The organism is Dyella amyloliquefaciens (assembly GCF_004296575.1).
Taxonomy (GTDB): Bacteria; Pseudomonadota; Gammaproteobacteria; order Xanthomonadales; family Rhodanobacteraceae; genus Dyella; species Dyella amyloliquefaciens.
Map to the genome: position 1 here is coordinate 1 of NZ_SAYT01000001.1, position 113,783 is coordinate 113,783.

The 113,783-nt window shown below is 65.3% G+C and carries 104 protein-coding genes (1 of these 104 running past the window's edge); 46 read left to right on the plus strand and 58 right to left on the minus strand.

Annotated features, from left to right (window positions below):
- Positions 1-354: 354 nt before the first annotated feature.
- Together EPB08_RS00005 and EPB08_RS00010 are read left to right on the plus strand one after the other, a co-directional pair.
- On the plus strand, positions 355-1,038 hold the full coding sequence (locus EPB08_RS00005) for a rhomboid family intramembrane serine protease (RefSeq protein WP_130617019.1): 684 nt from the start codon (positions 355-357) through the stop codon (positions 1,036-1,038).
- Positions 1,039-1,047: 9 nt separating this feature from the next.
- Positions 1,048-1,371, plus strand: a complete 324-nt coding sequence (locus tag EPB08_RS00010; protein ID WP_130617020.1) for a DUF1820 family protein — start codon at positions 1,048-1,050, stop codon at positions 1,369-1,371.
- A gap of 8 nt (positions 1,372-1,379) precedes the next feature.
- Here the strand turns inward: EPB08_RS00010 and EPB08_RS00015 are convergent, their stop codons facing one another.
- From EPB08_RS00015 to tfpB, 3 genes are all read right to left on the minus strand, one after another.
- Entirely contained in the window at positions 1,380-2,504 is a 1,125-nt protein-coding gene (locus tag EPB08_RS00015; protein ID WP_229238154.1) for a hypothetical protein, read from the minus strand.
- 83 nt (positions 2,505-2,587) lie between these two features.
- Complete coding sequence (locus EPB08_RS00020; RefSeq protein ID WP_130617021.1) at positions 2,588-3,310, minus strand: glutamine amidotransferase; 723 nt, start codon at positions 3,308-3,310, stop codon at positions 2,588-2,590.
- A gap of 45 nt (positions 3,311-3,355) precedes the next feature.
- A complete protein-coding gene (tfpB, locus tag EPB08_RS00025; RefSeq protein WP_130617022.1) occupies positions 3,356-5,167 on the minus strand; it encodes a type IV pilus assembly ATPase TfpB in 1,812 nt (603 codons plus the stop codon).
- A gap of 96 nt (positions 5,168-5,263) precedes the next feature.
- Between tfpB and glyQ the strand changes: the two genes are divergently transcribed.
- Positions 5,264-6,175, plus strand: coding sequence for a glycine--tRNA ligase subunit alpha (gene glyQ / locus EPB08_RS00030; protein ID WP_038622893.1), 912 nt, complete (start codon positions 5,264-5,266; stop codon positions 6,173-6,175).
- Entirely contained in the window at positions 6,172-8,322 is a 2,151-nt protein-coding gene (gene glyS / locus EPB08_RS00035; RefSeq protein ID WP_130617023.1) for a glycine--tRNA ligase subunit beta, read from the plus strand. The genes glyQ and glyS overlap by 4 nt, the downstream gene beginning before the upstream one ends.
- Before the next feature lie 74 nt (positions 8,323-8,396).
- On the opposite strand, the gene EPB08_RS00040 is transcribed toward glyS, so the two are convergent.
- Positions 8,397-8,963 (minus strand): helix-turn-helix domain-containing protein, encoded by a 567-nt coding sequence (locus tag EPB08_RS00040; protein WP_130617024.1) that lies wholly within the window; start codon positions 8,961-8,963, stop codon positions 8,397-8,399.
- A gap of 354 nt (positions 8,964-9,317) precedes the next feature.
- On the opposite strand from EPB08_RS00040, the gene EPB08_RS00045 reads away from it, so the two are divergent.
- Entirely contained in the window at positions 9,318-9,785 is a 468-nt protein-coding gene (locus EPB08_RS00045) for a hypothetical protein (RefSeq protein WP_130617025.1), read from the plus strand.
- Positions 9,786-10,029: 244 nt separating this feature from the next.
- Positions 10,030-10,152: a hypothetical protein gene (locus tag EPB08_RS21330; protein WP_267873327.1), complete on the plus strand. Its 123-nt coding sequence runs from the start codon at positions 10,030-10,032 to the stop codon at positions 10,150-10,152.
- A 53-nt stretch (positions 10,153-10,205) separates the two neighbouring features.
- Here the strand turns inward: EPB08_RS21330 and EPB08_RS00050 are convergent, their stop codons facing one another.
- The gene (locus tag EPB08_RS00050; RefSeq protein ID WP_130617026.1) at positions 10,206-10,385 is read right to left on the minus strand and encodes a hypothetical protein; all 180 of its coding nucleotides are present in this window, start codon (positions 10,383-10,385) and stop codon (positions 10,206-10,208) included.
- Positions 10,386-10,644: 259 nt separating this feature from the next.
- Here EPB08_RS00050 and EPB08_RS00055 point away from each other — a divergent pair, with 259 nt between their 5' ends.
- A complete protein-coding gene (locus EPB08_RS00055; protein WP_130617027.1) occupies positions 10,645-11,529 on the plus strand; it encodes a YbaY family lipoprotein in 885 nt (294 codons plus the stop codon).
- A gap of 186 nt (positions 11,530-11,715) precedes the next feature.
- On the opposite strand, the gene EPB08_RS00060 is transcribed toward EPB08_RS00055, so the two are convergent.
- The 5 genes from EPB08_RS00060 to mnmG all read right to left on the minus strand — a co-directional run bounded on the left by EPB08_RS00060 (position 11,716) and on the right by mnmG (position 20,278).
- Positions 11,716-13,734: an autotransporter outer membrane beta-barrel domain-containing protein gene (locus EPB08_RS00060; RefSeq protein WP_130617028.1), complete on the minus strand. Its 2,019-nt coding sequence runs from the start codon at positions 13,732-13,734 to the stop codon at positions 11,716-11,718.
- 196 nt (positions 13,735-13,930) lie between these two features.
- Positions 13,931-16,264 carry a Tex family protein gene (locus EPB08_RS00065; protein WP_130617029.1) on the minus strand — a complete coding sequence of 778 codons (2,334 nt, stop codon included), beginning with the start codon at positions 16,262-16,264 and terminating at the stop codon, positions 13,931-13,933.
- A gap of 92 nt (positions 16,265-16,356) precedes the next feature.
- On the minus strand, positions 16,357-17,100 hold the full coding sequence (locus tag EPB08_RS00070; RefSeq protein ID WP_165418339.1) for a winged helix-turn-helix domain-containing protein: 744 nt from the start codon (positions 17,098-17,100) through the stop codon (positions 16,357-16,359).
- Between the two features lie 375 nt (positions 17,101-17,475).
- Positions 17,476-18,255, minus strand: a complete 780-nt coding sequence (locus tag EPB08_RS00075; RefSeq protein WP_130617031.1) for an RDD family protein — start codon at positions 18,253-18,255, stop codon at positions 17,476-17,478.
- Between the two features lie 148 nt (positions 18,256-18,403).
- Complete coding sequence (mnmG, locus tag EPB08_RS00080) at positions 18,404-20,278, minus strand: tRNA uridine-5-carboxymethylaminomethyl(34) synthesis enzyme MnmG (RefSeq protein ID WP_130617032.1); 1,875 nt, start codon at positions 20,276-20,278, stop codon at positions 18,404-18,406.
- Between the two features lie 581 nt (positions 20,279-20,859).
- On the opposite strand from mnmG, the gene EPB08_RS00085 reads away from it, so the two are divergent.
- Complete coding sequence (locus EPB08_RS00085) at positions 20,860-21,045, plus strand: hypothetical protein (RefSeq protein ID WP_130617033.1); 186 nt, start codon at positions 20,860-20,862, stop codon at positions 21,043-21,045.
- A 218-nt stretch (positions 21,046-21,263) separates the two neighbouring features.
- Here EPB08_RS00085 and pepN read toward each other — a convergent pair whose 3' ends face one another.
- Positions 21,264-23,921 carry an aminopeptidase N gene (gene pepN, locus EPB08_RS00090; RefSeq protein WP_130617034.1) on the minus strand — a complete coding sequence of 886 codons (2,658 nt, stop codon included), beginning with the start codon at positions 23,919-23,921 and terminating at the stop codon, positions 21,264-21,266.
- A gap of 66 nt (positions 23,922-23,987) precedes the next feature.
- Here pepN and EPB08_RS00095 point away from each other — a divergent pair, with 66 nt between their 5' ends.
- Both EPB08_RS00095 and EPB08_RS00100 read left to right on the plus strand, forming a co-directional pair.
- On the plus strand, positions 23,988-24,992 hold the full coding sequence (locus tag EPB08_RS00095; RefSeq protein ID WP_130617035.1) for an aldose 1-epimerase: 1,005 nt from the start codon (positions 23,988-23,990) through the stop codon (positions 24,990-24,992).
- An 8-nt stretch (positions 24,993-25,000) separates the two neighbouring features.
- Positions 25,001-25,954 carry a threonine ammonia-lyase gene (locus EPB08_RS00100; RefSeq protein WP_165418388.1) on the plus strand — a complete coding sequence of 318 codons (954 nt, stop codon included), beginning with the start codon at positions 25,001-25,003 and terminating at the stop codon, positions 25,952-25,954.
- Between the two features lie 90 nt (positions 25,955-26,044).
- Here EPB08_RS00100 and EPB08_RS00105 read toward each other — a convergent pair whose 3' ends face one another.
- Positions 26,045-26,926 carry a DMT family transporter gene (locus EPB08_RS00105; protein WP_130617037.1) on the minus strand — a complete coding sequence of 294 codons (882 nt, stop codon included), beginning with the start codon at positions 26,924-26,926 and terminating at the stop codon, positions 26,045-26,047.
- Between the two features lie 227 nt (positions 26,927-27,153).
- Here EPB08_RS00105 and EPB08_RS00110 point away from each other — a divergent pair, with 227 nt between their 5' ends.
- Positions 27,154-27,732 carry a DNA-3-methyladenine glycosylase I gene (locus EPB08_RS00110; protein WP_130617038.1) on the plus strand — a complete coding sequence of 193 codons (579 nt, stop codon included), beginning with the start codon at positions 27,154-27,156 and terminating at the stop codon, positions 27,730-27,732.
- A gap of 202 nt (positions 27,733-27,934) precedes the next feature.
- Here EPB08_RS00110 and bioC read toward each other — a convergent pair whose 3' ends face one another.
- From bioC to bioB, 5 genes are all read right to left on the minus strand, one after another.
- A complete protein-coding gene (gene bioC / locus EPB08_RS00115; RefSeq protein WP_130617039.1) occupies positions 27,935-28,816 on the minus strand; it encodes a malonyl-ACP O-methyltransferase BioC in 882 nt (293 codons plus the stop codon).
- The gene (gene bioH / locus EPB08_RS00120) at positions 28,813-29,583 is read right to left on the minus strand and encodes a pimeloyl-ACP methyl ester esterase BioH (RefSeq protein ID WP_130617040.1); all 771 of its coding nucleotides are present in this window, start codon (positions 29,581-29,583) and stop codon (positions 28,813-28,815) included. Before bioH ends, bioC begins: the two co-directional genes overlap by 4 nt.
- Positions 29,580-30,449, minus strand: a complete 870-nt coding sequence (locus EPB08_RS00125; protein WP_130617041.1) for a sulfurtransferase — start codon at positions 30,447-30,449, stop codon at positions 29,580-29,582. Before EPB08_RS00125 ends, bioH begins: the two co-directional genes overlap by 4 nt.
- 29 nt (positions 30,450-30,478) lie before the next feature.
- Complete coding sequence (gene bioF / locus EPB08_RS00130; protein ID WP_130617042.1) at positions 30,479-31,663, minus strand: 8-amino-7-oxononanoate synthase; 1,185 nt, start codon at positions 31,661-31,663, stop codon at positions 30,479-30,481.
- A 115-nt stretch (positions 31,664-31,778) separates the two neighbouring features.
- Positions 31,779-32,783: a biotin synthase BioB gene (bioB, locus tag EPB08_RS00135; protein ID WP_130617043.1), complete on the minus strand. Its 1,005-nt coding sequence runs from the start codon at positions 32,781-32,783 to the stop codon at positions 31,779-31,781.
- Between the two features lie 146 nt (positions 32,784-32,929).
- Here bioB and EPB08_RS00140 point away from each other — a divergent pair, with 146 nt between their 5' ends.
- From EPB08_RS00140 to EPB08_RS00165, 6 genes are all read left to right on the plus strand, one after another.
- Positions 32,930-33,136, plus strand: a complete 207-nt coding sequence (locus tag EPB08_RS00140) for a hypothetical protein (RefSeq protein ID WP_130617044.1) — start codon at positions 32,930-32,932, stop codon at positions 33,134-33,136.
- A 16-nt stretch (positions 33,137-33,152) separates the two neighbouring features.
- Complete coding sequence (locus tag EPB08_RS00145; RefSeq protein ID WP_130617045.1) at positions 33,153-33,875, plus strand: ComF family protein; 723 nt, start codon at positions 33,153-33,155, stop codon at positions 33,873-33,875.
- A gap of 411 nt (positions 33,876-34,286) precedes the next feature.
- Positions 34,287-35,369, plus strand: coding sequence for a hypothetical protein (locus EPB08_RS00150; RefSeq protein ID WP_130617046.1), 1,083 nt, complete (start codon positions 34,287-34,289; stop codon positions 35,367-35,369).
- A 5-nt stretch (positions 35,370-35,374) separates the two neighbouring features.
- Positions 35,375-35,935 carry a GTP-binding protein gene (locus tag EPB08_RS00155; RefSeq protein ID WP_130617047.1) on the plus strand — a complete coding sequence of 187 codons (561 nt, stop codon included), beginning with the start codon at positions 35,375-35,377 and terminating at the stop codon, positions 35,933-35,935.
- A 41-nt stretch (positions 35,936-35,976) separates the two neighbouring features.
- Positions 35,977-36,345: a roadblock/LC7 domain-containing protein gene (locus tag EPB08_RS00160; protein ID WP_165418340.1), complete on the plus strand. Its 369-nt coding sequence runs from the start codon at positions 35,977-35,979 to the stop codon at positions 36,343-36,345.
- A gap of 67 nt (positions 36,346-36,412) precedes the next feature.
- Positions 36,413-36,772 carry a hypothetical protein gene (locus EPB08_RS00165; RefSeq protein ID WP_130617049.1) on the plus strand — a complete coding sequence of 120 codons (360 nt, stop codon included), beginning with the start codon at positions 36,413-36,415 and terminating at the stop codon, positions 36,770-36,772.
- A 268-nt stretch (positions 36,773-37,040) separates the two neighbouring features.
- On the opposite strand, the gene EPB08_RS00170 is transcribed toward EPB08_RS00165, so the two are convergent.
- From EPB08_RS00170 to EPB08_RS00185, 4 genes are all read right to left on the minus strand, one after another.
- Positions 37,041-37,256, minus strand: coding sequence for a hypothetical protein (locus EPB08_RS00170; RefSeq protein ID WP_130617050.1), 216 nt, complete (start codon positions 37,254-37,256; stop codon positions 37,041-37,043).
- Positions 37,257-37,435: 179 nt separating this feature from the next.
- Positions 37,436-38,257 (minus strand): OmpA family protein, encoded by an 822-nt coding sequence (locus EPB08_RS00175; RefSeq protein WP_130617051.1) that lies wholly within the window; start codon positions 38,255-38,257, stop codon positions 37,436-37,438.
- A gap of 44 nt (positions 38,258-38,301) precedes the next feature.
- Positions 38,302-42,234: a YadA-like family protein gene (locus EPB08_RS00180; RefSeq protein WP_165418341.1), complete on the minus strand. Its 3,933-nt coding sequence runs from the start codon at positions 42,232-42,234 to the stop codon at positions 38,302-38,304.
- Between the two features lie 262 nt (positions 42,235-42,496).
- A complete protein-coding gene (locus EPB08_RS00185) occupies positions 42,497-43,471 on the minus strand; it encodes an AraC family transcriptional regulator (RefSeq protein ID WP_130617053.1) in 975 nt (324 codons plus the stop codon).
- 540 nt (positions 43,472-44,011) lie between these two features.
- Between EPB08_RS00185 and EPB08_RS00190 the strand changes: the two genes are divergently transcribed.
- From EPB08_RS00190 to EPB08_RS00245, 12 genes are all read left to right on the plus strand, one after another.
- Positions 44,012-44,227, plus strand: a complete 216-nt coding sequence (locus EPB08_RS00190) for a Flp family type IVb pilin (protein ID WP_130617054.1) — start codon at positions 44,012-44,014, stop codon at positions 44,225-44,227.
- Positions 44,228-44,303: 76 nt separating this feature from the next.
- Positions 44,304-44,819 carry an A24 family peptidase gene (locus EPB08_RS00195; RefSeq protein WP_130617055.1) on the plus strand — a complete coding sequence of 172 codons (516 nt, stop codon included), beginning with the start codon at positions 44,304-44,306 and terminating at the stop codon, positions 44,817-44,819.
- On the plus strand, positions 44,816-45,316 hold the full coding sequence (locus tag EPB08_RS00200) for a TadE/TadG family type IV pilus assembly protein (protein ID WP_130617056.1): 501 nt from the start codon (positions 44,816-44,818) through the stop codon (positions 45,314-45,316). Before EPB08_RS00195 ends, EPB08_RS00200 begins: the two co-directional genes overlap by 4 nt.
- 31 nt (positions 45,317-45,347) lie before the next feature.
- A complete protein-coding gene (gene cpaB, locus EPB08_RS00205) occupies positions 45,348-46,322 on the plus strand; it encodes a Flp pilus assembly protein CpaB (protein ID WP_130617057.1) in 975 nt (324 codons plus the stop codon).
- A 5-nt stretch (positions 46,323-46,327) separates the two neighbouring features.
- Positions 46,328-47,644 (plus strand): type II and III secretion system protein family protein, encoded by a 1,317-nt coding sequence (locus EPB08_RS00210; RefSeq protein ID WP_229238155.1) that lies wholly within the window; start codon positions 46,328-46,330, stop codon positions 47,642-47,644.
- 10 nt (positions 47,645-47,654) lie between these two features.
- Positions 47,655-48,941, plus strand: a complete 1,287-nt coding sequence (locus EPB08_RS00215) for a CpaE/TadZ family protein (protein ID WP_130617059.1) — start codon at positions 47,655-47,657, stop codon at positions 48,939-48,941.
- Positions 48,926-50,290 carry a TadA family conjugal transfer-associated ATPase gene (locus EPB08_RS00220; RefSeq protein ID WP_130617060.1) on the plus strand — a complete coding sequence of 455 codons (1,365 nt, stop codon included), beginning with the start codon at positions 48,926-48,928 and terminating at the stop codon, positions 50,288-50,290. The genes EPB08_RS00215 and EPB08_RS00220 overlap by 16 nt, the downstream gene beginning before the upstream one ends.
- Positions 50,287-51,213, plus strand: coding sequence for a type II secretion system F family protein (locus tag EPB08_RS00225; protein WP_130617061.1), 927 nt, complete (start codon positions 50,287-50,289; stop codon positions 51,211-51,213). The genes EPB08_RS00220 and EPB08_RS00225 overlap by 4 nt, the downstream gene beginning before the upstream one ends.
- Positions 51,214-51,249: 36 nt before the next feature.
- Positions 51,250-52,203 (plus strand): type II secretion system F family protein, encoded by a 954-nt coding sequence (locus EPB08_RS00230; RefSeq protein ID WP_229238156.1) that lies wholly within the window; start codon positions 51,250-51,252, stop codon positions 52,201-52,203.
- A 2-nt stretch (positions 52,204-52,205) separates the two neighbouring features.
- Positions 52,206-53,030, plus strand: a complete 825-nt coding sequence (locus EPB08_RS00235) for a tetratricopeptide repeat protein (RefSeq protein ID WP_130617062.1) — start codon at positions 52,206-52,208, stop codon at positions 53,028-53,030.
- Positions 53,027-53,416 (plus strand): DUF3613 domain-containing protein, encoded by a 390-nt coding sequence (locus tag EPB08_RS00240; protein WP_130617063.1) that lies wholly within the window; start codon positions 53,027-53,029, stop codon positions 53,414-53,416. Before EPB08_RS00235 ends, EPB08_RS00240 begins: the two co-directional genes overlap by 4 nt.
- Before the next feature lie 41 nt (positions 53,417-53,457).
- Positions 53,458-55,533 (plus strand): TadG family pilus assembly protein, encoded by a 2,076-nt coding sequence (locus EPB08_RS00245; protein ID WP_165418342.1) that lies wholly within the window; start codon positions 53,458-53,460, stop codon positions 55,531-55,533.
- An 82-nt stretch (positions 55,534-55,615) separates the two neighbouring features.
- Here EPB08_RS00245 and EPB08_RS21195 read toward each other — a convergent pair whose 3' ends face one another.
- Complete coding sequence (locus EPB08_RS21195; protein ID WP_229238157.1) at positions 55,616-55,816, minus strand: hypothetical protein; 201 nt, start codon at positions 55,814-55,816, stop codon at positions 55,616-55,618.
- Here EPB08_RS21195 and EPB08_RS00250 point away from each other — a divergent pair.
- Positions 55,803-56,372: a DUF2968 domain-containing protein gene (locus EPB08_RS00250; RefSeq protein ID WP_229238158.1), complete on the plus strand. Its 570-nt coding sequence runs from the start codon at positions 55,803-55,805 to the stop codon at positions 56,370-56,372. The genes EPB08_RS21195 and EPB08_RS00250 overlap by 14 nt on opposite strands.
- Positions 56,373-56,664: 292 nt before the next feature.
- Positions 56,665-57,591: a helix-turn-helix domain-containing protein gene (locus tag EPB08_RS00255; protein ID WP_130617066.1), complete on the plus strand. Its 927-nt coding sequence runs from the start codon at positions 56,665-56,667 to the stop codon at positions 57,589-57,591.
- 22 nt (positions 57,592-57,613) lie between these two features.
- Here EPB08_RS00255 and EPB08_RS00260 read toward each other — a convergent pair whose 3' ends face one another.
- The 4 genes from EPB08_RS00260 to EPB08_RS00270 form a co-directional block, all read right to left on the minus strand.
- The gene (locus EPB08_RS00260) at positions 57,614-58,561 is read right to left on the minus strand and encodes an AraC family transcriptional regulator (protein WP_130617067.1); all 948 of its coding nucleotides are present in this window, start codon (positions 58,559-58,561) and stop codon (positions 57,614-57,616) included.
- A 146-nt stretch (positions 58,562-58,707) separates the two neighbouring features.
- Complete coding sequence (locus tag EPB08_RS00265) at positions 58,708-59,013, minus strand: DUF2384 domain-containing protein (RefSeq protein WP_130617068.1); 306 nt, start codon at positions 59,011-59,013, stop codon at positions 58,708-58,710.
- Between the two features lie 533 nt (positions 59,014-59,546).
- Positions 59,547-59,675 carry a hypothetical protein gene (locus EPB08_RS21335; RefSeq protein ID WP_267873328.1) on the minus strand — a complete coding sequence of 43 codons (129 nt, stop codon included), beginning with the start codon at positions 59,673-59,675 and terminating at the stop codon, positions 59,547-59,549.
- A 378-nt stretch (positions 59,676-60,053) separates the two neighbouring features.
- Entirely contained in the window at positions 60,054-60,242 is a 189-nt protein-coding gene (locus tag EPB08_RS00270) for a hypothetical protein (RefSeq protein ID WP_130617069.1), read from the minus strand.
- Between the two features lie 378 nt (positions 60,243-60,620).
- On the opposite strand from EPB08_RS00270, the gene EPB08_RS00275 reads away from it, so the two are divergent.
- Positions 60,621-60,962, plus strand: a complete 342-nt coding sequence (locus EPB08_RS00275) for a carboxymuconolactone decarboxylase family protein (protein ID WP_130617070.1) — start codon at positions 60,621-60,623, stop codon at positions 60,960-60,962.
- On the opposite strand, the gene EPB08_RS00280 is transcribed toward EPB08_RS00275, so the two are convergent.
- Positions 60,947-61,789, minus strand: coding sequence for a DoxX family protein (locus tag EPB08_RS00280; RefSeq protein WP_205746243.1), 843 nt, complete (start codon positions 61,787-61,789; stop codon positions 60,947-60,949). The two genes, EPB08_RS00275 and EPB08_RS00280, sit on opposite strands and share 16 nt — an antisense overlap.
- Before the next feature lie 161 nt (positions 61,790-61,950).
- Here EPB08_RS00280 and EPB08_RS00285 point away from each other — a divergent pair, with 161 nt between their 5' ends.
- Positions 61,951-62,370: a hypothetical protein gene (locus EPB08_RS00285; RefSeq protein ID WP_130617071.1), complete on the plus strand. Its 420-nt coding sequence runs from the start codon at positions 61,951-61,953 to the stop codon at positions 62,368-62,370.
- Between the two features lie 4 nt (positions 62,371-62,374).
- Here the strand turns inward: EPB08_RS00285 and EPB08_RS00290 are convergent, their stop codons facing one another.
- The 4 genes from EPB08_RS00290 to ubiA all read right to left on the minus strand — a co-directional run bounded on the left by EPB08_RS00290 (position 62,375) and on the right by ubiA (position 65,800).
- Positions 62,375-63,649 carry an RNA polymerase sigma factor gene (locus EPB08_RS00290; protein ID WP_130617072.1) on the minus strand — a complete coding sequence of 425 codons (1,275 nt, stop codon included), beginning with the start codon at positions 63,647-63,649 and terminating at the stop codon, positions 62,375-62,377.
- Positions 63,650-63,704: 55 nt separating this feature from the next.
- A complete protein-coding gene (locus tag EPB08_RS00295) occupies positions 63,705-64,124 on the minus strand; it encodes a VOC family protein (RefSeq protein ID WP_130617073.1) in 420 nt (139 codons plus the stop codon).
- Between the two features lie 15 nt (positions 64,125-64,139).
- Entirely contained in the window at positions 64,140-64,568 is a 429-nt protein-coding gene (locus EPB08_RS00300; protein ID WP_130617074.1) for a YciI family protein, read from the minus strand.
- A 203-nt stretch (positions 64,569-64,771) separates the two neighbouring features.
- Positions 64,772-65,800, minus strand: a complete 1,029-nt coding sequence (ubiA, locus tag EPB08_RS00305; RefSeq protein WP_130617075.1) for a 4-hydroxybenzoate octaprenyltransferase — start codon at positions 65,798-65,800, stop codon at positions 64,772-64,774.
- Positions 65,801-65,925: 125 nt separating this feature from the next.
- On the opposite strand from ubiA, the gene EPB08_RS00310 reads away from it, so the two are divergent.
- On the plus strand, positions 65,926-66,282 hold the full coding sequence (locus EPB08_RS00310) for a VOC family protein (RefSeq protein WP_130617076.1): 357 nt from the start codon (positions 65,926-65,928) through the stop codon (positions 66,280-66,282).
- Positions 66,283-66,364: 82 nt separating this feature from the next.
- Here the strand turns inward: EPB08_RS00310 and ilvA are convergent, their stop codons facing one another.
- From ilvA to EPB08_RS00365, 12 genes are all read right to left on the minus strand, one after another.
- Positions 66,365-67,930 (minus strand): threonine ammonia-lyase, biosynthetic, encoded by a 1,566-nt coding sequence (gene ilvA, locus EPB08_RS00315; protein ID WP_130617077.1) that lies wholly within the window; start codon positions 67,928-67,930, stop codon positions 66,365-66,367.
- A complete protein-coding gene (gene ilvN / locus EPB08_RS00320; protein WP_130617078.1) occupies positions 67,927-68,172 on the minus strand; it encodes an acetolactate synthase small subunit in 246 nt (81 codons plus the stop codon). The genes ilvA and ilvN overlap by 4 nt, the downstream gene beginning before the upstream one ends.
- A gap of 107 nt (positions 68,173-68,279) precedes the next feature.
- Complete coding sequence (ilvB, locus tag EPB08_RS00325; RefSeq protein ID WP_130617844.1) at positions 68,280-70,133, minus strand: biosynthetic-type acetolactate synthase large subunit; 1,854 nt, start codon at positions 70,131-70,133, stop codon at positions 68,280-68,282.
- 181 nt (positions 70,134-70,314) lie between these two features.
- Positions 70,315-71,331, minus strand: a complete 1,017-nt coding sequence (gene ilvC / locus EPB08_RS00330) for a ketol-acid reductoisomerase (RefSeq protein WP_130617079.1) — start codon at positions 71,329-71,331, stop codon at positions 70,315-70,317.
- Positions 71,328-73,052, minus strand: a complete 1,725-nt coding sequence (ilvD, locus tag EPB08_RS00335) for a dihydroxy-acid dehydratase (RefSeq protein WP_130617080.1) — start codon at positions 73,050-73,052, stop codon at positions 71,328-71,330. Before ilvD ends, ilvC begins: the two co-directional genes overlap by 4 nt.
- Positions 73,053-73,208: 156 nt before the next feature.
- Positions 73,209-74,306 carry a 3-isopropylmalate dehydrogenase gene (gene leuB, locus EPB08_RS00340; RefSeq protein WP_130617081.1) on the minus strand — a complete coding sequence of 366 codons (1,098 nt, stop codon included), beginning with the start codon at positions 74,304-74,306 and terminating at the stop codon, positions 73,209-73,211.
- Positions 74,303-74,887, minus strand: coding sequence for a 3-isopropylmalate dehydratase small subunit (gene leuD / locus EPB08_RS00345; protein ID WP_130617082.1), 585 nt, complete (start codon positions 74,885-74,887; stop codon positions 74,303-74,305). Before leuD ends, leuB begins: the two co-directional genes overlap by 4 nt.
- A gap of 187 nt (positions 74,888-75,074) precedes the next feature.
- Entirely contained in the window at positions 75,075-76,487 is a 1,413-nt protein-coding gene (gene leuC / locus EPB08_RS00350; RefSeq protein ID WP_130617083.1) for a 3-isopropylmalate dehydratase large subunit, read from the minus strand.
- Positions 76,484-77,488, minus strand: a complete 1,005-nt coding sequence (locus tag EPB08_RS00355; protein WP_130617084.1) for a branched-chain amino acid transaminase — start codon at positions 77,486-77,488, stop codon at positions 76,484-76,486. The genes leuC and EPB08_RS00355 overlap by 4 nt, the downstream gene beginning before the upstream one ends.
- A gap of 16 nt (positions 77,489-77,504) precedes the next feature.
- A complete protein-coding gene (locus tag EPB08_RS00360; protein ID WP_130617085.1) occupies positions 77,505-79,100 on the minus strand; it encodes a 2-isopropylmalate synthase in 1,596 nt (531 codons plus the stop codon).
- Between the two features lie 113 nt (positions 79,101-79,213).
- Positions 79,214-79,351: a hypothetical protein gene (locus EPB08_RS20950; protein WP_165418343.1), complete on the minus strand. Its 138-nt coding sequence runs from the start codon at positions 79,349-79,351 to the stop codon at positions 79,214-79,216.
- 143 nt (positions 79,352-79,494) lie between these two features.
- A complete protein-coding gene (locus tag EPB08_RS00365) occupies positions 79,495-80,115 on the minus strand; it encodes a TetR/AcrR family transcriptional regulator (RefSeq protein WP_130617086.1) in 621 nt (206 codons plus the stop codon).
- Between the two features lie 127 nt (positions 80,116-80,242).
- Between EPB08_RS00365 and EPB08_RS00370 the strand changes: the two genes are divergently transcribed.
- The 8 genes from EPB08_RS00370 to EPB08_RS00405 all read left to right on the plus strand — a co-directional run bounded on the left by EPB08_RS00370 (position 80,243) and on the right by EPB08_RS00405 (position 90,727).
- On the plus strand, positions 80,243-80,812 hold the full coding sequence (locus tag EPB08_RS00370) for a hydrolase (RefSeq protein WP_130617087.1): 570 nt from the start codon (positions 80,243-80,245) through the stop codon (positions 80,810-80,812).
- A gap of 53 nt (positions 80,813-80,865) precedes the next feature.
- A complete protein-coding gene (locus EPB08_RS00375) occupies positions 80,866-81,648 on the plus strand; it encodes a carboxylesterase family protein (RefSeq protein ID WP_229238159.1) in 783 nt (260 codons plus the stop codon).
- 256 nt (positions 81,649-81,904) lie between these two features.
- Entirely contained in the window at positions 81,905-82,921 is a 1,017-nt protein-coding gene (locus tag EPB08_RS00380) for a LacI family DNA-binding transcriptional regulator (RefSeq protein WP_130617088.1), read from the plus strand.
- Between the two features lie 63 nt (positions 82,922-82,984).
- Positions 82,985-86,032: a TonB-dependent receptor gene (locus EPB08_RS00385; RefSeq protein ID WP_130617089.1), complete on the plus strand. Its 3,048-nt coding sequence runs from the start codon at positions 82,985-82,987 to the stop codon at positions 86,030-86,032.
- A gap of 215 nt (positions 86,033-86,247) precedes the next feature.
- The gene (locus tag EPB08_RS00390; protein WP_130617090.1) at positions 86,248-87,711 is read left to right on the plus strand and encodes a glucoamylase family protein; all 1,464 of its coding nucleotides are present in this window, start codon (positions 86,248-86,250) and stop codon (positions 87,709-87,711) included.
- Between the two features lie 3 nt (positions 87,712-87,714).
- Positions 87,715-89,034 carry a sugar ABC transporter substrate-binding protein gene (locus EPB08_RS00395; protein ID WP_130617091.1) on the plus strand — a complete coding sequence of 440 codons (1,320 nt, stop codon included), beginning with the start codon at positions 87,715-87,717 and terminating at the stop codon, positions 89,032-89,034.
- Positions 89,031-89,909, plus strand: coding sequence for a carbohydrate ABC transporter permease (locus EPB08_RS00400; RefSeq protein WP_130617092.1), 879 nt, complete (start codon positions 89,031-89,033; stop codon positions 89,907-89,909). The genes EPB08_RS00395 and EPB08_RS00400 overlap by 4 nt, the downstream gene beginning before the upstream one ends.
- The gene (locus EPB08_RS00405) at positions 89,906-90,727 is read left to right on the plus strand and encodes a carbohydrate ABC transporter permease (protein ID WP_130617093.1); all 822 of its coding nucleotides are present in this window, start codon (positions 89,906-89,908) and stop codon (positions 90,725-90,727) included. The genes EPB08_RS00400 and EPB08_RS00405 overlap by 4 nt, the downstream gene beginning before the upstream one ends.
- Before the next feature lie 6 nt (positions 90,728-90,733).
- Here EPB08_RS00405 and EPB08_RS00410 read toward each other — a convergent pair whose 3' ends face one another.
- Complete coding sequence (locus EPB08_RS00410; RefSeq protein ID WP_130617094.1) at positions 90,734-91,825, minus strand: ABC transporter ATP-binding protein; 1,092 nt, start codon at positions 91,823-91,825, stop codon at positions 90,734-90,736.
- Positions 91,826-91,974: 149 nt separating this feature from the next.
- On the opposite strand from EPB08_RS00410, the gene EPB08_RS00415 reads away from it, so the two are divergent.
- Positions 91,975-93,327 (plus strand): GH1 family beta-glucosidase, encoded by a 1,353-nt coding sequence (locus EPB08_RS00415; protein ID WP_130617095.1) that lies wholly within the window; start codon positions 91,975-91,977, stop codon positions 93,325-93,327.
- A gap of 117 nt (positions 93,328-93,444) precedes the next feature.
- Here the strand turns inward: EPB08_RS00415 and thrC are convergent, their stop codons facing one another.
- From thrC to EPB08_RS00435, 4 genes are all read right to left on the minus strand, one after another.
- On the minus strand, positions 93,445-94,776 hold the full coding sequence (gene thrC / locus EPB08_RS00420; RefSeq protein WP_130617096.1) for a threonine synthase: 1,332 nt from the start codon (positions 94,774-94,776) through the stop codon (positions 93,445-93,447).
- Complete coding sequence (locus tag EPB08_RS00425) at positions 94,773-95,747, minus strand: homoserine kinase (RefSeq protein ID WP_130617097.1); 975 nt, start codon at positions 95,745-95,747, stop codon at positions 94,773-94,775. The genes thrC and EPB08_RS00425 overlap by 4 nt, the downstream gene beginning before the upstream one ends.
- Positions 95,747-96,895, minus strand: a complete 1,149-nt coding sequence (locus EPB08_RS00430; protein ID WP_425598233.1) for a homoserine dehydrogenase family protein — start codon at positions 96,893-96,895, stop codon at positions 95,747-95,749. The genes EPB08_RS00425 and EPB08_RS00430 overlap by 1 nt, the downstream gene beginning before the upstream one ends.
- A 473-nt stretch (positions 96,896-97,368) precedes the next feature.
- Entirely contained in the window at positions 97,369-99,357 is a 1,989-nt protein-coding gene (locus tag EPB08_RS00435; protein WP_130617098.1) for a bifunctional 2',3'-cyclic-nucleotide 2'-phosphodiesterase/3'-nucleotidase, read from the minus strand.
- Positions 99,358-99,542: 185 nt separating this feature from the next.
- On the opposite strand from EPB08_RS00435, the gene EPB08_RS00440 reads away from it, so the two are divergent.
- Positions 99,543-101,267 (plus strand): LTA synthase family protein, encoded by a 1,725-nt coding sequence (locus tag EPB08_RS00440; RefSeq protein ID WP_130617099.1) that lies wholly within the window; start codon positions 99,543-99,545, stop codon positions 101,265-101,267.
- An 848-nt stretch (positions 101,268-102,115) separates the two neighbouring features.
- Here the strand turns inward: EPB08_RS00440 and nagA are convergent.
- The 10 genes from nagA to pxpB all read right to left on the minus strand — a co-directional run bounded on the left by nagA (position 102,116) and on the right by pxpB (position 111,996).
- Positions 102,116-103,270 (minus strand): N-acetylglucosamine-6-phosphate deacetylase, encoded by a 1,155-nt coding sequence (gene nagA, locus EPB08_RS00445; RefSeq protein WP_130617100.1) that lies wholly within the window; start codon positions 103,268-103,270, stop codon positions 102,116-102,118.
- Positions 103,270-104,310 (minus strand): SIS domain-containing protein, encoded by a 1,041-nt coding sequence (locus tag EPB08_RS00450; RefSeq protein ID WP_165418344.1) that lies wholly within the window; start codon positions 104,308-104,310, stop codon positions 103,270-103,272. Before EPB08_RS00450 ends, nagA begins: the two co-directional genes overlap by 1 nt.
- Positions 104,311-104,346: 36 nt before the next feature.
- On the minus strand, positions 104,347-105,399 hold the full coding sequence (locus EPB08_RS00455) for a LacI family DNA-binding transcriptional regulator (protein ID WP_130617102.1): 1,053 nt from the start codon (positions 105,397-105,399) through the stop codon (positions 104,347-104,349).
- A 79-nt stretch (positions 105,400-105,478) separates the two neighbouring features.
- Positions 105,479-106,765 carry a sugar MFS transporter gene (locus EPB08_RS00460; protein ID WP_130617103.1) on the minus strand — a complete coding sequence of 429 codons (1,287 nt, stop codon included), beginning with the start codon at positions 106,763-106,765 and terminating at the stop codon, positions 105,479-105,481.
- 437 nt (positions 106,766-107,202) lie between these two features.
- On the minus strand, positions 107,203-107,856 hold the full coding sequence (gene pcp / locus EPB08_RS00465) for a pyroglutamyl-peptidase I (protein WP_130617104.1): 654 nt from the start codon (positions 107,854-107,856) through the stop codon (positions 107,203-107,205).
- A gap of 10 nt (positions 107,857-107,866) precedes the next feature.
- Complete coding sequence (locus tag EPB08_RS00470; RefSeq protein ID WP_130617105.1) at positions 107,867-108,835, minus strand: 5-oxoproline transporter, DUF979 family subunit; 969 nt, start codon at positions 108,833-108,835, stop codon at positions 107,867-107,869.
- A 2-nt stretch (positions 108,836-108,837) separates the two neighbouring features.
- Entirely contained in the window at positions 108,838-109,533 is a 696-nt protein-coding gene (locus EPB08_RS00475; protein WP_130617106.1) for a DUF969 domain-containing protein, read from the minus strand.
- Entirely contained in the window at positions 109,530-110,321 is a 792-nt protein-coding gene (locus tag EPB08_RS00480) for a LamB/YcsF family protein (RefSeq protein WP_130617107.1), read from the minus strand. Before EPB08_RS00480 ends, EPB08_RS00475 begins: the two co-directional genes overlap by 4 nt.
- Positions 110,318-111,301 carry a 5-oxoprolinase subunit C family protein gene (locus EPB08_RS00485; protein ID WP_130617108.1) on the minus strand — a complete coding sequence of 328 codons (984 nt, stop codon included), beginning with the start codon at positions 111,299-111,301 and terminating at the stop codon, positions 110,318-110,320. Before EPB08_RS00485 ends, EPB08_RS00480 begins: the two co-directional genes overlap by 4 nt.
- Entirely contained in the window at positions 111,298-111,996 is a 699-nt protein-coding gene (pxpB, locus tag EPB08_RS00490) for a 5-oxoprolinase subunit PxpB (protein ID WP_229238160.1), read from the minus strand. The genes EPB08_RS00485 and pxpB overlap by 4 nt, the downstream gene beginning before the upstream one ends.
- Before the next feature lie 554 nt (positions 111,997-112,550).
- On the opposite strand from pxpB, the gene glk reads away from it, so the two are divergent.
- Positions 112,551-113,600 (plus strand): glucokinase, encoded by a 1,050-nt coding sequence (gene glk / locus EPB08_RS00495; RefSeq protein ID WP_267873329.1) that lies wholly within the window; start codon positions 112,551-112,553, stop codon positions 113,598-113,600.
- A gap of 106 nt (positions 113,601-113,706) precedes the next feature.
- Positions 113,707-113,783, plus strand: partial view of a TonB-dependent receptor gene (locus tag EPB08_RS00500; RefSeq protein WP_130617111.1) — the 5' portion only. The gene runs 2,866 nt beyond the window's last position; only the first 77 of its 2,943 coding nucleotides appear in the window; it begins with the start codon at positions 113,707-113,709; its stop codon lies beyond the right edge, outside the window.

Consider the following 113,783-nt stretch of genomic DNA (forward strand, 5'->3'; position numbering starts at 1 on the left):
GTAGTGTGAATCCTCATGCAAGAGTAGGTCACCGCCAGGGGCTTTATCCCTCAAACGCCTTCCCATCCGGGAAGGCGTTTGTCTTTGCGCGCTTCCAAAACAATACGGCGTGACCGAGTGTCGATCGCGCGCCGGGGCCGCGCCGACAACTGCAGCGCACGCCGCCGTTGTAGGAGCGCACCCAGTGCGCGATCCGCGCCGGCTCGTGCATCGGATCTGTTCCGGGCGCACTCGCCGACAAAGCCCGTTCACGGCTGACCGCCACGATGCGCAAGCCTCTGCACCGCGCCAACAGCCCCGGATCGCCTATGATGCTGGGCCTATCCGGCCGCCATTTTGCGGAGTACCCATCCTGTGTTTGTCCATGTCGAAACTCGTCGGCGCCAGCATGTGCAGTGGGCTACTGCGCTGCTGGTGGTCGTCACCGTGATCAGTTTCGTTGGACTGGCCTTGATGCCGGCGCCGCAGCGCATGTCGATGTGGTTGGAATGGGGCACCGTGCCCGCCAACATCTTCGACGCGAAACAACCGATTCTTCCGCAGCTGCATGATCCCGCGTTGCTGCGCCTGTTCACCGCGTTGTTCATTCACCTGGCCTGGTTGCACCTGCTGGGCAACCTCCTGTTCCTGGTGATCTTCGGCATTCCCGCCGAGCGGGCGCTTGGCTCGCTGCGTTTCCTGTTGCTGTTCGTGCTCGGCGGCATCGTGGCCAACCTGGTCGGCGCATTGTCGCTGGCCGGCGTGCGCTCGCCCATCATCGGCTGCAGTGGCGCGGTGTCCGCAGTACTTGGCACCTATATCGCGCTTTTCCCGCGTGCACGTCTTGGCCTGGTGGTGCCACTCGGCCTGTATCTGGAATTCGTGCGCATGCCGGCGTTCCTGCTGATAGGCATCTGGGTATTGTTGCAGCTGCTCTTCAGCTATGCCGGGCCGAGCTACGGCGCGGTGGTGTGGTGGACGCACATTGCCGGCTTTTTGTTTGGCGTGGTTTTCGCGCTGTTTTCCCGCGATGACATCGCCCGTCGCCTGCGCGGCTAACATAGCGCCATGCGCAACAAGAAACTCTACAAAGTCACCTTCCTGCACCTGGGCAAGTGCTACGAGCTCTATGCCCGGCACGTGGCGTCAAGCAGTCTCTGGGGTTTCACCGAAGTCGGTGATCTCGTGTTCGAACCGGTGGGCGAGGGGATCCTCGTCGATCCCACCGAAGAACGATTGCGCGATGAGTTCAAGGACACGCGCGTGCTGCATCTCCCGATGCAATCGGTCGTACGCATCGAAGAAGTGGAGAGCAAGGGCGCGCTGGTGATCCGCGACGCGGCTGATGGGCAGAAAATCACGCCATTTCCGATGCCGCCCCGAGGGCGTTGAATCATCGACTAAACGTGGTGGACGACGGCAATCACGATCTCCACCACGATCAAAGCGATGATGGCGAGCTCAAGCAGTTCGCCGCGTTTGCTTGATGCTTCCTCATAAAGGGCCGAATAACTGCCGCGGATGATGGCGAGCTTGCGATCGACCGCCTTGCTCACGTGGGGGACGCGAAAGAGATCCAGCGCCGCCGTATAGACGCGGGCGAGATACACGTCTTCGGTGACTTGCAGCGCGTTGTCGACTTTCTCCGTGACCTCGGTGACTTCAGCCACCAGCGTGTACAGGCGTCGCGCAAGATCCGCGTACCGTCGTGCCGCAAACGGATTGGCGACATTGCGCGTGGCTTCGATCAGGTCATACATACGCGGCAGCTCGGCGTCGAGCAGCTCGTCGTAGTAGCGCAGTTCCAGCAACTGGGCGTTGGCCACCTCGAGGACGTCCAACACGTCCGAGTCATCGCGAGGCTCCACGATGAAAGCCCGATCCCAAGTGAGGATCACCAGGTCGTCGGTGTAGTACGCATAGCGTTGGCGAAGCAGGTCTTGTGCAGCCTGCTCCGATAGCGCGCGTGATTCGCCGGAAAGCAGCGGGACCAGGTCGAGATCCTTATGCAGCGTCGCCGTGCCGCTGACGCCCTCAAGCGAGTGCACCAGCCCCAGCAGATAGTCTTCATGCAGTGGAGCGGTGCTGGGCCGCACGAATGCGGGGGTGAGTACCTCGCTGATCTGTGCAATCAGCCGATTCCACACTTCGCTGCCGGAAGCGATGCCCAAAGCGGCATCCATGGCATTGACGCGTGCGCTGAACTCCACCCAGGGAAGGTCATCGGCCTGCACGCGCAAGGAAAACGCCGCCACGCCGAACTCGTAGAACCGCACCATCGCGGCCGCTTGCATGGGGCGATTGCCGACGACGACCTCCACGGGCTCCAGCACGAGTTCCACCGGAGGGACGCCAAATGTCATCGCCTTGGGCGAGGTGGTAATCAGTCGACTGCGTGCCGCCAGGGTCCTGGCATGCCGGGCCCATAACGCTTCCACCCCGGTCAGGTCGATGGTGTCCGCGATGTCGACCAGGCGCATCGCGATGACTGACGCACGATGTACATGCGGCTGCCGTTGTCCCATGGGGCGATCCTCGTCCGCGACGCCTAGCCCACCAGTGGGCCGCATCCAGGATCAGATTCTAGGCAGCGGAGATGACGCGAATGTCAGCGCGAGGCGAGACCGTGGTGCCGGGAGAACTGCCTGAACAGTCGTCGCGCCAACGGCGTGGGCGCCACCTGGCGGAAGGCGTTGTGTGGATCAAAACCTTCGCGCCGCATGTCGTGGTGCTTGCGATCGATATAGGCGCGCATCACGTCGGCGTTGAATTCCGGGTGGAACTGCGCGCTCATCGCGTTGGCGCCATAGCGCACGAGATGGTGCGGATCGCGCGCGGAGCTGGCGAGTACCGTGGCATCCTTGGGCAACTCGAGCACGCTCTGCTCGTGCGTGGCGTGGACGCGGAACTCGGACGGGAGTTTGTCCGTCAACGGATCGCTCTTTGCCTCGTCCAGCATCTGGATGGTCACCGTGCCGATCTCGCGACCACCCGGCAGGTAATCGACACGCCCACCGAGTGCATGCGCCATGAGCTGGTGCCCGTAGCAGACACCGAACAAGGGTAGCTGCTCGTCCATCGCATCGCGGATCCAACCCGCCGTGCGTTCGCTCCAGGCGGCGCGGTCAGTGACCATCGCCGCGGAACCGGTAATCAGGGCACCTGCGACCTCACTGGGGGGCGGCAGCGTTTCACCGGCCTCCACGTCGACGACGCACATGCGCTGCGTCGACAGCTGTGCTCCCAAGCGGAACCAATGCGGGAAGTCGCCATGTCGCGCGCGGATGGGAGCCGGGGCGCGACCGGTGCGGATGATCAGGACGGGTTTCATGCGGCGGACATCGGTGGTGACGTGCGGGAATACATCATGCAGATTTCAGGCTGAACCATGCTCGATGGGCGGGATCACCGTCAGCACTTCCTGCACCGTGGTCACGCCACGTGCGACCTGCGCCGCAGCGGAAATCCGCAGTGGGCTCATGCCCTCGGCCAGTGCCGCATGGCCGAAGTGGCCCAGGTCCAGCTGCGAAGAAATGAGGCCGCGCAAGCGCGGCGACAGCATCATCATTTCATAGATGCCGGTGCGCCCCATGAAGCCGGTATTGCGACATTCCAGGCATCCGACCTGCGTATAGACCTTCTCTGGCAGGGGCAGCGTCCAGCCATGCGTGAGCGCGGTCCACTCGTGCGGATCCTGCGTGGTTTCCGCCTTGCAGTGGGGGCACAGCGTTCGAACCAGTCGCTGCGCCACCACGCCGGTCAACGTCGACTGGATCAGGTAGTGCGGCACGCCGAGGTCGAGCAGGCGCGTGACTGCACTGGGCGCATCGTTGGTGTGCAGCGTGGACAGCACCAGGTGGCCGGTAAGCGAGGCCTGCACGGCCATCTGTGCCGTGCTCAGGTCGCGAATCTCGCCGACCATGATGATGTCCGGGTCCTGGCGCAGCAGGGTACGCACGCCGGCCGCGAAATCGAGGTCGATCGCCGGCTGCACCTGCATCTGGTTGAATTCGGGGCTGACCATTTCGATCGGGTCTTCCACCGTGCACACGTTCAATTCGGGCGTGGCCAGATGCTTGAGCGTGGAATAAAGCGTGGTGGTCTTGCCTGAACCCGTGGGGCCGGTGACCAGCACGATGCCGTGCGGCCGCTCCACCATCGAACGCCACATCGCGCCCTCCTCCGGGGAGAAGCCCAGCTGCGCGAAATCCTTGGCGACGATGTCGGGATCGAAAATACGCATCACCACCTTTTCGCCAAACGCGGTCGGCATGGTGGAAATACGCAACTCCACTTCGCGACCACCGCCGGAGCGTGTCTTGATGCGGCCGTCCTGGGGCCGGCGCTTCTCGGCCACGTCCATGCGCGAAAGGATCTTGATACGCGCCGTCACCGCGGTCATCACCGGCGGTGGCAGTTCGAACACCTTGTGCATCACGCCATCGATGCGGAAGCGCATCTGGCCGGCGTCGCGGCGTGGCTCCAGGTGGATGTCCGACGCACGCTGTTCGAACGCGTACTGCAGCAGCCAGTCGACGATGTGCACAACGTGGCGGTCGTCCGCGCCGACTTCGCCGCCCTTGCCCAGCTCCACCAGCTGCTCGAAATTGAGGATGGCGGAGGAGTCGTAGCCGGTGTTCTTGGCGTCCTGTGCCAGCTGGATCGAGCGCTGGACGCCGTAGAACTCCAGCAGGTAGCGGTTGATGTCCAGCGGGTTGGACACCACCCGCTTCACGTCCCGGCGCAGCATGTGCGAGAGATCGGCGGCCCACGCGTTGTCGAACGGCTCGCAGGTGGCGAAGGTGACCTCGCCCGTCGCGGCGGCTACCGGCAGGATGCGATGGCGCTCGGCGTAGGCGCGGCTGACCACCTGGGTCACCGCGGCCACGTTGATCTTCATCGGGTCGATCTTGAGGTAGGGCAGCTTCGCGTGGCCGGCCAGCCACTCGGTCAGCGTCTCCATGGCCAGCGGACGGCCAGGATCGCGCTGGTTGGGCAGCCTTGCGTTGGCCACCAGCACCAGCGGATGCAGCTCTACCGTGGCGCGGCCGCTGCGCGAACCCATGCGCACCTGCTTGGCATCCTCGGCCAGCAGGTAGCCGTCCACCACCAGGGTGGCGAGCAACTCGTCGAGGCCGAGTCGGTTGCGGCGGCCAAGCAAGGACACGGATTGCGCGGAAGCAGCCATGCAGCGATCTCTCCTGATCGGGCTTCGCCCCGAAAATCCAGCGGCGAAAGCGGTCCCGGCTATACTAACCCGCTTTATTGAAGCCCACGGAAAGCCATGTCCGCGCGCACCTTCCAGGATGTGATCCAGACCCTCAACCGCTACTGGGCGGCCCAGGGTTGTGTCTTGCTGCAGCCCCTCGATACCGAGGTCGGCGCAGGTACCTTCCACCCCGCGACGTTCCTGCGTTCGCTCGGTCCCGAGCCGTGGTCGGCGGCGTACGTGCAGCCTTCGCGCCGTCCCACCGACGGTCGCTACGGCGAAAACCCCAATCGCCTGCAGCATTACTACCAGTACCAGGTCGTGATGAAGCCGAACCCGGACAACATCCTCGACCTGTACATCGGTTCGTTGAAGGAGCTGGGCCTGGATCCGCTGGTGCACGACCTGCGTTTCGTCGAGGACAACTGGGAATCGCCGACGCTCGGCGCCTGGGGTCTCGGCTGGGAAGTGTGGTTGAACGGCATGGAGGTGACCCAGTTCACCTATTTCCAGCAGGCCGGCGGCCTGGAGTGCCGTCCCGTCACCGGTGAGATCACCTATGGTCTCGAACGCTTGGCGATGTACCTGCAGAACGTGGACAACGTCTACGACCTGGTGTGGACCGAAGGCCCGCACGGCACGGTCACCTATGGCGACGTGTTCCACCAGAACGAAGTGGAGCAGAGCACCTACAACTTCGAGCACGCCAATGTGCCCGAGCTGTTGCGCTGGTTCGACGTGTGCGAAGGCGAGGCCAACAAGCTGATCGCCGCGAACCTGCCATTGCCTGCCTACGAGCAGGTGATGAAGGCCAGCCACACCTTCAACCTGCTGGATGCGCGCCGCGCCATCAGCGTCACCGAACGCCAGCGCTACATCCTGCGCGTGCGAACGCTGGCCCGTGCCGTAGCCGAAACCTATGTGGCGCAGCGCGAGAAGCTTGGCTTCCCGGGCCTGAAGAAGAATCTCAAGGAGCAGGCCGCATGAGCGCCGCCACCAAGCCACTGTTGATCGAGCTGGGCACGGAAGAACTGCCCCCCAAGGCGCTGGACGAACTGGCCGCCGCGTTCGTGCGCGGTGTGTGCGACGGACTCGCCAAGCGTGGCGTGGATGCGGCGCTGGACCAGGCGAAGCTGTACGCGTCGCCGCGTCGTTTGGCCGTCCATATCCCGGCCGTCGCGCTGAACCAGCCCGAACAGAACATCGAGCGTCGCGGCCCCGCGGTCAATGCCGCGCTGGATGCCAACGGCCAGCCGAGCAAGGCGCTGCAGGGCTTTGCGCAGTCGTGCGGCGTCACCGTCGAGCAGCTGGAAAAGCTCGAAACGGACAAGGGTTCGTGGTTCGTGTTCCGCGCGGTGAAGCCGGGTCAGCCGGTAGCCGCGTTGCTGCCGGAGATCGTGGACGAGGCGCTGAAGGGCCTGCCGATTCCCAAGCCGATGCGCTGGGGCGATCACGACTACAGCTTCGTGCGTCCCGTGCACTGGCTGGTGATGCTGCACGGTGCGGAGATCATCGACGGCACCGTGCTGGGCCTGGCCAGCGGCCGCAAGTCACGCGGCCACCGCTTCATGCATGCGCATCCCGTGCATGTGGTCGATGCCGACAGCTGGGCGGACGCGATGTTCGCCGCCAAGGTGCTGGCTGACCCAGCCGCACGTCGCCAGAAGATCCGCGACGAGATTGCCCGCGCGGCCAAGGAAACTGGTGGCGTGCCGCGGCTCGACGACGCGCTGCTGGACGAGATCGCCAACCTCACCGAGTGGCCGGTGGCGATCGCCTGCCAGTTTGATCGCGAGTTCCTCGCCGTGCCGCCCGAAGCGCTGGTCACCACCATGGAGACCAACCAGAAGTTCGTGCCGGTGTTCGATGCAGACGGCAAGCTCACCGAGCATTTCATCGGTGTGGCCAACATCGAGAGCAAGCAGCCGTCGGAAATCCGCAAGGGCTACGAGCGCGTGATCCGTCCGCGTTTCGCCGATGCGAAGTTCTTCTGGGACGAAGATCTCAAGACCCCGCTGGCCGGCTACCAGGACCAGCTGAAGAACGTGACCTACCAGCAGGCGTTGGGCAGCCTGTGGGACAAGAGCGTGCGCGTGGCCGAACTGGCGCGCATCATTGCCAACCGCGTCGAGGTGGACGCCGGTGAAGCAACTCGGGCTGCGGCACTGAGCAAGTGCGACCTGCTGACGCGCATGGTGGGCGAATTCCCCGAACTGCAGGGCGTGATGGGCCGCTATTACGCCGCCCATCACGGCGAGGCCAAGGAAGTAGCCGACGCGCTGGACAGCTATTACCAGCCGCGTTTTGCGGGCGACGCGATCGCGTCCGGCCAGGTCGGCCGGGTGCTCGCCGTGGCCGATCGCATGGATACGCTGGCCGGCATCTTCGCGGTGGGCCTCAAGCCCAGCGGCAACAAGGACCCGTTTGCGCTGCGTCGTGCAGCCTTGGGCCTGGCACGTACGCTGGTCGAAGGCGGTCTGGATCTCGACCTGCGTGGCAGCTTCGTCGAAGCGCTGGAGCTGTTGCCCGAAGCCGCGCTCGCGGCGGGCCTCAAGCCCGGCAAGGACGGCAAGGCGCCCGCGCTCGATGCGGGCAAGCGTCGTGCGGCCCTGGTCGATGAGCTGGTCGAGTTCGTCTTCGAGCGCCTGCGTGGTTACTACGCCGAGCAGGGCTTCACCGGCGAGCAGTTCGAGGCCGTACTCGCGGTGGCGCCGGCGACGCTGGTCGATTTCGACCGCCGCCTGCGCGCGGTGGCTGAGTTCGGGCGCCGTCCGGAAGCCTTGAGCCTGGCCGCCGCCAACAAGCGCGTGGCCAACATCCTGCGCAAGCAGGCGGAAGAGGCCGGTGCGCCGCCGGTCGGTGCCGCCGTGGATCCGGCGCATTTCGAGGCGGATGCCGAACGGACGCTGGCCGCTGCGCTCGACAGCGCGCGTGCCGAAACCGCCGCGCCGTTGGGCGCTGGCGACTATGCGGCTGTGCTGACCCGTCTCGCACAACTGCAGGCACCGGTCGACGCATTCTTCGACAGCGTGCTGGTCAATGCGGAAAATCCGGCGGTGCGTGCCAACCGCCTGGCCCTGCTGGGCCAGCTCAAGGCGCAGTTCGGTGCGATCGCGGACATCGCCCGCCTGTAACGGCGCGGCGATCGTCCATCGCAAAACGGCAGCCCAAGGGCTGCCGTTTTTTTATGTGTGCAGTGGAACCGGCCTCAGGCGACGACCTGACGGCCGCGCTTCACGCGCTCATGCAGGCGCTGGTTGAAGGCGACCATCTCGCTGGCGTCCACATCCGCACCGCCCGGGCCGAGGATCTCGTAGAGATCGGCCAGCATGTCGGCGTTGTCGGCCAGGGTCAGGCGGCTCTCGGCCAGATCCAGTTCCGACTGCAGAATGCGCAGCGCGGTGTTCAGGCGCGCCGGATCCATCGCCATGCCGCTGGCGTGCAGCGTGTCAGCCGCCGTGCGCAGCTTGGAGCGGTGGCGATTGGCCGCGGCTTCGGCATTCGGCAGTTCCTCGCCCGATGCGATCGCATCCGCCTGGATGGTGCCTTCGCCGGCGACCAGCCACACCAGGGAAATGCCCAGGGTCTTGGCCAGGGTGACGCAACGCGCGCGTGAAGGATCGGTATTGCCGTCGCGCCAGCTGCGCACGACGCCCTCGGAGAAACCGCACATACGCGCGATCTCCGTGACGCTCCCCACGCGCTGGATCAGCACCTTGATGCGATCCGCGAAGGTATTTGAGGGTTCGTTGGACGAAATTTTCTGCATGTTCATCGCAGTTTCCTGACGGATGGCGACTGTTGTAGGGAGCGTGAACCCGACTTTGAAACATCAACGTGAATCAAGTGTAATGAAGATGCGAAGAAGTCGTTAGAAATCTGTTTACACTCGCAAGATTTCTCTATCGGGTCCGTGAATTCTTGTAAGGCCTGCTTCCCCTGGGTGAAGAGGCGAGCCGACTCCAAACAACGCAATTGTCCTTGATTGGTGATCAAGAACGTGTCGGTCCATTCAGCTGCCAGACAGTTTGTGAGGGGGCGCAAGGCCCTGACTCGGCGACTCTCCCTGGAAAGGCGAGTTTTTTCGACTCCCGGTTGGGGCCGGGAGTCTTTTTTGCTGCGAGAAGTCATGCAGTTCCGCAAAAAACTCGGCAACAAACTTACGGTTGCCGTACGTAGGGCGCTGTCCGTAGGTATTTTCGGCATCGTCGGACACGCTTTCGCTCAGGCTGTCACTGGCACGGCCTGCCAGGACGGCACCAGGAAGCTGGAGACCGCAGGGCGCACATCCCGCGCGTGGATGCCGAAACCTTCCAACTCGTCGTACATGGGCACCGATGGCAAGGTCCACTGCGGCGGCGCTGCCAGCCCGTTCAATGGCGGCGCGCGGTGGCCCCCTCTGCCGCCGGAGGGCCAGGCCGGCACAGGCCCGCTCACCGACGCGGATCTCCAGTCCTGTCGGTTCCCCGAGCATCACGGCACCGACACGACCACCGGGGCCGACCGCAGTCCGCACCACGTGGACGGCTTCGACGTCTCGCATCGACTGATGCAAGAAGGTCATCAGCTCCGACACGATGCAGAACCTTCTGGATGACCGATGACCGCCACCAGGCTGGCATCCCCACCTCTCGCACGTGCGTGCGCCGCGACCCGGCCACTAGGGCATCGACCGCATGTGCCACAGCCTGACCAACGAGGGCTGGCATAAGAGCGCTGTTGACGGCGTCGGTGCGACCGATCGATTCAACCACCACCAGATCGGCCAATTCGCGGCGCGCAGGAACGCTACTTTCGTCGGCTAGCTGATCGTCAAGGCCGGCGACAATCCGGCGGCCAGGGTGCAGCCGTGCACCGGCATCGGCGCCAAGTTCCGCGTGCTCACCAACGTCACGCTGGGCCGGACCCATGGCATGTTCGGTGCGACCTGGATGGCGCGCCACAACTCGGGCACAACCGAGTAATGCGTGGCCGTGGTCATGGCCGAGTACAACGATGAGAACCACATCGATCCATTCTACGGTGCGCAGCTTATGCGCCATGTCGCCAGCACCGCGTTCAACGACGTGCAGTTCCGTTGGAACATGCCGTAGAAGGGCATCGCGTCGGTCGGCGCGATCAAGGTGTTCGACGAGGAAGGTCCCAACATGTACTTGAAGCCGGACAACTCCTTCGCGTACAGCGGTGGCTTCGACATCGGTCGCTCCTGCCATGGAGTACATGCCGTGTTTCCAGGTCGTATCGAGGCTGTTACAGAGGTGGCCCGGGAGCGGGCCGCTTTTTGCTCATCAGACATTTAGACGCCTAAACCCGCGGCATACGGTCGCGCATGGGCCAACTTTTACAACCCCTTGATTTTGGGCTATCCTGCAAAACTCCCCCGTGTAGAGTCGAGGCGTGTTGGGCGCCTGTTGGTTCTCGCGTTATAAAGTCCTGACAGTCGATAGAGGTTTCCCATGCGCAGGTTGGTTTGGTCGCTGATGTCGGTCGCGGCACTGGCTCTCGCCGGTTGCGGCAATTCTTCCGATTCTTCCCAGAACGCCACGCAGGGCGGTGAAACCGCTGCCGCGTCCGGCTCGACTGCCCCGGCAGCCGCTCCCGCCAAGGCCAACGCCATCACCGGCCAGGTGACGCTGCGCGACACCGCGCAGGTGTCCGCCGACGCCAAGCTGCAGCTGACCCTGGTCGACGTGTCGACCCAGGACGCGGCGCCGCTGGCCACCAAGACCGTGCAGCCGGCCAATACCTTCCCGCTCTCGTTCGAGCTGGAGTTCAATCCGAACGATGTGAACCCGGCCGGTCTGTACGTGCTGAAAGTCGACCTGGTCGACGGCGATCGTCATTACACCCCGCCGCTGCAGACCCAGGTGCTGACCAAGGGCGCGCCGACGCAGGTGAACATCCAGCTGGTGGCCGAGCAGACCGCTGGTGAAAAGGAACTGGCTGCCTTCACCGCCGTGCAGAAGCAGATCGGCGGCATGAAGATCAGCAACGGCACCAAGCTGGAAGACAAGGTGTCGCGCGGCTGGCAGCTGTTCCGTGAGGCTGGCGAAGTGAAGTTCATCCGCGAGCAGGTCGACTACGGCGACAAGGGCTTCACCAGCACCGACTACGCCTACAAGGGCGGAAAGCCGTGGGTGGTCGTGCAGCAGAAGAAGTCCAGCAAGGACGCCAAGCCGACCGAAACCGATCGCGCCGCCTGGGGCCAGGATGGTCAGCTGGTGCTGAAGACCGCGGAAGCCGGCGGCAAGACTTCGCCGCTCAGCGATGACGCTGCCGCGGACCTGCAGAAGCAGGCCGACGCGATCCTCAAGCTGGCGACCAACGGCAAGGGCAAGTAAGCCCAGCCACCGTTGAAACGAAAGAGCCGCCCGATGGGGCGGCTTTTTTGTGCCCGCCGTCTGGCCGTCCAGACGGCCACGGGCGGATGCTCGCCTGTCATGCGCATGCTCGAAGCGCGGCGTCCAGGCAAAGAAAAGGCCGCCCACGCTCGCGGGCGGCCTTTTCGCCAGGGCGATGCTGTTGCCTTAGAAGGCGTACTTCAGGCCCAGGTTGATGCTGTTGTACTTCTGGCTGTTGTCGCTGAAACGGCCGCTATAACCCAGCCAGCCGCTGAGTGCCTGGCTGAACTGTGCACCCAGGCCCACGTCGGCAGTGCCCCAGTTCTTGTCGGGGGTGAAGCCCACCACCGAGAAGCTGCCCGGCATGCCATTGAGGCCGGCGGTTACTTCGCGCGGGTCGGCCTTGCTGTCGTTGTTGAACGCTACTTCGGCGTAGGGAGTGAGCATCGTGTTGCCCGCCTGCCAGTGGCCCTCGAGGCGCCAGCCCAGCGTGGAGATGAGTGCGTCTCGCTGCTGGCTGCCGAACCACATCGCGCTGCTGTCGCTACCGCTCTCGTTGTAGCCGTTGACCTTGATGGACTGCCATTCGAACGTGGCGAACGGGCCGGTGCGCAGGCTCGAGAAATCGAACCACCAGCCGCCGGTGACACCCGCGCCCACGTGGTTGCCGTCGGCCTTGGCGGTTTCCGTGCGCTGGGCGGCGCCGATCTGGATGCGGCGCTCGATGTCGGAGAAGTTGTCCTGACCGAAGTCGAGATAGCCGCCGATGTAGCCGCCACCCTGGTGATAGGTCAGGTAGCCCAGGCCCGAGATGTCCTGCAGCTTGTAGCCGCCGCCACCCTGGTAATCGGCATTGTGCTGGCCGAAGTTCATCGCCACGCCGCCGGACAGGTTGTCATTGAAGCGGGCGTCGGCACCTACCGTCAGATTGACGTTGTTGCTGGTGGTCTTGGGCGAACCGCTGCTGGCGTCGAAAGTCTGGTCGCCGTAATCCACATTGGCGAACACGCGGGTATCGCTGCCCTGGCCATCGGCCAGCATCTGAGTGCGGATGGCGCGGTTCTGCGCGGCGATCGAAGCCAGCGGTGCCTCGGCGAGCAGCGAGGCATAGCCCGGCGCGCTCAGGATGGAGACCACATACTGACCCAGCATCACGTCGGCGGCGGTAGTGGGATGCACGCCATCGGCGAACAGGTAGGTCTGGTTGGTGCCCGCCGCGTAGGTGAACGGCAAGCCCGAGCCCTGCGGACCGCACTGCACCGAACTGGAGCCCACGCCGCAGGCTTCGTTGGTGACATTGGTGAAGCCATAGAGCGACGGGTTGGCAATCACCTCGTTGAGCAGGCTGTAGGTATCGATCGGAACGATGCCCTTGCCCAGCGAAGCAATGCCCGCATTGAGCTGGCCATTGAAGACCAGGCTGAGGCCGGTGAGCGAGGATGCGGCCGAAGCGCCCTGTTCAAGGGCGGACGGCGTCAGGCCGATGTTCGGCAGGTTGAACACCAGGATGTTCTTGACGCCGGCTGCCTGCAGCTGGCCGATGAGCTTGACTTCCTGCTGGGCGGCGGCAGCGGTCGCCGCCTGTGCCTGGTCCGCCGTCATGAAGCCCGAGACCTGGGCGCCGGCCTGCACGGCCTGAATCACCGTGGCGCTGATCTGCTGAGGGGTCATGACAGCTGCCTGGGCGGCCGAAATGACCTTGTTGGACACCAGGAACCCGATCTGCACCGCTTCGGGCTGCTGTAGCAGCGTTTGCGCCGCCGCGCCCGCACCGACGGAGGTGGCGGCGTAGAAGATGTCGTTTGCGCCACCCCAGATGGAATAGAGCGCCTTGCTGTCCACCTTGCTGGTGGCCAGGTAGTAGTTCACCTGGGTCGAAATGGTCGGCACGGCCGAGGGCGTACCCGGCGAGTTGGTGAGCACACCGGCGCCGCCCCAGGCGAAGTCACTGCCGCCCGCCTGCGACGCGGTCAGGTTGTAGCCGTAGTAGCTGGCCACGTTCTGTACGGTCACCGTACCCGGATTGGTGGTGAACTTCAGCGTCGGCTGGATGGAAGGGTCAAGCGCCAGCGAGATATTGCCCGCGTCGCTGAGGCTGTCGCCGAAGGCGATGACGTTGCTGAACTGCGAACTGGCCGCCATGGCGGACGAGCTGAAAAGCAGGGCGGCGGTGATGGCGCCGGCGATAAGGCGAGTACGGGGCATGAATGACGCTCCTGGGACCGGGATGGTCTTTGTTATTCCGTTGTTACGGTAATGCATGCCCATACGTCAGCGCATGCTGCGGTGCATCGCAGCATTTCGCCGCCAGGTGGGGCAGGCGGGGGGAGATTTGGCCGCCAGCCAGAAGCCCGAAGAGGCGCTTGGAAAGCACCCGCTGCGGGCAACGCTGGTCGTGCGATTAGCGCTTCATCGCCTTCGCCATTGCATCGGCAAAAGCGTTGTTGGCCGGCGCAGCGGCAGGCTTCGGAGCGCCGCCACCCGGGCGCGGACCGCGGTTGTCGCGCTGTCCGCCACGTGGAGCGTCGTTGCCGCCGGCCGGGCGACCGCCACGGGCCTGCTGGCCCGGTTCGTCGTCCAGGCGCATGGACAGGCCGATGCGCTGGCGCGGGATGTCGACCTCCATCACCTTCACCTTGACGATGTCGCCGGCCTTCACCGCATCACGCGGGTCCTTCACGAAGGTGTGCGAGAGCGCCGAGACGTGCACGAGGCCGTCCTGGTGCACGCCGATGTCGACGAAGGCGCCAAAGGCCGCCACGTTGGTCACACGGCCTTCCAGCACCATGCCGACGCGCAGGTCCTTCAGGTCTTCCACGCCTTCGGCGAAGCTGGGCGCGACGAATTCCGGGCGCGGGTCGCGGCCGGGCTTCTCCAGCTCCTTGAGGATGTCGCGCACGGTCGGCAGGCCGAACGTTTCGTCGGTGAACTGCTCGGCCTTGAGGCCGCGCAGGAAGCTGGTGTCGCCCATGATGGAGCGCACCTCGCGGCCGCACTGGGCGATGATGCGCTCGACCACCGGATAGGCTTCCGGGTGCACCGCGCTCGTGTCGAGCGGGTTGTCCCCATTGGGCACGCGCAGGAAGCCCGCGCACTGCTCGAACGCTTTGTCGCCCAGGCGCGGCACCTTGAGCAGTGCCTTGCGGTTGGCGAACGGGCCGTTGGCGTCGCGATGCTTCACCACATTCTCCGCCACGCTGGCGGACAGGCCGGCGACGCGCGAGAGCAAGGCCGCCGAGGCAGTGTTCACGTCCACGCCGACGGCGTTCACGCAGTCCTCGACCTTGGCGTCCAGCGCGCGTGCCAGCTTCACCTGGTTCACGTCGTGCTGGTACTGGCCCACGCCGATGGCCTTGGGCTCGATCTTCACCAGCTCGGCCAGCGGATCCTGCAGGCGGCGCGCGATCGACACGGCGCCACGCAGGCTCACGTCGAGATCCGGGAATTCCTTCGCAGCGGTTTCGGAAGCCGAATACACCGAGGCACCGGCTTCGCTGACCACCACCTTGGACAGCTTCGCTTCGCCGAGCTTCTTGATCATCTCGCCGGCGAGCTTGTCGGTCTCGCGCGACGCGGTACCGTTGCCGATGGCGATGAGGTCGACGTTGTGCTGCTTGCACAGCTTGGCCAGCTGCACCAGCGACTCGTTCCACTGCCTGCGCGGCTCGTGCGGATAGATCGTGTCGGTGGCGACCAGCTTGCCGGTCGTATCGACCACGGCGACCTTCACGCCGGTGCGGATGCCCGGGTCCAGGCCCATCACGCTCTTGGCGCCGGCCGGTGCGGCCAGCATCAGGTCCTTGAGGTTGTCGCCGAACACGCGGATCGCTTCGTCCTCGGCGCCTTCGCGCACACGACCGAACAGATCCAGCGTGAGATGCAGATGCAGCTTCACGCGCCAGGTGAGGCGCACTGTCTCGCGCAGCCATGCGTCGGCGGCGCGGCCGCGATCGAGGATGTTGGCGCGCGAGGCCACGCGGCCTTCGCCTTCCAGATGGCCTTGCTCCATGTCCAGCGCAGGAGCGAGCTCGAGTTCGATCACGCCTTCGTTGCGCGCGCGCATCAGCGCGAGCAGGCGATGCGAGGGGATCTTGCCGATCGGTTCGACGTGGTCGAAGTAGTCGCGGAACTTCGCGCCTTCGTTCTCTTTGCCTTCCACCACCTTCGCGCGAATCTGGCCCTTGTCCCACATCCAGTCGCGCAGTTCGCCGAGCAGCGTCGCGTCTTCGGCGATGCTTTCCATCAGGATCGCGCGCGCGCCGTCGAGAGCAGCGCGCACGTCGGCCACCCCCTTCTCGGCATCGACAAACGAAGCAGCAAAGGCTTCAGGCGATTGTGTGGGATCCTCGCGCAGGCCGGTGGCGAGCGGCTCGAGCCCGGCTTCGCGCGCAATCTGCGCCTTGGTGCGACGCTTGGGCTTGTACGGCAGGTACAGGTCTTCCAGGCGTGCCTTGGTGTCGGCGCTGAGGATGTCGCCCTTCAGCGCATCGGTCATCTTGCCCTGTTCCTCGACGCTGGCGAGGATCGCGCTGCGGCGCTCCTCAAGCTCGCGCAGGTAGCGCAGGCGTTCTTCCAGCAGGCGCAGCTGGGTGTCGTCGAGGCCGCCGGTGGCTTCCTTGCGGTAGCGCGCGATGAACGGCACGGTGGCGCCGCCGTCGAGGAGATCCACCGCGGCATGGACCTGGTCCGGTTTGGCGGCGATGTCCTGGGCAATACGTTGTTCGATGCTGAGCATGAGGCTGAAACGATTCCTGTGCGTTCGACGATGCGACACGCCGCCTGTCGGGGCGTACCGGACCTTCGATGATAGCAAGACCGCCGCCTCGCTCATTCCCGGGCGGCAGGGGCCCTTTCAGGAAGCGTGTGCAGGTAACCGGCGCCACCCGGGTGCGGTGAGGTTTCGTCTTGATGAGACGGATACAGGGTGGCGATGCGACGGGTGCGCGGCCAATGCCTGGGGCGCGGCGCATGGGTGCTGGCATGGATGAAGGGGAGCACCACGAAGGCGGGCTGCGGTGACGTGCGTGGCGCCCTGACCTGGTCGCGCGGCGGATGCCACAGGCTCGCCGCGGCCAGCATCGCCACGATCGCGGCGACCATGATCACGGCGGCCAGCCACGGCATCGGAGCGGAGGTTGGGCGATCCGGCGGCTTTGCCGTGGAATCGGACGGAGGGAGCGGCGAGTCGCGTGGCGCATCCGGCTCAGAGGCCGCCGGCACAACGGGCGACTCGGGCGTCCGATGCACGTCACCGATGAAGCGATAGCCCAGCGTATGCACCGTCGCGATATAGCGCGGATTGCCGGCGCAATCCCCCAGTGTGTGCCGCAGTTGAGAGATGACGCGCGTCAGCACTCCGGGTGTGACGTGCCGATGACCCCAGGCAGCGTCAAGCAGCGCTTCCTTGCCGACCACTTCGCCGGCCTGCTGCAACAACGCCAGCAGCACGGAGAAAGCCTTGGGTTCAACCGAAAGCGACACGCCTGCACGTACGAGCCGATGCGCACGCGGCTCGACCACGATGTCGTCGAACTGATAGATCCAGTCGATGCCAGGTTGGGAGTGGGCCATGACCTTGCCAGGTGTATGCCCCCCTGTGTCGGCGAGAATGCGCTCTTCGTACTGGCGAGCGCATCCGCCATAGGTCATAACAAACCGCACCCTGCGTGCGTGATGACGACCATGTCGTGCGCGCCGAGTGCGGATGGCGCACGTGCAGGTACACGTGGCGTGTGCATGTTGTTGCGTGAGCGGAAGTGCGCCGTGAACTGCGTGTGCTGATGGCAGCACATGAGCCGGCTTCTGCACGCGGGTAGCACTATTGCCGGAAGAGCGCGCGCCGATGTCCGAGACTTCTCGGACATCGGACGCATCGTGCTTAAGTTCTATAGGGCGCGCATGCCGCAGCACAAGGAAGTGCGCACGTCATAGCGACAAGCAGATGCCTCAGGCGCTGATCGAGCCCTGGTCGCGGCGAGCCTGCGACTGCTGCGTCGGCGCATCGCCCGGACGCCCGTTGAGCACCAGTGTCTGCGCAAGCATGTCATGCAGACCTTGCTTGCGCTGCGTCCACGCCACCATCAGGAAGCCAAAGCACAGCATGAAGGCGCTGAGCAGCTTGCCGAAGTAACGGCCGGTGGCGCGCAGGAAGCTGATGCGGCCACCAACAAGGTCAGTGACGCGGATGCCCAGTGCGCGCTTGCCCAGCGTGGCCTGCCATGCGGAGCTCTCGCATGTGGCGAAATACAGCCAGGTGAGGAGGGTCTGTGCCATCAGCGCGGGGCCGAGCGCGTGGAAATAGGTATCGAACGCCTGCAGGGCGAGCTGCGGATCGCTGCCGGCAGCGAGCTTGGCCTGCAGGTACGCCTCGGCGGCCTCGTTCGCACCAAACAGGCTGCTCAGCAGCATGTTGGGAATCCACAGCACGAGTGCGTCGAGGATGTAGGCGGCAACGCGCTTCCAGAATCCGGCGTAATCGGTGAGCGCTGCAGTGGGATCGGCGGCGCGCGTTCCTGCGTCGTAAGGCGGAGCGGGAGGCGGCGTGAAGGCAGGTGGTGCCGCGCGGACTTCATCGGGAAACAGGCTGGAAAGCGGCTGCCAATCGGTCATGCCTTCGTGCCAGCCCAGATCCTGCGGGCTCACCTGGCCGCTGCGCAGCCATTGACGCACATCGACTTCCTTGTAAGGGCCGTGTCGCTCACCGTCCCGACCGATCCAGACTTCCATACATGCATGCTCCACCGATCAATGGTGTGCATGATGCCATGGGTGGCGGTGATTTCCGTCTCGCTCCGGCCCGTGAATGGCAGGCACGACCACTGGTGCCGCGTTACACGACCTTGCGCCGGGGTGCAGGAAAACGGCTCGCGGGTGATCAGGCGGCGGAACGCTTCAAATGGACCAGCAGCAGGGAGATCGCGGCCGGCGTCACGCCGCTGATGCGCGCAGCCTGGCCGATCGTTTCCGGTTGCACGCGCTTCAACTTGAGCAGCACCTCGGCGGACAGGCCGCGCACCTTGTCGTAGTCGAAGCTGCCGGGAATTGCTGTCTGCTCATGGCGGCGCTGGCGCTCGATCTCTTCGCGCTGTCGTTCCAGGTAGCCGGCGTACTTGGTCTGCACTTCCACCTGTTCGGCGACGACGTCGTCATCCACGGCGGGCCCGATGCCGTTGACGGACGTCAGCTTCGCGTAGTCGAGTTCCGGACGACGCAGCAGATCGAGTGCATTCGTCTCGCGACTCAGCGTGACGCCGAGCTGTTCCTGGATGTTCGCGCCCAGGGCGTTGGCGGGCGCGGCCCAGAGCGCGCCGAGGCGCTGCGTCTCCCGTTCCACCGCATCGCGCTTGGCACGCAGCGCGTCGTAGCGCGCCTGCGGCACCACGCCGAGCCGATGGCCGGATTCGGTGAGACGCAGATCCGCATTGTCCTCGCGCAGGTGCAGGCGATATTCGGCGCGCGAAGTGAACATGCGATACGGCTCGATCGTGCCGTTGCTGGTGAGATCGTCGATCAACACGCCGACATAGGCCTCGTCGCGACGCGGATACCAGGGCGATTCGCCCTTCACCGCGAGTGCGGCGTTGAGGCCGGCGATCAGTCCCTGTGCGCCTGCTTCCTCGTAACCGGTGGTGCCGTTGATCTGGCCCGCGAAATACAGGCCCGGGATCGTCTTGGTTTCCAGCCACGGGTGCAGGCCGCGCGGATCGAAGTAGTCGTACTCGATCGCATAACCCGGTCGCGTGATGTGGGCATGTTCGAAGCCCTTGATCGAGCGCACCAGCGCCAACTGCACGTCATAGGGCAGCGAGGTGGAGATGCCGTTCGGATAGACCTCGAAGGTGTCCAGGCCTTCCGGCTCGATGAAGATCTGGTGCGAGGTCTTCTCGGCGAAGCGCACCACCTTGTCCTCGATCGAGGGGCAGTAGCGTGGGCCTACGCCCTCGATCTGGCCGCTGTACAGCGGCGAGCGGTCAAGCGAGCCCCGGATCAGCTCGTGGGTATGCTCGCTGGTGTGCGTGATCCAGCAGCTCACCTGGCGTGGGTGCTCGTCGCGCGAGCCGAGGTAGGAGAACACCGGCGCCGGATGGTCACCGGGCTGTTCCTCCAGCCCGGTGAAATCGATGCTGCGCAGGTCGATGCGGGGCGGCGTACCGGTCTTCAGGCGCTCGGCCGCCACCGGCAGTTCACGCAGGCGCTGGGCCAGCGTGCTGGCCGGCGGATCGCCGGCGCGGCCCCCGGCGTACTGCGCCGGACCGATGTGGATCTTGCCCGCCAGGAAGGTGCCGGCGGTCAGCACGACGGCCCGCGCCCGGAACTTCAGGCCCATCTGGGTCACCACGCCGGTGACGCGGTCGCCTTCGAGGATCAGGTCGTCCACGGCCTGCTGAAACAGCTCCAGGTTGGGCTGGGTCTCGACGATCCGGCGGATGGCGGCCTTGTAGAGGGCGCGGTCGGCCTGGCAGCGCGTGGCGCGCACAGCGGGGCCCTTGGAGGCGTTCAGGGTGCGCCACTGGATGCCGGCGAGGTCGGCCGCATGGGCCATGGCGCCGCCAAGGGCGTCGATCTCCTTGACCAGGTGACCCTTGCCGATGCCGCCGATGGCCGGGTTGCAGCTCATCTGGCCGATCGTTTCGATGTTGTGGCTGAGCAGCAGGGTGCGCGCGCCGGTACGCGCCGAGGCAAGCGCTGCCTCGGTGCCGGCATGGCCACCGCCGATCACGATGACGTCGTAGTAAGTGGGATGAAACATGGACTGCCCCGACAAAACCTGCCCCGGATGCGCAGGAATGGACCAAATACGGCGCTATGGTAGCGCCACTACGGCCTCCGGGCCGCTGGCACGCTTCCTGCTTTGACTTCCGTGCACTTTCCACAGGCAGAAGCTGCGCGACAACGCGCGCCGAGATTGAGCGACAGGGGCTTGATCGCGTGCTGGGGAGAGGAAGCAAGACGGCGCCCCTCGGGGCGCCGTCGTTTTTTTCAGGCCTTGCCCAAGCAGAGGGCGTTTCCTAGCCTAGATAAGATCTGGCGCCCGGCGGTCTCAGGAACAGGGGGAATCCAGGATGACCGTGTTGCCGGGCGCCAGAAACCGAGAATGCGGGTCGCTGGCAGCGCTGCTTGTCGCTGTGCGTTGAGGTGGATATTTACGCCTGCACCGTGAACGTGGAGTGACTAAAACGCCTGTTTGTGCCGTCACTTGGCAACTGCTGACGTACAGCGTCAATCCGTGATCCATGGCCATTTTTCTTGTGAGCCGCATCACATTGCTGGCATGGCCGTTGCATTTCCTCCCAAGCCAATCAATGCGAATCGTTTGGAAGGAGCTAGCTCATGGATTTCAACTTCGATTTCCAGCCTGTCTATCCGCATCACGACCTGCTGATTGAACTGGGTCGCGTCGAAATGGCGATGGACCATCTGGACGCCCGCAGCGAAGACGAGCGCCAGGTGCTGCGTCCGCGCCTGCTGTCCCGCATCAGCCGCCTGCGCGACGAACTGCAGCGCCTGGAAGTCTGACGCACCACTGCGTGGTATCAGGTTGTCGGCATATGGACGTCCAGATGTCCGTCTGCCATTCGAGGAGAGTCACCGGGCGCGGTTGCGCGCCAGCGTGAGAGCCTGACGAGGCCGGTCTCCTTGCCGTTTTCAGAGATTACGCCCGGGTGCCCCGTCTTCGACGGGTAGCACTCGGGCGTTGTTCTATGGGCGGCCCGTCAGCCGGGCCGCCAGGGCTCTCAGCCGTGCAGCATGCTCTGCACGATTTCATTGAGATTGCGAGAAAGGCCCGGATGCGCAGCCACCGATTCGATCGCGCTGCGCGCGAGCGTGCGGCGTCCCGGCTCGAGGCGCTGCCAGCCATTGAACGCCGTCGCCATGCGTGCAGCGATCTGCGGGTTCAATGCATCCAGCTGCTTCAGGCGTTCGGCCAGCAACTGATAGCCGCCGCCGTCCGGCCGATGAAAACCATTCGGATTGCCGCGCGCCCAGGCGCCAAACAGCGAGTTCACGCGATTGGGATTCTTCAGCGTGAAGGCGGCATCGGCTTCCAGCGCGCGTACGCGCTCAAGCACGACTTCGCCGGGCAGCTGCGTCTGCACCGAGAACCACTTGTCCATGGCGAGCGGGTTGTCCGCGTAGCGTTCACGGAAGTGCAGCAAGGCGGCGTGGGCTTGAGGTGCGTCGCCGCGCACCAGCACGCTGAGCGCAGCGAGGCGGTCGGTCATGCTTGGCGCGTTGTCGTACTGCAGCGTGGCCAGCGTATGCGCCGTCCATGGATCGATGCGCGACAGCAGTTCCAGCACGCGGCGCTTCAGTCGGCGATGAGCCTGGCTGGCGGCATCGAGCTGCAGGTTGGTGTGCGCGGCGAGGGATTCGTAGCGACGCTGCAAGGCTTCCTGTCCGATCCGCACGGCCAGGTGTTCCTGCAGCTGCTGGCGCAGCGTGTGCACGTGGGATGGGTTGACCTGACGTTCGCGCTCGGAAAGCTCGATCTCGCCGGGCGGCGTGAGCAGGTCGGCCAGCAGCGCCGCATCCAGCGAGCCGTCGTTGAACAGCGCAGCCAGCGCTTCGCACCAGGCGTCGAGCGCGCGGGTGTCGTCACCGTCGCGCAGGTTGTCATAGGCACGAGTGGCAAGCTGTTGGCCGGCCTCCCAGCGATTGAAGCCATCAGGATCGTGGCGCAGCAGCAAGGCGAGATCGGCGGGCGCATAAGCGCATTCAAGGATGACCGGGGCGGAAAAACCGCGCAGCAGAGAGGGCACCGGCGCGTCGTTCACCTGCTGGAACACGAACTGCTGTTCGGCGCGATCCAGCACCACGACACGCTCGGTCGCACCCGATGCATCCGCCTTGTCGCCCGCCAGGTGCAGCGGAATCATGTGGCCCGCGCGATCGAACAAGGCCAGCTTCACCGGTATCGGCAGCGCCTGCTTGTGTGACTGTTGGGGCGTGGGCGGCGTGTGTTGCGACAGCGTCAGCGTGTAGCTGCGATGCGCGGCGTCGTAATGGCCGCGCGCGGACAGGCGCGGCGTGCCGGCCTGCGAATACCACGCGAGGTACGGCGAGAGGTCGATGCCGTTGGCCTCGCTCAGGGCGCCGAGGAAATCCTCCAGCGTGGCGGCGCGACCGTCGTTGCGGGAGAAGTACAGATCCATGCCACGACGGAAGCCTTCGCGACCCAGGCGCCCCGCGATCATGCGCACCAGCTCCGAGCCCTTCTCGTAGACGGTGGCGGTGTAGAAATTGTTGATCTCGCTGTACTGCGCCGGACGCACCGGATGCGCCAGCGGACCGGCATCTTCCGGAAACTGCGCGCGGCGCAGCAGGGCCACGTCCTCGATGCGCTTGAGCGCCGGGGAATTCATGTCCGCCGAGAACTGCTGCTCGCGGAACACGGTGAGGCCTTCCTTCAGCGATAGCTGGAACCAGTCGCGGCAGGTGACGCGATTGCCGCTCCAGTTGTGGAAGTACTCGTGCGCCACCACGGCTTCCACCGCGCGGTACTCGTCGTCCGTGCTGGAGTCGGGATCCGCCAGCAGGTACTTCGCATTGAAGATGTTGAGTCCCTTGTTTTCCATCGCGCCCATGTTGAAGTCGTGCGTGGCGACGACATGGAACACATCGAGGTCGTACTCACGGCCGTAGACCTGCTCGTCCCAGCGCATGGAGCGCTCCAGCGCATCCATCGCGTATCCGCACTGGCCGATGGCGTCCGGTTCGGCCCAGATCACCAGCTTCACCGATCGACCGCTGCCGGTCACATAGTCGTGCTCAAGCTTCTGCAGCCGTCCGGCCACCAGGGCAAACAGGTAGCTGGGCTTGGGGTGCGGGTCGACGAAGCGGGCCCAGTGCCGGCCGCCTTCCAGTGCGCCTTCGCCATCCGGATTGCCGCCGGCCAGCAGCACCGGGAAGCGGTCGCGATCGGCGCGCAGGGTGACGGTGTAGCTCGCCAGCACGTCGGGACGGTCCGGGAAGAAGGTGATGTGGCGGAAGCCTTCGGCCTCGCACTGGGTGAGCAGGAAGCCGCGTTCACGGGGGCCCGAGAGGTACAAGCCTTCCAGCGCCGTATTGGCCGCCGGCTGCAGGCGGACGCGCGTTTCCAGCACGCTGCCGTCGCGCACGCCATCCACTTCCAGCACGGTGTCTGTGTAGCGCCAGGCGTGGTCGGCGAGCGGCTGGCCGTCGAGCTCGATCGACAACAGCTCCATTCCTTCGCCATCCAGACGCAGTGGCCCCTGTTGCGCAGGGTCGCCCTGCAGATGCAGGCGCGAGGTCACCTCGGTGGTGTCGATGCCGAGGTCGAAGGTCAGTTCCACCTGCGATACGCGCCAGGCAGGGGCACGATAGTCGCTGAGTCGGACCGGGGCAGGAGAGGTGTCGCTTCGGTTGTTCATCGGCGCTGCTGGGGTGGAAGGGACTAGTCAGGCTAACATGCGGGCCTTTCCAGGCAGGACAAGGCGATGGCGGAGTATCTGGCGGAACGCGCCCGGTTGGGGAGCCACGAGCTGGCTGTGCTGACCGATGTGGCCCACGGATGGCGTGTGCGTATCGCGCTACGCGGCGCCACCCTGCTGAGCTTCGAGGTGCCGTCGTCGGAGGGCACCTGGGACATCGCGGACGGCTACCGCGACGCCGATGAGCTGGAGTCGCGCCCCAGCTCCCGTTTTGCCGTCATGGTGCCGTTTGCCAACCGCATTGCCGATGCCCGCTATCCGTTCGACGGGGAAACCCATGACCTGCAGCCCGGTGTGGAGGGCGCCTCGCGTGCCGCGCGGCACGGTTTCGTGCGTGGCGTGGACTTCGAGCTGGCGGAGCTATCCGCTGATGCTCACGCGGCGCGGGTGACCTTCACCACGCAGGCGATCCGGCCGGGTGTGCATCCGGGATATCCCTTCGCCATCGATCTCGCCGTCACCTATACGCTCGATGCCGGTGGTCTCACGATCGAAGCCGTCATGCGCAACGTGGGCGAACATGCGGCGCCGTGTTTCTTCGGTTGGCATCCGTATTTCCGCCTTAGCGAGCAGCCCATTGAAGGTTGGGAGCTGCAGATTCCCGCCGACAGCGTGGTGCGTACCGACGCCGACTTCATCCCGCTGCCCGGCGAAGGCGCCCGCCTGCCGATGGACCACGCACCGGAGGTCGATTTCCGCCAGTTGCAGGCGATCGGTCCGCGCGAGCTCAACCACGCCTTCGCCGACCTTCGCTGCGACACCGACGGTCGTGCGCGTACCCGGTTGCGCGATCCCGCCACCGGCCTGAGCATTGCGGTGTGGCAAACCACGGGCGTCATGCTTGCTTTCACCGCCGATACGGTGACGCGCGATGTGCGTCGCTCGGTCGCGCTGGAGCCGATGGAAAGCTGGGCCGATGCCTTCAACCGGCCCGATTGCGCAGACGCCATCCGGCTGGAGCCCGGCGCCGAGCGGCGCTTCCTTTGTGGTGTGGAGATCGAAAGCCCATGAGTTCCACGATGAATCGCGCCGCGTTGCCGACCTTCGCCCAGGTGCAGGAAGCCGCCGAGCGCATTGCGCCGTATGCCGTGCAGACGCCGGTGCTGCGCAGTGCCACGCTGAACGCGCTGGCGGGAGCGGAGCTGTATTTCAAGTGCGAGAACTTGCAGCGCGGCGGGGCCTTCAAGTTCCGTGGCGCCTGCAATGCCGTGTGGTCGATGGACGATGCGTTGGCCGCCAATGGCGTGGTCACGCATTCCTCGGGCAACCATGGCAACGCGCTGGCGCTGGCGGCGGCTACGCGCGGGATTCCGGCGCACGTGATCGTTCCCGATGGCGCCGTGCGCACCAAGGTCGAGGCGATCGAGCGCGCCGGTGCGATCCTGCATCGCTGTGAGCCGACGCAGGCAGCACGCGAAGCCAAGGCGGACGAAGTGCAGCGTGCCACCGGTGCAGAGCTGGTACACCCGTTCTCCGACACCCGCGTGATGGCGGGCCAGGGCACGGCCGTGCTTGAGTTGCTGCAGCAGTCCGGCGGCCTGGATGCCGTGATCACGCCGATCGGCGGCGGCGGGCTGATCGCCGGCACGGCGATTGCGGCGCATGGCGTGGCACCGCAGCTGGAAGTGCATGGCGCGGAACCGACCGGCGCCGATGACGCGGCGCGTTCGCTTGCCCAGGGCCACCGCGTGGGTCCGTTCGTACCGGACACCGTTTGCGATGGCCTGCGTACGTTGATCGGCGAAACGAACTTCGAGGCGCTGCGCATGCATCGCGTGGAAGTGACCACGGTGAGCGACGACGAGGTTGTCGCTGCGATGCGACTGCTGTGGAATGAGTTGAAGATCGTGGTGGAGCCTTCCAGTGCGACGGTGCTGGCGGCGGTGCTGAAGCGGCCGGAGCGATTCAAGGGCAAGCGCGTGGGCTTGATCCTGACCGGTGGTAACGTCGATCTCGACGCGCTGCCCTGGTAAAGCGAAACCTGGTGTAGGAGCGCACCCAGTGCGCGATCGCGGCTTGCGGGGCGCGCCAATCGCGCACTGGGAGCGCTCCTACAGGCAGCATCAGGCCTTGCGCAGGCGCAGTCCGCTCACCGCGAACAGCCCCAGCAGCACGAAGGCGATGCCGAGCCATTCCATAGCACTGGGTTGTTCGTGCAGGATCACCCATGCCAGCAGCACGCTCATGATCGGCACGCCCAGGCTGGCGAGGCTCGCCACCGCCGTGGGCAGGCGTTGCAACACGATCAGCCACAAGCCCCAGGCGATGCTCGAAGCCATCACCACGCTGTAGGCGAGGCAACCGATGAACTGCCAGTTCCACTCGATGGAACGTTGCGGCACGCACAGCGCAATCACCACCAGCATCAGCGCGCCGAACAGCATCTGCCAGGCCGTGAGGTTCAATGGCGAGGGTGCGTAACGAAGGAACACCCGCTTGCTCAGTACCGTGCCCATGGCCCACGCGGCGCCCGCGCCGATGGCCAGCACGGTACTGCCGGTATTCCCGAGGCCATGCCAGGGTTCGATGATGCAGATGAGACCGATGGCGGCGAGGCCCAGGCCCAGCCATCGCCGTGGCGTGAGGCGCTCCTGCAGGATCAGCCAGGCGAGCAGCACCGCCCAGAATGGCATGGTGTAGGCCAGCAGCGCGACACGGCCGGCGCCGCCACTCACCAGCGCCCACTGGCCCAGGCCCTGGAAGGCCGCGGTCTGGCACAAGCCGATCAGGATGGTGGGCAGCAGCGGCGGTGGGCGCAGTGATTGCCGTGTCGCCAGCAACACGCCGAACAGCACCAGCGCGCCGAGAACGTAACGGATCGCGGCAAAGTCGAACGGTCCCGCGTGCTGCAACACCTGCTTCATCACCACCCAGCTGTATGCCCAGATGACGATGGTGGCCAGTAGCGCCAACACGGCGCCGCGCGATTGCGAAGTTGCAGTCATGGAGATCACGTGAAGGCGAGGACGCGTGCGGCAGGTCGTGCCCTTGTTCCGTACGCATGGGTGGGATAGCGTCGTTGCTCCCCTGCCAACTTACAAGGGGATGCGCGTGGCCGGACCGGGTTCATGGCTTGCCCCCGTGCCCCACACCAGGTTGGCAGCGTTGATCGGCATCGTCATCGGTTTTCGTGGAAGCTGCGGCGCGCCCGCGGCGTGAGAGGAATCAGGACATGGCATCGAGTTCGGCAAAGACCATGAAGCGCTGCGCTTGGGGCGACAGCGCAGACATGCACGACTACCACGACACCGAGTGGGGCGCGCCGCTGCATGACGACCAGATGCTGTTCGAATTCCTGTGCCTGGAAGGCGCGCAGGCGGGATTGTCCTGGCGCACCATCCTGCTGAAGCGAGACAACTACCGCCGAGTGTTCCACGACTTCGACATCGAACGCGTGGCGGCGATGAAGGATCGCGAGCTGGAAAAAGCCCTGCTCGATCCCGGCATCGTGCGCAACCGACTCAAGGTTTACGCGGCGCGCGACAACGCTGTGGCTTCGCTCAAGGTGATTGACGAACTCGGCAGCCTCGACGGCTACCTGTGGTCATTCGTGGACGGCAAGCCGCTCCGCAATCGGTGGACCGGCCAGGGCGATGTGCCAGCCAGCACGCCGGTTTCCGACCGCATGAGCAAGGACCTGAAGAAGCGCGGCTTCCGCTTCGTGGGCACCACCATCTGCTATGCCTTCATGCAGGCTACCGGCATGGTCAACGACCATGTGGTGGGGTGTTTTCGCTACAAGCAGGTCTAGCGGTCCACCCGTCGGCTCATTTGTGGGAGCGCACCCTGTGCGCGACGGGACGAAGCGCAACCATCACGATCAAGGTCGCTGCGGTGGTCTCGCCAGACTTCCTGTACAGGTCAACACCACTGGGTCGATGCTGCCTCTCGGCGATATCAGCGCCGCGGTCGCGCACAGGGTGCGCTCCCACAAGAGTGCGGTGACCGTGGCGTCAACGCCGACGTGAGCCGCGCAGGCTGTCGATCGAGAAGCTGGCGATCTCACCGCCGCCTGCCATCCGGCGTGACTGGCCCGGCGGCGGGCCCCAGGCATGCGCGGTGACCACTTCCCAGGTGGCGGGAATGCGGCCGTCGACGCGCATGGTTTCGTAGGCGGCGAGCATGCGCTGGTAGTGGCGCTTGCCGAGCAGGTGGCGTTCGCGTTCGCGATCGGCATTGGTGGCACCCAGGCCCTGCAGCTCCTTCAGCAGCATGCGGGGCTCGCTGTAGGTGAGCGTGTAGCGGTCGACGTCGAGCACGGGGTCGCGCAGGCCGGCATTGATCATCGCGTCGCCGAGATCGTGCATGTCGAGGAAGCGGCTCACGTGCGGCTGCTCATCGGCTTGCGCCCAGGCGGCGCGCAGCTCTTTCAGCGTGTCGGGGCCGAAGGTGGAATACACCAGCAAGCCGCCGGGCTTGAGCACGCGCACGCATTCGCCGAACAGCGCGGGCAGGTCGTCGATCCACTGGAAGCAGAGGTTCGAATGCAGCACGTCCACGCTGTGGTCGGGCAGCGGCAGCGAGGTGGCTTCGGCGCACACGCGCTGGAACGGCTTCAGCCAGCTCATATGCTTCTTCGCCGCACGCAGCATCGGCAGCGCCAGATCCATCGCGATGACCTGTGCCTTGGGGTAGCGCTTGCGCAAAAGCGAGGTGCCGCGGCCGGTGCCGGCGCCGACATCGATCACGCGTTCGGGCGTTTCCAGGTAGAAGCCCAGGCGGTCGATCAGCAGCGTCTGTACTTCCTGCTGAAGCGTGTCGTGCTGTTCGTAGGTCGCGGCGGCGCGGCTGAAGTTGCGCCGCACCTGGCGCTGGTCGACATGCGAAGAACTCATCGGAACGTATCCAGCAAGGGCATCAGCGCCGCCTTGACGGCATCGGCGTAGCCGAAGAACGGCGCATGGCCGGCGTGGGCGACTTCGACATAGCTGCCGTGCGCCTGTTCGGCGGACCACGCCATCGCGGGCGGCGGCACCAGTCGGTCGCGATGACCGGCGATCCACACGTTGGGCACCGACAACGAAGCGAGGTCGGCGCGGCGGTCGGAGGTTTCCAGGATGCGGATGCCATCCTGCAGCACGCGCAGGTCCGGCTCGCCGCGCGTAAACATCAGACTGCGCAGGTGGCGCAGTTCGGCGCGCGGATCGGGGCTGCCCATCGCCTCCAGCGCGATGAAACGTTCGAGCGTGGCGTGGTAGTCGGTTTCCAGGTCTTCAGCGAGCTGGCGCACCAGCTTCGGATCGCTGCCGTAGGGCCAGCTCTCGTCGCGCGAGAATTTCGGTGTACCGCAGATGACGCCGAGGCCGCAGGCATGCTGCGGACGCTCCAGCGCGGCCGTCATCGCGATGAGTCCGCCCAGCGACCATCCGATCCAGATCGCGCGCGGCGTGCGTTCGGCGATGGCCTGTACGCAGGCCGAAGGCGTCAGCGGCAGGTCGCTGTGGCGCGAGTAGCCGTGGCCGGGGAGATCCACCACGTGCAGCGTGCAGCGGTCGGCCAGCACCTCGCACAAGGGTTCCATCATGCCGCCGTGCATGGCCCAGCCGTGCAGGATCACCGCGGGGATCTCGCCGTGGCCGTGGGTTTCGATGTGGAGCGTCATGGCGTATCGACCCCCTCTCCACTTTGGGGAGAGGGTTGGGGTGAGGGGCGGGTGCTCGCGAAAGCATCGCTTGGTGCGGGCGTGTCGCTGGATTGGCCCCTCACCCCAGCCCTCTCCCCGAAGGGGAGAGGGAGCAAAGCGGCGGGCGCCAGGCCCTTGTCCACCGCGCCGCGCTCATCGAACACGAAGCAGCCGCCGTTCCAGTGCGTGCCGTCGGTTTCCTCGAAGTACTTCAGGATGCCGCCTTCGAGCTGGTACACGTGCTCCATGCCGATGTCCTGCATGTGCAGCACTGCCTTTTCGCAGCGGATGCCGCCGGTGCAGTACGACACCACGGTCTTGCCTTCGTAGCGCGCGCGATCGGCGGCGATGGCCTCCGGAAACTCCGTGAAGCTCCCGATGCGGTAATCCACGGCGTTGTCGAACAGGCCGACGTCGGTTTCGTAATCGTTGCGCGTATCCAGCAGCATGACCTCCCGGCCATCATCGTCGTGCCCTTGGGCCAGCCAGCGCTGCAGTGTCACCGGCGCGACCGAGGGCGCGCGCGCGCCTTCCGGACGAATCGCCGGCATGCGCATGGTGATGATTTCCTTCTTCAGCCTCACGCGCATGCGTCCGAACGGCACCTCGTCGGAGATGGACTCCTTGGGTTCCAGCCCGGCGAAGCGCGGGTCTTCCCGTAGCCAGTTCATGAACGCATCGATCGGCTCACGCGGTCCGGCCAGGAACAGGTTGATGCCTTCAGGGGCAAGCAGGATGGTGCCCATGAGTTCCAGCGCGGTGCAGCGCTCGAGCACGCGTTCGCGCAGCGCAGGCAGGTCGTCCAGGCTGACGAAGCGATAGGCGGAGAGATTGAGGATGGACATGGAGGGGGACGGGTACGGCAAGGCCGCCATTATACGGGGTGGCCCGCGGGCACCCGGGACAGTGCCTCCAGCAGCCGGTCCACGTCGGTTTCGGTATGGGCGGCCGACAGGGTGATACGTAGCCTGGCCTTGCCCTGCGGCACGGTGGGAGGCCGGATGGCGGTCACCAGGAACCCCTGGTCCTCCAGCGTCCGGGCGACTTCCAGCGCCGTCTGCGCCTCGCCCAGCAGAAGCGGCTGGATGGCGGTGGGCGAGGGCATCAGCGGCAACCCCAGTTGGCCCGCGCCCTGGCGAAAACGGGCGATCAAGGTGTGGAGCCGCTCGCGCCGCCAGGTTTCCGATTGCGCCAGTCGGACGGCTGCCAGCGTGGCCGCGGCGAGCGCGGGCGGCATGGCCGTCGTGTAGATGTAGGTGCGTGCGGCCTGCACCAGGCCGTCGATCAGCGCCGCAGAACCGGCGACAAAGGCTCCACTGCAGCCCAGCGCCTTGCCGAGCGTGGCCATCAGCACCGGAACCTCGTTCTGATCGAGCCCGGCATCGGCCACGCAGCCTTCGCCGCGTGCGCCCAGGACACCGAGGCCGTGGGCGTCGTCCACCATGAAGGTGGCTCCTTCGCGCTGGCAAAGCGCAGCCAGCTCGCGCAGCGGTGCGATATCGCCATCCATGCTGAACACGCCGTCGGTGGCCAGCAGCACGGGCGCGTCGCCCCGGTTCGCGAGTTGGCGCGCGGCGGCGTCGACATCGGCGTGCGGATAGCGTTTCAGATCAGCGCCGGCCAGTTGGGCGCCATCGAGCAGGCAGGCATGGTTGAGCTTGTCCTGTACGCAGACGTCGCCACGCTCAAGCAGCGCCTGCATCACGCCGAGGTTGGCCATGTAGCCGGTGGAGAACAGCAGCGCGCGTTCGCGCCCCGTCCATTCGGCCAATGCCTCCTCGAGCGCAGCATGCGCGAGGCGATGACCACTGATGAGGTGGGCGGAGCCGCTGCCCACCCCATCGTCGTCGGCCGCGCGCTTCAGTGCAGCGATCAGGGAAGGGTGTTGCGCCAGCCCGAGATAGTCGTTGCTGCAGAAGGAGAGCAGCCGGCGGCCATCGCGTTCCAGCCACACACCGTCGACGCGGTCGATGGTGTGCAATTGTCGCCGCAACCCCGCCTGCGCGCGCTGTTGCGCGTGCAGGGCCAGGCGGGCGAGGAGGTCGGGTCGCTGGGTCATGCGAACGGCGGCTTCTTTGTGGGAGCGCACCCTGTGCGCGACTACCGTGCGGAGCGGCAACGCCATGACACTGCGGTCGCGCACAGGGTGCGCTCCCACAACGGCGATGGCGTCGTTACGCCACGCAGTGCTCGAGGATGTCAGCGTGCACCGTGCCCGACGTCTCCACCACTTCCATCGGGTGCAGGTCCAGGCGCTTGAACAGCTGGCGGTCGTGTTCCACGTCAGGGTTGCCGGTGGTCAGCAGCTTTTCGCCGTAGAAGATCGAGTTGGCGCCGGCGAAGAAGCACAGCGCCTGCACGGCGTCGTCCATCTGCTGGCGGCCGGCGGAGAGGCGCACCATCGAGGCCGGCATCAGGATGCGTGCGACGGCAATCGTGCGTACGAATTCGAACGGATCCAGCGCCTGCGTGCCGTTGAGCGGCGTGCCTTCCACCTGCACCAGCTGGTTGATCGGCACCGACTCGGGATGCTCGGGCAGGTTGGCCAGCGTCTCCAGCAGGCCTGCGCGCTGGTCGCGCGTCTCGCCCATGCCGACGATGCCGCCGCAGCAGGTCTTGAGGCCCGCTTCGCGCACGTGCCCCAGCGTGTCCAGGCGATCCTGGTACTGGCGGGTGTGGATGACCTCGCTGTAGAACTCGGGCGCCGTGTCCAGATTGTGGTTGTAGTAGTCCAGCCCCGCCTGCTTGAGCGCGCCGGCCTGGTCGCTGTTGAGCATGCCCAGCGTGGCGCAGGTTTCCAGGCCCAGGCCCTTCACGGCGCGCACGATCTCGGCAACCTTCACCACGTCGCGATCCTTGGGGCTACGCCATGCGGCGCCCATGCAGAAGCGCGAGGCACCGGCGTCCTTGGCCGCCTGCGCACGCGCCACCACGGCCTCCACGCTCATCAGCTTCTGCGCTTCCACGCCGGTGTCGTAGCGCGCGGCCTGCGGGCAATAGGCGCAATCCTCCGGGCAGCCGCCAGTCTTGATCGACAGCAGCGTGGAAACCTGCACGGCGTTCGGATCGTGGTGCTCGCGGTGTACGGAGTGGGCCTGGTGCAGCAGCTCGTTGAACGGCAGCGCGAACAGCGCGGCCACTTCGGCGCGGGTCCAGTCGTGGCGGATCGGGTGGGCCATGGCGACAGCTCTGGGATGGGGAATCGGCGACAGTTTGGCAGGGCATCCCGAGCTGTCAACTTTTCACGTGATCATTGAGTTGACGATGCGCCGACGTATGGCTGGCGCTACCATCGACCCATCCACCCCTATGGGAGCCTTCAGGCATGAGCGCAGGACAGGGCAGTTCGGGCAATGTGCTCGCCGCCATCTGCAGTTTCTTCATCCCCGGCCTGGGCCAGCTGGTGCAGGGGCGCTTCTGGATAGCGCTGGTGATGTTCGTGCTGGCGGCCATCCTGTGGATCGTGTGGCTGGGCTGGATCATCCACCTGTGGTCGATCCTCGACGCGGCGCTGTTCAAACCCAAGACCTGAAGCGAGGTATCGGCGCATGGATGCGCTTCTCTGGTGGCATGCGGCGAAGGCATCGCTGCAGCGCTTTGTCCTGCCCTTCCGTTGTTTGCTGTGCGGGGCACCCGGCGCCGACGGTCTCGATCTGTGCCGCGACTGCGCGATCGAATTGCCACGCAATCGCCGCTGCTGCGCGCGATGTGCCTTGCCGCTGCCGGAACCTGCCGCCTTATGTGGCCAATGCCAGCGCCGACCGCCACCGTGGGACGCCGCCTGGGTGCCGTTTCGTTATGCGTGGCCGCTGGATCGGCTGGAGTCGCGGTTCAAGTTCGGCGCCGACCTGGCGGCAGGCCGCGTGCTGTCGGCGTTGTGGCTGCGCGAATCGCAACAGATCGAACGCCCCGACGTGATCGTGCCCGTACCCTTGCATCGTCATCGGCTACGAGCGCGCGGATACAACCAGTCCGTCGAGCTTGCACGGCCATTGGCGCGTGCCATGCGTCTGCCGCTTCACTACACATGGTTGCAGCGCGATCGTGGAACGACCGCCCAGACCGAGCTCGGCGCTGCTGCCCGGCATCGCAACGTGCGTCGTGCATTCACGACGCGAGCCGATGCCGCGTGGCCCGAGCACGTCGCATTGCTCGACGACGTGATGACGACGGGTGCGACGCTTGCCGAATGCGCCCGCGTGTTGCGTCGGGCGGGTGTGAAGCGCATTGACGTCTGGGCGTTGGCTCGTGCGCCGGCATGGCGTGGGTAGTCGGCGATGGCGATGTCCGGCCGGAAGGTCATGCTCAGCTTCACGGCGAAACCGGCTTCATTGGAAAGCTGCGGCTACGTGCGATTTGCCGAATTTGCACATGCGATGGTCGGGTCGATGGGTAACCCTTGTACCCAGCGCCGTAGAGACTCGATGCATGGCTCCCAGGATGCCGGAAAAGCGTGCCGAGTATCGCGGAGTGAGTAGTAGGCGTATGCGGGATATGGCTCGGACCGGGGCGACGTTCTCGCGTACACGCCTGTCCAGTTTGTTCGCTCTAGAGGCTTGGCAGTGGCTGCGGTTGTGATGTTCCGCGGCTGAGCCCGTCCCAAGCGAAGGGCGTTAGGGGGCCTTCGACATGGTGATCAGCATCATCAATGGCCGCGTGGCACACGCGGTCGCGGAATCGCTTTGCCTGCCGAACGGGAAAGCCCTTTCTGCGGTATCGGAGCAAACGTGGCTGCGGCTGGCATCAGCACGCTTCCGTCCCGGAGCCATTGCCGTTGCGCGCCGAGGCGGATGATGGGGACGCGTACCCGAACCCTGACTGCGCTTGGCCTTGCGGCGCGTGATGAGCTGCTCGTGCGGTCGCTGCTCAAGGTCGTCAACATGAGGACGACGGAAGCCTGGTTGTTCCACGAGGAGATCGATGCCGACGTGGCGCTGTGCAACCCCGATTCCGCGCTGTCGATGATGACACTGAAGAAGGCTGGTTCAGCGGGTCAGTTGTGCATTCCGGTCGTGCACGACGTCGCGCAGGAGCAGTCGGCTCCCTTGGTCCTGCGCGCGCCCATTCGCAGCAGTGATTTCATCGAGGTGCTGAATCAGGCTTCGGCCCAGCTCCAGCAGGCTACCTCGCTGCGTCGCGCGCCATCGGCCGACGGCAATGACGAACCATTGGCGCACGCGCTTTTTCGCCTGAGGTTGCAGGCTGCGGCAACGCATGTGCGAATCGGTATCGGTGGCGCCACCCTCATCGTCGATCTCAAGACGAGGCGCTTGGGAAGCACGCATGCGTTGAACGACGACGAACTGCTGATGATCGGCCAGGAACGGATGTTCCAGTTGCAGGTCATCGACGAGGTGGATGGTGGTGCTGCGCTTCAGCAGACTCGACATATCCAGTCCATCGATCGACTGTGGTGGCTGTCCGGCATGCACTCGGCCGCCGCCGGTGCAGCGACGATTTCTGCAGATCGTCGATATCAGTTGCGCCGCTGGCCCGATGCCGGTCGCTTGCCGATGGAGTCATTTCATTTGCGCATGACTGCAGTGCTGACGCGGGGCGCCATGACGGCGCTGCAGCTCGCGGAGGCGGTCAAGCGGCCAACAAGTGACGCACTCGCCTACCTGGCTGGTTGCTCGATGCTCGGGCTTCTGGTCGAGGTGGTTGAACCACGGGAGGCAGCAACGCTAGCCGTGCCAGTCACGCGGGCATCGCGTTACAGCGATCTGTTCCAGTCGCTGCGTGCCGTGCTTGGCATACGAGGTTGAGGGACATGGACCAGCGTGAGTACAAACTGATCTTCACGGGCAGCATGGGCGCCGGGAAAACCACCGCCATTGCGGCGGTGAGCGAAGTCGCGCCCCTATGCACCGACGTGCAGAATACGGATCACTCTGAATTCGCCAAGGCGACGACAACCACCGGCCTGGACTATGGCGAGGTCACCCTGCCTGGGGGCCAGGTCCTGCGTCTGTTTGGTACACCCGGGCAAACGCGATTCCGGTTCATGTGGGACATCCTGGGCAAGGGCGCCCTGGGAGTCGTGGTGTTGGTGGACAACAGCCGACCCGACCCGGTGCGTGATGCCTGTGATTACGTCCAGGCTTTCAGCAATGTGATAGCTGGCACCCGGGCTGTCATCGGTGTCGGGCGCTGCGATGCGTATCCCACGCCAACCCTGGAAGAGTACGACGACGCCCTGAAGGCGATCGGCGTGAATGTTCCAGTGATCTCCGCCGACGTGAGGCAACGTGAGCACGTACTCACCTTGGTTGACATTCTTTTCTATCAGATCGAAGCCGCCGAAACGGTTTCGTCGGGAGCAGTTGCGTGATGACGGTGCACGAGCAATGTTTGAGTCGGAGCGAGGAGGCCGTGATCAACCATCACCTGGACGCCTTGATGCAGCAGGAACAGGAGATCTGTGGCGCAGTGGTTTCCACTGTCGATGGTTTCCACGTTGCAGCGCGACTCACCGGCTCCCTCTCGGCCGAAAAGCTGTCAGCCATGGCCAGCTCGCTGCTGGCGATCAACGAAGCGGTCTGCCGTGAAAGCTCGATGGGCGAATGCCGTGATCTGGTGGTGGAAGCATCGCAGGGAAGGATCCTGTTGATGGACGTCCCTCATCCCGCACAGAAGCTCATCCTTACCGTGCTGTGCCGCGCCAAGACGACGATGGGCAAGGCGCTGTGGTCCGCGCGCAGCTGCCGTGAGTCGCTTGGCCGGGTGTTTTCCAGGACATGACTTGCGGGAGCGGGTGCATCGACCCTTCCGCAAAAGAACGCGATGCTTACATAGTGGGAGAAGAGCAATGGCAACGTTGAACGAATCTGTGCAGGAACTTATGTCCTTTGACGGCGTGCTTGGCGCCGCGCTCGTGGACAGCAACAGCGGCATGACGCTGGCCCAGGCGGGCACCGTGTTCGATCTGGAGATCGCCGCGGCAGGCAACACCGAGGTCGTGCGCTCGAAGCTGAAGACCATGAAGGCGCTTGGACTCAAGGATGATATCGAAGACATCCTGATCACGCTGGGCAAGCAGTATCACATCATCCGTCCGGTCTCCTCGAAGGCCGGATTGTTCTTCTACGTCGTGCTGGACCGCGCCCGCTCCAACCTGGCGCTGGCCCGTCGCAAGACGCTGGATGTCGAGGCCGCGCTGGCCATGTGAGTTGGCCTGTTCCGGGTCGTGTTTCGCTTGGGCGGGGCGCGATCCGGAAGGCGGGCAAGGCGTCATCACGTCGCACCTGTCGTAGTCATTGCCAGGGCACCCGATCTATGGACGCGTTGCGCGAGTGATGGACAGTGGGCGCCGGGCTTAATGTGACGGTCCGGCGGTACCCCAAAAAAGACGGCCTCTCACGAGGCCGCTGTGCCTAAGGGGGGAATAGGCTCAAGGTTTGGGTATCTCGGTGTCGTCAGCAGCGCTGCGAGCGCCTTCAGTGCACGCCATAGCTGCCAAGCACGATCGGTTCCTCGCCACCCACGAATTCAACCAGCGCGGGTACGCCAGTGGCATCGTGGTATTCGCGGGCCAGGCGGCGGGCGAGGGTGATGGCCATGGCCGGAGACAGCTCCGTCTCCACCAGCTTCTGGTCGAGCGAGACACACCAGCGTTGGCCCTTGTGCTCGCAGATCGAGTAGATGGATTTCATCGCTTGTTCTCCTGCTTGATTGCTTTCTTGATCCGCAGATCAACGATTTGTTTGCCGCTTGCGGGTCGGAAGCCGGCCCTGTTCGGCACCGTGATGGGCGACGCTAGGGGGGCGCCGAGAGACCACAGGGTTTCTCCATGTGCCACCACGGTGCCGAACAGGGCCGGCTTCACGCACGCTCAGGTCGGCGTTCTCATGGTTCCTTTCAGCTCCACCCGACGATTTGGCGCCAGGCAGGCAATCAACTTCTCGCGCTGCTTGTCAGTGCACTGAACGAGTGGATCGTCCTCACCGCGGCCATCGACGAGCATGGCCGACGCCAGCACGCCCTGCCCCGCGAGATAGTTGCGTACGGCCTCGGCGCGCCGACGCGAAAGATCCAGGTTGTAGGGCTGGCTGCCGATGCGATCGGTGTAGCCGGTGATCATGATGTTCTGGATCTGGCTGGCTTCTTTTACCTGGGCAAGCAGGGCGTCGAGATTGGTCTTCCCTTGCGACGTGAGTGTCGAGCTGTCAAAGGCAAACAGCGCGTCGGAGGCAAGCCGCACCGCGGTCAAGGTCATTGGCGCGGGTGTGGATGACGGCGTTACCACTGGCTCGCGCACGGCGAGCAGATCCTTGCAGGACTCGGGCTTCCAGTAGTAAGCCTCGCTCAGATCGTTCTTGCCGAACTTCACCTGGAGCTGGCATTGGAATGCCTGCCCATCGGTCTGCCGGAAATCGAGGATGTAGTTCCATGCCCGGACGTGGAACACTCCCTCGTCGAAGTGCGGCGTACCGACCAGTTCATAGAGCTGATCCTTGCTCATGCCAGGAGCGAGCTTGCGAAGGTTCTCCACGTTGACGAACGTGCCCTCGGGCTTGATGGCGTGTGACGGATCCGGAAACACCGGGCCGCCGACGGAGTTATGACTTGGCGCCGTACTGCAGCCCGTCGTTGCCGCGATGGCGGCAGCGACAAAGGCAGGCCACAGGCGTTTGCGCACATGGATGGTTCGCATGACGATTCCCCTTGATCGTGATCGGATGTGCGGCCTGAATGGCCTTACCACTGCATGCCCGCGCCAACCGACACGCCCGCGTCGCCGCGCGTGTCGGCGCTGCCGGAGAGCTTGTAGATCCAGCGCCCGCCCTGCGAGATGGTCGAGACGCCAATGGCGATGCTCGATTCACCGCGGAAGGAGCCCACCGCCACCGCAGCCATGCTGCGCCCCGCCTCGTAGGGCTGAGGCAGGCCGGCCATGGCCATGCCTGCGGCGACACCGGCGTCCGAGCGATGTCCAACGTCCTGGATCTGCCCACTAAGCTGGTTGACCCGCTGGTCGGTGTAGGCACTCGCCCAGTTTTCTGCCTGCTGCACGCCGGAGTTGAGCTGCCCCATGTTCACCGCATCGCTGGTTGCCACGCCGTTCGCCACGTTGTGGATCGTCGTGCCCGTGTTGCCGTTGCCCAGGGTGATGCTGCTGTAGTTGACGTTGCCATCGGTGGTGGTGTCGTAGCGCACGGTGCCTTGCTGCGACGAAGTGATGTTCGCCTGCATCTGGCCAACGTTTACCGCATCGGTCGATGCGGTCCCGGCGGCCACGTTGGTGATCTGCCGCTCGTTGCCTGCGCTGCCGACCGACACCGTGTTCGCCCGGTCGGCCACGGAGCCCGCACCCAGCGCCACGGAGTTGTCTGCCGTTGCATTGGCGCCGTTGCCCAGGGCTACCGCGCTGGTGCCACTGGCGGCGGCGGCGGGACCGGCGGCAACACTGTTGCTGCCCGTGGCCGACGAGTCGGCCAGCGTCGAGTTGACGTTGAAGTATTTCGTCGCCCCGCCGTTGTTGACGACGGTCGTGCCGGCGCTGAGGTTCTGGATGTCGTTGTACAGGCTGTAGTTGCTGTACTGATTGGTGGTGTCCTGCGTCCAGTGCCACATCTGCGCACCGTTGATGGCCTGCGTGCTCGATGCGCTGATATCACCCTGGTGCAGGTTGGCGATCAAGGTGCCGCCGGTGACGCCGCCATCCGTGCTGGTGGTGCCGCCCAGCGATGCCGTCGCGTGGCTGTTGTCGTCGTACTCCACGGCATTGGTGATGCCGTTGTTGCCCGGATTGATGTTCTGAATGTCGCTGTACAGGCTGTAGTTGCTGTATTGATTGGTGGTGTCCTGCGTCCAGTGCCACATCTGCGCGCCGTTGATGGCCTGCGAGCTGACCGCGCTGATGTCACCCTGGTGCAGGTTGGCGATCAGGGTGCCGCCGGTGACGCCGCCATCCGTGCTGGTGGCGCCGCTCAGCGTGACCGTGGCACGGCTGCTGTCGTCGTACTGCACGGCATTGCCCGCGGTAATCGCCACGCCCTGCAACTGCGCCACGTTCACCGCGTCGGTTGGTGCGCTGCCGGCGGCGACGTTGGTGATCTGGCGCTCCTGGCCCGGCGCGCCGACGGACACTTCGCCGGCAGAGTTCTGCGGAGCAACCAGCCCGTAAGCGCTGTAGTTGCTCTGTGCGCCACGATTGGCGCTGGAGGCGAAGCCGAGAGCCACGCTGTTGTCCACGCTGGCGGTTGCCTGCGCGCCGATGATGGTTTGCGCGTTGGCCGTGCCCGATGCGCTGTCGCCAATCACGACGGAGTGACCAAGACGATCCTGATAGTTGGCGTCGGGCACGCCCGTCGGATTGTTCGGATCATTCGTGCCGTTGCCCGGGAAGGCCTGGGCGGCGGTTTCGGCCGGCAGCGTGTGGCTTGCGTTGCTGCCGATCACCACTTCCTTCGAGCCGTTGGCGGAGGCGCCATCGCCCATCACCACCTGGTAGTCCTGCGCCGCGTTCACTGCCCAGCAGGACGCCTTCGCGACGCCAAGAACATTGGCGCAGGTGGAGGCCCACCCCGGGGCCCCATTGGGCAGCACCAGGCCTGCAAGGCCACCCGCAGCACCGTTGTTGACGTTGGTGATGTAACTGTCGGACGTCACGGCGCCCACCAACGTGAGGTGCGAATTGCTGCCGGTTCCGCCGAGCACAGTGCCATCCGCGGTGGTGAGCACGCTGCCGACCGGCGTCGCATTCACCGTGGGCACGCCGAGCACGGAGACTACGCCATAACCCTGGGTGAAGTTCGCCGCGTTGACCCGTAGACCGCCGTTGGTGACATAGCCGTTCGTGTTGTTGAACAGGGCGTTGGTCGTACCGCCCAGCAGCTGCGAAGTCGTGCCCACCACGCCACCATTGCCCACGACGAGGCCGGTCGGTGTGGCAGACGGCGTCGGTACCACGGGGGCACCCTGCGACGTAGCCGCCGGTGTTACGCCGACCACCGAGCCGGCGCCAGGGACGGTACCGTTGACGAGGCCCGACAGACCCGGGACGACATTGAGCAGGTTCTGCCCTGACGATTGCCCGTTGCCGGTGCTGCCCACCTGCGTGGCGGGAAGGCTGTTCACTACGTCCGCGACCGTATTGACGGTTTCGTCCACCAGCGCCGGAGTGCTGCCAGCCTGACCGAGTGCAGCGCTGAGTCCGTTGCCATTGGGCTGTTCGAGTATGGCGCCTACTGTTGAGCCGGTATCGCCGACGATATTGCCCACATGACCCAGCAGCGTGTTGACCGGTGCCACGGGAACCGCGTCCGCAAGCTTGCCATGGTTGCTGTCTGATGTGACGCTGGCCAATGCGCCGGTGGCCTGGTTCACGGCGCCTGATACTGCCTGCGTCACCGTCGAGACCGGGGCGGCGAGCGGCGTGCCGGAAACGGCGTTGGTGACAGCACTTTCTGCCTTATTGCTCGCGGTGTTGACGACGGCAGGCAGCGACGCCACCACGTCGCCCACCATGTGGGTGGCAGGTGGCTGCATCGCATGGCCCAGCGCCGCAGTCACGCCGGTAACGGCGTGGCCCAGAGCGGCGGTGAGTGCGCCATCGCTAAGCTTGTTGCCCAGGCTCTCGCCGTGGGTAGCGCCATGCAGCGCCCCTTGCACGGCCTGGACCGCACCCGTTACGGGTGCCAGTGCATCGGACGGCGAGCCAGCGGACAGCTTGCCCGCAGCGATCGAGCTGGCTGCGCTGCCCAGTACACCAGTGACCTTGTCGACCGTAGCGACAACAGGAGCGATCACACCTTGCTGCGCGCCGGAAAACGGCGTGCCGGTGGTTGCAGCATCCAGCACCTTGCCTGTCGCGTCGGCCAGTCCACCGATCACGACAGGAAGGGTGGATGCACCGCTGCCGGCAGTCACCGGCTTGGCGATCTGGTCAAGCGTACCGGTCGTGCTTGCGGCGATGACGCCAACCTTGCTGCCCACACTGTGCACGAGACCGTCGGATCCCAGCAGTGACACCGGCAAGTCTTTGCCCTCAGGCAGGGAGATCGGCGTGCTCGTCTGGACGCCCCGCGTGACCGAGCGCAGCCGATCGGCCACTTCACCGATTGCGGCGACTGGCTTGCCTTCCGCTCCCTGGCCGAGCAACCCATCCACCGCAGTCGTGGGCGAGAGGCGCTTGATGCGCGAACTCACGTCACTGGGCAGCGCGACACCGGAAGCGATCTGCTTCGCGTCGGGCAAGGCATGGGTGGTGATCTTGGATAGTGCACCGGGGACGGCGCTGGCGAGGTGACGCACCGGCGCCACGGCGTTGCCGGCGAGGCTTGTCGGCGTGCCGCCCTGAAGAGTGCCTGCAACCGTGCCCACCGTCTTATTCGCGGCCTGCACGGCGGTGTCGCCGATCGACGTCAGCGGGGCTGCCGCGGTCGTCGCCGGCGTGTACTTGCTCACCAGCGTGCTGAGGTCGTCCAGTTTCGCGTCATCAAGCGCGGATGCGTGCGACAGCGGGTGATAGGCCAGCGCGCACAGCGCCAGGCTACCGACCAGGCATGCGCGTGCGGAAGGGGCGATACGGATCGTGCGGGATGCGCGGCCACGCTGTGTGGCCAGCTCCGATGCAGGCACCCATGCGTGCCGGGACTGCGACCAGACGAGACGAAAAATACGGTTCATTGGCTCCCCCCTAATGGGCCTGCGCGAGTGGATATGCGTTCGCGCGAACAGATGTCGGTGGGTGCTGCGGGCGCACGTCATGTGCGTCGTACAACACCTGGGAGCTATTACAGCGGGCGCATCAGCGCGCCGATGACGCAATCCGGCAACCGTGTATGTCTATCCGGCAAGGACCGGAACAAATACGGCACGACCCTGCGCAAATTCGGCAGATCGCGGAAAACGAGGGGGAAAACGGCGAGGGCGTGCCTGGAAAAAAAGTTCAGGCCATCTCGAGCGGCGGCGCGCGCATGAGGGTGTCGCTAGGCCGTTCACCGAATATGCGCTTGTAGTGGTCGGCAAACCGTGACAAATCCCACAGCCCGCAACTGAGGGCAACCGATTTCACCGATCGATGGCTGGCATCGGAGAGCGTGAGGTTCCTGCAGGCCATGCACAGTCGAAGCATGGACAGGTAGCGGTTGGGCGACAGCCCAAGCAAGTCCTCGAAGGCGTAGCGAAGCGCCCGCTCGCTGACGCCCGCGGCGTTGCAAAGCTCCTGCATGTAGATGTCGCGGCGCAGGTGCTGGCGCATGAAGTCTTCGGCGCGCTGCACGATCAGGTAATGGGTGCGACGGCGCCGGGAACACAGGGGGCGATGCTCAGGTCGCGTTGACAATGCAGCCAGCAGATGGGCTTCGATCAGACCATCCACGTCGACATCATCGGCGTTGAGTACTGTACCGTCGCAGGCCAGTAACTGGTCCCGCAACGCTTCGAGGCGTCCGCGGACGGCTGCGCCACGCTCGTCGTCTGAAAGGGTAAGCAGCGCAAGTGAGCGCGATGGAAAGTCACCCTGGTGCGGCTTCAGAGCGGTGAATTTTTCCAGCAAGCGTTGGAACGGAAACAGCAGGGCGGTGATGCTGCTTCCTGGAGCAAGCGCGAATTCGCTGATCCCTTCGGGAGTGACAGTGAATGCCATACCCGACGCCAACGGGGTGCCATGGCACCAGCTTGACCCATCCGTGCGGTGCACGTAGCCGAGCATGCACCACGCCGGCGGTAGTGAGAATCGGCCACGGAATGAGAAGTCCACCTCACCGCTGAGGAAGACCATCTCGTCCGTCGCCACGCAATCTGCAAGTGCTTTCGGCCCCTGTTTTCCGAGCAGGATCATCTCCAGCTCGCAAACCTTGAGAATTCCACGAAGCGTTACGAGATCAGGCGAGTGCAACCCGTCGGCGTTACCGACTCCCATCGCGTGCCCCCTGAGGCATCAAGGCCGGCTCGTCGATATGCGCGAACCACGCCTTATGCATGCGACGTGCATTAGATAAGCGTCTGCTCGGTTGTCATGCACAAATTCGGCAAGTCGGCGGTTGGGGAGGTCGCCTTGCATTCGCCGTTGCGCAGCTCACGAAAGTGCCGATTTTGTGCAACCCCGATCGACGCTGTGGGGAAGACTTGTGCACAAGCCGGAAATCCATCTCCCGCGGATGGATCGGTGAGCACAGGGGAGTGTCGATGCCACAGGCGTCGGCCATGGAGCACGAGGAAACTGGCGGCCGATGATTTGGTGCCGGAACAATCGCCAGAGCATGCACATCCATAGCTGGTTCTGCGTGTCGCGAAGCGCCTCCTTGGCGCTATCGCGGCGATAGCTGCGTGCGAGAACCAGAGAGCCTGGCAAGGCCGAGCAAGGGCGTCACGCGGCATCTCGCATAGGGCTTCACGCCAGAGAGGCGCGGGCACTCTTCGTCAATGACAACGGAGCGTTAGTGCTCCCAGGAGGAAAACGATGAACGCCAAGATCAAGCAATTCCTGGCAGAGGAAGACGGCATCACCGCGCTGGAATACGGCATTCTCGCGGCGATCGTGGTGTCGGCGATCGTCGCAACGTTTGGAAAGCAACTTGAGACCCTCTTCAGCAGCGTATTCACCTTGCTTTCGAACGCCGTAGGTGGCGCTACGGGCACGGGGAGCAGCGGAAGCACCCCGCCAGTTACGTCCTGAGCGCTGTGCGTCGCCTCGATCGGACTGCATCTTAAGAATTCGCTCAGACGTGCCGAATGAACTCTCCAGGCTAGCTATGGTGCTCAGCATCCTCGTGGTGCTGAGTGACCTGTATGCGCGTCGTGTTCCCAATGCCTGGTTGATGGCGGCGATGTTGCTTTCCGTGATTGTTCCGATCATTGAGGCGCCGCACGGCAAGATGCCGTCCTGCTGGCCTTCACTTTGGGGGCTGGGAGTCGGCTTGGTCGTGATGCTTCCATTCTATGCGGTTGGCTGGATGGGGGCTGGCGATGTGAAGCTGTTTGCCGTCCTCGGCCTCTTGCTCGGAGTGCGTTGCCTGCCGCCCATCTGGCTTGCCGCCAGTGCGCTTACCGCACTGCATACAGCAGTGATGGTCTTGTTGCGTGTTCCGCGCCTCGCCAATGCGTCGATGCCTATGTTCCTGCGCATGCGCATCTGTGATCTCCCATGGTGGCGCCGCATGTTGCGATCGCGGCGCGGTCGTGCAGGTCAGCCGTATGCGGCCTACCTCGGCATAGCGACGATCATCACCGTGTCGCATCCAGGTCTGGCGTCGTGGAGCTTTCCATGATCCCCCCGCTTCCAAAGGGAGCCCGTGAACGACAGCGCGGCATGGTCTCGCTGGAGTTTGCTCTCGTATTCATGCTTGGCGTGCTGCCTCTGTTGATGCTTACGGTATCAGGCGTGCTCATCTTCGCAGCCAAGCAATCGCTGACGCTTGCTGCTTCGGAAGGTGCGCGCGCTGCGTTGCATTACGGTACGACGGCTCAGCGGAAGACCTACGCGTGCCAGTCTGCGCAGGCGGCCATGCAGTGGCTACTTACGTTTTCCAGCGAAACAACCAGCTGCGCTACGCCTTCGGCACCCGGCACTACCTATATGCCTGTCGCCGTCTCAAGCCCGAGTACCTGCCCGAGCAACAGCGCGATGCAGTGCATCACCGTCGTTGCTTCTTTTGACTACAACAAGCACCCCTTTCTTCCCGGGACTAGCGCCGTCTACGGCTGGTTGCTCGCCGCCAACCTGAGCAGCAGCGCCACCGTGCAGATCGATCTCACGGGCAACTGAACCCCCCAATGCGACACGGAGACATGCCCGGATGCACAAAGCTTCACGCATAGCCGCCATCGTGCTGGTGGCCATCGCCACCTTGCTGGCGATGGCTGCCTTCAGCATGGGGCAACGAAGCCCCGCTGCAACCGTGGCAGCATCGCAGCCGGCAGTGGCCGCGCCACCCAGTGTGACGGCCCATGTCATGGTCGCCGGGCAGCGATTGCCGGCAGGTTTGCCGATTGCCGCCGCTTCCTTGCGTGACACGGGTGTTACTTCCGCGCCGGATGACAGCTATGCGCAGGCCGCTCCGCTGGTGGGGCAGGTGCCACGCGTGGAGATTGCCGAGGGCACGGTGATCACCTCGTCGCTGCTTTCCAATCCCCTCGCCATGCAGATCCAAGTCGGTGAGCGGGCGCTGGCGGTGCCGGTGGACGAGATCAGCGGTGTCGGTGCGCGCGTGCAGCCTGGCGACTACGTGGATGTGGTGCTGACCCTCAGGAGCAGCGACACCCTCAACCTGGCGGGTGTTGGCAGGGACCCGGCACAAAGCCGCGTCATTGCTTCCCGCCTCCGGGTGATGGCTTTCGGCAATCGCGACCTGCCGCGAGTGGGGGCGGGCAGGCCGGTCTCGACAGGTACGCCGGCTGCGCCCGCCGAGGCTGCGCCGCGCATGGCCGTGCTGGCCACGCCGATGAGCGATGTCGATGCGATCGTGCTCGGTGTGCAGAGCGGAAAGCTCTCGCTTGCGCTACGCAACCCGGGCGACCTGGACCGACCCGAAAGCCAGTTGTTTCCCCGGCCGGGAACCGTGCTTGGGCCGCGCAACGACCTGAGCGCCGAGCAGCGCGCATGGCTGCAGACACCGGAAAACCGTGCCTTCGCCGGACTCGATGAGCGCGCGCTGGCTGGGCGTTCGCTAAAGGTGGCATCTGCGCCAAAGCCATCCGCACCGCGCAGCAGCGGTCTGGAGATCATCCGTGGCGCTACGCCTTCGCGCGAGCAGCCGGCGTTGACGCCATGAGGAGCATGGATCTGAAGTACGTGACATCTTGTCTGTTCCTTGCCCTGGCGGCGTTGGCCACCGCTCCGGAGGCAGCTGCTAGCGCCGGCGAGGCATTGCTGTCGCTGCAGGTGCATGAGCAGCGTCCGTGGCGGCTTGCACCCGACATGGAGCGCGTGGCAATCGCTGACCCCGCCGTGGTGGACCTTGTCATGCTGAAGGGGCAACGCGAAGCGCTGCTGGTCGGCAAACGGGCAGGGCAGACCACGCTGCAGCTGTGGCATCGCGGTGACGCCACGCCGCAGCGGTGGACCGTCGAGGTAGAAAGCGAGGCACAGGCGAGCTTGCAGGCGGACGGCCATCTGAAGGTCTCCGCTGGAGACGGCGAGGCTCGCATCCTGGGCCATGCCGACAGCATGGCCGAGCACGATCGTGCCGTGGCTGTGGCACAGGGTGTGGTCGGCGAGAAGGGTTCGGTGATCGACTCATCGACCGTCGCCGACGGCGGCGTGGTGCAGGTGGACGTCAAGGTCGTGGAGTTCGACAAGTCGGTGATGAGCCAGCTTGGCCTCAACTTCAAGGCGACCAACCAGGGCTTCAGTTACGGATTCATTTCGCCACTGGGCAGCGGGGCATCCGACTCGTCTGGTGGCGCGCTGTCTTCCGCCTTCAATCTGGTGTTCAGCCACACCAGTGCCGATGGCGCGCACAGCTGGAGCAGCAACATCAATCTCCTGCAGAGCAACGGCATGGCACGGGTGCTTGCCGAGCCGACGCTGGTCGCGTTGTCGGGACAGAGCGCAAGCTTTCTCTCGGGTGGCGAGTTGCCTATCCCGGAGCCGCAAGGCCTGGGTACGACCACCATCGCGTACAAGTCGTTCGGCATCGGCCTGACGCTCACGCCGACCGTGCTGGCGCCTGATCGCATCGCGCTCAAGGTGGCACCCGAGGCGAGCGACCTGGATTACGCCAATGCAGTAACCCTCAACGGCGTATCGGTACCGGCCATCGCAACGCGGCGCGCGGATACGACCGTTGAGCTCGGCGACGGAGAAACCTTTGTCATCGGCGGCCTGGTCAGTTCCAGCATCAGCAGTCAGGTGGACAAGATCCCGTTGCTGGGCGATATCCCGGTGCTGGGCGCGTTTTTCCGCGACCTGCGCTACAGCCGCCAGGACAAGGAACTGGTGTTGGTGGTCACGCCACACCTGGTGAAGCCGATCGCCAAGGGTGTCACCCTGCCGCTGCCGGGCGAGAGCGAGCAGCGCAACAACCTGCCGGTGTGGGGTTCGTGGCTGCTTCACCCTGCCGGTGGCGATCAGCTGCCGGGTTTTTCGCGTTGAGGCACGGGTAATGCAGCCGAACGCCACGACCGTAGTCAACCTGGCCAGGCTGTCGCTGGACACGGCGCAGCTGCTGCTGTTCTCTCCCCAGGAGAGCAGCGCACAGCGCTATGCCGCACGTTTGCGTCATCTGGTGACTCTGTCGTGGTGTGACAGCCAGCGCTTCGCGAACAGCAGGCAAGCCCTGGATGCACGCACCACCAACCTCGTGCTGCTGGACTTCTCCGCCGAACACGCGGACAACTCGATACAGCTTGCCCGTCAACTGGTCTCGCTCGACCCCGCCCTGCTGCTGGTGGGTATGGGTGTGGCAACCGCAAACCGTGGCGCCGGTGTGTTGGCTGCCATGCGCGCGGGCCTGAAAGAATTCATCGATATCGATGCCGCGGATGAGGTGGTGCTTGGCCAGCTCCGGCAGCTCATGGAGCAGGCGAGACACCGGCGCAGCGAAATGCCGACAGCGTCTTCGAGGCGCGGTCAGCTGGTGCTGGTGTGCGGCGTAAGGCCCGGACTGGGCTCCAGCACACTGTCGGCACATCTCGCCGCCACCGCATCTGCGGCCTCATCCAGTGAATCCCCGGGTATGTCCAACAACATACTGGTGCTCGACCTCGGGCATTCTTCCGGCGACGTCGGACTCTATCTCGGCGTGCATGGCGAGTTCCACTTCGATGACGCCGTGCGCCATGCAGACCGCCTCGATGCCACGCTGATGCGCACCGCGGTGGGCCGCCACGGTAGCGGCGCATCCGTGCTTGGCCTTCCGCTGGACCGCGATGCGGCGGATGTCGGTGGCAGCGAAGCCCTGCCGCTGCTGGAGCGGCTGTTGTCGATGTACGACGTGGTGCTGTGCGACTTCGATGTTCGTGCGCTGGCCGTGGCGGGCGCAGGGCTGGTGCAGGTTGCAGATGAGATCTGGCTGATCGGCGACCAGGCCGTCGGCTCGATGGTGGCTCTGGATAGCTGCCTGCGGCAGCTTGAGCGGGCGGCTGCTCGCGACATGCGCGTATCGCTGGTCGTGAATCGCTACGACGAAGCCTGCGGCATCAGCGGTGCGCACATGGCCGAGCGCTTCAACCTGCCATTACTCGCCACGTTGCCCGAGCGTTCGCGCCCGTTGCGGTCCAGTGCCAATCAAGGCGTTCTGCTTCACGAAGCGGTCCCCGCCGACCCCTATATACGTGCGCTACGGCCGTTGCTGTCGCGACTACGCCTGCCGGTAAAGCAAGCTGTCAGCGCGCCCCATTGGAAAGTCTGGTTCAACCGGTTCAAGGGATCATCATGGAAACGCCACTGAATAGTTCAGACGCGTCACTCGCCGCTGCGCTGCGTCGCGCCGACATTTCGGCGCGCCTGGATGCTTCGGACGTTCCCTTCGAGCAGACGCAGCAGTTCCAGGACGTGCTGTCGGCCGCACATGAGTTCTTGCTCAATCGCATCGAAGACCAGCGCATCGACCTGTCGTCCTGGGCACGCCAGACCGTCGTCAAGTATGTGGAGACGGAGACCGCCAGCTTCGTGCAGGAGTGGCGCATCCCCGTCAACGAAGCGGAAATGCAGAAGGTCGCGGGCGCGCTGGTACGCGAGCTGACCGGCTTCGGTCCGCTCGATGACCTGCTGCAGGAGACCGATGTCGAGGACATCCTCATCAATGGCCACGAGGATGTGTATGTGTCCCGCGGCGGCGTGCTCGGACGCGAGAACATTCGCTTCGCCGACAACCATCATCTCCTGCGCATCGTGCGCCGTATCCTGGCGCCGCTGGGACGGCGATTGGACGATTCCAATCCCATGGTCGACGCGCGCCTGCCTAATGGCGGGCGCCTGAACGCGATCATCGAGCCGCTCGCCGTCGGTGGCCCATGCGTCTCCATCCGAAAGTTCCGCAAGGATCCGTTTACCCCCGACGAGCTGCTCGCGAAGGGCAGCTTCGATCGCGCCATTCGCGCATTCCTTGAGGCGGCGGTGCTGGGACGATGCAACATCATCGTGTCCGGCGGAACCAGCTCCGGCAAGACCTCGTTGCTCAACGCACTGGCCAGTTTCGTCCCGGCAACGGAGCGCGTGATCACGGTGGAAGACACCGCCGAATTATCGCTTCACCATCCGCACGTGGTGCGGCTGGAAAGCCGTCTGGGAAGCTTCGACGGCGAAGGGGCGGTGAGCATTCGCGACCTCGTGCGCAACAGCCTTCGCATGCGCCCGGATCGCATTGTCGTCGGCGAGGTGCGCGGCAACGAAGTGCTGGAAATGCTGCAGGCCATGAATACTGGCCACGATGGTTCGATGTCCACCATCCACGCGAACTCGCCGCGTGATGCGCTGTACCGAATGGAAATGCTGGCAGGCTTTGCCGGCTTCCAGGGCAGCGAGAGCAGCCTGCGTCGACAGATCGCGAGCGCGGTGGATTTCATCATCCAGATCGGACGACTAGGCAATGGGAGGCGCGTCGTGCAATCCATCTGCGAGGTGACGGGCGTTGGCGACAACGTGATCACCACGCAGGACATGTATCGGCACGAGTCCTTCGTCGACCGTGACGGGCGTGATACGGATCGCTGGATGGGCCTGGGCTTGCAGCCGCATACCACCAAGCTCGAACCGTTCCGCCAGTTCCTGCGCCAGGCGAGCGGCTCGCTGCTATGACCCAGGTGTTGGCGCTCGCCAGCCTCGCCCTGATCCTGCTCGCGGTCGCGATCGACCTGTGGTGGGGAAGCGCGCTGCGTCTGCAGCAGCGCAAGAGCATGGACCATATCGATGCCAGGCTAGGCAGCCGCGCCATAAGCGAAGCACGCCCGGTCGTTGCGCCGGCCGTGCCGGTCGCTCAGGGCCTGCGTCAGCGCATGGATGAATTCCTGTTGGAGGCGGCGCTACCTGCAGGCCGACGCATCTATGTCGCGCTGGTTTCGCCTGGCGTGTTGCTGACCGTGCTGGCGTGGTGGCGCATTGGCAGCGCCCTTGCGATGCCGCTGATCGGTGGCGTCTATACGGCCGCGATGTGGCTATGGTTGCGTCGCCGCGCCGAGCAGCAGCGGCGACAGATGGTTGGCCAGCTGCCCGACTTTCTCGACGGCATGATCCGCCTGACGAGCGTAGGCAACAGCCTGCCCATGGCATTCCAGAGTGCGGCGAAGTCGATGAGTGCCCCTCTTCGCGGCGTGCTCGACCGTACGTTGCTGTCCATGCATGCCGGCGTCGATCTCGACCAGGCACTGGCGACGGCGTCCCGCCCGTATGCACTGGAGGAGCTGTCGTTGCTTCATTCCGTGCTCGGTGTCGGCATCCGCGTGGGCGGTCGCGCCGATCACATCCTGCAGCGCATGAGCGACTTCATGCGCGATCACGCACACGCCCGCAGCGAATTGCACGCCATTACATCGGAAACGCGGATGTCCGCCTGGGTACTGGGTCTGCTTCCGCTGGCGGTGTCCGCGCTGATGATGCTGGTGGATCCGGCATTTTTCTCGCCGATGTTCACGCAGCCGTTGGGTCACAAGCTGTTCGCGATTGCATTGGGCCTTGAAGCGGGTGGCGCTGTCCTGCTGTATCGCCAGGCCAGGTCGCTGTAGCGCCATGGAAAAGACACTCCGCATGAGGAGCACGCCATGAGCAAGGATTGGATCCTTGGATGCGCGGCTGCGTGCCTCCTGGCCGGGCTGGCGCTGTTTGCCATCAGCGCCTGGCGGAGTCTTGGACGTCGCCGCCGGGAATCGCGTGTGATCGACCGCGCGTTGGCCGGACCGATGATGGCTGTTCGCGGGGAGGGCGTGGCGAAGGAAGAGGGCAACTGGCGCCAACGCCTGCTTGAGGCGATCCAGGCCTTGGGGGAGCGTTTCGGCAAGGGGCGGCTGGGACAGGCGCTGCTCACTGCTGAAGACCGCCTGCTGCTAGGTCAGATCAACCGCAACACGCCGCAAGGCCGTGCCATCTTCCTCGGCCTGCGGTTGGCACTGGCTGTAGCCACCCCGCTGCCCGCACTGCTGTGGTTCCGGCCGGGTGGGTTCAATGTGATCGTGGTCTGCATTGGTGCGGCGGCGTTCGGATTGATCGCGCCCAAGCTGCTGCTGGACGCCATGGCGAAGCGGCTGCGCAAGCGTGCGGAGGACGAGCTTCCCTTGCTGGTCGACCTCATGCGCCTGCTGCAGGGCGTCGGCTTCAGCGTGGACCAGAGCCTTCAAGTGGTGAGCGATCGGTTCCAGGCGCCGCTGCCGCTGTTGTCCCGCGAGATTCGTGAAGCCAACGTCGCCTACGCTCACGGCCGCAATCGCATGCAGTCGCTACGTCGGCTATGCGAGTTCGGGTGCGATGGCCTGCAGGGGTTCGTGCAGATCCTGGTGCAGGTGCATGAGCACGGGGGTGCGGTGCAGGAGCCCCTGCGCCAGTTCGTGGATCGGCTGCGTGAGCAGCGCAAGCTGCGCATGAAAGAACAGAGTGGCAAGCTCTCGGTGAAGATGACCATCGTGATGATGCTCACCCTGCTGCCAGCACTGATGCTGGTGCTGGCCGGTCCCGCCGTGATCTCCCTGATCGGCACCATGACCAAGCTCAAGGTGCATTGACGATGGCCATGTTCGTGACGCGCCAAGCCTGGATCTCGTTTGTCATCGCCGTGACGGCGTTGCTCGGCGGCTGCAGCAAGACCATCGGCGGATATCCCAATCATGCCCCGGAGCCCTCGCTGGTCGCGCCCGCAACCGCGAGCCACGACGACAAGGCGATGTACATGGATCTGGTGCGGCAGATGCAGCAGCAGGGCGCGTACTACGCATCGCTGGCGCACATCGATGCTTACCGGCAGCGCTACGGCGATACGCCTGAGCTGCGCAGGCGTCAGGCCGATGCGCTGAGAGAGACAGGCCAGCATGACGCGGCACGCGAGATCTATCACGGTCTGCTTCATGGCGACCAGGCTGCGCCGGCATGGCATGGCCTGGGACTGATCGAAGCGCAGGCCGGTCACGATGCGGCGGCCGACGAGGCGCTCCTCAAGGCTTCCAAGCTGGAGCCGGTCAACGCGGCTTATCTCAGCGACCTTGGTTTTGCACGCCTGTGCGCGGGCCGTTACGACGAGGCGCAGGCTCCCTTGGCGATGGCTGCCGAGCTGGACCCGTCCAATCCCAAGGTAGTTTCCAATCTTGCCCTGTGGGCGTTGCTCACCGGCGACTCGACGCGCGCCGACGCGATCATGCAGCGCGCATCGCTTCCGCCTTCGAGCCGTGCGGGCGTGCGCCAGCTTGCGCTCGAACTCGGTGATCGTCATCGCCAAGCAACCAGTTCGGTCAGCGGCACTTCGACCACAACCGGCGGCACGCAGCGCGCTGGCGAGGTGCCTGCCAGCATGTTGCAGCGGTTCACTCCCCTTGCCAACCAAGAGGCCCGGCCATGAGCCAGACCCTACGTATCCTCAGTCGTCGCGGTGTGTTTGCTGCGTTTGCGGCGCTGCTCGCGCTGCCAGCAGCGGCCCAACAGAGCCCGATCACCGGACGAATGCTTGATGCCGCGCCTGCGCCGGCTGCAGCACAGGAGCCATCCGTCCCCGCCACCCCTGCCGCGCCGACCGATACGGACAGTGCGGACCGTAGCGTCACACGGCAATTGCTGCGCATGCAGGCCGAAGGGCAGCACGCGGGCAAAGCGTTGCCCATTACGGGAGCCGAGGCATCGGCGAGCTACTCGCGTTACCTGAAGAGCTTCGAGCATCCCATCCCGGCCTTTTACACAACGAACGTGTCCGGCAACAAGAACGCATCGGGCACGGCCGGCGCGCAGTGACGGATATGCCGGCCAGCATGGTCTTCAGGGGCCGGCGTCGCATGACGCAGCGAGGCAGCATGGCGGTCGCCATGCTGCTGCTGATGCTTGGCCTGGTCACCATGCTCGGCCTGCTCGGCGTCGGCTATGTCTATTGGGCAAGGCGCGACGCGCAGAAGGTCGCCGACCTTGCCTCGCTGGCCGGTGCGCAAATGCCCACCGCGTGTGCTGCTAACAATCAGGACAATACGGCTGCGCGCGGCAACGCACAAATCGAGAATGGCTTCAGCCAGCAACTGGCGATCAGCTGTGGCACCTGGGATCCGGTGGCCAACGCGGGGACTCCCGATCATTTCGCCGCGCCGCCCGGCGCGCAGGCGCCCAATGCCGTGAAGGTCGTGGCCACCCGTGCGACTGCCGGTCAGGGCCCGGGCTCGTTGTTGCCCAGTGTCAGCGCGACCGCGGTGTCCGCCGCACAACCGCCCATTGCTGTTTTCTCCGTAAGCGGCGCGCTCGCACAGGTCAACGGCAGCGGCTTATTGAGCCAGGCGCTCACGGGCATCGGCCTGCCACTCACCGGCACATCACTGGTGAGCTATGACGGACTTGCCAATGTGACGATCACGCCCGCAGGCCTGCTGCAGCAGCTGGGCGTGAGCGTGCCGGCCGACATCACGGTCGGTGGCCTCAATGCGTTGCTCGCGTCACAACTGCAGGCCCATGCATTGATCGATGTGCTCGATGCCACGGTCAAGGCCGCAGGGCGCCAGGATCTGCTAGGCGCCGACGTGTCGCTGGTCAATGCCATCAACGCCAGCCTGGGCACGAATGCCGGCAACGTGGCGCTGGGTTCCACCAACGGTGCAGGTGGTCTGTTCGCGCAGATTGTGGCTCCCGATTCGGCGGCGCAGTCGGCGCTCAATGCGCAAGTCAATGCGCTGCAGCTCATCATCACCGCCATTGGCGTCGCCACAGGCGATCACGCCGTCGGCGTCGATGTCGCGACGCCGTCGGGTGGCATCTTCGGTGCGCTCAACGTGACTGCGAAAACGCGTGTGATCGAGCCGCCGGCCATCGGTATCGGCGGCATTGGCACCACGGCTTACTCGGCACAGCTGCGCACTTTCCTTGAGTTGAAGTTCGACAGCGGCGGGATTCCCGTGGTCGGCTCACTGCTCAACCCGCTGGCGCGAATCTCGCTCGATGTGCCACTTGCCATCGACCTGGTCAATGCACAGGCCACGCTCACTGACCTGTGCGATGGACTCGATAGCCAGGGACGACCGCAGGCCGTGCTGGCAGTGGACTCCAGCGTGCTTCAGATGTGCGTCGGCAACTTCACCGCGGCCAATGCATTCTCAACCAGCGGTAGCTGCAGTTCGATTCCCGGAGCGAGCAGCCCGGCTTCCTTGCTCGCAGTGAGTGCCGCAGGCAAGCCGTTGCTCACTCTCAATAGCGCACTGACGCTTTCCCCACTGACATCGAGTGGCACCGGGGCCCTGTATCCCGGCCAGAGCAAGAACATTCCCGATGGCGGGACATCACTTGCCGTGGGTACGGCCGTCAACAATCTCATGACGGCCTTGACGATTGCCCTCACGACGCAAGGAACCCCAGGCAATAGTTCACAGACCTCCGGCGCGTTGGCGCAGGATTTGTGGAACGCCACGGCGGGTTCGTCACCACTCAACCTGACGCGGCTTAGCCAGGCGCTCACCCAGCTGCAGAGCGCCTCACAGGGGCTGCAAGGGTTGCTGGGTAACGATGTCGGTTCAGTCGCCACGATCCTTGGCAGCGCGCTCAGTCTCAACGTGCCGTCACTGCTGGGTGGTGTCGCCGGGTTGTTGGGCAATACAGGCAGCGCCCTTGGACAGGTGGCCAGCACTTTGGGGTGCACGGTCAGCGACACTGCATGCGTCAGCGCCATCCAGGGCGCCATGGCTGGTAACAGTGGAACGGTATCCAATGCCTATGTGGCCTTGCTCGGTTTTGTTGCGCAGACGCTGCAGGGGCCACTCAACGCAGTCGGCACGCAAATGCTGACACCACTGCTAAGGGACACGCTGGGGCTCAGTCTCGGCGTGAGCACCGTGACACTACACGGGCTGCAGTGCCATCGAGCGCAGCTGGTCTACTAGTCGATGTCACTTATTGATCACAAGCAAAAAAGCCGGATCGGTGGCCATGCCAAGGGCCTTCGAGAAGCAACGCGGCATCGCTTCAACACATGCCGAGGCGCCAAGCAAAACCTAGGGGGAATGGGATGAAGGCAATGATTCGTAAAGTGGGCCTGCGACGGATGTCTTTGGCGATGGGATCGATGGTGCTGATGGCAACAGCCGCATGCGCGAGCTCGCCCTTGTCGGGCAACATTCCATCACCTGCGTCGTCCAGCAACGAGAGCAAAGTGCCCGCCAGCATGGTGGACAGCCTCAGGCAGCTGATTGATACGCACCAGCTCACCGAGGTGCGTACCACTTACAACAGCACGTATGGCTCGAGCTTGCTGTTCCGTGCGGACACGCTCGGGTACTACGTGGTCCTGTTCCACGGCAAGGAGTTCTGGCGTGTGATCCAGACGGACTCGTTCGAGCAGGCGGAGACGCTTTACCGCACATTTGTTGCGCAGACGCAGACGCTCGGTGAAGTCGAGATCGACGCCATGCGCCTGAATGCGGGCAAGAAGTATGCTGAGAAGATGATTGCGTTGAACGAGCAGCGCCTCCGCACGTTACAGAAGGATGCCAGCAATCAGCAGCAACAGGCCCAACAGGTGGCCGAGCAGCAGGAACAGGCCCGCCAGCAGGCAGCATCGCTCACTAGTGATCTGCATAACACGACGGCCCAGCTGGATGCTGTGAAGCAGCAGATCCATGCACTGGAGGCGATGGAGTCCAACCCCAATCTCGTACTGCCGAAGCCGGCACCGACCTCGACGGAGTCGCCGGCACCCATCGACCCGCCACCTTCGCATTGACACGTTGCGGCCGGCATCGCCGGTGCCGGCCGCAAGTCTTTCAAGTCGAGTGTCTGGACGAGCCATCGTTGCCGTGCGATGCGGGTCTGCAGGCCGTTTGCGCTGTTTCTACATGTTTTACGTAGATGGTGGCGGTCTACTACCCAACACTGCTTCTCAAACCGACGATTCCTCAGACCCATCGTCAGTGCGGAAGCAAGCCTCGACAGGCTAGGCAGTTTCAACGGCGGGGCGAAGCGTCCCACCGTCGCACTGGTCGATCCACGCACGTGATCGCTTACCAGTGCCTCCCTTGCCCAGCCTCTACACGGCGTTCCCCAACTTCAACATGGTGGCGGTCCCGCTGGGTGCCGACCAGCACGGCATCGATCTCCGGTTTCACCGGTGCGGGGGCCACGTTGCACTCGTCCTGAAAGCCCATGCGCCGATACAGTGCCGGTTCCGCCTGCCCCAGGGGCATGTCTTGGTGGGGCACACGCACCGAGCGGGGTCGAGGAGCCGTCTGGATGGCGCCGCATTGACGACAGGCTCTTCGTTCACCGTCTTTCCGAAACATGACTGCGACATCATTTTCGGGAAGGGTACGAGCGCGAGCATCGTGCTTACTTCGATCGATGCGTGGATCGATCATGGCGATGCGCGGCGACTCGCTTTATCGCTGGGAAGTCGCCCCACATGGTCTGCATCCCACGCGCTCGCTGACGCGTCCTTGGGCGAGGCACATGAAGATGTTCAGCGATCGGCATTGATGCATGCTGGTGATCATCCGGATGAAGGGTTCGATCGACGGATTCAGGAACTTGTCTGCCGCCAGGTGACGGCGAACCTCAGCGTGACCGACGAAGTCGGTTCGTTACCGACCATCGACCATCGGTGTCGCTATTTCATTTTCAAGCGCGCCCTGGAGTTCATGCTCGACAACCTGCACAAGGAAATCTACATCAGCGAATTGTGCGATGCGGCACAGGTGAGCGAGCGCACGCTGCGCTACGCGTTCGAGCATGTAGTGGGACTGTCGCCCACGCGATACCTTTTCTACTTGCGCCTGGGTTCCACCTGCCGGGACCTGATGCTGTCACGCCCGGACCGGGTCTCGGTGGCGTCCGTCGCGCTCAAGCGCGGCATGTGGGACCTGTCCCGATTTGCCGGCGGTTATCACCGGGTCTTCGGCGAGTATCCCAGCGACACGTTGCGACGACGGCTCGCTGCGGCCGCCTGAGCAGCGTTGGGTCGTCAGCCCATCAGGAAAGCTGCGCAGCCTTCAGCACCATCGACGGTGGCACGCCGAAAATGGAGCGGTAGAAGCCGGAGAATCGCCCAAAATCCCATACGCCAAAACGGCCGCATATCGAGGCGATCGTTTCGGACCGGTCGGCTTGTTGAAGCGCCCCGTGGATCTGGCTCAAGCGCCTGAGCAGCAGGTAACGGTGCGGGCTGACGCCGAACTGCTCGACAAATACGGTGTGCAGTGTCTTACGCGACGTACCGGCGACTCGGCAGAGTTCGTCGATGTCGGGAATATCGCTGCCAGCGCCTTGCACAACGTCCAGTGCACTGCGAACGATCTGCTCACGCCCGAGACGGGGGCGACCTACCTGATGGCGACGCTCCTCATCCATGCTCTGCACGCATTCGAGGCTGGCATCCAGCAGCTGCTGGGTCAGAGCTTCCCGGGCCCGGAGATCCTCGAACAGGGCTGGCTGCTCTGCATGGTTCTGCAAGGCGCGAACCACGATGCTCGACAGGCGCCGGACGACGCTGGCGTCCGCCCGACCGATTCGGTGGGATCGCTGGTCAGGACGCCCTTCGATGAGCTCCTGTGCCATCCACTGTTTCACGATGGCTTCGTCCAATATCACGCCGAACCACTGGATCATGCCACTGGTCGGCAAGTGGAACTCGAGGCGAGGGGCCAGAAAGGCAACGGTCAGCGCATCCAGTTCACAGCCATTGATGGCGACGAACTCCGGCATCGATAGCGGGATAAGCATCGTGTAGCACGGAGCGGCGCATTCACCGCTGAAAAGCACGCCGCCACCTGCCTGGCCTTTCAATATCCCCAGGCTGTCCAAGGCCAGGCGCGCCAGACACCAGTCGTGGGTGAACCGCTTCGTAAGCGTGAAATTGCCGATGAGAGGCTCGAGATGGCTCGCAAAGAGCTCGAATTCGCCGCTGCCTAACCTGATCATGTCCCCACGCTTCCCCGAAGCAGCCGGCGACAACCCCCTTGTCAAACCGGCGTCACTGCGGACGCGGGTCTATTCGCTGCGATATGTCGGTGATTCTACACGTAAAACGCCGATTTATATCGATTTAAAATCAATCCCGTCAAGTCTTATTCGCCCACGAGATCGCGGCTGTAGAGATTGGGGCTGGCGTCATGGATGACGTCCCAAAGCCGGCTTTCATCGCCTTCGGCCAGCACCTCGTAGGCGGTCCGGCCGGCAAACGACCATTGGTGCCGGCACATCCATTGCGCGGCACGGCGCCGGCTCCCGATCTGCTGAACCAGCAGGTCTGCCAGTTGGGGATAGAGATCCTCGAGCGCCATGAAGGAGCTTAGGGTGATCTTGTCCCTCAGCGCGTTGGCCTGCGCTACTTCCGAAGCAATTCCCCTGAGGGCGGTTTGTGCGTTGATCATGGTCGCTGCAACCCTTTGTGCATTGCCCGCCGTCCAACCGACAGGCTTCCCCGAGATCCATGGAATCGGTCGCTATGGTTATCGACCGCGGCCGCGTCGCTACGCTTCAGTAACGACGCCAGGATCGGATGGCGCGTTGACCGCAGCGAGCGCAGGTTCGTTCGCCATCGTCCAGGCGAACCCATTGATGGCCTGTCGCGCCACAAACCCGTTGGCGCAAACGCTCAAACCTGTTGGTAATCCACACCGCCATGAAATTCTTTCCGTAAGACATATAAAGGGCAAAAGTAGGCCTGTGCTGCGTGACGCCGTGTCCGATGCCGGCAAGCAGACGCCTGCGTTGCCTCGAACCTCGTTGTTGGATCGATAGCTGCCCTGCAACCCGTTTCTTGCGAATGAGTCGTTTGGTCGCTTCAACCGTATCGATGGTGATGGCGCGTCGGGAGGCGCGGAAACGTTGCGCTATGCCGGGTCGCCTGTTTTGAAGTGAATCGGGTGAGGGCTGGGGCGCCGCTATAGGCCGCGATCGCTATTCACTGGTCGTTGATCGCCGTGCCAATCACCAGAGCCAGCAGGACAAACGAAACCGTCAGAAGTCGAAGAGCCGTATACAGCACCGTCATTTCCTTGGTGTGGGTTGCCCGTGCGAGTGCGTTGGGCACGCTTTTACCGTAGCGGGCGCCGGGCAGCGCTGATGCACGGGAGCGGCATGCCCATGCACATAAACGGCGCGACGATGCACATTTTCGGCATAGGGAAGAGACGCACGGCACAAAGCCTTGAATCGTGCCGTTTATGTGCATAACGGAGCCGTTTATGCACGATCTTCGAGCCAGCCCGTTGGTTAGCGTGAGGCCCGGTTCGCTGGCTGGGTGGTCGACATGCGGATGGACGCGCGAGAGACATCGCGTTCTCGCCGCTTCGGAAGGCAGCGCCACCCATCAACAAATTCAAGATCGGGCGAGGCATCGATGCATTTCGAATACGACCACCGGACGTTCAGTGTCGTGGAACCCCGCAGGCACATCCGCATCACCAGGTCATCGAGGTTGTTCGGTATCGATCACCTTATCTTCGACTATGAAGACCGGAATCACTCCTTTCCCTTCAGCGTATTCGAAGCTTACGGCGGAGAGGCCGTGGCGCTCGGGTCGCGCCGAGTGGAGCGTCCGGCTGCCATCGCTGCCTATGTGGTCGAACGATCCATACAGCTCGGCTTGCTGGCGCATGGATCGCTCTTTCCAAGCGACGATCGGGCCATTGCGGTGAAGACGTGGCGAACGATCGTTTGGCTAGATCACCGGAAATACGCGGACATGTGCCAACGCATACGGCTGGGTGTTCTTGCCCTCTGCACGCAAGGCGGGACACGTCGATCCGCGGCCCCTGATTTTGCGGTCCACCTGGTACCTGCCTACGGAGACGTACCCAACTCCGCCATGAGGCCGTCGACGCGGAGGCTGTATGCACGGCCATAACCAAGGAACCGACCCATGTGGCCTTTTGCGCCGGCTGCTATCACTCAGGGAATACGAGGGGTAGCGCAGCATCTCGGCGCACGGCGCACGGCGCGACGGCGCCTGCCCATCTTCCGAGGAGACAGCACCATGCTCAACTGGCCCGAATATCGCAAGGAACTCGTTGGTCGCATCGGTGACGTCGGCAAGCTGAGTCCCGACACCGTGGCCGGCTACCAGACGCTCTCCAATGCGGCAAAGAAGACCGGCAAGCTCGATGCCAAGACACGCGAGCTGATCGCGCTGGCGGTGGCCGTCACGACGCGCTGCGATGGCTGCATCACCGTGCATACGGCCGAGGCCCTCAAGCACGGGGCCAGCCACGAGGAAATCGCCGAGGCGCTGGGTGTGGCGGTGGCGCTCAATGCCGGTGCCGCGCTGGTGTATTCGGCACGGGTGATGGATGCGGTCAGCGCCTACGAGGCGTCGTAGCGCCGCTCGCGATAGGAATCCGCCACCACCCAGGCACCGCAGGCAATGGCGGCGGAGATGACGAACGCCGTCCATGCCGTGCGATCGGAGGGATGGGCCATGATCGCGGGTGCCCATACCAGTAGCGTGATCATCCATAGCATCGCGGCCTCCAGGGTGGCCGCGACCCGCGACAGCACGCCGGACAGCACGGCGACGCAGGTGAGGATGCTGCAAGCGCCGGTGAAATAGGCCCAGCCGAGCGGGTAAGGGAGCCAGGCGGGAATCAGTGCGGCGGTTTGCTCGCTGTAGAAGAAATGCGACAGCCCGATCATGGGCAGCGATACCGCGAACAGCACGCGTGCAGCGCGGACGCCGCGGCGACCGTAGAGCCAGCTCAGCTTGCCGTGCTCGTGATTCCCGGCATAGCGCGCTAGCAGCACCCAGGCTCCCGCGAGGATCACGGCGATTTCCCCGAAGCCGAGCCAGGTCGCTTCCATCAGCGGTACGAACACGACCGCGGGCAGTTTCAGCAGGACTGCCCAGATCAACAGGAACGCGGCAAGCAAGGCGGAGGCGGGCTTGGCCAGCGGCTTCACCAGAAGGCCCATGCCGCCGACCAGCTCGATCAATGCAAACGCATAGGCGATCAACTTTTCGCCGGGAAGGTGCTCGATCGGCAAGTGCTGCCAGACCAGCGCGACGTCGCCGTAGATCAGGCCCAGTACGCCCAGCCCGATCATGCTGGCGGCGAGGCCGACCTGCGAGGGGTGGGGCGCGGCATAAGCGCGGTCGGGCACCGGCAACGACGTTACAGAGGAGGCCATGGCTTGCTGCGAACGATCCATACCTTGCTCCCTTCAGGATAGGCGGCAGGGAAACTTCAGCTCGATGGAACAGTGCGGCGACGGGACGGCAGTGGCCGCATGGAAGGCCAAACGGGCATCATTAGAGCGAGACACTGCGTCCGGTGCAACGGTAGAGACGCGCGCGAAAGGAGGAAGGCGCCATGTTTTCGGAGCGACGCATCGAATCGCTACCCGTCGACACCGATGTGGACGGTGTGAAGATCTACACGATCTCCGCGAGCGGAGATCCGGTCGACCCCGCGCCTTATCTTGCGCGGCTGCAGATCATGAAGGCGATGCGCTCCGTGCCGTGGCATGACACGCCGGCCTTCGCCATCTGTCATGACGGCGCCAATGCGCGTTTTCTGACGCTCGGATGGTGGGGTAATGACAACGAGATGTTCATAGCCGTAGCGGTGACGCAGCCCGAGGGTTGGATCGAAGACCTGGGACGATATTCCTTTTGTCTGTGGGACATGGAGGTGATGTGGCACGAGCGCAACGCGTTCGTGGAGCACATGTGCGGCGATGTGCCGGATCTGGCGGCTTATCGCATGGACCGGTTAACGCAGCGTCGTTGAAACCTCATGCGTCGGCCGCCTTCGCACTGGCCGCCGCCCGCTGCAACAGCAGGTCGCGCTCGCGCGTATTGCGCGTGAGGGAGGCGGCGCGTTCGAACTCCGTGCGCGCTTCCGCGTGTCGGCCAAGCTTGCCGAGCAGGTCGCCGCGCGCACTCGGTAGCAGGTGATAGTTGCGCAGCAAGGGTTCGTCGCGCAGCGCGTCCACCAGATCCAGCCCTGCTTGTGGACCAAACGCCATCGCGTGTGCCACGGCGCGGTTGAGTGACACCACGGGAGAGGGCATGCGTTGCGCCAAGGTGTCGTACAGCGACGCGATGCGTGGCCAGTCGGTGTCCGCGGCGGTGCGCGCCCTTGCATGGCATGCGGCAATGGCAGCCTGCAACGCATACGGACCTTCCGCGCCGCCGAGTGCTTCCACTCGCTGCAAGGCGGCGAGCCCGCGTCGGATCAGCAGCTGGTCCCAGCGCCCGCGATTCTGTTCGCTGAGCAGGATGGGTTCGCCGTTCGGGCCGACGCGAGCCGCGATGCGCGATGCCTGGATTTCCATCAGCGCCACCAGGCCGTGCACCTCAGGCTCGCCTGGTGCGAGGCCGGCCAGCACGCGGCCCAGGCGCAGGGCCTCGCCGCACAGGTCCGGGCGCATCCACGCATCGCCCGAGGTGGCGGTGTAGCCCTCGTTGAAGATCAGGTAGATCACTTCGAGCACAGACGCGAGTCGTTCGGACAGCGCGTCACCGCGTGGCACTTCGAATGGAACTTGTGCCTCGCTGAGGGTGCGCTTGGCGCGCACGATACGCTGTGCGACCGTGGGCTCGGGCACCATGAAGGCGCGTGCGATCTCGGGCGTGGTGAGCCCGCCAAGCAGGCGCAGTGTCATCGCCACGCGCGCTTCGGTGGACAGCACCGGATGACAGGCCGTGAATACCAGGCTCAGCAAGTCATCGCCGATCGGATCGTCCAGCATGGCATCCGGGTCCCCCACGGTCTGTTCGAGCTGGTCCTCGATTTCGCGGGTGAGTTCGCCTTCCTTGCGACGATGCAGCGCATGGCGGCGCATCTGGTCGATCGCGCGGTGCTTGGCCGTGGTCATCAGCCAGGCGCCGGGATTGCGCGGCACGCCGGTGGTCGGCCACTGTTCCAGCGCCGTCACCAGGGCGTCCTGCGCCAGCTCCTCGGCGAGGCCCACGTCGCGCACGATGCGGGCCAGGCCGGCGATCAGCCGGGGCGATTCCATGCGCCACAGCGCGTCGATGGTGCGGTGGATGTCGGTGGCCGTCATGGTCGCCGATCACAGCACCGCACCTCCCGCGACGCAACCCTGCCGTTGCGCAGGGCTATTTCGGTGGCGACATCACCATCCAGTTCACGCCGAAGCGGTCGCGCAACATGCCGAAGCTGGAGGCAAAGAAGGTCGCCGATAGCGGCAGGGTCGCTTCGCCACCGTCGTGTAGCAGGGCGCTGAACAAGCGCGCGGCTTCGTCATCGTCCTTGGCATTGAGTACGAGTGAAAAGCCCCGGAAATCCACCTGGCCGCGGCATTCGCCATCCGACGCGTTGACCAGCGAATCGCCGATCTTCATCGACGCATGCATGATCTTTTCGCCATTGGGCTGGTCGGGGCCGCAGCCTTCCGTGGGTTGCGGGCTTTCCTTGAAGCGGACCAGGTGCTGCACCTGGGCGCCCACGGCTTTGCCGTAGAAGGCGAGGGCTTCCTCGCAGCGGCCATCGAAGAACAGATAGGGTTGCACCTGCATGGCGGTCTCCAGGGATCAGTGCTTCTCGGCCATCTGGGCGCGCTGGCGCGCTTCCTGTTCGCGCAGTTCGGGCGTGAACTCCGCACCGAAATCCTCGACGTCGAACACCTGGCGGATCTCCACTTCCGACGCGCCGTCGTCGAACGGGCTGGGGGCGCGCTTGAGCCATTCCACGGCCTCTTCCAGCGAGGCGCACTGCAGCAACCAGAAGCCGGCGATCAGTTCCTTGGTCTCGGTGAAGGGGCCGTCGATGACGGTGCGCTTGTCGCCTTCGTAGCGGATGCGCGCGCCGCGCACGCTGGGGTGCAGCCCCTCGCCGGCCAGCATCACGCCGGCCTTCACCAGCTCCTCGTTGAACTGGCCCATTTCGGTCAGCAGTTTTTCACTCGGCATCTCGCCGGCTTCGGAGGCGCGGGTGGCGCGCACCATGGCTATGAATCGCATTGTCGTCACTCCTGGTTGGTTGGCCGGGCCACCGGAGGGCGGCTCTTATCCAGACGACGAACGATACCCGTCGAAATCGACAGGAGGCGTGACTGTTTCATTTTTGTGGGAGCGCACCCTGTGCGCGACAAGCCTACGGAGAGGCTTCTTGCCAGGTCGCGGTCGCGCACAGGGTGCGCTCCCGCAGGAAGGACGGCGGCTGGTCAGCGCACCGCCAGCGCCAGCACGATGCCGATCCACAGCGCCATGCCCAGCCAGTTGTTGTTGCGGAACGCCCACAGGCAGGCGTCGCGTTCGCGGCCCTGGATACGCCACATCTGCCAGCCGAACAGGCCGGCGGCGACCAGCAGGCTCAGCCAGTAAGGCCAGCCCAACGCGGCACGCTGACCCACGAACAGCATGGCCAGCAGGAACGTGCCCATCAGGATGCCAAGGATCGGCAGGTCCGCGTCGCCAAACAGGATGGCGGTGGACTTGGCGCCGGCCTTGAGGTCGTCGTCGCGGTCCACCATGGCGTACTGCGTGTCATACACCACCGACCAGACGATGTTGGCGATGAACAGCAGCCAGCCCACCGCCGGCACCGTGTTGGACACCGCGGCAAAGGCCATCGGGATCGACCAGCCGAACGCCGCACCCAGCACCACCTGCGGCAGGTGCGTATAGCGCTTGGTGAACGGGTACAAGGCCGCCAGCGCCGCGCCCGCGAAGGACAGCTCGATGGTGAGCTTGTTGGTGAACAGCACCAGGATGAACGAGAACACCAGCAGGCTGGCGAACACGATCAGCGCCTCACGCGGCGTCACGCGACCGGCCGCGATGGGGCGACCGGCGGTGCGGGCCACCTGGGGGTCCAGCTTGCGGTCGGCGAAATCGTTGATGGCGCAACCGGCCGCGCGCATGGAAAACACGCCCAGCGTGAAGATCACCAGCAGCTTCACCGGCGGGAAGTCCGCCGCGGCCAGCCACAGTGCCCACCACGTTGGCCAAAGCAGCAGCAGCGCACCGATCGGGCGATCCATGCGCGTGAGCACCAGGTAGTCGCGCGCCTTGCTGCGATAGGGGGCGGGCAACTGCTGCAACAGCCAATCGAGCACGCGCGTCGCGCGGGTGGAACTGTCCGAGGGCTGCGCACTGCCGCGCGCCGAACGGGGCGCCACGCCGGGCCGGGGGCGGGGCGTATTGTTGGCCGGCAGGTTGCGCGGCTGGCGCTTGCGTGAAGTGGGAGCCATCCCCGAAGTGTAGCGTGCCCCACCGCCCGGGGTAGCGTGACGCAGCGCCGGTCTGCAGGGCGCGCTTCGTCGCAAGACGGTCATAAAGCTGACTACACTGCGGATCTCAAGACCGGATCGCCGCCATGCCCAATGCCCTCAGTCACATCGCACTGATCGTTACCCATCCCACGCGGACGGCACATCTGCTGGCCGGCGTGTTCGAGGACGTGCGCATCCTTCGTGAGGAAGACCCCACTGACTCGCACCCGGAAGTGATCCTCCAGCTGGCGGGTCTGGAGTTCGCCCTGATCCGCGGACAAGGGCCGGCCTCGCGCAATGGCGACCACATCGCGTTTGCAGTGACCAAGGAAGAGCAGCTGGTCTGCGCGCGGCGCATGGACGAGCTGGCGGTGGATTACCAGATGGCGCGTGGGGACACGGCGCTTTACTTCAGCGACTACGACAACCATGTGTTCGAGTTGGAGGTTGTGGAAGGCTGAGGCGCGGCGATCGCGCACTGGGTGCGCTCCTACAGAAGCGCCGCTCTTGTAGGAGCGCACCCAGTGCGCGATCCAGCCTGCCTTATTCCCTCAACAGCAACCGATACGCCGGATTCGTACTCTCGTCGCGGAACGGATAGCCCAGCGTCTCCAGGAACGCCTGGAACAGCGCCCGCTCATCCTCCGGCACCTGGATGCCGACCAGGATGCGCCCATAGTCCGCACCTTGGTTGCGGTAATGGAACAGGCTGATGTTCCAGTCCGGATGCATGTGACTCAGGAAACGCGTGAGCGCGCCCGGTCGCTCGGGAAACTCGAAGCGATAGAGCAACTCGTCCCGCGCCAGCGGTGAGCTTCCACCGATCATATGGCGCAGATGCAGCTTGGCCAGCTCGTCGTCGGTGAGATCGAGCACGCCGAAGCCGTGCGTGCGAAACGCATCGATCAGGGTATGGCGTTCATCGCGATGCGTGGTCTGCACGCCTACAAAGATGTGTGCCTCGGCGGTGCTGCCAATGCGGTAGTTGAATTCGGTGATGTTGCGCTGGTCCAGCGCCGCGCAGAAGCGGCGGAAGCTGCCGCGTTCCTCGGGGATGGTCACCGCGAACACCGCTTCGCGCTGCTCGCCCACTTCGGCACGCTCGGCCACGAACCGCAGGCGGTCGAAATTGAGGTTGGCACCGGAGACGATGGCGACCATCGGGTGTTCCGATGGTCCATGCGTCGCCACGTATTGCTTGAGGCCGGCGAGGGCGAGAGCACCGGAGGGCTCCGGCACGCTGCGCGTGTCGTGGAACACGTCGCGGATCGCCGCGCAGATCGCATCGGTGTCCACCCGGATCATGGCGTCCACATGCTGCTGGCACAGCTCAAAGGTGAGGTCGCCCACGCGCTTCACCGCGGTGCCGTCGGCGAACAGGCCGACTTCCGATAACGTCACCGGCGCGCCGCGCTCCAGCGACTGCGCCATCGCGTCGGAGTCGCAGGTCTGCACGCCGATCACCTTCACGTCGGGGCGCAGTGCCTTGATATAGCCGGCAACGCCCGCGAGCAGTCCGCCACCACCGACCGGTACGAACACCGCGTGCAGCGGGCCGGGGTGCTGGCGCAGGATCTCCATGCCCACCGTGGCCTGCCCGGCGATCACGGCGGGATCGTCGAACGGATGCACGAAGGTGTAGCCGTGCTCGGACTGCAGTTGCGCGGCAGCGACCTGCGCATCGCTGTACGAATCGCCGGCCAGTACTACCTCAACCTGCACACCGCCGAAGCGGCGTACCGCGTCCACCTTCACCTGAGGTGCCGTCACCGGCATCACGATCACCGCGCGGATGCCGAGCCGGGCCGCGGCCAGCGCCACGCCCTGGGCGTGGTTTCCCGCCGAGGCGGCGATCACGCCACGCGCGCGTTGGGCCGAGTCGAGCGAAGCCATGCGGTTGTAGGCGCCGCGCAGCTTGAACGAGAACACCGGCTGCTGGTCTTCCCGCTTGAGCAGCACGCGCTGGCCAAGACGTGCCGAAAGCAAGGTCGCGGCGTCGAGCGCGGTTTCGCGTGCCACATCGTAGACGCGCGCGCCCACGGTCTGCCGCAGCAATTCGTGTTCGCTGAGGCGAGCGGTATTCAGCGCGGGCTTGGCGAGTGCATTCACGGCGCGGCAGCGGTCGGATGATTGACTTCGATCACGTCGACCAGCTTGCGCGTCTGCTTGATGATCTGCTCCACCGTGTCATCCGCGCCGTGCATCACCAGGGTGAGCTGGGACACGGCCGGGTCGCGCGTGGCGGCCACGGTCAGCGAATCGATATTGCAGTGGCGCGCGGCGAACAGGCCGGCGACGCGCATCAGGGCGCCGGATTCGTTCTGCAGCAGGATGGACAGCGTGTGTTTCATGGCAAGACTCCGTAACCCCTCCTACTCGTCATTCCAGCGGAGGCTGGAATCCAGCGCCTTGTAGGCCGAAAGGCGCTGGGTCCCAGCGTCCGCTGGGACGACGGCGGTTAGAACATGTCGCTCTTCGACTCCTTCGACACCGCCGGGGCGATGCGCGACGGAATGAAATCGCCGGTAATCATCTGCGCATACGTCGCGCCCGGACCCACCATCGGGTAGACGCCGGCATCCGGATCGATCATCACTTCCAGGAAGGCCGGGCCGTCGAAGGCGAGGAACTCATCGACCGTCTGCGCCATGTCTTCCTTGCGTTCCAGTCGGCGCGCCCACTCGAAGCCATCGGCCTGCGCGGCCTTGATGAAGTCCTTCTTGTGCAGGCTCTTGTCGGACGAGGCGAAGCGGCCACGGAAGAACAGCTTCTGCCACTGGCGCACCATGCCGTCGCCGATGTTGTTGAGCACCACCACCTTCACCGGCAAGCCGTAAGTGGTGACGGTTTCCAGCTCACCGAGGTTCATGCGGATGCTGGCGTCGCCGTCGATGTCGATCACCACCGCGTCGCGCCGCGCGAACTGCGCGCCGATGGCCGCGGGCAGGCCGAAGCCCATCGTGCCCATCGAGCCGGACGTGAGCCAATGGCGCGGTTCGCGGAAATCGAAATACTGCGCCGCCCACATCTGGTGCTGGCCCACGCCGGTACTGATGATCGCGCGGCCCTGCGTCCGATGATTGATCGCTTCGATCACCGCCTGCGGCTGGATCAGTTCGCTGTCGTGGTCGTAGTTCAGCGCATGCGTGGCCTTTAGCGTGGCGACGTGTGCGTGCCAGTCCGCATAGCGGCCATCGCTGGCGAAATGGAAGCCGTGGCGCGCGCCGTACTGCTGCAGGCGCGACAGCGTGCGGTCCAGGTCGCCATGGTGATGCCAGTCGACCGACTTCACCTTGCCGATTTCGGCCGGATCGATGTCGATCTGCGCGACGAAGCGCGCGTTCGGCGCAAACTTGTTGGGCACGCTGGCGACGCGATCATCGAAGCGCGCGCCAAGGGCGAGCAGGAAGTCACAGTCTTCCACCGCGTAGTTCGCATACGCGGTGCCGTGCATGCCCAGCATGTGCAGGGCGAGCGGGTCGGTGGTGTCCATCGCGCCCAGCGCCATCAGCGTGGTGGTGACGGGCAGGCCGAACTGTTGCACGAAGGCACGCAGCGTGGCGGACGCCTCGCCGGCGATGAGGCCGCCACCGGCATAGATCAGCGGACGCTTTGCTTTCGCCAGCGCCTCGAAGAAAGCTTCGCAGTGCGCGTCATCCACGCGTGCACTTTGGATCGCATGCTGGCGCGCGCGATAACCCGGGATCGGCAGCGTGCCTTCACCGGCGAAGCTGAGCGGCGTGTTCTGCACGTCCTTGGGAATGTCCACCACCACCGGACCGGGGCGGCCGCTGCGCGCGATCTCGAATGCGGTACGCAGCGTGGCTTCCAGCCGGGAGGGATCGGTGAGCAGGAACACGTGCTTCGCGCACGGGCTCATGATGTTGCTGACGGGCGCTTCCTGGAACGCATCGCTGCCGAGCGCGCCGGTCGGCACCTGGCCGCAGATCACCACCATCGGCACGGAATCGGACATGGCGTCGCGCACCGGCGTCACCATGTTGGTAGCGCCCGGGCCGGAAGTGACGATGGCCACGCCCACCTTGCCCGAAGCACGTGCATAACCGGCCGCCATGAAACCTGCGCCCTGCTCGTTGGCGGGCACGATCAGCGGCATCGGCTCGCCGCCCATCGGCGACAGATGCGTGGCGTTGTAACGGAACACCGCGTCGTACACCGGCAGGATCGCGCCACCCGAGTAGCCGAACAGCACGCTGACGCCCTCGTCGGCGAGCACCTGTACCACCACTTCCGCGCCGCTCATGGTCTGGCCGGCGAGCGGATGGGTGGTGGCCGGGGTGGGCATCTCCATTTGCAATGGCAGGTTCACGGTCGTCGGTTTTCCTTGGGAATGTCGTCTTCGGTGAAGAAGCTCCCTCGCCTGCGCAGGCCCGACAGGGGCGGCTTGCGCAGGCGAGGGTAGGAAGGGGTGAAAGCCAGCGGGAGGGCTCCCCTTCCGATCTCCCCGCGCGGGTGCGGGGAGACGCCAAACCTCAACCCACTTTCTTGAGCGGCTCGGCAGCCGGCTTCGGCGCATTCGCCTGCAGCCACGGCATGCGCGCACGCAGCTGCGCGCCCACCTGTTCCACCGGATGCTCCAGGTCCGCCTGCTTGAACTTCTTGTAGTTCGGCAGGCCGGCGTTGTACTCGGCGATCCAGTTCCTGGCGAAGGTGCCGTCCTGGATGTCCTTCAGCACGTCCTTCATGCGCGCCTTGGTGCCGGCATCGATCACGCGCGGACCGCTGACGTAGTCGCCGTACTGGGCGGTCTCGGAGACGAACTCCAGCATGCGGCTGATGCCGCCTTCATAGAACAGGTCCACGATCAGCTTCAGTTCGTGCAGCACTTCGTAATAGGCGATCTCGGGCTGGTAACCAGCTTCCACCAGCGTCTCGAAGCCGGCCTGCACCAGTGAGCTGGCGCCGCCGCACAGCACGGCCTGTTCGCCGAACAGATCCGTCTCGGTCTCTTCCTTGAAGTCGGTCTTGATCAGCAGTGCACGACCGCCGCCGATGCCGTCGGCATAGGCCTTGGCCTTCGCTTCGGCCTGGCCGCTGACGTCCTGGTGGATCGCCCAGATGCTCGGCACGCCGCGGCCAATTTCATATTCGCGACGCACCAGTGCGCCCGGGCCCTTCGGCGCGACCAGGATCACGTCGATGTCCTTGCGCGGATCGATCTGCTTGAAGTGCACGTTGAAGCCATGCGCGAACAGCAGTGCCGCGCCCGGCTTGATGTTCGGCGCGATGCTTTCGGTGTACAGCTTCGGCTGCACCATGTCGGGCGTGAGCACGGCGATCAGGTCGGCGTCCTTCACGGCATCGCCCGGCTCGGCGACGGTGAAGCCTTCGGCGCGGGCCTTCTCCCACGAGGGGCCGTTCTTGCGCAGGCCAACCACCACGTCGAGACCGGAGTCGCGCAGGTTGAGGGCGTGGGCGCGGCCCTGGCTGCCATAGCCGAGGACGGCGATGCGGGCCTTGGCCAGCGTGTCGTTGGTGTTGTTGCTCATGCGGTGACTCCTGCGGTCGTGTCTTCGTTGACTTGTTGGGAAACAGAGGAAGAAGCGGATGGACTGCGTGGTGCGATGGGTTGCGTGGTGGCGCCTTCGGAAGCGGAGCCCACCAGCGAGACGTACTTGGCCAGCGCGCCGCGCGTGACCTTCGGTGCGGGCGGTTGCCAGGTGGCGCGACGCGGGGCGAGGTCGGCGGTGGTGCTGATCTCGCGCGTGTCGGCGTCGATGCGGATGCGGTCGCCGTCGTGCAGCAGCGCGATGGGGCCGCCGCGCGCCGCTTCCGGCGAGATGTGGCCGACCATGTAGCCGTGCGTGGCACCGGAGAAGCGGCCGTCGGTGATCAGGGCGACATCGTCGCCCAGGCCACGACCGATCAGTGCCGCGGTGACGCCCAGCATTTCGCGCATGCCGGGGCCGCCGGCGGGGCCTTCGTTACGGATGACGATCACGTCGCCCTTCTCGATGGTGCCACCCTGTACGGCGGCAAAGGCCTGCTCCTCGCTTTCGAAGACGCGTGCGCGGCCTTCGAAATGATTGGCGCCCTTGCCGGCGAGCTTGAGGATGCAGCCTTCCGGCGCGAGGTTGCCGTAGAGGATCGAATAGCCACCGCGCGGCTTCAGCGGCTGCGTGACCGGATGCACCACGTCCTGCGTTTCGGCGCGCGGCGCGGCATTGGCCTCTTCGAACAGGCTACGGCCGGTGACGGTGGGTGCATCGACCAGCATGCCGGCGTTGATCAGCTCCTGCGCAACGCGTGCCGCGCCACCGGCGCCGAACATTTCGACAGCGGTATAGCGGCCGCCCGGCAGCAGGTCGGCGATCACCGGCGTGTGCTTGGAAGCAGGTTCGAAATCTTCCAGCGTCCAGCGCGTGCCCGCTTCGCGTGCGATGGCCAGCAGGTGCAGCACGGCGTTGGTGGAGCCCGCCGTGGCGGCGACCATGCGGGTGGCGTTGCGGAACGCGTCTTCGGTGAGGAACTCACGTGGCGTGCGGTTTTCCCGCAGGCAATCCATCACCAGCTCGCCGCAGCGACGTGCTGCTGCGGCCTTGGCCGGATGCGTGGCCGGAATATCATTGAAGCCCATCGGCGACAGGCCCAGCGTGGTCAGCACCATCGCCAAGGTGTTGGCGGTGAACTGGCCGCCGCAGGCACCAGCGCCCGGGCACGCATCGCGTTCGACCGAGGTCAGCTCGTCGTCGCCGATCTTGCCCGCGCCATGCGCACCAACCGCTTCAAACACCTGCTGGATGGTGATCGGATGGTTGTCGTGCGTGCCGTGCGCGATGGTGCCGCCGTACAGGGCGACGCTGGGGATGTTGAGTCGCGCCATCGCCATCGCGGCGGCGGGAATGGTCTTGTCGCAACCGCACAGCACCACCATCGCATCGAGGCAGTGGCCGTCGACGGCCAGCTCGATGGAATCGGTGATCACCTCGCGGCTGATCAGCGAGGCGCGCATGCCCGGCGTGCCCATGGCGATGCCGTCGGTTACCGCGATGGTGTTGAACTCGATCGGCGTGCCGCCGGCGGCACGGATGCCGTCGGCCACATGCTCGGCGAGTTCGCGCAGGTTGAGGTTGCAGGGGCTCACGTTGGACCACGTGTGCACCACGGCCACCAGCGGCTTGGCGATGGCCGCGTCGTCCAGGCCGGTGGCGCGCAGCATGGCGCGCGCAGGTGCGCGGTCGGGACCGGTCTTGATTAGATCACTACGCATGCGTGGATTCCGTACAGCAGGGATAGGTGGCATTTGCTGCCTCGGCGAAAGACACCGTCATCCCTGCGAAAGCAGGGATCCAGCGTCTTTCGTTCGCCGCAGAGGCACTGGATCCCAGCTTCCGCTGGGATGACGAGTGGAAAGGGCGCGGGACGTTTAACCGCATGCCCGGCCCCAGCGCAGGAACGCCGCCGCATTGCAGGCGTGTTCGTCGACGGCAGCGAGCACGGCTTCCAGCACGTCCTTGGTGCCGGCGCTGCCGCCGATGTCGCGCGTGCGCGGGCCGTGTTCGACCACGTCGGCCACGGCGGCCTCGACGGTCGCGGCTTCCTGTTCCAGGCCCAGCGAGTGACGCAGCAGCATGGCGGCCGACAGGATGGCGCCGATCGGATTGGCTGCGCCCTGACCAGCGATATCCGGTGCCGAACCATGGATCGGTTCGTACAGACCGGCCTTGCCTTCACCCAGCGAAGCGGACGGCAGCAGGCCCAGCGAGCCGGCCAGCGCGGCGGCTTCGTCGGTGAGGATGTCGCCGAACAGGTTCTCGGTGACCACCACGTCGTACTTGCCCGGCTGTGTCAGCAGCAGCATCGCCATCGAGTCGACCAGCTGATGTTCCAGCTTCACGTCCGGGAACTCGGCGGCAATGCGGGTCACCGTGCTGCGCCACAGGCGCGAGGTTTCCAGCACGTTGGCCTTGTCCACCGAGGTGACGTGCTTGCGGCGCTCCCGCGCGAGCTGGAAGGCGCGACGCGTCACGCGTTCCACTTCGGCCACGGTGTACTTGCACTCGTCAGTGGCGGTATCGATGGTGCGCGTCTTCGCACCGAAGTACGCACCGCCGGTCAGTTCGCGCACGAACAGCACGTCGACGTTCTTCAGCTTCTCGTTTTTCAGCGGCGACAGCGAGGCCAGCGCCGGATGCACCTGCAGCGGACGCAGGTTGGCGTACACGCCCAGTGCGGCACGCAGCGCCAGCAGACCTTGTTCCGGACGCACCGGCGCATTGGGGTCGGACCACTTCGGTCCACCCACCGCACCAAGCAGCACGGCATCGGCCGCCTTGCACGCCTCCAGCGAGGCGGTCGGCAGCGGTTCGCCGGTGGCATCGATGGCGCAGCCACCGATCAGCTGTTCCTCGAAATGGAAGTGGTGGTCGAAATGCGCGGCGACCGCGTCGAGCACGGCGACCGCAGCCGCCGTGACTTCGGGGCCGACGCCGTCGCCGGGCAGGGTGACGATTTGCGCTCTCATGCTGCTATCTCCACGCGTTGTTCGTAGGCGGTGATGGCGTCGTTGTGCTGCTGCAGGTAGCCGAGCTGGTCGACGCCATTGAGCAGGCAGTGGCGGGCAAAGGGTTCGAGCTGGAAGCGGATGTGGCCGCCGTCGGGCAGCGCGATGACCTGCTCGCGCACGTCGATGGTCAGTTCGATGCCGGGGTTGGCGAGCAGCCAGCGGTGTTCGGCCTCGTCCAGCACGATGGCGAGCAGGCCGTTCTTCAGCGCGTTGTTGCGGAAGATGTCAGCGATCTCGCTGCACAGCACGGCGTGGATACCGTAATCCAGCAGCGCCCACGGCGCGTGCTCGCGCGAGGAGCCGCAACCGAAGTTGCGACCGGCGACCAGGATGGAACAACCCTTCGCCTTGGGCTGGTTCAGCGGGAACGCCGGGTTGTCGCTGCCGTCGGTCTGGTAGCGCCAGTCGTTGAAGCACAGCTTGCCCAGGCCGGCGCGCTCGGTGGTGGTGAGGAAGCGCGCCGGGATGATGCGGTCGGTGTCGATGTTCTCGTCCGCCAGGACGGCGGTGCGGGAGTGGAGACGGGTGACGGGGCGCATTAACAAACCTCCGAAGGGCAAAGTCCCTTCTCCCCTCCGGGGAGAAGGTGCCCCGAAGGGGCGGATGAGGGGCGGGTGCTCGCGACGACGATGAACGAAGCGCGCGCTTGATTGGCGGTGAGGCAAGACTGGCCCCTCACCCCAACCCTCTCCCCGGAGGGGAGAGGGGGCTGACTGCGTGCGTTCTTCATGCCGCCACCTCCGTCATGTATTCACGCGGATCGGCGATGCGCCCCGCGACGGCGGAAGCAGCGGCGGTGGCGGGGCTCGCCAGCACCGTGCGCGCGCCCTTGCCCTGGCGGCCTTCGAAATTGCGGTTGGACGTGCTGACGACGAGTTGTCCCGGCTGTGCCAGGTCACCGTTCATGGCGATGCACATCGAGCAGCCTGGCACGCGCCACTCGGCGCCGGCGGCGGTGAACACGTGGTGCAGGCCTTCGTTCTCTGCATCGCGGCGCACCGCTTCGGAGCCCGGCACCACCAGCATGCGCACGCCATCGGCGACGCGGCGGCCGCGCAGCACATGGGCGGCTTCGCGCAGGTCGGACAGGCGCGAGTTGGTGCAGCTGCCGACGAACACTACGTCCACCGGCGTGCCCTGCATGGGCTTGCCGGCTTCGGCCTTCATGTAGTCGAGCGCGCGTTTCTCCACCGCGTTGCGTGCGGCAGGCACCGGTTTGTCCATGGCGATCGCCATGCCCGGGTGCGTGCCGTAGGTGACGGTCGGGCGCACCTTGCTGGCGTCGATATGCACTTCGCGGTCATAGGTGGCGCCGGCATCGGTGCGCAGCGAACGCCAGTTCGCCACGGCGGCTTCCCAGGCAGCGCCTTGCGGCAGGCGCGGGCGACCCTTCAACCAGGCGAAGGTGGTGTCGTCCGGTGCGATCAGGCCTGCGCGGGCGCCGGCTTCGATCGACATGTTGCACACCGTCATGCGCTCTTCCATCGACAAGGCTTCGATGGCGTTGCCGCGGTATTCGATAACGTAACCGGTACCGCCGTCCACGCCGATCTCGCCGATGATGTGCAGGATCAGGTCCTTCGCGCCCACGCCGGACGGCAGCTTGCCGTCGACGTGGATCGCCAGCGTCTTCGGCTTGCGCTGCAGCAGGCACTGCGTCGCCATCACATGTCCGACCTCGGTGGTGCCGATACCGAACGACAGCGCGCCGAACGCGCCGTGGGTGGAGGTGTGGCTGTCGCCGCACACGATGGTCATGCCCGGCTGGGTTGCACCCAGCTCGGGACCGATCACGTGCACGATGCCACGATCGGCGCTGTCCCAGCCGTGCAGGTCCACGCCGAACTCACGGCAGTTGGTTTCCAGCTGGGCCACCTGCGCCTTCGCCTCGGCGTTGGCATACGGGCGCTCACCGCTCGCATCGGCAGGCAGGGTCGGCGTGGAGTGATCCAGCGTGGCCAGCGTGCGATCCGGGCGGCGCAGCTTCAGGCCGCGCTCGCGCAGTTCGCTGAAAGCCTGCGGGGAGGTCACTTCGTGCACCAGGTGCAGGTCGATGTAGAGGACCGCGGGCGTATCGGTCGATTCCGGCGCAACGACGTGCGCTTCCCACACTTTCTCGAACAGGGTCTTCGCTGTCATGCCACTGCCCCCATCGAAGCGGGCTGTTGTTGAGGAGTGCGGCCATGGATGGCCGCTGTTTGATCTTCGTGGTCAGGGACGACCACATCGGATACGGGCGTCAACCAGCCCCACTTGTCGGTCGTAGTGCCGTCGAACAGGCCGAAGAAGGCTTTCTGCAACGCGCGCGTCACGTCGCCCGGACGGCCCGCGCCAACCTGCTTGCGGTCCACCGAGCGCACCGGGGTGATCTCCGCGGCGGTGCCGGTCATGAAGATCTCGTCGGCGGTGTACAGCGCTTCGCGCGGCAGGTCGCGTTCTTCCACCGTGATGCCCATCTCGGCGGCCAGCGTCATCACCGACTCGCGCGTGATGCCGGCCAGGATGCCGGCGCTGGTCGGCGGGGTGAGCAGCTTGCCGTTCTTCACCAGGAACAGGTTCTCGCCGGCGCCTTCGCTCAACAGGCCGTTGTGGCCCAGTGCGATGCCTTCGGCGTAGCCGCCGCGACGCGCTTCGAGCGCGATCAGCTGGCTGCTCAGGTAATTGCCGCCGGCCTTGGCCCAGCTCGGGAACGTATTCGGCGCGGGCCGGTGCCACGAGGACACGCACACGTCGGCGCCGTGTTCGATCGCGTCACCCAGATACGCGCCCCATTCCAGCGCCATGATTGCCACGTCCACCGGCGCATCGGGCTTGGGCAGCACGCCCAGGCCGCCCGCGCCGCGGAACACGATCGGGCGCACGTAGGCCGACTTCATGCGGTTGGCGCGGATCACTTCCTGGCACGCCGCGTTGATCTCGTCTTCGCTGTAGCCGATCTCGATCTCGTACACGCGGGCCGACTCGAACAGGCGGCGCGTGTGGTCGGCGAGGCGGAAATAGGCGGGGCCCTGCGGCGTGGCGTACACGCGCTCGCCTTCGAAAACCGAGGAGCCGTAGTGCAGGGCGTGGGTGCTGACGTGGACCGTGGCCTCGGTCCAGGGTTTGATCTGGCCGTTGTGCCAGAGGAATGGCGTGGTCATTGCGTAACTCCTTGGATCACAGGCTGGCAACGGCAGCCCGTTGCGATGCGGGTTGTTGTCGTTCGATGCGGTTGACGATGGCGAGCGCCGCATGCGCGGTCGCTTCGATGATGTCGGTGCTGACGCCGTCGCCGCGCCAGTCACGTTCGGCATGGCGTGCGGTGAGCTGGGCGTGGCCCTGCGCGTCGCCGCCTTCGCTGACGGCGCGCACCTGGAACTGGGTGACGTCGAGCGTGGTGCCGGTGGCGCGCTCGATCGCGCGCAGCACGGCATCGACCGGGCCGTCGCCGATGGCGGCTTCGCCCACTTCGTGGCCGTTGTCGTGGGTGAGCTTCACCGACGCCGAGGCACTGCCGCCCAGGTGGGAATTGGTGTTGAGCTGCGCGATGTGCCACGGACCGGTCGCTTCCGGGTCCATGCCCAGCGCGATGGCTTCCAGGTCTTCGTCGTGTACTTCGCGCTTCTTGTCGGCCAGTGCCTTGAAGCGCGCGAAGATGCCGTCCATCGCGGCTTCTTCCACGTCATGGCCCAGGGTCTGCAGGCGCTGGCGCAGCGCGTGGCGTCCCGAATGCTTGCCGAGCACCAGCTTCGTCTCGCCCATGCCCACGTCCTGCGGACGCATGATTTCGTAGGTACCGCGATGCTTCAGCATGCCGTGCTGGTGGATGCCCGACTCGTGGGCGAAGGCGTTGTCACCCACCACGGCCTTGTTGCGCGCGACGGCCTGGCCAGTCAGCTGGGTCAGCAGGCGCGATGTGGGGTAGAGCTTGCGCGTGTCGATGCCGGTGTTGACGCCGAAATAGGCACCGCGCACGCGCAGCGCCATCACCACTTCCTCCATCGAGGCATTGCCGGCGCGTTCGCCGATGCCGTTGATGGTGCATTCCACCTGGCGCGCGCCGGCGGCGACGCCGGCCAGGCTGTTGGCGACGGCCATGCCCAGGTCGTCATGGCAATGGGTGGAGAAGATGACCTGATCCGCGCCGCGCACGTGCTGGCGCAGGTAGGCGATGCGCTCGGCCATCTCCACCGGCGTGGTGTAACCCACCGTGTCCGGCACGTTGACCGTGGTGGCACCGGCGGCGATCGCCGCGCTGAACACTTCGACCAGGTACTCCGGCTCGGTGCGCATCGCGTCCTCGGCGGAAAATTCCACTTCGTGGCACAGCTGCTTCGCACGTTCGATGGCGGCACAGGCAGTGTCGATCACCTGCTGCTTGCTCATGTTGAGCTTGTGCTCGCGATGCAGCGGGCTGGTGGACAGGAACAGGTGGATGCGCGAGTGCCGCGCAGCCTGCAGGGCGCGCCCGCAGGTGTCGATGTCGCCGTCGTGGCAGCGCGCCAGGCCGGCGACGGTAGGGCCGCGCAGCACGCGGGCGATTTCCGACACCGAGGCGAAGTCGTCGGGCGAGGCGCTGGGGAAGCCCGCCTCCAGGATGTCCACGCCAAGCGCCTCGAGCGCATGCGCCATGCGAAGTTTCGCGCGGCGGTCCATCGAAAAGCCGGGCGCCTGCTCGCCGTCGCGCAGGGTGGTGTCGAAAATGCGCACGCGTTCGGCGGCTACGTCGCCCACGTCGCTGTTCTCGCTGTTCGGGTTGTCCTGGGGGGTCATCTTTGGCTCCGCTGGCACGCGCCGTTGGGCAACAAAAAACCCCGCATCCGTTTCCGGGTGCGGGGTTTGTTGGTGGTATCTAGGTTAGTTTTGCTTTACCTGGACACACGCCCTCAGCCCGCACCTCCGTTGGTAATAAGGAGTACGAGTACAAGGGCAAGAAGAAGGTTGTTGCGGAGGCGCAGCGCGCCGCCGATGGTCGGGGGACCAATCGGTTCGGCAATGCGATCGTGGCTGTTGCGCTGCGTCATGCAACCGACCCTAATGGGCCTTCCAACGGGTTGTCAACAGTTTCTTTTGAAAATTTTGCAATCGCGTGCCGCGACGCACATTCGGACGTCCAGATGGCCGAACGCCTCGCGCGTGCGTCGCACACGCGTGAGCGACATCGCGATCAGCGTCGCGAGGCGAGTTCGCCAAGGTAGAGCGAAAGTGCCTGCTGCAGCTGGTTTTGCGCGGCTTTTCGCAGCGTCGCTGGTTGCTCGTTATCGAGCGCGACGGCGGCCTTCATCAGCTGCTGCACCACCATCGCGGCCGGACGCAGTTCGCCCGCGGGGATGCCCGGTGCGTGGATCGCAAGGATCTGGCTGAGGTAATCGCGCATGCGCTGGCGAATGGTGCGACCCAACATGGAGGGCAGCGAGCCGGCAACCTCCACCAGCGCGACAAAGGCCGGGTGCCGCTTGCGGTAGTCGGCGAAGGTGCGCAGCAGGCGTGCCGCAAGTTCGTCCGTCGTCCAGCCGGCGGTCTGCGCGACCAGCTGTTCCATGTGCTCGTTGAGCCCGTTCGCGTGGCTGGTGATCAGCGCCTCGGCCAGCGATTCCTTGGTCGGGAAGAACTGGTAGAGCGAGCCGATGGAGGCGCCGGCCCGGGCGGCGATCTCGGTCATGGTGGTGGCGTCGAAGCCTTTCTCGACGAAGCAGTCCGAGGCGGCCGTCAGCAGGGCCGCCACGCGCTCGTGGCCGCGCCGGCGACTGGGCGTACGGCCAGCCTGGCTTGTGTTTTGTGAGGACATCCTCATAAACTCCAATGTGAGGATGTCCTCACATAATAGACTTCCCGGCAGGCATCGTCGCGCGGCATGAACGCGGCCGATTCTACGCTGATGCCAGCCCAATCCCGGCATATCCCTGGAGTTTACGATGGAAAAGCTAGACCCCCGCACCACCGCGCTCGTCCTCATCGACCTGCAGAAAGGCATCGCGCCGTTTGCCGGCGGCCCCCATACCAGTGCCGAGGTCAACGGCCGCGCCGGCCGTCTCGCCGCCCGTTTCCGTGAGCTGAAGGCCCCGGTGGTGCTGGTGCGCGTGGGCTGGTCCGCCGACGGCGGCGACATGCTGCACCCGTTGACCGACGAAGCCCCGCGCAAGATGACCCTGCCGGACAACTGGCTGGATTACGCCGATGAGCTCAACGCGGCCGAGGGCGACATCCACATCACCAAGCGCCAGTGGGGTGCGTTCCATGGCACCGAGCTGGAGCTGCAGCTGCGCCGCCGCGGCATCACGCAGATCGTGCTCGGCGGCGTGTCCACCAACATCGGCGTGGAATCCACCGCGCGCAATGCGTTCGAACTGGGCTTCCACCAGGTGCTGGTGGAGGACGCCATGAGCTCGTCCAGCGCCGACCATCACCGTTTCGCGGTGGAAAACATCTTTCCCCGCCTGGGTCGCGTGCGTTCCACCGAGCAGGTTCTGGCCATGCTGGCCTGAAACCCCGGCGCTTGGTTACCCTCGCCCGACAGATCGGTGCGAGGGAGCGGGGCATGCAGGTGAAACACGTTTTGGCAGCGGCCTGGCTGTCGTGCGCAATGGCTTCGTCGGCCTGGGCCGCGGAGGGCGGGTTTACCGCCCGCCATGTGCAGGTGAACGGTCACGACGTGGCCTACCAGGTGTTCGTGCCCAGCCATTGGTCGCCCGATCGCGAATGGCCGGTGGTGCTGTTCCTGCACGGCAGCGGTGAGCGCGGCAGCGACAACCAGGCCCAGCTCAAGCAGGGCCTGCCACCCTGGCTGAAGACGCATGGCGACGATTTCCCCGCCGTGGTGGTCGCCCCGCAGGCGCCCGACGACACCATCTGGGACGGTGCACAGGAACAGGCCGCGCTTGCGGCCATGGAAGACAGCATCAAGGCCTACCACGGCGATCGCTCCCGCCTGTATGTCACCGGCCTCTCGATGGGAGGCTACGGTGCATGGCAGTTCGCGGTGGATCATCCGGGGCTGTTCGCGGCCGCCGCGGTGATCTGCGGCGCCATCCGTGCGCCGGACGACATGCCCGAGCTGGTGGTGCATGGTCCGCCGACGGGCGGCAACCCGTACCAATGGGTGGCGGAGCGCATAAAGCCCATGCCGGTATGGATTTTCCATGGCGAAGTGGACGACCAGGTGTCGCCCAGCGAGGCGCGCAACATGTACGCCGCGCTGCTGAAATCCGGCGACGAAGTCCGCTACACCCAATTCCCCGGCGTGGGCCATGGCTCCTGGGTGCCCGCGTATGCGACGGCGGATCTGTGGCCATGGATGCTGTCCCACCACACCGTCCGTTGACGGAACCCGGTCGGAAAAAGCACGGCGCGGGCACAATCATGGCCCGCACCTAAACCGCTTTTGTTGCGCTGCGTTTACGCCCGTGCAGCTCTCGTCACGTCGATGTTATGCGGCCCTTACGCATCAAGGCTGCCCCGGTGCCTTCGTGATTTATTGCGCTGCAGCGAAAGATGTCGTTGCAGCTTCTTTACAAGCTTTCATGAAAACGTTTACGTTGGCGCCGCCGTGACCGGGGGGTCACCTTCAAGTTGCCACCGTGACGACCAAGAAAGCGACCATCAAAGATGTAGCGCGTGAGGCCAAGGTATCGGTGGCTTCCGTGTCGCGCGCATTGAACGGGCAGGGCGGCGTCACCGCCGAAACGCTCGAACGCATCCGCGTCGCGGCCAAGCAACTGCACTACGTGCCCGACAACGCGGCGCGCAGCCTCATTACCCGGCGCACGCACACCATCGGCGCGTTGCTGCCGGACCTGTTCGGTGAATTCTTCTCGGAACTGATCCGGGGCATCGACCTGGCCGCGCGATCGCGCGGCCTGCACCTGCTGGTGTCGAGCTCGCACGACGGCGCCGACGAAGCCGCCGCGGCGCTGCGCGCCATGCACGGCCGCGTCGACGGCATGCTGATCCTGTCGCCGTGGGTGGACGAGGCTTTCCTCGATGCCAACCTCACGGACGGCCTGCCTACCGTGCTGATCAACAGTTCGGTACAGGCCAGCGGGCGCAGCGTGTTGAACATCGACAATCGCGGTGGCGCCTACGCGATGACCGAGCACCTGCTGCGCGTGGCGGGCCACAAGGACATCGCCTTCATCGCCGGCCCTGCGGGCAACTTCGACGCCGAACAGCGCGCCCTGGGTTACCGCGAAGCGATGAGGAAGCTGGCGCCGAAGGTGCCGCTCAACATCGTGGCGGGCAGCTTCACCGAGGAGTCCGGTTACCAGGCCGGTCGCGAGCTGCTCAAGCAGGAGCGTCGCCCCAGCGCCGTGTTCGCCGCCAACGACATGATGGCGGTGGGCTGCCTCTACGCCTTCAAGGAAGCCGGCCTGCAGGTGCCTGCGGACATCGCCCTGGCCGGCTTCGACGATATTCCCATTGCGCGCTACCTGACCCCTCCGTTGAGCACCGTGAGCGTGCACATCGCCGAGTTGGGACGAAACGCACTGGAACGACTGGCTGCTCTGATGGATGGGCGGGAACAGTCCAATAGCACGGGCGCGCTTGGTTGCGCGATCGCCGTCCGTGGAACTTGCGGTGCAAACCGCGATGCATGAGTCACAAAAATACCTATCAACCTGCACGCCCATTCGATCCCTGATCGATCTTGGAGGGGAGTCATGAAGTTGCCGCATCACCTTAAGAAGACGCTGTTAGCCAGCCTGATCGCCAGCACCGTGGTCGCCACGGTTGCCGTTCCGACGGTGGCCTGGTCGCAGACGGCCAACGCCACGCTGCGTGGCAAGGGCCCGGCCAACACCGAGGTCACCGCCAAGAACGTCGCCTCCGGCGCCGTCCGTCGCACCACCACCGAAGCCGATGGCAGCTATGCGCTGGTTGGCCTGCAGCCCGGCACCTATCAGGTCGATGCCGGTCCTGGCACCGAGCGCACCGTGACGCTGACGGTGGCCTCCACCGCGTCGCTGGACCTGACCGCGGCCGCGCCTGCGACGACGGCCAACGCCGCCAATGCGCAGAACCTCGGTAGCGTTTCGGTTTCCGCCACCACGCTGCAGGAAGTGAAGACGCCCGAGGTCGGCGCCACCATTTCGCTGCGCCAGATCGACACGATCCCGCAGGTATCGCGCAACTTCCTCGAGTTTGCCGACACCGTTCCGGGCATGGTGTTCTCGGTCGATCCGTCGGGGCACACGTCCTTGCGTGGCGGTGCTATGAACGATAGTTCTGTAAACGTTTACATCGACGGTGTGGGCCAGAAGAGCTATGTGGTCGCCGGTGGTGTATCGGGGCAGAGCAACAGCCAGGGCAATCCGTTCCCGCAGCTGGCGATCGGCGAGTACAAGGTCATCACCTCCAACTACAAGGCGGAATTCGACCAGCTCGCCAGCGCCGCCGTGACCGCACAGACCAAGTCGGGCACCAACGAATTCCACGGCGAGACGTACTACCGCTACACCGACGATTCCTTCCGTGCCATGACGCCGGCCGAAAGCGCCGCCGGCACCAAGGCCTCGTCGCAGGAGAAGGAGTACGGCTTCGCCGTGGGTGGTCCGATCATCAAGGACCAGATGCACTTCTTCATGGCCTATGAGGCCAAGCGTTTCGACACGCCGGTAACGGTGGCGCCGAGCGCCGATGGCGCGGCAGGCGTGCCGTACCTGCCGTCCAGCGTGGCTGCGCAGATGGGGCCGGCGAACCTGCCGTTCCAGGAAGACCTGTACTTCGGCAAGATCGACTGGGAACCGACCGACCGCGACCGTTTCGAAGCCAGCGCGCAGATCCGCAACGAGACCCAGCTCGACGGCATCGGTGCCGACCAGCAGAACGCGGTGTCGGCCGCACGCAACGTGAAGAACGATGCCAAGCGCTATGTGGCTCGCTGGCAGCACAGCGGCCAGTCGTACTTCAACGAACTGATCTTCGCCTACGAGGACGCCAAGTACTCGCCGACCGCCGTGACCATCGGCAACGGCTACGTGTACACCTGGCAGCGCCCGATCGATGATCCGACCATCATCGCCACCGGTGCCGCCAGCCCGCAGTCCACGCAGAACAAGAGCCAGAAGGGTCCCTCGATCCAGGACGACTTCACCTTCAACGACCTGGAATGGCACGGCGACCATGTCGTGAAGATGGGCGTGAAGCTCAAGGCGGTAACGCTGGATGCATCCGATGCCTCGGACATCAATCCCCAGTACTACTACAACGTCACCGCCGACGGCACCGCCGCCACGCCCTACAAGGCCTACTTCACCAAGCCGGTGAACGGCCTGGGTCTGACCCCGTCGGTGTCGACCAAGAGCCGCCAGTTCGGCACGTACATCCAGGACGACTGGGCGGTCAACGATAAGCTGACGCTCAACCTGGGCGTGCGCTGGGACTACGAGCGCACGCCGTCGTACACCGACTTCGTGACGCCGGCCAACGTGGTGGCCGCGATCTACTCGCAGGACACCAACGCCGGTGCGCCTGCCGGCCAGACCTATGCCGAGACCCTGGCCAAGGGCGGCATCAACATCAACGACTACATCAGCAACGGCCATAACCGCAGCGCCTACAAGGGCGAGTGGCAGCCGCGCCTGGGCTTCTCGTACGACTGGTTCGGCGACGAACAGCACGTGATCCACGGCGGCGCGGGTCGCTCGTACGATCGCGACCTGTACGATTACCTGCAGCTGGAAACCACCAAGTCCGCGTTGCCGCAGTACACGATCTTCTTCCAGGATCCGGCCACCGGCACCTGCCATCGCGAGAGCACGCCCTGCTACAAGTGGGATCCGAATCTACTCAGCGGCCTGCCGGCCCTGCAGTCGCTGCTCGGCGCGTCGAGCAACGCCGGTACCGAGGTGGACCTGCTCAACAACAACCTCAAGGCGCCGTATTCGGACCAGTTCAGCCTGGGCATGTCCAACCAGCTCGGCGAATGGCAGACCGACGCCACCGTGGTTCGCGCACTCAGCTACAACGGCTTCGCCTTCACGCTGGGCAACCGCTACCCGAACGGTGCGTTCTTCCAGCACAGCAACGACAACCAGCAGAACAGCCAGCCATGGGGCAATGGCATCCCGGGGTTCGGCGCGCTGATCCTGGGCGACAACGGCATCGCCACCCGCAGCACGCAGGTACTGCTGTCGGCCTCCAAGCCGTATGACAAGGCGTCGGGCTGGGGCGCGACGTTTGCGTACACGTTCACCCATGCCAAGCAGAACCGCGACATCAACGAGCACTACTCGTTCGATTACGGCACGATCCAGGAATACCCGTTCATCACCTCGAACGCCGCCGCCAAGCATCGCTTCGTGGCGACCGGCAACATGGACGGCCCGTGGGGTACGGTGCTGTCGGCCAAGCTCACGCTGGCCACGCCGCTCCCGTACAACGGCGCCGCCTGCTATCCGGGCGTGACGCTGCCCGACGGCAGCAGCTGCGTGCCGTCGGCCGCGGTGCCGCAGGGTTCGAAGTTCCTCGTTGGCGGCAAGATCTGGGGTTACCGCGACATCGACCTGCAGGCCACCAAGGATTTCGATCTGGGTCACGGCATGACGTTGTACGGCCGCTTCGATGTGCTCAACGTCTTCAACTGGCACAACTACTCCGACTACATCGCAACGTTCGTGCCGGGTAACACCATGGTGAGCTACAACCAGACCGGCAATATCACCTTCGTGCCACGCACGGTGAAGCTCGAAGTGGGCCTGAAGTTCTAAGGCTCCTTCGTCGCCGCCCGTTGCCTCCCCCCGGGTAACGGGCATCCGGCTTTCGCATCCCCTGGGCTGCGAGGCCGGCGTAGGGGAGCAGGTCAACCCTCCCAGGCCTGCTCCGGCCGGGCCGTCACCCACGTGTGTGATGGCCCGGTGTTTCCATGGAATGGCGGCTGTTTGTGGGCAGTCCGCCATTCCAGCTTTTTTTCCAAGGGTCCGCGATGATTCGAGCCAGCCTCTTCCGTCTGTTGCCCGCGGCTGCCGTCGCCGCGCTGGCGTTCGCGTCAGGCGCGGCCAGTGCCGCCGGACAAGTCGCCGCGACACGCGAGTTCAACAGCTTGCCGGCGCCGCAGCGCGCGATGGTCGAGGACCTGGAGCAGCGCACGTTCCAGTGGTTCTGGGATAGCGCTGATCCGAAGACCGGCCTGGTGCCGGATCACTGGCCCGGCGACTCCTTCGCCAGCATCGCCTCGGTCGGTTTTGCACTCACGGCGTACGGTGTAGGCGTGGAGCGCGGTTACATCACGCGCAAGCAGGCCGTCGAGCGCACGCTGGCGACGCTGCGCTTCTTCAATGACGCCAGGCAGGGTGACGACGAAGACGATGTCACCGGCTACCACGGCTTCTTCTATCACTTCCTCGACATGCAGACCGGCAAGCGCCATGCGCGCGGCGTCGAGCTGTCGAGCGTGGATACCACGCTGCTGCTGGGCGGCGTGCTGTTTGCGCAGTCGTACTTCGACCGCAACAACAAGGACGAAAAGGAAATCCGTCAGCTCGCCGACGCCATCTACCGCCGCGTCGACTGGACCTGGATGCAGCCACACTCGCCGCTGATCAGCATGGGCTGGACGCCGGGCGGCAAGTTCATCCCGGCGGACTGGAAGGGCTACAACGAAGGCATGCTGGTCTATGTGCTGGCGCTGGGTTCACCGACGCATCCGGTGGCCGATGACGCATGGTCGGCATGGACGAAGACCTATCCCGAGTACTGGGGCGAATTCCAGGGACGCACGTTCCTCAACTTCGCGCCGATGTTCGGCCACCAGTACAGCCAGACCTGGATCGACTTCCGTGGCATCCGTGATACCTGGAATCGTGAGCACGACACGGACTATGCGCAGAACAGTCGCGAGGCCGTCTATGCGCAGCGTGCCTATGCCATCGCCAATCCGAATCACTGGACCGGCTATGGCGAAAACATCTGGGGCCTGACTGCCTGCAACGGTCCGGGCGACGCGGTGGTGAAGCGCAACGACGGCAGCACGCGTGCGTTCTATGGCTATACGGCACGCGGTGCCGGCCTCGATTACGTATCCGACGACGGCACCATCGCACCGACTGCCGCCGGTGGCTCCATCGCCTTCGCGCCCGAGATCGTGGTGCCTGCGCTGATGGAGATGAAGGCGCGTTATGGTGATGCGATCTATACCAGGTACGGCTTCGTCGATGCGTTCAATCCCAGCTACGATACCGGCATCGTGCCGAAGGAAGGCCGCGCCGTGCCCGGCATGGGCTGGGCGGACGACAAGCAGATCGGCATCGACCAGGGCCCCATCGTGCTGATGATCGAGAACTGGCGCAGCGGCTTCGTGTGGAACGTGATGCGCAAGAATCCGTATGTCCGCAAGGGCCTCGAGCGCGCCGGCTTCACCGGCGGCTGGCTGGAACAGAAACCACGCTGAGACATGTTTTCAAACACGCAACGCCGGGCCAGCCACATCCTGCATCGCATCCACGCGGTGCTGCTGGGCAGCGCGTTGTTGCTGTTGGCCGGTTGTGCCTCTCGCCATGAGGACGGCACGACGCTGACGTTCTGGACCATCGGCCGCGAAGGCGAAGCCGTGGTGCAGTTGCTGCCCGAGTTCGAGCGCCTGCATCCCGGCATCCACGTGAAGGTGCAGCAGCTGCCTATGACGGCGGCGCACCAGAAGCTGCTGACGGCGTTCGCCGGCAGCTCCACACCGGACCTCAGCCAGCTGGGCAATACCTGGTTGCCCGAGTTCGCCGCGCTGAATGCGCTGGAGCCGCTGCAGCCGCGCGTGGACCACTCCGCGGTGGTGAAGCCAGACGACTACTTCGCCAATATCTGGGCCACCAGCGTCATCGAAGGCAAGCTGGTGGGCGTGCCGTGGTACGTGGACACACGGCTGATCTTCTATCGAAGCGACCTGCTCAGGGCCGCCGGTTTCGATGCGCCGCCACGCACCTGGGACGAATGGCGCAAGGTGCTCGCCGCGCTCAGCAAGCCGCAGGACGGGATCTACGGCATCCTGCTGCCCACCAACGAATACGAGCAGCTGATGTCGATGGCGCTGCAGCAGCCGGAGCCGATGCTGCGCGAGGACGGACGCTACGGCAATTTCCGCAGCGCGGGATTCAAGCGCGCGCTGTCGTTCTACGTGGAGACCTTCCGCCTGCACCAGGCGCCGCCGATCACCAACGTCGAAGCCGGCAACCCGTGGGACGAGTTTGGCCGCGGCGTGTATGCGTTCTACTTTTCCGGCCCCTGGAACATCGGCGAGTTCCGCAAACGGCTGCCGGCGAACGAGCAGGATGCGTGGGCCACGGCACCGTTGCCGGGTCCCGACGGTGCGGGCGTCGGGGCGGCAGGTGGCTCCAGCCTGGTGATCTTCCGGGACTCCGCGCACAAGGCCGAAGCCTGGACGCTGATCGAATACCTTTCGCGCCCCGATGTGCAGCAACGCTTCTACGAACTGCTCGGCGACATGCCGGCGCGACGCAGCGCGTGGGACGGCGATGGCCTGCGCAATGACCCCAAGGTGCGGGCATTCCGTGAGCAGCTGGAGCACGTGAAGCCGACGCCGCCGGTGCCGGAGTGGGAGCAGATCGTCAACGAGATGCAGCTGGTCGCCGCGCAGGCCGTCGCTGGAAGGCTGAGCATCGACGAGACGGCAGCGGAGATGGATCGTCGAGCCGACCGCATCCTCGAGAAGCGACGCTGGATACTCGACCATGAACGCCACGCCGCCGGAGACGCACCATGAACGCACAGCGTGCCGCCTGGTGGTTCCTGGCGCCGGCGTTGCTGGTGCTGGGCGTGTTCTTCCTGCTGCCGGTGCTGGCGGCGCTGGGCCTGAGCCTTACCGATTACGACCTTTATGCGCTCGCCGATATCCGTCACCTGCGTTTCGTCGCGCTGGGCAACTACTGGGATCTGTTGCACCAGCCGAAATTCTGGTCAGCGCTTGGGCACACGTTCTACTTCGTCCTGGTGGGCGTGCCGCTGTCGATCATGGTCTCACTGGGGGCGGCGCTGCTGCTCCATTCACCGCTGGCGCGCTGCAAGCCGTTTTTCCGCACGGCGCTGTTTGCGCCGGTGGTGACCACGGTGGCAGCGGTGGCACTGGTGTGGCGCTATATCTTCAACACCAAGTACGGCATGGCGAACTACGTGCTGGGCGCGGTGGGCATCCATCCGGTCGACTGGCTGGGCGACCCGCACTGGGCGATGCCTACCATCATCCTGTTCGCGGTGTGGAAGAACTTCGGCTACAACATGATCATCTTCCTCGCCGGCCTGCAGGCAATCCCCGGTGATCTCTACGAGGCGGCGCGCATCGATGGCGCTTCACCGCTGCAGCAGTTCCGTCATATCACGCTGCCGATGCTCACACCGACGTTGCTTATGGTGAGCATTCTTACCGTGTCGGGCTATTTCCAGCTGTTCGCCGAGCCTTACGTGATGACCGAGGGCGGACCGCTGCAGAGCACGACCAGCGTGCTGTACCTGATGTACAACGAAGGCTTCAGATGGTGGAACTTCGGTACCGCTTCGGCGGTGGCCTTCCTCCTGTTCGTCATCATGTTTGCCTTCACCGCGCTGATGCTGCGCGTGGCGCGTCGTGGAGCGGCGGCATGAATCCACGCATGGCCAAGGCCATCATCAACGGCTTGCTGATTGGCGGCGCCGTGGTCGCGTTGTTTCCGCTGCTGTGGATGCTGTCGGTGTCGTTCATGCATCCCGGCGAAGCCAGTGCCCTGCCGCCACCCTTGTTGCCGGCGCATGCCACGTGGCGGAACTACGAGGAGCTTTTCACCCGCGCCGGCATGGGGCGCTACCTGCTGAACAGCCTGGCGATTTCGGGAGCGATCACCGTGCTCTCGCTCGCCTGCAACCTGATGGCAGGCTATGCCTTCGCCAAGCTGCGTTTCCACGGCCGCGAGCGGCTGTTTCAGGGTCTGCTCGGCATGCTGGTGATTCCGGCGCAGGTGGCGATGCTGCCGCTGTTCCTGATGCTCAAGTACATGGGCCTGGTGAACAGCTATGCGGCGGTGATCGTACCCGCGATGGCCACGGCGTTCGGCATCTTCCTGGTGCGCCAGTACGCACGCAGCATTCCGGATGAGCTGATGGAAGCCGCTCGCATCGATGGCGCGGGCGAGTTGCGCATCTTCACGCAGATCGTGCTGCCGTTGCTGAAGCCCATCATGGTGACGCTGGCGATCTATACGTTCCTCACCGCATGGAACGACTTCATGTGGCCGTTGATCGCGCTCACCGGCCAGGAGCACTACACGCTGCCGATCGGCCTCGCCTCGCTGGCGCGCGAGCACGCGCAGGACAGTGAGCTGATGATGGCCGGTTCAGTGGTGACGGTGATTCCGGTGCTGGCGCTGTTCCTCGCCATGCAGCGCTACTACATCGAAGGCCTGCTGCTGGGCAGCGTGAAGGGCTGACCTTCCTCAGACAATACGGGTGCCGCCGCTCGGTTCGAACATATGCAGACGATCGTGGGCCAACGCGAAATGCATGACGGTGCCAGCCTCGGGCAGGGCGCCGGGTGCCACGCGGGACACCAACGATTGCGAGCCATGGCGCAGGTTGAGGAAGATCTCGTTGCCGACCGGCTCGGGGACTTCGAGTACGGCGCTAAGGGCCGCGTGATCGGCATCGGTAAGGCGCAGATCCTCGGGGCGTACGCCGAGCACGATCTCGCGATCGATCCACGGCAACAGCTCATGGCTTTGCGCGGCCAGTTCACCGAGCGGGACCGTGCCATCGAGCGTTTCCAGTGCCCAGCCACGCCCGTGGCGGAGCGTGCCGCGCAGCAGGTTCATCGCAGGCGAGCCGAGGAAGCCTGCCACGAACAGGTTGGCGGGCTTTTCGTACAGGCGCATCGGCGTGTCGATCTGCTGGATCTTGCCGCCATTGAGCACCACGATGCGCTGGCCCAGCGTCATGGCCTCCACCTGGTCGTGCGTCACATAGATCATGGTGGTGCCGAGCCGTCGGTGCAGGCGCGCGATCTCCACGCGCATCGACAGGCGAAGCTTCGCGTCGAGGTTGGACAGCGGCTCGTCGAGCAGGAACACCTTGGGCTCGCGTACCAGTGCACGGCCCAGCGCCACGCGCTGGCGCTGTCCGCCGGAGAGCGCGGCGGGCAGGGCATCGAGGCGATGCTCCAGCTCCAGCAACTTCGCCGCGTCGCGAACGCGCGCGTCGATCTCGGCCTTGGGCTTGCCGCGCAGGCTCAAACCAAACGCCATGTTCTGCGCCACGGTCATGTGCGGGTACAGCGCGTAATTCTGGAACACCATGGCGATGTCGCGATCCTTTGGCGACACCTCGTTGACCACGCGTCCGCCAATGCTAAGCGCACCCGAGGAGATCGATTCCAGGCCCGCGATCATGCGCAGCAGGGTGGTTTTTCCGCAGCCGGAAGGGCCCACCAGTACCAGCAGTTCGCCGTCGGCGATTTCGAAGGTCGCCTCGTCGACGCCGACATGTCCGTTGGGATAGACCTTGCGCAACCGATCCAGAGTCACCGTTGCCATCGACGTTGCGTCACTCCCCTGTCCGGGCCGTGGGCGGCCACTGCATGTATAGGCGAAAAGACCCGTGCACATTCGGCTCGGGCTCCGCTATTCTCACCATGTAAACGTTTTCATCAAGCCGCAGTGCGGCATAAGGAATCGCCTCCACCATGACGCACAGCTATCGCTTCCCGGCCGATTTCCATTGGGGCGCCGCTACCTCGGCTTATCAGATCGAGGGATCGCCCCTGGCCGATGGCGCAGGCCCCAGCATCTGGGAACGTTTCGCGCATACGCCGGGCATGATGGCCAACGGTGATACCGGCGACATCGCCTGCGATCACTATCGCCGCTACAAGGACGATGTGCAGCTGATGCGCGCGCTGGGCCTGCAGGGCTACCGTTTCAGCATCGCGTGGGCACGCGTGCTGCCGGAAGGCACCGGGCGCATCAACCAGAAGGGCCTGGACTTCTACTCGCGGCTGGTCGACGAGCTGCTCGAGAACGGCATCGAACCGAACGTCACGTTGTTCCATTGGGATCTGCCCGCGGCGCTGGACGACCGCGGCGGTTGGTTGAATCGCGACATCGCGAACTGGTTCGCCGAATACGCCAGCGTGATGTACAAGGCGCTGGACGGCCGCGTGAAGCGCTGGTCCACGCTCAACGAGCCGTGGGTGGTGACCGATGGCGGCTACCTGCATGGCGCGCTCGCGCCGGGCCATCGCAGCCTGTACGAAGCGCCGATCGCCGCGCACAACCTGATGCGCGCCAGTGGCGCTGGCATCCAGGCGTATCGCGCCATCGGCAAGCACGAGGTCGGCGTGGTGTTCAACATCGAGCCGAAGTATCCGGCGTCCGACAGCCCGGAAGACCTCGCCGCGACGCGTCGCGCGCAGGCCTACATGAACGAGCAGTTCGCCGACCCGGCGCTGCTGGGCAGCTATCCGCCGGAGCTCAAGGAAGTGTTTGGTGCTGCATGGCCCGACTTCCCGGAAGATGACTTCAAGCTCACCCGCCAGCCCGTCGACTTCGTGGGCATCAACTACTACACGCGTGCGGTGGTGAAGAACGATCCCAACCACTATCCGCTGCGCGCGGCGCCGGTGCGCCAGCCCAACAAGACGTATACGGAAACCGGTTGGGAGGTGTACGAGCAGGGTCTCACCGACACGCTCACCTGGTTCAAGCAGCGCTACGGCGATATCCCGCTCTACATCACCGAGAACGGTTCGGCGTTCTACGATCCGCCGGTGGCCGAAGGCGACGTGCTCGACGATCCGCTGCGCACCAACTACCTGCGCAAGCATCTCAAGGCGATCCACCGGGCGATCGAGGCTGGCGTGAACCTCAAGGGCTATTACGCCTGGTCGCTGATGGACAACCTGGAGTGGTCGCTTGGCTTCTCCAAGCGCTTCGGCCTGTACCACGTGGATTTCGCCACGCAGAAGCGCACGCCCAAGGCCACGGCGAAGTACTACGCCAAGGTCATCGAGACGAACGGGGCGGTGCTGGACGACTGATAGTCGTTCTGGCCCTTGTGGGAGCGCACCCTGTGCGCGACCGCAGAGGCACGGCGTCACCGCTCCGTCGGCTTGTCGCGCACAGGGTGCGCTCCCACAGGAACAGGTGGTGGCGCCTCAGGTCGGCACCCCTTGCTCACGCTCCACCCGTCGCAGCAGCCACTCCTTCAACACTGCATCGCTGGCTAACAATGGCTCGGCATACGCCGGCCGCCGCAACATCGCATCCAGTGCCGGCGGCACTTCCACGGTGCGCCCGATCAGGGGTTCCACCACGCTGTCGAACTTCGCCGGATGCGCCGTCGCCACCACGGCCCACGGCAGGCCGGTAGTGCCCATGGCATCGAGCAGATGCACGGCGGTGGCCGTATGGGGGCAGAACAGTTCACCGTGGTCGCGCGCGTGCTGCACGATGGTGTCGCGGATGGTGTCGTCGTCCACGCTGGTGGCGTGCAGCTGCACGCGTAACTCGTAGTCGTGCGGGAAGGTCCAGCGCAGGCGTTCGAAGTTGCTCGGGGCGCCCACGTCCATCGCATTGGCCAGCGTGGGAATCGCGGGGCGTGGCGTGTAAGCGTCACCGTCGAAATAATCGGGCAGCGTCGCGTTGGCGTTGCATGCGAGATGGATTTCGCCCACCGGCAGGCCCATCTCGCGCACCCATACGCAGGCCAGCGCGTTGCCGAGGTTGCCGGTCGGCACGATGAAGTTGAGTGGCGTGCGATGGCGATGCCACCAGTCCAGCGAGGCCTGCGCGTAGTAGCTCATCTGCGGCAGGAGGCGGCCGAGGCTGATGCTGTTGGCAGAGGACATCGGCACCCGCGACTGCAGCCCGGCGTCGCCGAGTGCCGCCTTCACCATGCGCTGGCAGTCGTCGAAGCTGCCGGCGACGCGCAGCGCATGCACGTTGTCGCCGAAGCAGCCCAGCTGGTGGGCCTGTCGCGGCGATACGCGGCCATCGGGATACAGGATCACCACGCGCACGCCGGGTTGGCGATGGAACGCGGCGGCCACGGCGGCACCGGTATCGCCGGAGGTTGCCACCAGAATGGTCAGTGGCGCCTGATCATGGCGGCGCAACCGCCGGAAGCACGCGGCAAGGAAGCGCGCGCCGATGTCCTTGAAGGCCGCGCTGGGTCCGTGGAAGAGCTCGAGCACCGAGGCGCCATCCGGATGCGCGAGCGGACGCAGCGGCACTGGGAAGTCAAAAGCCTCGCGGCAGATCGCCGGCAATTCGGCGGCCAAGGGCGTGGCGCGGAAGAACGGCGTGAGCAGCGTAACGGCCGTGTCCGCCAGCGAGCCGTGCGGATCGAAGGCCGCCACATCGAGCTGCGGCAGCACTTCGGGCACGTAGAGCCCGCCGTCAGGCGCGAGGCCCGCGGCGATCACTTCGTCGATGCGCGCCGCGTGGCGTGCACTGCGTGTACTTCGGTAATGCAACGGCTCGCTCATGCCGCTTCCTCGTCCAGCAGCGCGGCGGCTGGACCATTGATGGGTGAGACCAGCTGGTCGCTGGCAATGCCTTCCTCGGCGAAGGCGGCGGCCATCGCTTCGGCGGCGCGTTCGGCGTCCTCGCGGTTTTCGTACCAGCCAAACACGCTGGGACCACCGCCGGAAATGCTGGCGCCGAGTGCGTGATGATCCAGTGCGGCCTGCTTCACGCGCGCAAATCCTGGGACCAGCGGCGCGCGCCGTGGTTCCACCAGCACGTCCTTCAGGCCTTCGCGCACCAGGGTGGCGTCGCCGCGATGGCAGCCGGTCAGCACCAGGGCGAGGTTGGCGTGCTGCGCTACGACATCGCCCAGGGCGAAGCCGCCGGCGAGCGCCGCGCGCGATTCACGCGTCTCCAGCACCACGTGCGGATGCACCAGGGCGCAATGCCAGGCGTCGGGCACCGGCAGTCGCAGCAGGCGATCGCGGGTGGCAAGCACGAGACCTCCCAGCAACATCGGGCCCAGGTTGTCGCCGTGGCGGCTGCCACTGGCGACGACCTCGCCATCGAGCGCGAAGCCATACAGCGCTTCGCGCGGCAGCGGGCGTTCCAGCAGGGCATTGGCCGCCACAAGGGCCGCGACGCACGATGCGGCCGAACCACCCATGCCCGAGCCCAGGGCGATGCCCTTGTGCAGTTCCACTTCGAAGCCGTGGCGCAGCCCCAGCGCGCGGCGCAGGGAAAGCAGCGCCGCGCCGGCGGTATTGCGCGAGGCTTCCAGCGGCAGCTGGGGCACCAGGCCGTGTATCGCCGCGATGCGTACGGTGGGCTCATCGATACGCCGCACGACGGCACGGTCGCCCGCGCCGGCCACGCTATGGCCCAGGATGTCGAAGCCGACGCCGACGTTGCCGACGCTGGCATAAGCCATGGCTTGTGCGCTCAGGGCGCGTTGTTGTGCGGACATGGGATCAGCCAGTAGCGCGTTCATCAGCGCACCTCCAGCGATTCTGCAATACGCAGGAGATCGGCGAAAACCCCCGCCGCCGTCACCTCCGGACCGGCACCGGGGCCCTGCACCAGCATCGGGTTCTCGCGATAGCGATGCGTGGTGAACTGCACGATGTTGTCGGTGAGGCGCGAATGCGCGAACGGATGGGCGGCCGGCAGCATGGCCAGGCGCACGCTGGCGTGCCCCTTTGCGTCCAGGCTGGCCACGTGGCGCAGCACGCTGCCCTGGGTCTGCGCGCAGGCCACTTCGCGAGCCATGGCGCGGTCGAGCAGGTGCAGGTTCTCCAGTGCCTCTTCGGCGGACATGGCCGCCAGCTCCGGCGGCACCAGGCTTTGCACGTTCACGTCCTCCAGTGACAGGGGCCAGCCGGCTTCTCGCGCCAGGATCACCAGCTTGCGCGCCACGTCGAGGCCGGAGAGATCGTCGCGCGGGTCGGGCTCGGTATAGCCCAGCGCATGGGCTTCGCGGACCAACGCAGAGAACGGCCGGCTGCCATTGTGCCGGTGGCACAGCCACGCCAGGGTGCCCGAGAACATGCCTTCGACGGCAAGCAGCTCGTCGCCGGTATCGAGCAGGTCGCGCAACGTCTGCACGACCGGAAGTCCAGCGCACACGGTGGCCTCATAGCGAAAGCGCGCGCCGCTGACGCAGGCTGCCCGGATCGCCTGCAGGCGCGGAAAGGAACCGCTGCCGGCCAGCTTGTTCGGCGTCACCACGTGCAGGCCCGAGGCCAGCCATTCGGCGTAGCGCGATGCCACGGCATCGCTGGCGCTGCAGTCGATCAGCAGGGCATGCCGGCCGTCCTCGCCACGCAGGTGCGCCGCAAACTCGTCGAGATTGCTGGGGCGCCAGGTTTGCGCGCCGCCGTAGCGGCCGTTGAGTTCGGGGTCGTCGGCATCGAGCCACATGCGACGGCTGGCCGCCACGCCGCAGAGCTTGAGTTCCAGGCCGGCCCGCGCGAGCCGCGGCTGCGCGGCGCGCAGCTGGTCGAGCAGGGCGCTGCCGACACGGCCGGGACCGACCAGGCCCACGGCGAGCACGCGCTGGCGTGCGGTGACCATCGGCAGCGCTGCGGCATGCGGCGGTAGCGACGGCTGTTCTAGCGATGACGATACGGCAAGATTCACGGTGGCCTCCATTCGGGGCCCGTGCTCGCTGGCGGTATCGGAGTGGTGCATCCCGGCCCGCCTCATCGAGGGCGGGGCCGTTTGCGTTAAGGAACTTATTCGCGCACGGAAACCCACCCCGACCTGGTGGTAATAGTGGTCGTGGTGGTGGTCGTGACGAGAGTGATGGCGCCTGCGCACAGCGGCATGCTGCCGGTCTTGACCGGGCAGATAGATATGCAGGCTGGCGAAATAAGCGGCGACATGGGACCGACCTTAGGCCGGATGTTGCAGTGCAGTCAACAGGTACGTTTGAAACTTTTGCGCGATGGACGGCCAAATGGCGCGGGATCTTCCATCTCCTGTAGGAGCGCACCCAGTGCGCGACCGCGGCGCCTCGTCGTTATCGCTCCGTAGGCTTTTCGCGCACTGGGTGCGCTCCTACAGGGGAATCGAGGGGGCGAGGGGCGACAACGCCGCCTCGCCCCAAAATCTCAGTGCGACAGGTCGATGGCGTAGGTGGCCGTGCCGTCGCCGTTGTCCTTGAGCTGGCGGATGTTCTTCAGGCCCACGGATCGTGCGACGTCCTGCTTGCCGGCGGCGCCCTTGAACACCACCTCGCCGCGGGTCTTCAGCGGAGCGAAGTGCCACGAGGCGGCAGGTAGCGCCTTTGCGCCGATGGTCTTTTCGCGTTGCAGCCACTTGGCGAGGATTTCGCGCGCGCCGTCGGGTGCGGCCAGCACGATGTTCTTGCCGTCCAGGCCCGGGAAGTTGCCGCCGCCGCTGGCGCGGTAGTTGTTGGTCGCCACTACGAACTGCTGCTGCGGCGTCACCGCCTTGCCCTTGTAGGTGAGCTTGGTGATGCGCTCGCCGGCTGGCTTGGACACGTCGATCACATAGGCCAGGTCGCCCTGGATCTGGTCGAAGTTGTAGCCAGGCATGCGCGTGTTGATCAGCTCCTGCTCGCCTTCCTTCGACGGGTCGATCTGGTTGAAGCGTTCGGCCGACTTTTCCAGCCATGCCTTGAGGCCGGCGCCGTCGACCTGCACGATCGAGAGCGTGTTGGGATAGAAGTACAGGTCCGCAGCACTGCGCAGGGTGAGAGCACCGGGTTCGACGTCGGTGTAGTCATCCGGACCGCCGAAGCCGGTGCGGAACGCCGCTGCCGACGACAGCACCGGCAACTTGGCCAGTTCCGGTCGCAGCTTCGGCAATTCGCTCTGCACGTAATCGCGCATGGCCGCATTGATGGGCGCAAGCGCCGTCATGTTGCCTTCGTCGGCGAAGTAGCTGCTCATGTGCACGCGGGTCTCGCCGATGGGCGTGTTCACGTACTGCACGGCAGCTTCGTGCGCCTGCTGTACCAGCGGCGCGATAGCGGGATCGGCTGGCACGCACTCGTTCTTCTTCGGACAGATCGGGCGCACTTCGCTGTGCGTCTGGCTGGCGTCGATCACCCAGCGGCCGTCCTTGCGCTGCAGCGCGAGGTCGATCACGCCCAGGTCCTTGCCGAAGAAGCCGCCCATCACGGCCGGCTTGCCGCGCACGAAGCCGCGGTCGGCATCGACGTCCTTCATGCCCTTGTAGTGCGGGCCGGGGAATTCGGTATGCGAGTGGCCCATCAGCACCACATCGACGCCGGGAACGCCAGCGACGTACCAGCCGCCGTTCTCCATGTCCGGCGTGTAGGGGGCGGTATTGAGGCCGCCGTGCAGCACGGCGACGACCAGGTCGGGATGCTGCGCCTGCAGCTCCGGCAGGTACTTCTGGGTGGCCTCGACCACCCCGGTGACGGTCACCTTGCCGGCGAGGTTCTGCTTGTCCCATTCCAGGATCGGCGGCGGCGTCAGGCCGATGATGCCCACCTTCAGCGGCACCTTGCGCTGGCTGCCGTCCGGGGCGGTGACGGTGATGTCCTTCTCGACCACCGTCCACGGCTTGAAGATCGGGGCGCCGTCGCGGGCGCTGAACACGTTGGACAGCACCAGCGGGAAATGCGGGCCGGCGCAGCGCTCGCTGCGACCGCCGTCGACGTTCATCGGCGTGCCGGTGACCTGCGAGAGGAAGCCCAGGCCGTAGTTGAACTCGTGGTTGCCGGCGGTACCGCCGTCGTAGCCCATGGCGTCCATGGCGCGGTAGATGCCCAGCTCCTCGTTGCAACCCACCGGCTTCACCTGGGCCTGGTAGTCAGCCAGCACGCTGCCCTGGATGGTGTCGCCGCTGTCGAACAGGAAGCTGTTCGGGTACTGCGCGCGGGCGCGGCGGATCAGCGTGGCAGTGCGCTCGTAGCCCACCGTGGCGTCCTCGCGCTGCTTGTAATAGTCGTAGCTCAGCACGTTGGAGTGGACGTCCGTGGTTTCCAGGATCGCCACCTGGGCGTGACTGCCATCCGGCAGGCCTGCGGCCGGCTTGGACGACTGGCTGGCGCAGCCGGCGAGGGCGGCGGCGCAGAGCAGGGCGATGGGGCGCAAGCGGAGGGGCATGAGGGGACCTGTTCCTGTCGGGGACTGCGAAACCTACCAGATCGGGCGGGCCGGGAGCGGCGAAACAGTCGCTGAACCGCTTCGTGGCGCCATTCTGCCGTTGCCGGCCGTTGTGCATGTGACGGTTCGGAGACCGTAGAATTGCGGCCGAATGACAGTCAGGCCGAACAGGGGGCCGAAACCATATGCCGCAATCATCGCTACGCTTCCTGCGGAAGAGTGGGCTCTGGCTGTTTGCCGCCTGCTTTTTCGTGTTCTGCGTCAGCATGACGGCCCTGCGCGAGCCGGCGTTGCTGCAGCAGGCCTTTGTGATCGCCCTGATGGTGTGCGCGTTCGGCATTCTGCTGTTTGCCTTCGCGCGCCCGGCCACGGCGCTGGTGGTGAGCGGCGGCCTGTTCCTGGCGCTGAACTTCCTGTCCGTGCTCAAGCTGCGCTACCTGGACTCGCCGCTGATGCCGGCGGACTTCATCTACTACGCCCGCAGCAGCCTGCTGGAGACGCTGGGCCATTACCCGCATCTGTGGATGCTGACGCTGGCCGTGGGCGTGTTGACGCCGCTGGCCCTGTGGGCGGTGTGGCGCTTCGACCGTCGCCTGCTCACGCATCTCAGCCGGAGCCGTGCGCTTTTCACGCGCGTTGGCGGCGTGGCGCTGTGGGCGTTGGCGTTCTGGGTGTGCCTGTTGCCGAACGGCCCGTTTGCGGAGGTACATGCGAAGAACGTGTGGGAGAAGCTCTCCGACGACGCGCAGATCACCAATTTCTTCGTCAACTTCAGCGACTCCGACGTCCGCATGCCCGACATGTCGGACGACGCCCAGGCCGAGCAGGACTGGGGTGCCACGGCCGCAGGCTTCCCGGCCGCTACCCCGCATACGCCGGAGAACTATCCGGACATCGTGCAGGTGTTGGAGGAAAGCACCTTCAATCCGTCCAACTTCACCCAGTGCAACATCCCCGAGTGCCGCGTGGGCCTGTTCAAGGCCGACGCGCGTACCCGCGCCACCGGCCCGCTGCGCGTGCACACCTTCGGCGGCGGCACCTGGGTGAGCGAGTTCGCCACGCTCACCGGGATGCCGCAGGACATCTTCGGGCCGGGCGGCATGTATGCGCCCTACGTGCTGGCGCCGCACGTGCAGGACAGCCTGCCGCGCCAGCTGCAGCGCCTGGGTTACCTCACCATCGCGATCTATCCGACCAACGGCAGCTTCCTCAACGGCCGCAACGCGTACACCGCCTATGGTTTCGACCAGTTCTACGATGCCGGCCAGCTGGGCCTGGAGGAGTGGGAGGAAACGGACACGCAGATGTTCACTGCGGCCAAGCGCATGTACGACAAGGTGAAGAAGCCGGGGCAGCCCGTCTTCATCATGATCCTTACGCTGGCCCAGCATGGTCCGCACGACACCGATCCGATCTCTTCGCTGCCCGCGCCGTTCAACAAGGCGCCGCTCAAGGGCCTGCCCGCGCGCGAGTCGGTGAACTTCAATACCTACCTGTCGAACCTGCGCAACTCCGACGTGGCGATGCGCGGCCTCGAGCACGACTTCCTCGATCGGGCGCAGCCGACGGTGATCGTGCACTTTGGTGACCACCAGCCGTCCTTCAGCGGACTGATCCGCGAGATGCCGCGCACCTGGCCGGACGATATTGCCGGCTACAAGGACTACCTCACCTATTACATGATCAAGAGCAACTTCCAGGGAACGCAGCTGCCACGTTATCCGTTGCTCGACATCGCGTTGCTGCCGAGCATGGTGTTGCAGGCGGCGGACCTGCCGACGGATCCATATTTCTCGGCGGCAATCTCGCTGCGTACGCGGTGCAACGGGTTGTATACGGATTGCGCGCAGCCGGGATTGGTGAAGTCGTATCACGCGTGGATCTTTGACCGGTTGCACGTGTATCAGTAATCGCGCGGTGCGCTTCCCTTTCTTTTGCGGGAGCGCGCCTTGCGCCCGATGGGGCCTTCCGATGCGCCCATGGCTGTGCCAGCTGTTACTCCCTCTCCCTCCGGGAGAGGGTTGGGGAGAGGGTGCGGTTTTCGCCCCAGGCCCCCCCACTGTAAGCAGGTAACCCGAGCCTCGGCCTCTGGCTGGTGTGCCGCCGCCAGGGTGCCGCTTACGCAGCGGGCGTTTCGATCTCCTGCCGGAGCTCGAGTCACTTTTCTTTTGCTGGTCCAAAAGAAAAGTAACCCAAAGAAAACGACCTCAAGAGCTGGCAGCGGTATGCAAGGAAAAGCCCTAGAGATTCCGGAGTCCTGATTGCGACAGCCTCCGCCGATAACGAGCGGCTACACCGCCACGCGCCGTAGCCCTGAGGACTTAAAACCGCGCCCGCTTCGCTCCCTCTCCCCTGCGGGGAGAGGGCTGGGGTGAGGGGACAATCTTGCGGAAAAGTGAGGACAAGCCGGCCACCCGCTTTAAGCCCTCTTCGCCATGGCGCGTGGCGGTGTAGCCGCAGCCCGTGAGGTAGAACGTCCCTAATTCGGCTTGCCGCTGTCCGCCGACGCTCCTATCCCCATATCGCTCAGAGCTCGTTAGGCCATTTTCTTTGGGTTACTTTTCTTTTGGGCCAGCAAAAGAAAAGTGACTCGGCGGCTGGCAGGGCGTCGAAACGCCCGCCGCGTAGGCGGCACGCTGGCGGCAGCGGGGCTACCGAAGGCCAAGCCCTCGACTTCCCAAGAGCGATAGCCATGAAGATTGAGGCGAAAGGCCTCGCGCACAGGGTGCGCTCCTACAATGGAGGGAGGCGCGGGAGATCAGGCCTCGTAGCGCACGCCGTTGATCCACGTCTCATGCACCACCAACGCGTCATCGAGCACCGCGAAGTCCGCCCGCTGCCCGGCCACGAGACGACCATGTGTGCGATCCAGTCCGATCCATGCTGCCGGATACGAACTCGCCATGCGCGACGCTTCCGCCAACGGCAGGCCGACCATGTGCACCAGGTTGCGCACGCCCGTCGCCATGTCCAACGCAGAACCGGCGAGCACGCCTGCATCGCTCTGGCAGATGCCGTCACGCGCAACGATGGTCTGGCCGTTGAGGACGTATTCCGCGCTGTCGGCGCCCACCGGTGGCATCGCGTCGGTGACCAGCACGCTCTTGCCGCGCGCCTTGGCGGCGATGGCGATGCGCAGCGCAGCCGGATGCACGTGATGGCCGTCGACGATGAGTCCGCACCAGCTGTGCGGATCATCCAGCGCGGCGCCGACCACGCCCGGTTCGCGGGTGCCCAGCGGGGTCATCGCGTTGTAGAGATGGGTGAAGCCGCACACGCCCGCATCAAGCGCGGCACGCGTGGTGGCGTAGTTCGCAGCGGTGTGGCCGGCTACCACCAGCACGCCGGCTTCGCTGAGCTGGCGGATGGTGTCGAGTGGTACTTCTTCCACGGCGAGCGTGAGCATTACCACGCCGCGACGGTTGCGCGTGATGGCGGCGATGTCGTCCGCATCCGGCAGGCGGAACAGGCTGGCGTCGTGGATGCCCTTGCGGCCGGCGGCAAGGAACGGGCCTTCCAGGTGGATGCCGAGCACGCCGGGTACGCGCTGTTCGATGGCGGCATCGACAGCGTCCAGCGCCTGGCGCATCACGTCGGCGGTATCGGTGATCAGCGTGGGCAGGAAGCCGGTGGTGCCGAACTTGCGGTGGGCGGCGCCGATGGTGGCGAGTGCCTCGACCGTGGGTTCGGCGTTGAACAGCACGCCGCCGCCGCCGTTGACCTGCACATCGATGAACCCTGGCAGCAGCAGTCGACCCTTGAGGTCATGCTGCGTGGCCGCTGCGGCGCGCGCGTCGTCCGCGCGCACGATGGCGTCGATATGCGCGCCGCGCACCAGCACCGCGAAGCCATCCTGCGGGCCGTGATCGGTGAGCACGCGTCCGTTGACGAGGGCGGTGGGCTGGTCGGTCATCACATCGTCTCCGTCACCTTGCGCAGATGCGGCGGCACGTCCGGATCGTAGCCGCGCGCCAGCGAGAGCGCGCTCGCGGCGCGATAGAAACTCTGCACGGCGAGCAGCGGCGTCACCACGGGCGAGATGCCTTCGGGCAACGGCAGTTTGTCGGGATCGTGATTGCCGGGCGCGGCCACGAACACGCGGGCGCCGCGGGCGCGGAACTCGCGTGCCACCGCCATGGTGTTGTCGAGCGTGCCGTCATCCTGGGCGAAGAACAGCACCGGGAAGCCTTCGCCTACCAGCGCCATAGGGCCGTGCTTCACTTCCGCAGCGCTGAAGGCCTCTGCATGCAGGCCGCAGGTTTCCTTGAGCTTGAGCGCTGCTTCCAGCGCGGCGCCGAATCCGTAGCCGCGGCCCACCACGAACAGGTTGTGCGTGTCGCGCAGGCCTTCGACCATCGCGTTCCAGTTGCAGTCCCAGCCCTGGCGCAGGTCGTCGGGCAGGCGCGCGACGATGGCGTGCAGTTCCGCGTCATCGCTCCAGTGCGCGGTGAGCTGCAGGATCGCAGCCAGCGTGGCGAGGTAGCTCTTGGTGGCGGCGACGCTCAGCTCCGGGCCCGCGCGCAGCGGCACGAAGGTGTCGGCCATCTGCGCCAGCGGCGAATCTTCCACGTTGACCAGCGCCACCACGTGAGCGCCCGCATCCTTCGCGGCCTGCGCGCTGCGCAGCAGGTCGGGGCTCTTGCCCGACTGCGAGATGGCGACGAACAGCGCGCCGTCCAGACTCAGGTCGGCGTCGTAGATGGAGGAGATGGATGGCGACGCGGATGCAGTGATCAGGCCCAGTCGCGTCTCGAACACATACTTTGCATAGGCCGCGGCGTGGTCGGAGCTGCCGCGTGCACAGGTGACGATGAAGCGCGGCGGATGGGCCCGCAGGTGTTCGCCAAGGGCCTTCAGGATCGACGCGTTCTCGCGCAACTGGCGCTCGACCACGGCGGCCGTCTCGTGGGCCTCGCGGTACATCAGGGTGGAGCTGGCTTCCTTCATCGTCATCTCAATGGCATGCGTGTGGGCGCACACCGCAGGGGGTCAGCCCTTGCGTGGCGTGGGAGTTTGCGGTGGCGCGGTGGAGCCGCGCACGACCAGTTCGGGAACAAAGCACTCGGCGTGCGGCACCTCCACCTCGGCACCCGCGCTCCCCTGCAGTTCGGCCATCAGCTGCAGGGCGGCATGGCGGCCGATGTCGCTGGTGGACTGGCGCGCGGTGGTGAGCGCAGGCCACGCCTGCTTGGAGAACGGGCTGTCCTCGAAGCCGGCGATGGAGAGATTCCACGGCACGTCCAGTCCGCTGGAACGCGCGGCAGCGAGTACGCCGGCCGCGATTTCGTCGTTGCTGCCGAAGATCGCGGTCGGCGGATCCTTCAGCGCGAGCAGCTTGCGGGCGCCGCGGAAGCCGTCGTCGAAGGCATAGCGGCCGGGCAGCACCAGCTTCTTGTCGAGCGGCAGGCCGTAGTCCTTCAATGCATCGGCGTAGCCCTGGTAGCGCTCCGGGCTGGACCGGTGGTGCGGTTCGCCCCACAGGAAGCCGATGCGCTTGTGGCCCATCTGGATCAGGTGCTCGGTGATCGCATACGCGGCGCTGCGGTCGTCCACGTAGACGCAGGGCGCGCCGTCATGGGGATCCTCGCGCGAGGAAATGATGCGCACGAAGCTGATGCCGTTGTCGCTGAGCTTGGCGATCAGCTCCGGCTCTTCCGACATCGGCGGCGCCAGTACGAGGCCGGCGAGGCGATTGCGCTCGACCAGCGAGCACAGCTCGTTGGCGAGATCGGGCGAGGTCGAGTCGCACGGATGGATCAGCAGGCCGTAGCCCCGCTCGCGGCAGGCCGACAGCACGCCGTCCTGCATGCTGATCACGTAATGCGCGTTCGGGTTGTCGTACACAAGGCCGATGGCGTAGGCGTGCGTGCTGCGCAGGCCGCGCGCGGAAGGATTGGGCTGGTAACCCAGTGCCTCGATCGCGCGCTCGACCTTCTCGCGCGTATCGGCGCGTACCGAAGTTTCGCGGTTGATCACGCGCGAGACGGTCTTGAGCGAAACGCCCGAACGCTTGGCGACGTCCTTGATGGTGGGGTTACGCAACGTGGGGACTCCGACAGAACAAGAAGGGGCATCGTAGCCGAGCGTGACAAGGCTCGGCGGGCACAGGGCCCGCCGGAACTCAGTGTGCGCGCTGGCCGACGCTATGGCCCCTCACACCGTAGTAAAGGATGTACAGGTAGCAGGGCACCATGAGCGCCATGAATACCAGTTGGAAGTTGAAATGCTGTTTCAGGTGGACGAACAGCTGCGGCACCAGTGCACCGCCGGCGATGGCCATGATCAGCAGCGCGGATCCGCGCTCGGTGAGGCGGCCCAGGCCATGGATGGCGAGCGGGAAGATCGCCGGCCACATCATGGCGTTGGCAAAGCCCAGCGCGGCGACGAAACCCACCGACACGCCGCCTGTGGTGAAGTACGCACCCAGCGTGAACAGCACGCCCAGCACGGCCGAGACCGCCAGGTAGCTCTGCTGCGAGATGAAGCGCGGGATCAGCACCAGGCCGGCGAGATAACCGGCGAGCATCGCCATCAACGTGTAGGAGGTGAAGTGCTTGGTCTCTTCCAGTGGGAGGCCGAAGCCCTGGCCGTAGGTGCCGATGGCGTCGCCCGCCATCACTTCCACGCCGACATAGAGGAACAGGCACAGCACGCCCAGCCACAGGTGGGGGAAGCTGAAGATGCCGCCCTTGGCGTGGCCGATATCCGATTCGGCATTGGCGCCGGCCGGCTTGATTTCCGGCAGCGGCGAACGCACCACCCAGATCGCCAGCAGCACCAGCAGTGCGGCCATGATCATGTAGGGCATGTGGATCTTGGCGGCGAAGGTGTTGAGCAGCACCTCGCGCGCCTCATCGGTCGGTGCGGCCTTCACCTGCGCATCGAAGCTGTCGATGCCGCTGAGCACCAGCGCGCCGAACACGAACGGAGCGAGTGCGCCGGCCACCTTGTTGCAGATGCCCATGAAAGCGATGCGCTGAGCGGCGCTGTCGATCGGGCCGAGGATGCTGATGTAGGGATTGGAGGCTGTCTGCAGCAGGGCGAGGCCCGCGCCGATCACGAACAGGCCGACCAGTGCCGGGTAGAAGATGCGCATGCTGACGAACTGGCCGAACAGCACGGCACCGATCGCCATCACGAACAGACCCAGGCCCATGCCCTTCTTCATGCCGGTGCGGCGCAAAACGCTCGACGACGGAATGGCGAGGAAGAAGTACGAGAAATAGAAGACCAGCGGCACCAGGAACGCGGACACGTCATCCACGTTGAAGGCGAGCTTCACGAACGTGATCAGCGGCCCGTTGAGCCAGGTGACGAAGCCGAAGATGAAGAACAGCACGCCGATGATGAGCATCGGTACGACACTGGATGATCGCGCCTGGCCGGCGGCAAGCGTAGTGGACGACATGGATCTAGGACTCCCCGCGGATGGCCTCATGACTGGCGGGCTCTAGCGGCCCGACTCCCCCAGGAGCCCTTTATCGAGCTAACTAACAACGTTGTCAAATATTGACGCGTGCGAGTCATGGGGTGGTCATGGCCTGCCCGGCGGTTTTTCAGGCGGGGCAGATGGCGAACGGGTGGCCTGGTAACGCGTGCAGGATCAGCGAATTGCTTAAAAAATCATTTATAACAAGGTGTTGCACTGCACAAGCGGGCTGCCTTGATGCCTGTGCTTCGAGCCTGCCAAGCTGTTGTATGGCTTGGGAAACTTCGAATGACAACGTTATCATAAAACGTCGGCCAGGTGGCGAAATGGGGCGTCTCGGGGATAGTCATGGGCCGGCTGACCCGCCCAGCATGCGCGCCTTGGTCGCCGGAGGGAAGCCGCCGACGCGTGCCGGCTCAGTCCAGCGTACCTGCCCCGAGCCGGTGGTCCTCCCGATGGGTCGCCGCCACTTCGAGCGCCAAGGCCAGCCCGCGCACCACGTCTTCGGCCGCCATGCTCGGCGTGTTGGGAAAGCGTGCCGCCTGGGCGGGCAGATACGGAATATGGATGAAGCCGGCGCGCGCGCCCGGGCGCCTCGCCGCCAGGTGCAGCATCAAGTAGGCGACGTGGTTGCAGACATAAGTCCCCGCGGTATTGGAGATCTCGGCGGGCAGGTCGTGGGCTTGCAGGGCGCCGAGCATGGCCTTGATCGGCAGCGTGCTGAAATAGGCGGCGGGGCCATCGGCCACGACGGGCTCGTCGATGGGCTGGGCGCCTTCGTTGTCGGGCAGCCGCGCATCCTGGACGTTGATCGCCACCCGCTCGATCGACAGCCGGCTGCGTCCGCCGGCCTGTCCGACGCCGAGCAGGAGGCTGGGCTGGATCCCCTGCACCGCCTGTTCCAGCTCCCGTTGCGACGCTTCGAACACGGTTGGCAGCAGGCGCGCCACCACGCGATGCCCTGCGATCTCGCGGTCGTGCAGCTGGCGGACGGCCTCCCACGAGGGGTTGATCGTCTCGTCGCCAAACGGGGTGAAGCCGGTCAGCAGGATGCGGGGATGCTTGCTCATCGAAGGGTACTCAACGGAACACCAGCAGCCACATCATGATGAAGGTGGCGATGAAGATGGCGATCGCGCTCCAGCACTGCGCGCGGATCACCCCGTACGGGCTGCGCAGCTCCAGCAGTGCAGCCGGCACCAGGTTGTAGTCGGCCGCCATCGGCGTCAGCAGGGTGCCGCAATAGCCGCACAGCATGCCCATGGCGCCGAGGATCGCCGGGTTTGCACCGTACTGGTGGATCAGCAGGGGCAGGCCGATGCCAGCCATCATCACCGGGAACGCGGCGAACGCGTTGCCCATGATCACGGTGAACAACACCATGCCCAGCGCGAACACCAGCAGGCAGGCGAAAGCGCTGCCTTCGGGCAGGATCGCATTGGCGAGTGCGGCGATGGCGGCGCCCACGCCACTCTGGGTGAACACCTCGCCGAGCGCGGCCAGCAGCAGCGGCAGCAGCGCGGCCCAGCCGATCGCATCGAGCAGGCGCCGGCCTTCCGACAGTCCCTGGTGCAGCGGCGCACGCGCCACGCGTGCGGCGGCGAGCAGGGCGATGACGCAGGCGAGGGCGAGACCCGTCAAGGTCATCTGTGGTGTAGCGAACAATGCGTACCCGGCGATCGACAGATGGGCGCCGAACAGTGCGACCAGCAGCGTCACCAGTGGTATCAGCAGCGCCGGCACGAACAGCTTGTGGCCCAGGCGCAGCGCCGAGGCGAGCCGCTGTTCTGTGCTGGCAGTCTCGGCATGTGCATGCCGCTTGAGTCGCGGTGCGAGCAGGGCGAGCGCGATCACCATCGCGCCGGCTGCCTGGGCTGGCAGCGGATGACCGGCCTTCTGCTGGGCAAGCACGTAGTCGCCACCCGCAAACAACAGGCCAAGCAACAACCAGAATGCCGCGCGGCTGCCGTGTCCGTCGCGCAGGTTGCGCCATGACACGTAGATGAGGAAAAGGGCGATCAGCCAGTAGGCGTATTCGATGCGCAGCATGCTCAGCCGCCCTGTTCGCCGTGCAATTGCAATGCGCGTCGTTGCAGGCGGCGCTGGTAGAGCCAGATGCGCACCGACTGGATGATGAAGGCGACGATGGCGGTCGGCAGAGCCCACAGTGCGATCGACAGCGGCGTCAGGTCAATCCCGTGTTGCGTGTAGAAACCCTGGATCAGCAGCACCGCGCCGAGGGCGATGAATACATCCTCGCCGAAGAAGCGGCCCACATTGTCCGTGGCAGCGGCGACGGCGCGCAGCTCGTCGCGATCATCGTCACTGAGCGTCGGCAGGATTTTTTCCGCGGCAGCTTCGCTCATGGGAGCCAGCAGCGGCCGCACGGTCTGCGCGTGTCCGGCCACGCCCATCAGGCCCAGCATCGAGAGCACTTCGCGTACCAGCAGGTAGCCGATCAGCAATCGTGCCAGGGTCATGGTCCGCAGTCGCGCCATCCATTGCTGGGCGTGCTCACGCAATCCCGCACGTTCCAGCAGGCCAATCGCAGGCAACGTAAGCACGAACATCAGCAGCATGCGCGAGGAAACAAAGCTCTTGCCCAGCAGGGCGAGCAGGTCGGGCACATGCAGTCCGGCCAGCAGGCCGCTGGCCAGGGCCGCGCATACCACCACCGGCACCGCGTTGAAGCGCAGGGCGAAGCCGATCACGATCACCGCTACGCCCAGCAACGGCCAGTAATTCATGCGCGCTCATCCATGGCGTGAGGCGCGCGGATGGCAATGTCTGCGCCTTCCAGCGACGCCCGGAGCAGGCGGGCAAACGCTACGGCATGCGCGCCGTCGCCGTGCACGCACAAGGTGTCGGCCTGCAGCTCGACGATGTCGCCGTCGACCGCGCGCACGCGGCCCTCGCGCACCATCGCCATGGCCTGCGCGATGGCTTCATCGCTTTCGGTGATGACGGCGTCGGCTTCGCGACGTGGCTGCAGCGAGCTATCGGATCGATAGCGTCGATCGGCGAAGGCTTCCGCGGCCACGGGCAGGCCGGCTGCGCGACCGGCTGCCACGAGCTCGGAATGGGCCAGGCCGAACAGGCAGAGCGTGGGATCGAAATCGCGCACCGCCTGCGCAATCGCATCCGCCAGACGGCGGTCGCGCGCCGCCATGTTGTAGAGCGCGCCATGCGGCTTCACGTGGCGCAGGCGGGACCCGGCGGCGTGGGCGAAGCCGTGCAGCGCGCCGATCTGGTACAGCGTCATGGCGTGGGCTTCGGCAGGCGTGACCGCGATTTCGCGACGGCCGAAACCCTGCAGATCCGGCAGCGAGACATGGGCACCGATGGCGACGCCGTGTTCCACCGCGAGTGCGACCGTGCGGCGCATGATGTCCGGGTCCCCCGCGTGGAAGCCGCAGGCGATGTTCGCCGAGCTGACCACGGCCAGCAGGGCGGCATCGTCGCCCATGCGCCAGGCACCGAACGACTCGCCCAGGTCGCTGTTGATGTCGATGGTCTTGCGGATGGCGGCAGTCATGCGGATTCCAGGCGTTGGGCGATGCGCAGTAGCAGTCGCTGCAACCGCTCCTGGCGTTGTGCCAGCCGTTGCAGCGACTCGTCCAGTGAGGTCTCGCGGAAGCATACGGCATCGCCCGGGCGGCGCTGCGCCAGGCGTGGCAGGTCGACTGCCGCGAGCTGGCCGATGCGCGGATAACCGCCGGTGACGGGTGCCTCGGCCTGCAGCACGATCGGCTGGCCCGAGGGAGGCAGCTGCATGGTGCCCGGCAGGGTGGCTTCGGAAATCAGCTCCAGCGGTTCGCGCAGGGCAAGGCGATGGCTATCGAGACGGCTGGCCGTGCGGTTGCTGTCCTTGCTGATGGTGAACGTGGCCTCAAACAGCTGGCGCTGGGATGCCGCATCGAGCTGGTCATAGTGGTGTCCGCGCAGCAGGGCGAGCGGCCTTGGCATGGCATCGAACCAGGGGCGCGGATCGATGCTCCAGCGCAGCGCCCGCGGCATGTCGATCGAACGCTGCGAAGGCCATGGCTCGTGTTCGCCGATGGTGAGCACGTCACCTTCCTGCAGCGCGCGACCACCGAATGCACCCATGCGCGCATGCAGGTCGGTGCTGCGACTGCCCAGCACGACGGGCGATGTGAAACCACCGCGCACGGCGAGATAGCCGCGACAACCCTGGCGCATGCCGCCAAGTCGCAACACGCTGCCGGCAGGCAGAAGACAGCAGGTCCAACCCGGCAATGCGTGCTGGTCGGCGTGCGCGTCCGTGCTGGCACCCGTCATTGCAATCACCGCCGGTTGGGCGAAGCGCAGCGTCGGACCCATCAGGGTGAATTCGAGTGCGGCTTCATCACCGCTATTGCCTACCAGTGCATTGGCCAGCCGCCAGGCGGGCCCATCGATCGCGCCGGCACGTCCCACGCCGAGCGCCGCATATTCGCGGCGACCGCCATCCTGCACGCTGCTCAGCAGTCCGGGCTTGAGGACGGTGACGCTCATCGTTGGCCCGTGATGGCGAGTTGCTCGTACTCGCGCTGCTCGATGGCGCGAAAGCGCACGCGATCGCCGGGTTGCAGCAGGGAAGGCGATGCATCCCGCAAGGCGAACAGGGAGAGTGGCGTGCGGCCGATCAACTGCCAGCCGCCCGGCAGCGTCTGCGGATAGATGCCGGTCTGGAGGCCGCCGATGGCCACGCTGCCCGCGGCGACGCTGAGTCGCGGATCGGCACGGCGCGGCATGGCGAGCATCGGATCGAGCCCCAGCAGATAGGGAAACCCGGGCGCAAAGCCGAGCATCGCGACGCGATAAGTGCCTGCGCCATGTCGTGCGATAGCTTCGTGCTCCGACATGCCGGCATGTCGGGCGACATCGGCAAGATCGGGCCCGAATTCACCGCCATAGAGAACAGGGACGATAACCTCGCGCCCGATGTCGTTCGATTCGGAGGTGTCGTCGAGCAGCGTGCGCACGGCGTCGTGCAATTGCCGATGAGGAGAACTGCCGCTCCATTGCGCCGGATCGAAGCGCAGCAACAGGCTCGCATACGCCGGTACGCATTCGATGTCGGGCCATCGCGCCTGCACTTGTCGCCGTGCCGCGTGCACGCGCGCATTGGTCGCCGGATCGATCGTTTCACCGAAGCGCAGCAGCAGTGCGTCTTCGGCCAATGCTTCCCAGGTGATGTCGCTGTTCAATGCAGCGCCCTGGCATCGGGAATCGAGTCGATGGCGGGGGCCGGTGATCGGGCGGACTTTCGCATGCGGAAGATGCATTCATCGGACATGTCGTCACTGTAGAAGCGCGCCCGCTATGCGGAAAGTCCGTGTGTGGCCGGGCGGGGTGTCGCGCCGACAGGCGCCGTGATGTCCACACGACATGAGGGTCTAGCAACGTTGTCAATTCGGGGGCGTCATATGCCCCGAGGAACCCGGCCGAATGGCCGTCCGTGACCTTCGGCACGGCTAGAAATGGCTCCTCCCGTCGTCGGGGAGTCCGCCGGCGATGGCGCGGCGCAGGACGCCCTGTTCAATGCTTGGGTTCAGCATATCCATATGATTTTAATAAATTAAAAGTTCTTGCTGGCGCCCTCTTATAACCCCGGGGTTATACGGCTTGCTGCGGGGCAGCAGCCCACTTTCTTGTCCGATTGCATCCGATTGTTGACAACGTTGTCAGTCGTTACCAGACTCCGGCCAAAATCGGGTCGCGTTTCACAACAACGTGACGAAGGGATGACGAGGGGATCGCAGTGGGCGAAGGGGTTAGCCGCAGCACGGGCGGATTTTCGGCGGATGGCATGTTTCTCGCGGCCGACGTCGGCGGTACGCACGCGCGCATTGGTCTGGTCAGCCAGGAGCCGGACGGCATTCGCCCGGTCACGGTGCTGCAGTACCACCGCTACGCGTGCGCGGACTGGCCGAGCCTCACTGCCGTACTCAAGGACTTCGTCAGCCAGCTTGATCGCAGCGTGCACGTGGATGCCTGCGCGGTGGCCAGCGCCGGCTATGTGCTGGGCGATGCCATCGTCAACGACAACCTTCCGTGGCCGGTGTCCATCCGCGACATCCGCGACAGCCTGGGTATCAACCAGCTGGCGGTCATCAACGACTTCGAGGCGGTGGCGTATGCCACGCAGTTCCTGAGCCAGGCCGACACCACGCCGGTGATCGACACCGAGGTGCCACACGTGGCCGGCCCGGTGCTGGTCATGGGGCCGGGCACCGGGCTGGGATCGGCCGTGCTGTTGCCGGGCAAGCCTCACGCCACCGTGTTGCCCACCGAAGCCGGTCAGATCGCACTGGCGCCGGGCAATGAGCGCGAGATCGAGATCCTGCGTTACCTGTCGCGCGAACGCACCCACGTGTCGTTCGAGCATGCCCTGTCTGGTCCCGGCCTGATCAACCTGTATCGCGCGCTGTGCGTGATGCGCGATCAGGCCCCCGTGCTTTCCCTGCCCAGCCAGGTGACGCAGGCGGCGCTCGCCCGCAGCGACGCGGCGGCGGTGGAGGCTCTGGATGTGTTCTGCGGTTTGCTGGGCAGTTTCGTGGGCGACCTCGCGTTGCTGTATGGCGCGCGCGGCGGCGTGTTCCTCGCCGGCGGCATCCTGCCGCAGATCCGCGACGTGCTGCTGACGAGCCGCTTCCGCGAACGCTTCTTCAACAAGGGCGTGATGCGCCCTTTCCTGCAGCAAGTTCCCGTACGACTGATGGAACACGGCCAGCTCGGGGTCATCGGCGCGGCCGGCATGTATCTGGACGGCCAGAACGCAAGACCTGGGGAAACCGTAGTACCGCAGTAACGCTTCAGCACTGTTGCATTGAACCGGGCGCAAGCCCAGACAGCCACGCCGCAGCCGGACGACCCACATACATCCGCTGCAGAAACGCCTTCGAGGGGAGGAAACCATGTCACATCGCAAGACTCTGCTAGCAGCAAGCATCATCGCGGGCTTGTGTCTGTCCGGCGCCGTGTTCGCCGCAGA

What these genes read in the sequence shown, in the direction of transcription:
- EPB08_RS00010 (WP_130617020.1), top strand. Translation starts at nt 1,048, where the DNA reads ATGCGCAACAAGAAACTCTACAAAGTCACCTTCCTGCACCTGGGCAAG.
- EPB08_RS00015 (WP_229238154.1), bottom strand. Translation starts at nt 2,504, where the DNA reads ATGGGACAACGGCAGCCGCATGTACATCGTGCGTCAGTCATCGCGATG.
- EPB08_RS00020 (WP_130617021.1), bottom strand. Translation starts at nt 3,310, where the DNA reads ATGAAACCCGTCCTGATCATCCGCACCGGTCGCGCCCCGGCTCCCATC.
- tfpB (WP_130617022.1), bottom strand. Translation starts at nt 5,167, where the DNA reads ATGGCTGCTTCCGCGCAATCCGTGTCCTTGCTTGGCCGCCGCAACCGA.
- glyQ (WP_038622893.1), top strand. Translation starts at nt 5,264, where the DNA reads ATGTCCGCGCGCACCTTCCAGGATGTGATCCAGACCCTCAACCGCTAC.
- glyS (WP_130617023.1), top strand. Translation starts at nt 6,172, where the DNA reads ATGAGCGCCGCCACCAAGCCACTGTTGATCGAGCTGGGCACGGAAGAA.
- EPB08_RS00040 (WP_130617024.1), bottom strand. Translation starts at nt 8,963, where the DNA reads ATGAACATGCAGAAAATTTCGTCCAACGAACCCTCAAATACCTTCGCG.
- EPB08_RS00045 (WP_130617025.1), top strand. Translation starts at nt 9,318, where the DNA reads ATGCAGTTCCGCAAAAAACTCGGCAACAAACTTACGGTTGCCGTACGT.
- EPB08_RS00050 (WP_130617026.1), bottom strand. Translation starts at nt 10,385, where the DNA reads ATGTCGAAGCCACCGCTGTACGCGAAGGAGTTGTCCGGCTTCAAGTAC.
- EPB08_RS00055 (WP_130617027.1), top strand. Translation starts at nt 10,645, where the DNA reads ATGCGCAGGTTGGTTTGGTCGCTGATGTCGGTCGCGGCACTGGCTCTC.
- EPB08_RS00060 (WP_130617028.1), bottom strand. Translation starts at nt 13,734, where the DNA reads ATGCCCCGTACTCGCCTTATCGCCGGCGCCATCACCGCCGCCCTGCTT.
- EPB08_RS00065 (WP_130617029.1), bottom strand. Translation starts at nt 16,264, where the DNA reads ATGCTCAGCATCGAACAACGTATTGCCCAGGACATCGCCGCCAAACCG.
- EPB08_RS00070 (WP_165418339.1), bottom strand. Translation starts at nt 17,100, where the DNA reads ATGGCCCACTCCCAACCTGGCATCGACTGGATCTATCAGTTCGACGAC.
- EPB08_RS00075 (WP_130617031.1), bottom strand. Translation starts at nt 18,255, where the DNA reads ATGGAAGTCTGGATCGGTCGGGACGGTGAGCGACACGGCCCTTACAAG.
- mnmG (WP_130617032.1), bottom strand. Translation starts at nt 20,278, where the DNA reads ATGTTTCATCCCACTTACTACGACGTCATCGTGATCGGCGGTGGCCAT.
- EPB08_RS00085 (WP_130617033.1), top strand. Translation starts at nt 20,860, where the DNA reads ATGGATTTCAACTTCGATTTCCAGCCTGTCTATCCGCATCACGACCTG.
- pepN (WP_130617034.1), bottom strand. Translation starts at nt 23,921, where the DNA reads ATGAACAACCGAAGCGACACCTCTCCTGCCCCGGTCCGACTCAGCGAC.
- EPB08_RS00095 (WP_130617035.1), top strand. Translation starts at nt 23,988, where the DNA reads ATGGCGGAGTATCTGGCGGAACGCGCCCGGTTGGGGAGCCACGAGCTG.
- EPB08_RS00100 (WP_165418388.1), top strand. Translation starts at nt 25,001, where the DNA reads ATGAATCGCGCCGCGTTGCCGACCTTCGCCCAGGTGCAGGAAGCCGCC.
- EPB08_RS00105 (WP_130617037.1), bottom strand. Translation starts at nt 26,926, where the DNA reads ATGACTGCAACTTCGCAATCGCGCGGCGCCGTGTTGGCGCTACTGGCC.
- EPB08_RS00110 (WP_130617038.1), top strand. Translation starts at nt 27,154, where the DNA reads ATGGCATCGAGTTCGGCAAAGACCATGAAGCGCTGCGCTTGGGGCGAC.
- bioC (WP_130617039.1), bottom strand. Translation starts at nt 28,816, where the DNA reads ATGAGTTCTTCGCATGTCGACCAGCGCCAGGTGCGGCGCAACTTCAGC.
- bioH (WP_130617040.1), bottom strand. Translation starts at nt 29,583, where the DNA reads ATGACGCTCCACATCGAAACCCACGGCCACGGCGAGATCCCCGCGGTG.
- EPB08_RS00125 (WP_130617041.1), bottom strand. Translation starts at nt 30,449, where the DNA reads ATGTCCATCCTCAATCTCTCCGCCTATCGCTTCGTCAGCCTGGACGAC.
- bioF (WP_130617042.1), bottom strand. Translation starts at nt 31,663, where the DNA reads ATGACCCAGCGACCCGACCTCCTCGCCCGCCTGGCCCTGCACGCGCAA.
- bioB (WP_130617043.1), bottom strand. Translation starts at nt 32,783, where the DNA reads ATGGCCCACCCGATCCGCCACGACTGGACCCGCGCCGAAGTGGCCGCG.
- EPB08_RS00140 (WP_130617044.1), top strand. Translation starts at nt 32,930, where the DNA reads ATGAGCGCAGGACAGGGCAGTTCGGGCAATGTGCTCGCCGCCATCTGC.
- EPB08_RS00145 (WP_130617045.1), top strand. Translation starts at nt 33,153, where the DNA reads ATGGATGCGCTTCTCTGGTGGCATGCGGCGAAGGCATCGCTGCAGCGC.
- EPB08_RS00155 (WP_130617047.1), top strand. Translation starts at nt 35,375, where the DNA reads ATGGACCAGCGTGAGTACAAACTGATCTTCACGGGCAGCATGGGCGCC.
- EPB08_RS00165 (WP_130617049.1), top strand. Translation starts at nt 36,413, where the DNA reads ATGGCAACGTTGAACGAATCTGTGCAGGAACTTATGTCCTTTGACGGC.
- EPB08_RS00170 (WP_130617050.1), bottom strand. Translation starts at nt 37,256, where the DNA reads ATGAAATCCATCTACTCGATCTGCGAGCACAAGGGCCAACGCTGGTGT.
- EPB08_RS00175 (WP_130617051.1), bottom strand. Translation starts at nt 38,257, where the DNA reads ATGCGAACCATCCATGTGCGCAAACGCCTGTGGCCTGCCTTTGTCGCT.
- EPB08_RS00180 (WP_165418341.1), bottom strand. Translation starts at nt 42,234, where the DNA reads ATGAACCGTATTTTTCGTCTCGTCTGGTCGCAGTCCCGGCACGCATGG.
- EPB08_RS00185 (WP_130617053.1), bottom strand. Translation starts at nt 43,471, where the DNA reads ATGGGAGTCGGTAACGCCGACGGGTTGCACTCGCCTGATCTCGTAACG.
- EPB08_RS00190 (WP_130617054.1), top strand. Translation starts at nt 44,012, where the DNA reads ATGAACGCCAAGATCAAGCAATTCCTGGCAGAGGAAGACGGCATCACC.
- EPB08_RS00195 (WP_130617055.1), top strand. Translation starts at nt 44,304, where the DNA reads ATGGTGCTCAGCATCCTCGTGGTGCTGAGTGACCTGTATGCGCGTCGT.
- EPB08_RS00200 (WP_130617056.1), top strand. Translation starts at nt 44,816, where the DNA reads ATGATCCCCCCGCTTCCAAAGGGAGCCCGTGAACGACAGCGCGGCATG.
- cpaB (WP_130617057.1), top strand. Translation starts at nt 45,348, where the DNA reads ATGCACAAAGCTTCACGCATAGCCGCCATCGTGCTGGTGGCCATCGCC.
- EPB08_RS00210 (WP_229238155.1), top strand. Translation starts at nt 46,328, where the DNA reads ATGGATCTGAAGTACGTGACATCTTGTCTGTTCCTTGCCCTGGCGGCG.
- EPB08_RS00215 (WP_130617059.1), top strand. Translation starts at nt 47,655, where the DNA reads ATGCAGCCGAACGCCACGACCGTAGTCAACCTGGCCAGGCTGTCGCTG.
- EPB08_RS00220 (WP_130617060.1), top strand. Translation starts at nt 48,926, where the DNA reads ATGGAAACGCCACTGAATAGTTCAGACGCGTCACTCGCCGCTGCGCTG.
- EPB08_RS00225 (WP_130617061.1), top strand. Translation starts at nt 50,287, where the DNA reads ATGACCCAGGTGTTGGCGCTCGCCAGCCTCGCCCTGATCCTGCTCGCG.
- EPB08_RS00230 (WP_229238156.1), top strand. Translation starts at nt 51,250, where the DNA reads ATGAGCAAGGATTGGATCCTTGGATGCGCGGCTGCGTGCCTCCTGGCC.
- EPB08_RS00235 (WP_130617062.1), top strand. Translation starts at nt 52,206, where the DNA reads ATGGCCATGTTCGTGACGCGCCAAGCCTGGATCTCGTTTGTCATCGCC.
- EPB08_RS00240 (WP_130617063.1), top strand. Translation starts at nt 53,027, where the DNA reads ATGAGCCAGACCCTACGTATCCTCAGTCGTCGCGGTGTGTTTGCTGCG.
- EPB08_RS00245 (WP_165418342.1), top strand. Translation starts at nt 53,458, where the DNA reads ATGACGCAGCGAGGCAGCATGGCGGTCGCCATGCTGCTGCTGATGCTT.
- EPB08_RS21195 (WP_229238157.1), bottom strand. Translation starts at nt 55,816, where the DNA reads ATGCTGGCGGGCACTTTGCTCTCGTTGCTGGACGACGCAGGTGATGGA.
- EPB08_RS00260 (WP_130617067.1), bottom strand. Translation starts at nt 58,561, where the DNA reads ATGATCAGGTTAGGCAGCGGCGAATTCGAGCTCTTTGCGAGCCATCTC.
- EPB08_RS00265 (WP_130617068.1), bottom strand. Translation starts at nt 59,013, where the DNA reads ATGATCAACGCACAAACCGCCCTCAGGGGAATTGCTTCGGAAGTAGCG.
- EPB08_RS00270 (WP_130617069.1), bottom strand. Translation starts at nt 60,242, where the DNA reads ATGCGCCAGCAAGCCGAGCTGTATGGATCGTTCGACCACATAGGCAGC.
- EPB08_RS00275 (WP_130617070.1), top strand. Translation starts at nt 60,621, where the DNA reads ATGCTCAACTGGCCCGAATATCGCAAGGAACTCGTTGGTCGCATCGGT.
- EPB08_RS00280 (WP_205746243.1), bottom strand. Translation starts at nt 61,789, where the DNA reads ATGGATCGTTCGCAGCAAGCCATGGCCTCCTCTGTAACGTCGTTGCCG.
- EPB08_RS00285 (WP_130617071.1), top strand. Translation starts at nt 61,951, where the DNA reads ATGTTTTCGGAGCGACGCATCGAATCGCTACCCGTCGACACCGATGTG.
- EPB08_RS00290 (WP_130617072.1), bottom strand. Translation starts at nt 63,649, where the DNA reads ATGACGGCCACCGACATCCACCGCACCATCGACGCGCTGTGGCGCATG.
- EPB08_RS00295 (WP_130617073.1), bottom strand. Translation starts at nt 64,124, where the DNA reads ATGCAGGTGCAACCCTATCTGTTCTTCGATGGCCGCTGCGAGGAAGCC.
- EPB08_RS00300 (WP_130617074.1), bottom strand. Translation starts at nt 64,568, where the DNA reads ATGCGATTCATAGCCATGGTGCGCGCCACCCGCGCCTCCGAAGCCGGC.
- ubiA (WP_130617075.1), bottom strand. Translation starts at nt 65,800, where the DNA reads ATGGCTCCCACTTCACGCAAGCGCCAGCCGCGCAACCTGCCGGCCAAC.
- EPB08_RS00310 (WP_130617076.1), top strand. Translation starts at nt 65,926, where the DNA reads ATGCCCAATGCCCTCAGTCACATCGCACTGATCGTTACCCATCCCACG.
- ilvN (WP_130617078.1), bottom strand. Translation starts at nt 68,172, where the DNA reads ATGAAACACACGCTGTCCATCCTGCTGCAGAACGAATCCGGCGCCCTG.
- ilvB (WP_130617844.1), bottom strand. Translation starts at nt 70,133, where the DNA reads ATGGAGATGCCCACCCCGGCCACCACCCATCCGCTCGCCGGCCAGACC.
- ilvC (WP_130617079.1), bottom strand. Translation starts at nt 71,331, where the DNA reads ATGAGCAACAACACCAACGACACGCTGGCCAAGGCCCGCATCGCCGTC.
- ilvD (WP_130617080.1), bottom strand. Translation starts at nt 73,052, where the DNA reads ATGCGTAGTGATCTAATCAAGACCGGTCCCGACCGCGCACCTGCGCGC.
- leuB (WP_130617081.1), bottom strand. Translation starts at nt 74,306, where the DNA reads ATGAGAGCGCAAATCGTCACCCTGCCCGGCGACGGCGTCGGCCCCGAA.
- leuD (WP_130617082.1), bottom strand. Translation starts at nt 74,887, where the DNA reads ATGCGCCCCGTCACCCGTCTCCACTCCCGCACCGCCGTCCTGGCGGAC.
- leuC (WP_130617083.1), bottom strand. Translation starts at nt 76,487, where the DNA reads ATGACAGCGAAGACCCTGTTCGAGAAAGTGTGGGAAGCGCACGTCGTT.
- EPB08_RS00355 (WP_130617084.1), bottom strand. Translation starts at nt 77,488, where the DNA reads ATGACCACGCCATTCCTCTGGCACAACGGCCAGATCAAACCCTGGACC.
- EPB08_RS00360 (WP_130617085.1), bottom strand. Translation starts at nt 79,100, where the DNA reads ATGACCCCCCAGGACAACCCGAACAGCGAGAACAGCGACGTGGGCGAC.
- EPB08_RS20950 (WP_165418343.1), bottom strand. Translation starts at nt 79,351, where the DNA reads ATGACGCAGCGCAACAGCCACGATCGCATTGCCGAACCGATTGGTCCC.
- EPB08_RS00365 (WP_130617086.1), bottom strand. Translation starts at nt 80,115, where the DNA reads ATGTCCTCACAAAACACAAGCCAGGCTGGCCGTACGCCCAGTCGCCGG.
- EPB08_RS00370 (WP_130617087.1), top strand. Translation starts at nt 80,243, where the DNA reads ATGGAAAAGCTAGACCCCCGCACCACCGCGCTCGTCCTCATCGACCTG.
- EPB08_RS00375 (WP_229238159.1), top strand. Translation starts at nt 80,866, where the DNA reads ATGCAGGTGAAACACGTTTTGGCAGCGGCCTGGCTGTCGTGCGCAATG.
- EPB08_RS00385 (WP_130617089.1), top strand. Translation starts at nt 82,985, where the DNA reads ATGAAGTTGCCGCATCACCTTAAGAAGACGCTGTTAGCCAGCCTGATC.
- EPB08_RS00390 (WP_130617090.1), top strand. Translation starts at nt 86,248, where the DNA reads ATGATTCGAGCCAGCCTCTTCCGTCTGTTGCCCGCGGCTGCCGTCGCC.
- EPB08_RS00395 (WP_130617091.1), top strand. Translation starts at nt 87,715, where the DNA reads ATGTTTTCAAACACGCAACGCCGGGCCAGCCACATCCTGCATCGCATC.
- EPB08_RS00400 (WP_130617092.1), top strand. Translation starts at nt 89,031, where the DNA reads ATGAACGCACAGCGTGCCGCCTGGTGGTTCCTGGCGCCGGCGTTGCTG.
- EPB08_RS00405 (WP_130617093.1), top strand. Translation starts at nt 89,906, where the DNA reads ATGAATCCACGCATGGCCAAGGCCATCATCAACGGCTTGCTGATTGGC.
- EPB08_RS00410 (WP_130617094.1), bottom strand. Translation starts at nt 91,825, where the DNA reads ATGGCAACGGTGACTCTGGATCGGTTGCGCAAGGTCTATCCCAACGGA.
- EPB08_RS00415 (WP_130617095.1), top strand. Translation starts at nt 91,975, where the DNA reads ATGACGCACAGCTATCGCTTCCCGGCCGATTTCCATTGGGGCGCCGCT.
- thrC (WP_130617096.1), bottom strand. Translation starts at nt 94,776, where the DNA reads ATGAGCGAGCCGTTGCATTACCGAAGTACACGCAGTGCACGCCACGCG.
- EPB08_RS00425 (WP_130617097.1), bottom strand. Translation starts at nt 95,747, where the DNA reads ATGAACGCGCTACTGGCTGATCCCATGTCCGCACAACAACGCGCCCTG.
- EPB08_RS00435 (WP_130617098.1), bottom strand. Translation starts at nt 99,357, where the DNA reads ATGCCCCTCCGCTTGCGCCCCATCGCCCTGCTCTGCGCCGCCGCCCTC.
- EPB08_RS00440 (WP_130617099.1), top strand. Translation starts at nt 99,543, where the DNA reads ATGCCGCAATCATCGCTACGCTTCCTGCGGAAGAGTGGGCTCTGGCTG.
- nagA (WP_130617100.1), bottom strand. Translation starts at nt 103,270, where the DNA reads ATGACCGACCAGCCCACCGCCCTCGTCAACGGACGCGTGCTCACCGAT.
- EPB08_RS00450 (WP_165418344.1), bottom strand. Translation starts at nt 104,310, where the DNA reads ATGACGATGAAGGAAGCCAGCTCCACCCTGATGTACCGCGAGGCCCAC.
- EPB08_RS00460 (WP_130617103.1), bottom strand. Translation starts at nt 106,765, where the DNA reads ATGTCGTCCACTACGCTTGCCGCCGGCCAGGCGCGATCATCCAGTGTC.
- pcp (WP_130617104.1), bottom strand. Translation starts at nt 107,856, where the DNA reads ATGAGCAAGCATCCCCGCATCCTGCTGACCGGCTTCACCCCGTTTGGC.
- EPB08_RS00470 (WP_130617105.1), bottom strand. Translation starts at nt 108,835, where the DNA reads ATGCTGCGCATCGAATACGCCTACTGGCTGATCGCCCTTTTCCTCATC.
- EPB08_RS00475 (WP_130617106.1), bottom strand. Translation starts at nt 109,533, where the DNA reads ATGAATTACTGGCCGTTGCTGGGCGTAGCGGTGATCGTGATCGGCTTC.
- EPB08_RS00480 (WP_130617107.1), bottom strand. Translation starts at nt 110,321, where the DNA reads ATGACTGCCGCCATCCGCAAGACCATCGACATCAACAGCGACCTGGGC.
- EPB08_RS00485 (WP_130617108.1), bottom strand. Translation starts at nt 111,301, where the DNA reads ATGAGCGTCACCGTCCTCAAGCCCGGACTGCTGAGCAGCGTGCAGGAT.